Origin of the sequence: Pseudomonas sp. MYb13, from assembly GCF_002980075.1 — a bacterium.
In the GTDB taxonomy this organism is placed as follows: Bacteria; Pseudomonadota; Gammaproteobacteria; order Pseudomonadales; family Pseudomonadaceae; genus Aquipseudomonas; species Aquipseudomonas lurida.
In genome coordinates this window covers 1-109,470 of the sequence record NZ_PCQI01000017.1, presented here as the reverse complement: position 1 = coordinate 109,470, position 109,470 = coordinate 1, and the positions used below count along the sequence as shown (strand labels likewise).

General features: G+C 60.4%; 93 protein-coding genes, 1 tRNA gene, 1 rRNA gene and 1 pseudogene. 56 read left to right on the top strand and 40 right to left on the bottom strand.

Going from position 1 to position 109,470, the window contains the following annotated elements; all coding sequences use genetic code 11:
- The first annotated feature begins 176 nt into the window (after positions 1-176).
- A 5S ribosomal RNA gene (rrf, locus tag CQ002_RS23930) occupies positions 177-292 on the top strand.
- A gap of 186 nt (positions 293-478) precedes the next feature.
- On the opposite strand, the gene CQ002_RS23925 is transcribed toward rrf, so the two are convergent.
- From CQ002_RS23925 to CQ002_RS23915, 3 genes are all read right to left on the bottom strand, one after another.
- The gene (locus CQ002_RS23925; RefSeq protein WP_105161425.1) at positions 479-2,974 is read right to left on the bottom strand and encodes a TonB-dependent siderophore receptor; all 2,496 of its coding nucleotides are present in this window, start codon (positions 2,972-2,974) and stop codon (positions 479-481) included.
- A gap of 106 nt (positions 2,975-3,080) precedes the next feature.
- Complete coding sequence (locus tag CQ002_RS23920; RefSeq protein WP_034101814.1) at positions 3,081-4,061, bottom strand: FecR domain-containing protein; 981 nt, start codon at positions 4,059-4,061, stop codon at positions 3,081-3,083.
- Complete coding sequence (locus CQ002_RS23915) at positions 4,058-4,573, bottom strand: sigma-70 family RNA polymerase sigma factor (protein ID WP_052211060.1); 516 nt, start codon at positions 4,571-4,573, stop codon at positions 4,058-4,060. The genes CQ002_RS23920 and CQ002_RS23915 overlap by 4 nt, the downstream gene beginning before the upstream one ends.
- 279 nt (positions 4,574-4,852) lie before the next feature.
- Here CQ002_RS23915 and CQ002_RS23910 point away from each other — a divergent pair, with 279 nt between their 5' ends.
- Positions 4,853-6,733: a methyl-accepting chemotaxis protein gene (locus CQ002_RS23910; RefSeq protein ID WP_034101816.1), complete on the top strand. Its 1,881-nt coding sequence runs from the start codon at positions 4,853-4,855 to the stop codon at positions 6,731-6,733.
- A 31-nt stretch (positions 6,734-6,764) separates the two neighbouring features.
- On the opposite strand, the gene CQ002_RS23905 is transcribed toward CQ002_RS23910, so the two are convergent.
- The 5 genes from CQ002_RS23905 to CQ002_RS23885 form a co-directional block, all read right to left on the bottom strand.
- Positions 6,765-7,226, bottom strand: coding sequence for an SRPBCC family protein (locus CQ002_RS23905; protein WP_034101817.1), 462 nt, complete (start codon positions 7,224-7,226; stop codon positions 6,765-6,767).
- A gap of 19 nt (positions 7,227-7,245) precedes the next feature.
- The gene (locus CQ002_RS23900) at positions 7,246-10,617 is read right to left on the bottom strand and encodes an amino acid adenylation domain-containing protein (protein WP_105161426.1); all 3,372 of its coding nucleotides are present in this window, start codon (positions 10,615-10,617) and stop codon (positions 7,246-7,248) included.
- Positions 10,614-11,561 (bottom strand): diiron oxygenase, encoded by a 948-nt coding sequence (locus CQ002_RS23895; protein ID WP_105161427.1) that lies wholly within the window; start codon positions 11,559-11,561, stop codon positions 10,614-10,616. Before CQ002_RS23895 ends, CQ002_RS23900 begins: the two co-directional genes overlap by 4 nt.
- Entirely contained in the window at positions 11,558-12,316 is a 759-nt protein-coding gene (locus CQ002_RS23890) for a DUF3050 domain-containing protein (RefSeq protein WP_080758211.1), read from the bottom strand. The genes CQ002_RS23895 and CQ002_RS23890 overlap by 4 nt, the downstream gene beginning before the upstream one ends.
- Before the next feature lie 370 nt (positions 12,317-12,686).
- Positions 12,687-13,385, bottom strand: a complete 699-nt coding sequence (locus CQ002_RS23885; protein WP_034101821.1) for a GntR family transcriptional regulator — start codon at positions 13,383-13,385, stop codon at positions 12,687-12,689.
- 330 nt (positions 13,386-13,715) lie between these two features.
- Between CQ002_RS23885 and CQ002_RS23880 the strand changes: the two genes are divergently transcribed.
- The 11 genes from CQ002_RS23880 (at position 13,716) to CQ002_RS23830 (ending at position 26,790) form a co-directional block, all read left to right on the top strand.
- Positions 13,716-14,609: a TauD/TfdA family dioxygenase gene (locus tag CQ002_RS23880; protein ID WP_105161428.1), complete on the top strand. Its 894-nt coding sequence runs from the start codon at positions 13,716-13,718 to the stop codon at positions 14,607-14,609.
- 13 nt (positions 14,610-14,622) lie between these two features.
- On the top strand, positions 14,623-15,648 hold the full coding sequence (locus tag CQ002_RS23875) for an ABC transporter substrate-binding protein (protein WP_034101823.1): 1,026 nt from the start codon (positions 14,623-14,625) through the stop codon (positions 15,646-15,648).
- A gap of 1 nt (position 15,649) precedes the next feature.
- The gene (locus CQ002_RS23870) at positions 15,650-16,501 is read left to right on the top strand and encodes an ABC transporter ATP-binding protein (RefSeq protein WP_034101824.1); all 852 of its coding nucleotides are present in this window, start codon (positions 15,650-15,652) and stop codon (positions 16,499-16,501) included.
- 11 nt (positions 16,502-16,512) lie between these two features.
- On the top strand, positions 16,513-17,361 hold the full coding sequence (locus CQ002_RS23865) for an ABC transporter permease (protein ID WP_012721565.1): 849 nt from the start codon (positions 16,513-16,515) through the stop codon (positions 17,359-17,361).
- 151 nt (positions 17,362-17,512) lie between these two features.
- Entirely contained in the window at positions 17,513-18,433 is a 921-nt protein-coding gene (locus CQ002_RS23860) for a LysR family transcriptional regulator (protein WP_065899503.1), read from the top strand.
- Between the two features lie 228 nt (positions 18,434-18,661).
- Entirely contained in the window at positions 18,662-20,197 is a 1,536-nt protein-coding gene (locus CQ002_RS23855) for an MFS transporter (RefSeq protein ID WP_105161429.1), read from the top strand.
- Between the two features lie 15 nt (positions 20,198-20,212).
- Positions 20,213-21,271 carry an HlyD family secretion protein gene (locus CQ002_RS23850; protein ID WP_034101828.1) on the top strand — a complete coding sequence of 353 codons (1,059 nt, stop codon included), beginning with the start codon at positions 20,213-20,215 and terminating at the stop codon, positions 21,269-21,271.
- On the top strand, positions 21,268-22,713 hold the full coding sequence (locus CQ002_RS23845; RefSeq protein WP_034101829.1) for an efflux transporter outer membrane subunit: 1,446 nt from the start codon (positions 21,268-21,270) through the stop codon (positions 22,711-22,713). Before CQ002_RS23850 ends, CQ002_RS23845 begins: the two co-directional genes overlap by 4 nt.
- 74 nt (positions 22,714-22,787) lie before the next feature.
- Entirely contained in the window at positions 22,788-23,297 is a 510-nt protein-coding gene (locus tag CQ002_RS23840) for a sigma-70 family RNA polymerase sigma factor (RefSeq protein ID WP_034101830.1), read from the top strand.
- Positions 23,294-24,244 (top strand): FecR domain-containing protein, encoded by a 951-nt coding sequence (locus CQ002_RS23835; protein ID WP_098465519.1) that lies wholly within the window; start codon positions 23,294-23,296, stop codon positions 24,242-24,244. Before CQ002_RS23840 ends, CQ002_RS23835 begins: the two co-directional genes overlap by 4 nt.
- Before the next feature lie 92 nt (positions 24,245-24,336).
- On the top strand, positions 24,337-26,790 hold the full coding sequence (locus CQ002_RS23830; RefSeq protein ID WP_105161430.1) for a TonB-dependent siderophore receptor: 2,454 nt from the start codon (positions 24,337-24,339) through the stop codon (positions 26,788-26,790).
- A 448-nt stretch (positions 26,791-27,238) separates the two neighbouring features.
- On the opposite strand, the gene CQ002_RS23825 is transcribed toward CQ002_RS23830, so the two are convergent.
- Positions 27,239-27,943, bottom strand: coding sequence for a DUF3142 domain-containing protein (locus CQ002_RS23825; protein ID WP_105161431.1), 705 nt, complete (start codon positions 27,941-27,943; stop codon positions 27,239-27,241).
- Entirely contained in the window at positions 27,940-30,108 is a 2,169-nt protein-coding gene (locus tag CQ002_RS23820) for an outer membrane assembly lipoprotein YfiO (RefSeq protein WP_105161432.1), read from the bottom strand. Before CQ002_RS23820 ends, CQ002_RS23825 begins: the two co-directional genes overlap by 4 nt.
- Positions 30,109-30,276: 168 nt before the next feature.
- Here CQ002_RS23820 and CQ002_RS23815 point away from each other — a divergent pair, with 168 nt between their 5' ends.
- The 19 genes from CQ002_RS23815 (at position 30,277) to CQ002_RS23725 (ending at position 59,596) form a co-directional block, all read left to right on the top strand.
- A complete protein-coding gene (locus tag CQ002_RS23815) occupies positions 30,277-31,881 on the top strand; it encodes a glycosyltransferase family 39 protein (protein ID WP_105161433.1) in 1,605 nt (534 codons plus the stop codon).
- A 33-nt stretch (positions 31,882-31,914) separates the two neighbouring features.
- The gene (locus CQ002_RS23810; RefSeq protein ID WP_034101836.1) at positions 31,915-32,160 is read left to right on the top strand and encodes a DUF2789 domain-containing protein; all 246 of its coding nucleotides are present in this window, start codon (positions 31,915-31,917) and stop codon (positions 32,158-32,160) included.
- Between the two features lie 274 nt (positions 32,161-32,434).
- Positions 32,435-32,845: a MarR family winged helix-turn-helix transcriptional regulator gene (locus CQ002_RS23805; RefSeq protein ID WP_069021082.1), complete on the top strand. Its 411-nt coding sequence runs from the start codon at positions 32,435-32,437 to the stop codon at positions 32,843-32,845.
- The gene (locus CQ002_RS23800) at positions 32,842-34,920 is read left to right on the top strand and encodes an FUSC family protein (RefSeq protein ID WP_034101838.1); all 2,079 of its coding nucleotides are present in this window, start codon (positions 32,842-32,844) and stop codon (positions 34,918-34,920) included. The genes CQ002_RS23805 and CQ002_RS23800 overlap by 4 nt, the downstream gene beginning before the upstream one ends.
- Complete coding sequence (locus tag CQ002_RS23795; protein ID WP_012721577.1) at positions 34,917-35,126, top strand: DUF1656 domain-containing protein; 210 nt, start codon at positions 34,917-34,919, stop codon at positions 35,124-35,126. Before CQ002_RS23800 ends, CQ002_RS23795 begins: the two co-directional genes overlap by 4 nt.
- Positions 35,123-36,013, top strand: a complete 891-nt coding sequence (locus CQ002_RS23790; protein ID WP_034101839.1) for an efflux RND transporter periplasmic adaptor subunit — start codon at positions 35,123-35,125, stop codon at positions 36,011-36,013. Before CQ002_RS23795 ends, CQ002_RS23790 begins: the two co-directional genes overlap by 4 nt.
- Positions 36,010-37,452 carry an efflux transporter outer membrane subunit gene (locus tag CQ002_RS23785; protein ID WP_034101840.1) on the top strand — a complete coding sequence of 481 codons (1,443 nt, stop codon included), beginning with the start codon at positions 36,010-36,012 and terminating at the stop codon, positions 37,450-37,452. Before CQ002_RS23790 ends, CQ002_RS23785 begins: the two co-directional genes overlap by 4 nt.
- Before the next feature lie 81 nt (positions 37,453-37,533).
- On the top strand, positions 37,534-38,166 hold the full coding sequence (locus CQ002_RS23780) for a hypothetical protein (protein WP_010214242.1): 633 nt from the start codon (positions 37,534-37,536) through the stop codon (positions 38,164-38,166).
- Positions 38,167-38,313: 147 nt separating this feature from the next.
- Entirely contained in the window at positions 38,314-39,810 is a 1,497-nt protein-coding gene (locus tag CQ002_RS23775) for a YdgA family protein (RefSeq protein WP_034101841.1), read from the top strand.
- Between the two features lie 299 nt (positions 39,811-40,109).
- The gene (gene pgaA, locus CQ002_RS23770) at positions 40,110-42,590 is read left to right on the top strand and encodes a poly-beta-1,6 N-acetyl-D-glucosamine export porin PgaA (protein WP_034101842.1); all 2,481 of its coding nucleotides are present in this window, start codon (positions 40,110-40,112) and stop codon (positions 42,588-42,590) included.
- Between the two features lie 12 nt (positions 42,591-42,602).
- Positions 42,603-44,600, top strand: a complete 1,998-nt coding sequence (pgaB, locus tag CQ002_RS23765) for a poly-beta-1,6-N-acetyl-D-glucosamine N-deacetylase PgaB (RefSeq protein ID WP_034101843.1) — start codon at positions 42,603-42,605, stop codon at positions 44,598-44,600.
- A gap of 2 nt (positions 44,601-44,602) precedes the next feature.
- Positions 44,603-45,943 carry a poly-beta-1,6-N-acetyl-D-glucosamine synthase gene (gene pgaC / locus CQ002_RS23760; protein WP_034101844.1) on the top strand — a complete coding sequence of 447 codons (1,341 nt, stop codon included), beginning with the start codon at positions 44,603-44,605 and terminating at the stop codon, positions 45,941-45,943.
- A gap of 2 nt (positions 45,944-45,945) precedes the next feature.
- Positions 45,946-46,428: a poly-beta-1,6-N-acetyl-D-glucosamine biosynthesis protein PgaD gene (gene pgaD / locus CQ002_RS23755; protein ID WP_069021072.1), complete on the top strand. Its 483-nt coding sequence runs from the start codon at positions 45,946-45,948 to the stop codon at positions 46,426-46,428.
- A 367-nt stretch (positions 46,429-46,795) separates the two neighbouring features.
- Entirely contained in the window at positions 46,796-48,520 is a 1,725-nt protein-coding gene (locus CQ002_RS23750) for a ShlB/FhaC/HecB family hemolysin secretion/activation protein (RefSeq protein WP_034101846.1), read from the top strand.
- Positions 48,521-48,550: 30 nt separating this feature from the next.
- On the top strand, positions 48,551-57,145 hold the full coding sequence (locus CQ002_RS23745) for a hemagglutinin repeat-containing protein (protein WP_105161434.1): 8,595 nt from the start codon (positions 48,551-48,553) through the stop codon (positions 57,143-57,145).
- Positions 57,142-57,879 (top strand): hypothetical protein, encoded by a 738-nt coding sequence (locus CQ002_RS23740; RefSeq protein WP_105161435.1) that lies wholly within the window; start codon positions 57,142-57,144, stop codon positions 57,877-57,879. Before CQ002_RS23745 ends, CQ002_RS23740 begins: the two co-directional genes overlap by 4 nt.
- A gap of 398 nt (positions 57,880-58,277) precedes the next feature.
- Complete coding sequence (locus tag CQ002_RS23735; protein ID WP_146117481.1) at positions 58,278-58,856, top strand: hypothetical protein; 579 nt, start codon at positions 58,278-58,280, stop codon at positions 58,854-58,856.
- Positions 58,857-59,056: 200 nt separating this feature from the next.
- Positions 59,057-59,365 carry a hypothetical protein gene (locus CQ002_RS23730; protein ID WP_234010371.1) on the top strand — a complete coding sequence of 103 codons (309 nt, stop codon included), beginning with the start codon at positions 59,057-59,059 and terminating at the stop codon, positions 59,363-59,365.
- Positions 59,366-59,428: 63 nt separating this feature from the next.
- A complete protein-coding gene (locus tag CQ002_RS23725) occupies positions 59,429-59,596 on the top strand; it encodes a hypothetical protein (RefSeq protein ID WP_177431181.1) in 168 nt (55 codons plus the stop codon).
- 42 nt (positions 59,597-59,638) lie between these two features.
- On the opposite strand, the gene CQ002_RS23720 is transcribed toward CQ002_RS23725, so the two are convergent.
- Both CQ002_RS23720 and CQ002_RS23715 read right to left on the bottom strand, forming a co-directional pair.
- Positions 59,639-60,226 carry a hypothetical protein gene (locus CQ002_RS23720; RefSeq protein ID WP_105161438.1) on the bottom strand — a complete coding sequence of 196 codons (588 nt, stop codon included), beginning with the start codon at positions 60,224-60,226 and terminating at the stop codon, positions 59,639-59,641.
- A gap of 16 nt (positions 60,227-60,242) precedes the next feature.
- On the bottom strand, positions 60,243-60,854 hold the full coding sequence (locus CQ002_RS23715) for a hypothetical protein (RefSeq protein WP_034101851.1): 612 nt from the start codon (positions 60,852-60,854) through the stop codon (positions 60,243-60,245).
- Positions 60,855-61,023: 169 nt separating this feature from the next.
- Here CQ002_RS23715 and CQ002_RS23710 point away from each other — a divergent pair, with 169 nt between their 5' ends.
- The 8 genes from CQ002_RS23710 to CQ002_RS23675 all read left to right on the top strand — a co-directional run bounded on the left by CQ002_RS23710 (position 61,024) and on the right by CQ002_RS23675 (position 67,301).
- Positions 61,024-61,641: a hypothetical protein gene (locus CQ002_RS23710; protein WP_034101852.1), complete on the top strand. Its 618-nt coding sequence runs from the start codon at positions 61,024-61,026 to the stop codon at positions 61,639-61,641.
- A 187-nt stretch (positions 61,642-61,828) separates the two neighbouring features.
- The gene (locus CQ002_RS23705) at positions 61,829-62,410 is read left to right on the top strand and encodes a hypothetical protein (RefSeq protein WP_105161439.1); all 582 of its coding nucleotides are present in this window, start codon (positions 61,829-61,831) and stop codon (positions 62,408-62,410) included.
- A gap of 45 nt (positions 62,411-62,455) precedes the next feature.
- On the top strand, positions 62,456-63,136 hold the full coding sequence (locus tag CQ002_RS23700; RefSeq protein ID WP_098465532.1) for a CsgG/HfaB family protein: 681 nt from the start codon (positions 62,456-62,458) through the stop codon (positions 63,134-63,136).
- Positions 63,137-63,165: 29 nt separating this feature from the next.
- On the top strand, positions 63,166-63,528 hold the full coding sequence (locus CQ002_RS23695; RefSeq protein WP_034101855.1) for a DUF4810 domain-containing protein: 363 nt from the start codon (positions 63,166-63,168) through the stop codon (positions 63,526-63,528).
- The gene (locus CQ002_RS23690; RefSeq protein ID WP_034101856.1) at positions 63,525-64,175 is read left to right on the top strand and encodes a DUF799 domain-containing protein; all 651 of its coding nucleotides are present in this window, start codon (positions 63,525-63,527) and stop codon (positions 64,173-64,175) included. Before CQ002_RS23695 ends, CQ002_RS23690 begins: the two co-directional genes overlap by 4 nt.
- Positions 64,176-64,357: 182 nt before the next feature.
- A complete protein-coding gene (locus CQ002_RS23685; RefSeq protein WP_105161440.1) occupies positions 64,358-65,986 on the top strand; it encodes a VWA domain-containing protein in 1,629 nt (542 codons plus the stop codon).
- Positions 65,987-66,138: 152 nt separating this feature from the next.
- Positions 66,139-66,711 (top strand): RNA polymerase sigma factor, encoded by a 573-nt coding sequence (locus tag CQ002_RS23680; RefSeq protein WP_105161441.1) that lies wholly within the window; start codon positions 66,139-66,141, stop codon positions 66,709-66,711.
- On the top strand, positions 66,708-67,301 hold the full coding sequence (locus CQ002_RS23675; protein ID WP_105161442.1) for a hypothetical protein: 594 nt from the start codon (positions 66,708-66,710) through the stop codon (positions 67,299-67,301). The genes CQ002_RS23680 and CQ002_RS23675 overlap by 4 nt, the downstream gene beginning before the upstream one ends.
- 580 nt (positions 67,302-67,881) lie before the next feature.
- Here the strand turns inward: CQ002_RS23675 and CQ002_RS23670 are convergent.
- The 4 genes from CQ002_RS23670 to CQ002_RS23655 all read right to left on the bottom strand — a co-directional run bounded on the left by CQ002_RS23670 (position 67,882) and on the right by CQ002_RS23655 (position 72,191).
- A complete protein-coding gene (locus CQ002_RS23670; RefSeq protein ID WP_105161443.1) occupies positions 67,882-68,640 on the bottom strand; it encodes a KilA-N domain-containing protein in 759 nt (252 codons plus the stop codon).
- Between the two features lie 1,104 nt (positions 68,641-69,744).
- Positions 69,745-70,641: a hypothetical protein gene (locus CQ002_RS23665; protein ID WP_105161444.1), complete on the bottom strand. Its 897-nt coding sequence runs from the start codon at positions 70,639-70,641 to the stop codon at positions 69,745-69,747.
- Positions 70,642-70,650: 9 nt separating this feature from the next.
- On the bottom strand, positions 70,651-71,154 hold the full coding sequence (locus CQ002_RS23660; RefSeq protein ID WP_146117480.1) for a hypothetical protein: 504 nt from the start codon (positions 71,152-71,154) through the stop codon (positions 70,651-70,653).
- A gap of 386 nt (positions 71,155-71,540) precedes the next feature.
- Complete coding sequence (locus CQ002_RS23655) at positions 71,541-72,191, bottom strand: DCL family protein (protein WP_105161446.1); 651 nt, start codon at positions 72,189-72,191, stop codon at positions 71,541-71,543.
- Positions 72,192-72,917: 726 nt separating this feature from the next.
- Here CQ002_RS23655 and CQ002_RS23650 point away from each other — a divergent pair.
- Positions 72,918-75,512: a hypothetical protein gene (locus CQ002_RS23650; RefSeq protein WP_105161447.1), complete on the top strand. Its 2,595-nt coding sequence runs from the start codon at positions 72,918-72,920 to the stop codon at positions 75,510-75,512.
- A 323-nt stretch (positions 75,513-75,835) separates the two neighbouring features.
- Positions 75,836-76,243: a hypothetical protein gene (locus CQ002_RS23645; protein ID WP_105161448.1), complete on the top strand. Its 408-nt coding sequence runs from the start codon at positions 75,836-75,838 to the stop codon at positions 76,241-76,243.
- 248 nt (positions 76,244-76,491) lie between these two features.
- On the opposite strand, the gene CQ002_RS23640 is transcribed toward CQ002_RS23645, so the two are convergent.
- The 17 genes from CQ002_RS23640 to CQ002_RS23565 all read right to left on the bottom strand — a co-directional run bounded on the left by CQ002_RS23640 (position 76,492) and on the right by CQ002_RS23565 (position 87,479).
- The gene (locus tag CQ002_RS23640) at positions 76,492-77,283 is read right to left on the bottom strand and encodes a hypothetical protein (protein ID WP_105161449.1); all 792 of its coding nucleotides are present in this window, start codon (positions 77,281-77,283) and stop codon (positions 76,492-76,494) included.
- A gap of 202 nt (positions 77,284-77,485) precedes the next feature.
- Positions 77,486-77,908, bottom strand: coding sequence for a hypothetical protein (locus tag CQ002_RS23635; protein ID WP_105161450.1), 423 nt, complete (start codon positions 77,906-77,908; stop codon positions 77,486-77,488).
- A gap of 48 nt (positions 77,909-77,956) precedes the next feature.
- Positions 77,957-78,559: a tail assembly protein gene (locus CQ002_RS23630; protein ID WP_105161451.1), complete on the bottom strand. Its 603-nt coding sequence runs from the start codon at positions 78,557-78,559 to the stop codon at positions 77,957-77,959.
- 12 nt (positions 78,560-78,571) lie between these two features.
- On the bottom strand, positions 78,572-78,952 hold the full coding sequence (locus CQ002_RS23625; protein WP_105161452.1) for a hypothetical protein: 381 nt from the start codon (positions 78,950-78,952) through the stop codon (positions 78,572-78,574).
- Positions 78,953-79,058: 106 nt separating this feature from the next.
- Positions 79,059-79,667 carry a hypothetical protein gene (locus CQ002_RS23620; protein ID WP_105161453.1) on the bottom strand — a complete coding sequence of 203 codons (609 nt, stop codon included), beginning with the start codon at positions 79,665-79,667 and terminating at the stop codon, positions 79,059-79,061.
- Positions 79,664-79,972 (bottom strand): hypothetical protein, encoded by a 309-nt coding sequence (locus CQ002_RS23615; RefSeq protein ID WP_105161454.1) that lies wholly within the window; start codon positions 79,970-79,972, stop codon positions 79,664-79,666. Before CQ002_RS23615 ends, CQ002_RS23620 begins: the two co-directional genes overlap by 4 nt.
- A complete protein-coding gene (locus tag CQ002_RS28210) occupies positions 79,969-80,331 on the bottom strand; it encodes a hypothetical protein (RefSeq protein WP_146117479.1) in 363 nt (120 codons plus the stop codon). Before CQ002_RS28210 ends, CQ002_RS23615 begins: the two co-directional genes overlap by 4 nt.
- Positions 80,328-81,941: a DUF927 domain-containing protein gene (locus CQ002_RS23610; RefSeq protein ID WP_234010373.1), complete on the bottom strand. Its 1,614-nt coding sequence runs from the start codon at positions 81,939-81,941 to the stop codon at positions 80,328-80,330. The genes CQ002_RS28210 and CQ002_RS23610 overlap by 4 nt, the downstream gene beginning before the upstream one ends.
- Positions 81,913-82,221, bottom strand: a complete 309-nt coding sequence (locus tag CQ002_RS23605) for a hypothetical protein (protein ID WP_105161455.1) — start codon at positions 82,219-82,221, stop codon at positions 81,913-81,915. Before CQ002_RS23605 ends, CQ002_RS23610 begins: the two co-directional genes overlap by 29 nt.
- Positions 82,222-82,321: 100 nt before the next feature.
- The gene (locus tag CQ002_RS23600) at positions 82,322-82,831 is read right to left on the bottom strand and encodes a hypothetical protein (RefSeq protein ID WP_105161456.1); all 510 of its coding nucleotides are present in this window, start codon (positions 82,829-82,831) and stop codon (positions 82,322-82,324) included.
- Complete coding sequence (locus tag CQ002_RS23595) at positions 82,828-83,091, bottom strand: hypothetical protein (protein ID WP_105161457.1); 264 nt, start codon at positions 83,089-83,091, stop codon at positions 82,828-82,830. Before CQ002_RS23595 ends, CQ002_RS23600 begins: the two co-directional genes overlap by 4 nt.
- A gap of 475 nt (positions 83,092-83,566) precedes the next feature.
- Positions 83,567-84,241, bottom strand: a complete 675-nt coding sequence (locus CQ002_RS23590) for a KilA-N domain-containing protein (protein WP_105161458.1) — start codon at positions 84,239-84,241, stop codon at positions 83,567-83,569.
- Positions 84,238-84,543 (bottom strand): helix-turn-helix domain-containing protein, encoded by a 306-nt coding sequence (locus CQ002_RS23585; protein ID WP_105161459.1) that lies wholly within the window; start codon positions 84,541-84,543, stop codon positions 84,238-84,240. Before CQ002_RS23585 ends, CQ002_RS23590 begins: the two co-directional genes overlap by 4 nt.
- Positions 84,544-84,804 carry an AlpA family transcriptional regulator gene (locus CQ002_RS23580; RefSeq protein WP_105161460.1) on the bottom strand — a complete coding sequence of 87 codons (261 nt, stop codon included), beginning with the start codon at positions 84,802-84,804 and terminating at the stop codon, positions 84,544-84,546.
- A 132-nt stretch (positions 84,805-84,936) separates the two neighbouring features.
- Positions 84,937-85,818, bottom strand: a complete 882-nt coding sequence (locus tag CQ002_RS23575; protein WP_105161461.1) for a hypothetical protein — start codon at positions 85,816-85,818, stop codon at positions 84,937-84,939.
- Between the two features lie 180 nt (positions 85,819-85,998).
- Positions 85,999-87,234, bottom strand: a complete 1,236-nt coding sequence (locus CQ002_RS23570; RefSeq protein WP_105161462.1) for a tyrosine-type recombinase/integrase — start codon at positions 87,232-87,234, stop codon at positions 85,999-86,001.
- Between the two features lie 168 nt (positions 87,235-87,402).
- Positions 87,403-87,479, bottom strand: a tRNA-Arg gene (locus CQ002_RS23565).
- Positions 87,480-87,850: 371 nt separating this feature from the next.
- Here CQ002_RS23565 and gabD point away from each other — a divergent pair.
- From gabD to CQ002_RS23550, 3 genes are all read left to right on the top strand, one after another.
- A complete protein-coding gene (gene gabD / locus CQ002_RS23560) occupies positions 87,851-89,293 on the top strand; it encodes an NADP-dependent succinate-semialdehyde dehydrogenase (RefSeq protein ID WP_025855477.1) in 1,443 nt (480 codons plus the stop codon).
- A gap of 185 nt (positions 89,294-89,478) precedes the next feature.
- Complete coding sequence (gene gabT, locus CQ002_RS23555) at positions 89,479-90,756, top strand: 4-aminobutyrate--2-oxoglutarate transaminase (protein ID WP_025855478.1); 1,278 nt, start codon at positions 89,479-89,481, stop codon at positions 90,754-90,756.
- A 139-nt stretch (positions 90,757-90,895) separates the two neighbouring features.
- Complete coding sequence (locus tag CQ002_RS23550) at positions 90,896-92,104, top strand: HDOD domain-containing protein (RefSeq protein ID WP_105161463.1); 1,209 nt, start codon at positions 90,896-90,898, stop codon at positions 92,102-92,104.
- A gap of 262 nt (positions 92,105-92,366) precedes the next feature.
- On the opposite strand, the gene CQ002_RS23545 is transcribed toward CQ002_RS23550, so the two are convergent.
- Both CQ002_RS23545 and desA read right to left on the bottom strand, forming a co-directional pair.
- A complete protein-coding gene (locus CQ002_RS23545) occupies positions 92,367-93,368 on the bottom strand; it encodes a sensor domain-containing diguanylate cyclase (protein WP_034101864.1) in 1,002 nt (333 codons plus the stop codon).
- A 188-nt stretch (positions 93,369-93,556) separates the two neighbouring features.
- A complete protein-coding gene (gene desA, locus CQ002_RS23540) occupies positions 93,557-94,741 on the bottom strand; it encodes a delta-9 fatty acid desaturase DesA (RefSeq protein ID WP_034101865.1) in 1,185 nt (394 codons plus the stop codon).
- Between the two features lie 165 nt (positions 94,742-94,906).
- On the opposite strand from desA, the gene dibA reads away from it, so the two are divergent.
- The 6 genes from dibA to CQ002_RS23510 all read left to right on the top strand — a co-directional run bounded on the left by dibA (position 94,907) and on the right by CQ002_RS23510 (position 101,241).
- Entirely contained in the window at positions 94,907-96,820 is a 1,914-nt protein-coding gene (gene dibA / locus CQ002_RS23535) for a phosphodiesterase DibA (RefSeq protein ID WP_105161464.1), read from the top strand.
- A 306-nt stretch (positions 96,821-97,126) separates the two neighbouring features.
- Positions 97,127-97,309, top strand: a complete 183-nt coding sequence (gene oscA / locus CQ002_RS23530) for a sulfur starvation response protein OscA (RefSeq protein WP_007941032.1) — start codon at positions 97,127-97,129, stop codon at positions 97,307-97,309.
- A 74-nt stretch (positions 97,310-97,383) separates the two neighbouring features.
- Complete coding sequence (locus tag CQ002_RS23525; protein WP_034101867.1) at positions 97,384-98,394, top strand: sulfate ABC transporter substrate-binding protein; 1,011 nt, start codon at positions 97,384-97,386, stop codon at positions 98,392-98,394.
- A 158-nt stretch (positions 98,395-98,552) separates the two neighbouring features.
- Positions 98,553-99,371 (top strand): sulfate ABC transporter permease subunit CysT, encoded by an 819-nt coding sequence (cysT, locus tag CQ002_RS23520; RefSeq protein WP_012721625.1) that lies wholly within the window; start codon positions 98,553-98,555, stop codon positions 99,369-99,371.
- Between the two features lie 13 nt (positions 99,372-99,384).
- Complete coding sequence (gene cysW / locus CQ002_RS23515; RefSeq protein WP_034101868.1) at positions 99,385-100,257, top strand: sulfate ABC transporter permease subunit CysW; 873 nt, start codon at positions 99,385-99,387, stop codon at positions 100,255-100,257.
- A 3-nt stretch (positions 100,258-100,260) separates the two neighbouring features.
- On the top strand, positions 100,261-101,241 hold the full coding sequence (locus tag CQ002_RS23510) for a sulfate/molybdate ABC transporter ATP-binding protein (RefSeq protein WP_034101869.1): 981 nt from the start codon (positions 100,261-100,263) through the stop codon (positions 101,239-101,241).
- Positions 101,242-101,374: 133 nt separating this feature from the next.
- Here the strand turns inward: CQ002_RS23510 and CQ002_RS23505 are convergent, their stop codons facing one another.
- Positions 101,375-101,899 (bottom strand): DUF962 domain-containing protein, encoded by a 525-nt coding sequence (locus CQ002_RS23505; RefSeq protein ID WP_034101870.1) that lies wholly within the window; start codon positions 101,897-101,899, stop codon positions 101,375-101,377.
- An 83-nt stretch (positions 101,900-101,982) separates the two neighbouring features.
- On the opposite strand from CQ002_RS23505, the gene CQ002_RS23500 reads away from it, so the two are divergent.
- On the top strand, positions 101,983-102,669 hold the full coding sequence (locus CQ002_RS23500) for a Crp/Fnr family transcriptional regulator (RefSeq protein WP_105161465.1): 687 nt from the start codon (positions 101,983-101,985) through the stop codon (positions 102,667-102,669).
- Positions 102,670-102,706: 37 nt separating this feature from the next.
- Positions 102,707-103,072, top strand: coding sequence for a response regulator (locus tag CQ002_RS23495; protein WP_069021030.1), 366 nt, complete (start codon positions 102,707-102,709; stop codon positions 103,070-103,072).
- 127 nt (positions 103,073-103,199) lie between these two features.
- Here CQ002_RS23495 and CQ002_RS23490 read toward each other — a convergent pair whose 3' ends face one another.
- The gene (locus CQ002_RS23490) at positions 103,200-104,204 is read right to left on the bottom strand and encodes an AraC family transcriptional regulator (protein WP_034101874.1); all 1,005 of its coding nucleotides are present in this window, start codon (positions 104,202-104,204) and stop codon (positions 103,200-103,202) included.
- Between the two features lie 101 nt (positions 104,205-104,305).
- Here CQ002_RS23490 and CQ002_RS23485 point away from each other — a divergent pair, with 101 nt between their 5' ends.
- Positions 104,306-105,400, top strand: a complete 1,095-nt coding sequence (locus CQ002_RS23485; RefSeq protein WP_034101876.1) for a fatty acid desaturase — start codon at positions 104,306-104,308, stop codon at positions 105,398-105,400.
- Here CQ002_RS23485 and CQ002_RS23480 read toward each other — a convergent pair.
- The 3 genes from CQ002_RS23480 to CQ002_RS23470 all read right to left on the bottom strand — a co-directional run bounded on the left by CQ002_RS23480 (position 105,291) and on the right by CQ002_RS23470 (position 107,940).
- Entirely contained in the window at positions 105,291-106,226 is a 936-nt protein-coding gene (locus tag CQ002_RS23480; protein WP_080758214.1) for a LysR family transcriptional regulator, read from the bottom strand. The two genes, CQ002_RS23485 and CQ002_RS23480, sit on opposite strands and share 110 nt — an antisense overlap.
- Positions 106,227-106,322: 96 nt before the next feature.
- Positions 106,323-107,492 carry a CynX/NimT family MFS transporter gene (locus CQ002_RS23475; protein WP_034101879.1) on the bottom strand — a complete coding sequence of 390 codons (1,170 nt, stop codon included), beginning with the start codon at positions 107,490-107,492 and terminating at the stop codon, positions 106,323-106,325.
- Complete coding sequence (locus CQ002_RS23470; RefSeq protein ID WP_034101881.1) at positions 107,479-107,940, bottom strand: nucleoside deaminase; 462 nt, start codon at positions 107,938-107,940, stop codon at positions 107,479-107,481. The genes CQ002_RS23475 and CQ002_RS23470 overlap by 14 nt, the downstream gene beginning before the upstream one ends.
- 106 nt (positions 107,941-108,046) lie before the next feature.
- Between CQ002_RS23470 and CQ002_RS23465 the strand changes: the two genes are divergently transcribed.
- Together CQ002_RS23465 and CQ002_RS23460 are read left to right on the top strand one after the other, a co-directional pair.
- Positions 108,047-108,898, top strand: coding sequence for a LysR family transcriptional regulator (locus tag CQ002_RS23465; RefSeq protein ID WP_034101883.1), 852 nt, complete (start codon positions 108,047-108,049; stop codon positions 108,896-108,898).
- A gap of 237 nt (positions 108,899-109,135) precedes the next feature.
- A pseudogene (locus tag CQ002_RS23460) lies at positions 109,136-109,470 on the top strand (energy transducer TonB); the annotation flags it as partial.

The following is a 109,470-nucleotide window of genomic DNA, read 5'->3' as shown; positions in this document are numbered from 1 at the left end:
CAGTGAAACGATGCATCGCCGATGGTAGTGTGGGGTTTCCCCATGTGAGAGTAGGTCATCGTCAAGATTAAATTCCAGAACCCCTGTTTGCTAGCGCAAACAGGGGTTTTGTTTATGTAGAAGTCCATGAATTTCACCGGCACGTTGCCAACGCAACGGTCTGGTACACAGAATTTCTTGACGACCATAGAGCATTGGAACCACCTGATCCCATCCCGAACTCAGCAGTGAAACGATGCATCGCCGATGGTAGTGTGGGGTTTCCCCATGTGAGAGTAGGTCATCGTCAAGATTGAATTCCGAAACCCCTGTCTGCTAGCGCAGACAGGGGTTTTGTCGTTTAGGGGTTGTACTTATCGGTGCTTCTACGGCTCCACTGGCCGCTCCTCAAGCAATGATGGGCAGGTGGAGGCTGCAGGTAGAAACAAAAAAGCCAACGCCCGTTATCAGGCGCCGGCTTGGTTTGAACTTAGGCGTATCAGAACTGATAACTCACAGTCGCGCTGAGATTACGTTCTTCCCCCAGATAGCAGAAGTTCAGGCTGGCACAGGAAGCCACATAAGTCTCATTGGTAAGGTTGTTGGCATTGAGCCTCACATCGACACCCGCCAGTCCTACTTTGCCCAGGTCATAGCCTACAGAAGCGTCAAACAGCGTGTAGGACGGTACCTTCATAGTGTTCTCTGCATCAGCCCAGCTATAACCGACATACCGCACCCCACCCCCCAGCCTCAATCCGTCCAGCGCTCCGCTATCGAACTTGTAATCCGCCCAGACCGACGCCATGTGACGCGGTGCTTGAGTGGGCGAATTGCCCTTGTTCTCGATCACGTTGTCAGCAGTACTCAAGGTACTCACCATCGATTTGGAGTACGCGATATCGGTAAAGGTGTAGCTACCCAGAACCTTGAGGTTGTCGGTCAACTGCATATGCGCTTCCAGTTCCAATCCCTGTGAGCGAACGGCCCCTACAGCACGATAGAAGTTTTCCTGGGGTAGCTTGGTCGCCAGGTTTTCCTGGTCGATGCGAAACCACGACGCTGTGAACAGATTGTCCGTGCCTGGCGGCTGGTACTTCAGGCCCACCTCCCACTGCGTTCCATCAGTCGGTGCCAGCGGGTTGCCTGCGCTGTCTGAATAGGAGTTGGGATTGAAGGATTCTGAATAGCTGAGGTAGGGCGCCAGGCCATTATCAAACAGATACAACGCCCCGGCGCGCCCAGTGAGCTTGGTGCGTTTGTCACTGATTTCGGTGCCAATCGGGCGGCTCGTCTCGGAGATCCGATTCTCATCGGACGTCTCTACCCAGTCCTGTCGCAGCCCCAGGGAAAATCGCCATTTATCCATTTCAACCAGGTCTTGCAGATAGACGCCAGTCTGCTCGAGCCGGCGCAGGTAACTGGTTGGGCTGTCATAGCGGATAGCGGAATTGCCATACACAGGATTGAATGCATTGATTGACTGTAGCGACCCACTCGTCCAATCCACTACGGTTTTACGCCGCTGGTAATCGGCGCCCATCAGCACCGTGTGTTTGGTTGCCCCAGTGAAAAACTCGGCTTGCAGCATGTTATCGATGATAAATGCGTGCAGCTTCTCATCGCCTCCCGAGTAATAGCGGTTCAGCTCATTGCTGGTCGGTGTGGTCCAGCCATACGCATACACCTGGTCCAACTGCACGTTGGAATCCAGGTACCGGAAGTTTTGTCGGGCAGTAAAGACATCATTGAAGCGATGTTCGAATTGATACCCAAAGGATTGTTGATCACGCCGGTACCCATCCACCCCCGGCTCGCCTTCGAAGAAATGGCTGGAGATCCTCTGGCCATTACGTTGGTGCAGCGCGCCGTCGGCCGGCATACCGCTGTGATAGCCTCCATCAGGGTCGTGCTGAAGATAAGCCTGGAGCGTCAGCGAGGTGTCATCGGTAAAGTCGATGCTCAACGTCGGCGCCAACGCGTACCGCTGTTCCTTGGCGTGGTCGAATTGTGTGTCGGACTTATCCGCCAGTCCCGTCAAACGATAGGCGATGCGTTTGTCGTCATCTACCGGGCCGCTGAAGTCAAAACCCATACCGCGTTGACGATGGCTGCCTACTGTCGCCTGTACCTGATGATAAGGCTCGAACAACGGCTTCTTGCTGGTCAGCGCCACCAGGCCGCCGGGCGAACTGCGCCCGTACAACACCGAAGAAGGTCCTCTGAGGATGTCCACGCGCTCCAGGAAATACGGATCAACCTGCATGGTGCTGTAAGTGCCGCTGTCCCCCATGGACTTCAAGCCGTCGAGGTAAATGTTATCCACGGACCCATCGTTGAAGCCGCGCATCGCCACATAGTCATAGCGGTGCGTCGCACCATAGGGGTTGGTCAACACACCTGGCGTGTAGCGCATGGCTTGAGCAACCGTCTGCGAACCTTGGTCATCCATCTGCTCGCGCGTCACCACCGAGACGGTTTGCGAGGTCTCCAGCAACGCCGTACTGGTCTTGGTGGCGATCTGGCTGTGAGTCGCGTTGTAGCCTTCCATGCTGCCCAGGGCATTACCCAGGGCGAACCCTTTGATATCGGTGGTCGGCAAAGTGAGGGCGCTACGGTCCGGTAGCGCCTGCAATACGAAGCTGACGCCATCTGCGGAAACCGCCTGCAAACCAGAGCCACTAAGCAAATGATTCAGCCCCTGCTCAGCAGAGTACTCGCCCTGCAACCCGGGCGATGCCCGGCCCTGGGTCTGTGCAGGTGTACTGGACAGCGTGATACCCGCCTGGCGGGCAAACTGATTGAGCACGTCGCTCAGCGCGCCTGCCGGAAGGTCGAAGCGCTGATGAATTTGCTCTGTACCGTCTTGTGCGGCCATACCGGTAATCGGCACAACGCCGATACCCATTGCCGTGGACAGCAAAGCTGCACGTACGGCTTTGCTCAATAACGGGTAGGAAGAGTCGGGAGAATTGCGGAGAAAACGCACAGTCATGGTCAAGGTCCGTAGAGGCCGGTGAAGGCAGATTGAAAGGCTTACTGTCTAAGCCGGGCTCACGGAGAAAAGCCGCCAGAAATATCGGGTGAAAAATATGAAAAAATCAGGCCGACCGCTCCAGGCTTACCCACCAGCGCGTGCGATAGCGCACCTGTACGGGTAATGTCTGCGGCAGGATGGCCAGCAATGTGTCGGTGTCCTCCAGGCGAAAAACCCCTGACAGCCGCAAGTCTGCGATGTCTGCGGAGCAGCCCAGATAACCATGCCGATAACGCCCTACTTCCGAAAGGAAATCCGCAAGTCGCATGCCCCGAGTAACGATCAGCCCATCGGCCCATGCGCCGACATCCATGTTCATCGGGGCCGCGAGGGTGGCTTGGGTCTGACGCACGAGGTAGTTTTCCCCTGCGTGGACCTGAAGCGATAGCCCATCCGCCCCGTGCGGTGTGTGGATCGCCACGTTACCGCTGAGCACGCTCAAGCGCGTGCAGTCGCTGTCCTGACGCACAGCGAAACGTCCGTCGATACCTTCAAGCAAGCCATGGCGTGTTTTAACCAATAAGGGCGCCGACGCGGCACCGCACGTCACCAGGATTTCTCCGCGCACCAGCGTAATCAGGCGCTGCTGTGGGTTGAAGTCCAGGTCGACTGCGCTGTCAGTGTTGAGTTGCAGGCGGGTGCCATCCGGCAATTGCACGCTGCGCCGCTCACCGGTGGCGGTCGCAAGATCGCTGGTCCAGCGTTGCCAGCCGATCAGGTCGCGGCTTATCCAGGCCGCCGAGCTCACCAGCATCACACCGGACAGCAACTTCAACGCCTGTCGCCGCCCCAAGCCCTGGGCGCTGTTCTCCAGCGTCAGTCGCGCGCCGGGAACTGCCGCCAACTGGCCACTCAATTCTTGTTGCAATGCTTGAACCCGCTGCCAGGCCAACTCGTGGTCATGGTGGGCTTCGCGCCAGTCTTCACATTGTGCCTGTAGCCGCCGGTTAGCCCGGTTGTTACGCAAACGCAGCATCCAACTGATGGCCTGCTTGACCACTTGGGGGTCGGGACCTGCGCGCGTGGCATCATCCAACGGCGTCATGTTTGATAACGCAGAACGTAGCAGTGATAGAGCGCCTCGCAGATATAGCGCTCCACCGATCGCAGCGACACGCCCATTTGCTGGGCGATCTGTTTGTACGCCAGCCCGTCGCACTGGGCCAACAGAAATGCCCTGCGCACCTTAGGCTTGAGTCCGTCCAAAAGACGGGAAATGTCTTCCAGCAACTCCAGCACCAATGCGCGCGCCTCTGCGCTGGGAGCCAGTGCCTCGGGCAGGTGGGCGATGGACTCGAGATAAGCGCGTTCAATTTCTTCACGTCGCCAGTGATCGATCACCAGGCCCCGCGCGATGGTGCGCAAAAAAGCGCGAGGCGCCTTGAGTTCGAAGCGTTCGGTCTTTTGCAGCAGGCGCACAAAGGTGTCTTGTGCCAGGTCAGCTGCATCGGCGGCATTGCCCAGGCGACTGCGCAGCCACGCGTTCAGCCAGTTGTGATGAGTGCTGTAAAGCGTCTGCACAACACTTTCACACGGCGAGTACTCAGAGGATCGCATGCACACGGGCTCGGCCAGACGTCACAAATGATAATTAGTCGCATTGTCTGGAAGCCTGAAAGAATTTGCAACTCTGAATCGTAGGCACTTACCACCGGTCGGTTTCCTACGTAAAAAGAGGACGAATCTCACAAATTTCTAAGATTTGCCAAGGTTTGGCCGAAAGCCTGACGAGCCATGCGTGCACCGAAATAGAGCGGCCTGAGAGTCCGCCTATCGCGTTACATGGAATGTTCCACTCGGCACGCTCACCCCCCTTTGGCAAAAGAAGTCGATGAAATGAATCTCAAGTTCAGTCATAAAATTCTGTTGGCCGCGTCAGGCGTCGTGGTTCTAGCCTTCGCGTTATTCACGCTTTACAACGACTACCTGCAGCGCAGCACCATCAAGCAAAACCTGGACTCCTCCATCCAGCAATCCGGTGAGCTCACTGCCAGCAGTGTGCAGAACTGGCTCAGTGGTCGTATTCTGGTCCTCGAAAGCCTGGCGCAAAACGTTGCCCATCAGGGCAGTGGTGCAGACCTTCCTGGACTGGTCGATCAACCCGCGTTTACCGCGAACTTCCAGTTCACCTATGTCGGCCAGACCAACGGCGTGTTCACGCAGCGCCCGGACGCGAAGATGCCCGATGGCTACGACCCGCGTCAGCGCCCCTGGTACAAGCAAGCCGTAGCCGCGGACAAAACCATGCTTACCCCGCCTTACATGGCTGCAGTGGGTGGGCAGATCGTGACCATCGCCCTGCCGGTGAAGAAGAACGGCGAACTGCTGGGCGTAGTCGGCGGCGACCTGAGCCTGCAAACCCTGGTGAAGATCATCAACTCGGTGGACTTTGGCGGCATCGGCCATGCGTTCCTGGTCAGCGGCGACGGGCAGGTCATCGTCAGCCCCGACCAGGACCAAGTGATGAAAAACCTGAAGGACATCTACCCGGGCACCAGCGTGCGCATCGAGAAGGTCAGCCAGGATGTGGTCCTCAACGGCCAGGATCGCATCTTGTCGTTCACCCCGATCAGCGGCTTGCCAGGGGCGGATTGGTACATCGGCCTGTCGATCGACAAAGACAAGGCCTACGCACCGCTGGGTAAATTCCGTACCTCAGCGTTGATTGCCATGGTGATCGCCGTGGTGGCGATTGCGGTGCTCTTGAGTCTGTTGATCCAAGTATTGCTGCGACCCCTGACCACCATGGGCGCTGCCATGCAGGACATTGCCCAAGGCGAGGGCGACCTGACCCGCCGCCTGGACGTCACCAGCAAGGACGAATTCGGCGAGGTCGGCAGTGCGTTCAACCAATTCGTTGAGCGCATCCACGCCTCCATTTCCGAAGTGTCCTCGGCAACACGCCAAGTGCATGACTTGTCCCAGCGCGTGATGGCCTCGTCCAACGCCTCGATCATCGGCTCTGACGAGCAGAGTGCCCGCACTAACAGCGTGGCCGCCGCGATCAACGAACTGGGCGCCGCCACTCAGGAAATCGCGCGTAATGCTGCCGATGCTTCGCAGCACGCCAGTGGTGCCAGCGAGCAGGCTGACGATGGGCGCAAGGTGGTGGAGCAAACGATCCTGGCGATGTCGGAACTGTCGCAAAAGATCAGCCTGTCCTGCACCCAGATCGAGACCCTGAACGCCAGCACCGACAATATCGGCCACATCCTTGATGTGATCAAAGGTATCTCCCAGCAAACCAACCTGCTCGCGCTCAACGCCGCAATCGAAGCCGCGCGTGCCGGGGAAGCCGGCCGTGGGTTTGCCGTGGTCGCTGATGAAGTGCGTAACCTGGCCCACCGCACGCAAGAGTCGGCTGAGGAGATCCACAAGATGATCACTTCGCTGCAAGTGGGTTCGCGTGAAGCGGTGACCACCATGAACGCCAGCCAGACGTCCAGCGAAGAGAGCGTCGAGGTGGCCAACCAGGCGGGTGAGCGATTGATCAGCGTGACGCAGCGTATTGTCGAGATCGATGGCATGAATCAATCGGTCGCGGCCGCCACCGAAGAGCAGACTGCCGTGGTGGAAACACTCAATGTCGACATCAACCAGATCAACCTGCTGAACCAGCAAGGCGTGGCCAACCTCAACGAAACGTTGAAGGACTGCGATGCGCTGTCCCAACAGGCCAGCCGTTTGAAACAACTGGTCGACAGTTTCAAGATCTGAAGCTGAATGAATAGGAGCGAGCCCCTCGCTCCTATCGTTCAAGCATCTGGCGCACATTCGCCAGTGCGCTGTCGGCGAATGTTTGCACGAATTCTTCAAACGCGGCCGGCGTCATTTCAGCGGCCTCGCCGATCAGCGTCCAGGTTGCCTTGGCACCGCCTGATCCAAATGCTTCCACGCGCATTGCCGCCCACAATCGAGCCACGCCCAATGTGTTGTAGATCGTGGTCCATGTCATGCACATCGCATGGTCGTCGTGGCTATTGAGTTGCTCCACGACCCGATGACCATCGTGAAAAAACTTGGTGCGCAAGGCGCCCACGCCCTCACCCATCATTTCGACGTGTGACAGGGCCGGAATAAAGGCGTCAAAGCCTGCAAAGCGACCCACCAGACCCCACAGACGAGCGGCGTCGCAGTTGACGGTGACACAGGCCACTATGGGTGTGCCGGTTGGGTTGCGAATTAATGTATCGGGTTGCAGCGATGTCATGAAGTTGTCCTGAAGCCGTTCAAAGAAAGCGGATAGCCTTGAGGTAGTCGCAGCCCCGTTGCAGCAGCGACGGGCTCTTCTCGGGGTAGTCAGCGCCCATTTCCTCAACCCCCCGGCGTGCGTTGTCGCAGTGGATCATTGAGGTATCGCCAATGTCCTCGCCCAGCCCCTCCAGGTAAAAACCCAATACGCCAAACAGCGCGTTTTCGTGGCCTACCGTTCGCAGTGCTCGTTGCCAGCGCGCGACACTGACCCGCTCGAAGGCGTAGCCCGCCTGGCTGTACGCATCGAGATAGTGGTCCCAGCTCAAAGGCCTTGGGTTATGCAGGTTGAACACAGGTCGCTGCGCGTCAAAGCGGCCGCAGTGGAACGCCACAAACTCAGCGAAGAAGTCCACAGGCATCAGGTCGAAGTTGATCTCCAGGCGCGGGACCAGGCCCAGTTGCAGTGAGCCCTTGAGCATCAGCATCAAGCGGTTCTTCTGCGGTTGGCAAACACCGGTCCGACTGTTGAAGCTGATGTTGCCCGGGCGGTGAATGTTCACCCAGGAGCCTCGCGCCACCGCGTGCCCCAGCCAGCGCTCGGCGACCCACTTGGATACGTTGTAGCCATTCTTGATGTAGATCGGCAGGGCGCTAGTCGCAGGCACTTCGAGCACATGGCCCTCGGCGTCGATGCTGCTGCATGCCGACAGCGTCGAGATGAAGTTGAGTACTTTTTTGCAGTGCGTTTCACACAGGCGCAGGCATTCGAGCACAGGGTCGACGTTGTCCTTGGCCAACGAGGCGTAGTCCATCACGTGATTGACCCGTGCCGCGTTGTGCACCAGCACACCGTAGTTCCGGGCAAGGTCCTCATAGGTGTCACCTGGCAGGCCCAGGTTTGGCTGGCTGATATCCGCGGCATAAACCTGCACCCGGCTCATGTCCAGGTGCTCAAGACGGTGCTCGCTCAATGCCTGGGTGAATCGCGCAGTGGCGGGCTGGCCCGGCAGTTCACGCACCAGGCATGCCACCTGCGTTGCGCCATTGGCCAACAGTGCCTCGACGATATGCACGCCGATAAAGCTGTTGGCGCCGGTCACTATCACGTTGTTGCGGTCTCCTACACGGTCCAAGGGGAGTACCTGCACAACCTCTTGCCGTTGTGCATCCCGAACCGCCTCGCCGGAGGGGGCAGTAGGCAGCGCACCCTTCTCCATCAGCAACGCGAGGGTACGAACCGTAGGTGTTGCGAAGAAGTGGTTCAAGGGCACGCTGCGGCCAAACTGCTCGCGAATGCGCAGCAGCAAAGTCGACAGCAACAGGGAGTGCCCACCGAGGTTGAAGAAGCTGTCATCAATCGACAGTCCTCCCACAGGCAACTGCAGCAACTCACGCCATAACGCCACCAGTTGCATGTGGAGGGATGTTTGCGCTGCCTGCCCGGCGCTAGCCGATGTCGGTTGGGTCGATAACGCCAGTAAGGCCTGGCGGTCCACCTTGCCGTTACTGGAGCACGGCAAGCGAGGTCGCTCGTCCCACACGTCAGGCTGCAGGTAATCCGGCAACCACTGCCGCGCATGCTGCTTCAAATCGTTGAGCGTGGCGCCTGGTTCCGGTTGGGCGACGACACCACGAATCCTGCGTGCGGCATCAATCACCACCGCCACCTGGCGATACAGTCGGCTGTTGCGCAGGCACTGTTCGATCTCCAGGGGTTCGATCCTGATTCCACGGATCTTCACCTGTGCGTCCCGCCTTGCGCCCAACTCGATACCGTCGGCAGTCCACTTTGCGAGGTCGCCACTGCGATAGGCCCGCAAGGTCTGGCCATCCGGCAAGGACAGCGCCAGGAAGGGGTTGTCGGGCGCCTGCGCTGCATTCAAATACCCCAGGCATACTCCCGGGCCGACGATGTACAGGTCGCCCATCACCTCTTCATCCACCGGTTGCAGGTTGTCGTCGAGGATCAGCACCTGGCTGTTGGCGATGGGGCGGCCCAAGTTGCGATTGCCATCCCCGGCTTGCAGGGTTCGATGGGTGACCAGCACCGTAGCTTCGGTCGGACCGTAGAGATTGTGCAGATGGCATTCGCCTGCCAGACGTTCGATCACATAGGGCTCGCAGGCATCGCCTCCGGTGAGCAGGTGCGTCAAGCCCAGCGGTTGATCCAGCGGCAGTATGCTGAGCAGCGCCGGTGGCAGGAACGCATGGCTGATGCGCTGCTGGCGGATCAACTCAACCAGTTGCTGTGGGTCGCGGCGTTGCGCCTCGCTGGGAACAACCAGCTCTGCGCCGGCGATCAGGCTGGGGAAAATATCCATCAGCGATGCATCGAAACTCACTGAGGCGAACTGCAGCACACGACTCTGTTCGCTCAGCGCCATCTGGCTGCCGAACCAGGCGCTGAAGTGGGCGAGGTTGGCCTGACTCAACAGCACCCCCTTGGGTTGTCCGGTGGTGCCCGAGGTGAAGAGCACCGTGCACGGTGCTTCAAGGTCTGCGGGCGGGCGCCGCGAAGGCCTGGCAGTGTCGGGCGGGCCGAGGGTGCACACATCCAATGAAACGAAGCGCTCACGCAATGGATGGCAACCGTTATCCAGCAAAACGCGGGCGCCTGCACTCTCCAGCATGGCCTGCTGGCGCTGTGGTGGGTGTTCCGGACCCAGCGGCAGGTACACTGCGCCGCAGCCGAGCACCGCGAGAATGCTGGCGTACAGCGCGACGGATTTTTCCAGGCAGACACCGACCACGGGTGGAGCCTCACTACCCTCCAGCAGCGGTTCCAGTTGCTCTTGGATGGCGAGGGCCCGAGCCTGAAGTTGCCGGTAAGTCATCACGTTGCCCGCACTGTTCAACGCAGGCCGCTCGGCGAAGGTCAGAAGGCTGGCCTGCACGCGCTCGATCACCGGCACCTGGGCGGCCTGCAACAGGGCAGGGTCCGCCGTGCGATTGAATCGGTGCACAAACGCCAGCGCCTCCAGCACCTGCATGCCTTGGTCGGGCCACGCAGTGGCGCAGGCTTCTGTGGGCAAATACGCAGGGTCGCGTGCAACGCGGCTGACGTGCAAGGCAACCCAGTCGGCCAACACACGTGTCGCTTGCAGGCGCAATCGCTGGCCGTTCCCGCAGGGCACTTCAGGTAGGTCGAGCGCGGCAAGCAAGCGTCCGTTGCGGTCATACCCACGCAGCTGCACGGCGGGCAGTCCATGTGCGCCTAGAGGGCCGATGCCCAGGCGCAGGCTGATACGCGCGGTGCCGGCCAAGCGCGTCGGTACTGACAGGCTGCCGTCATCGACTACCAGGTCGGCGGCCTCATCCCCCGACCGATGCCCACACTGTTCAAGCACGTGCTTCAGGCTGTCCAGGGCGTGGCTGACACCGACCCAGCACATGGTCAGGCATCTCATGCTGCGCTCCCTGCCGGGGGCAAATAGTCGTCCAATGCCTGCGCCACGCTGGGTGTCTGCAGCAACCCGCTGTGGTGCAGAAAACGTGTGATGTTGCCTATCAGCGGGTGTTGGCGGGTGATGGGGAAATCCAGCGCGTTGATTTCTTCCCGCAGTGCATGGCGGATGCCGGGGCTGACGTCCAGGTGTTCGATCAGTTGCAGGTCGAAGGATGCCTGCAGGTCGTTGGTCAGGTACTGGGCCAGGAATGTCGGCAGGACGAGGGCAATGCTGTCCCGATCCTGCGGGCTCGCCACCTGCCAGTAGAGGCGTACCAGGCGTGTCCAGAATTGTGCATGGCGCCCTTCATCCGACAGGTGATCGGCCATCATGCCGCGGACCGACGACTTGACGCTGTCGTCCTTGGCGAAGGCGGCCACATCATGGGTCACGGTGTTCTCGGCGATGGCCACGGCAATCAATTCAACGGCGTCGTGCAGGTGGGCCGGAGCCTGCGCCTGTGCCGCTGGCAGGGCACGGCCGAGTTCGATTTGCTTGGGCAGTTCGAGTGGCTGTATGCCGGTCATTTCGACGGTTTGCTGCAGGAAGTCCAGCGCGACCAGGGCATGGTAGTCCTCGTCCACCACGATGGTCATTGCGTCGTAGCGACAGGCGAGGGGGAAGGGCACGGCAAAGCGATTCTTGGCAATGCTGCGGGCGGTCTTGTCGACGATCTCGGTCTCGAAAATCACCACGTCGTTGATGAATTTGTAGAAGCTTTGCACCAGTACAAAGTCGCGCCATTGCGAGCAGTGTTCGAGAAACGTCGCGCACGCCACGAGTGGCTGGCGACACAGTGGGTAGATCAGGTTGTCGTCGTTCTCCAGCACGCGGCGAGGGCGTGTGCGGATGGTTGCACGGTGTTCCCAATCCTCGGCAATGGAGCGGTAGTCAGAGGCATTCATGGGCGCACCCCTTGCAACGAGGTCCGCACGGTGTCCCAGAAGCTGATGCGGTTTTCCAGGGCGTCGAGTGCGGCGCGCTCGGCTTGTTCCCTGCGGTTTGCATCGTTGCCGATCAGGCGTTGGAGCAACTGTTGCGCCCCTGGCTCATGGCCCTGGGTGTCCAACTCGATGTGACGCTTCAGGTAATGACCCAGGATGGGAGCCTGTCGGTTGATGAGCCCGCTGCCCTGCAACAGGCGTTCGAACATCGCCGGGATGACACTCTCACGGCCGTGCAGGAACGTCGCGGCGACACAGTGAGTAGGCGCATTGAAGGCGATGCGCAAGGTGCTCTCGACGAAGCGGGCCACGCCATGCGGTACATCGACCTGTTGCAAGGCCGCCTGGGCGTCCAAGCCTTGGCGTTGCAGCGAGATAAAGGTATCGATGGCGGCGGTGCTGGCACCCACCTCGAGCATCGCTTCCCGATACAGCTCAAAGTGGCTGCAGTAGCCGTGCTCCGGATGCTCGTCCGACTCCTCGCCCAGTACGATCTCGTTGATCAGGCGGGCGGCGTGTGGGTCGGTCGGGGGGAGCCAAGGCAGGCGCGTGCAGGTCAGGTCCTGTTGCAGGCGTTTGGTGAGGGTCATGAAATCCCATACTGCAAACACATGGCTTTCCATGAAACGTTGTAACTTGCCGAGTGACGTTATTTCTTCAAATAACAAATGGCTGCAGAGTTGCTGTTTTTTTTGTTCAAGCAAAGTTGGGTACATGGTTGATGCCTATAAGTTGTCGCGACTGCTCGTTAAGCAGTGATGGCTTTTGCAGCCGGAAGTAGACAGGTGGAGTTCAACCGGGCCAGGCGCAAGGCACGCCAAAGGCCTGGGCTGGCACGGTCAGTTGAAAGGCTTGATGATCAGCGGGAGATAATAATCGGGTTAAACGTTTGGATGAGCTTATAAGTGTATGAGATGTTTTTTCGAGAAGTTACGTGGGGTGAGTAACTTATTCTTTGAAGGTGGGAAGTTTCCCGAACAGCAGTGGGTTTATCTAATCAGGCTCTAACATCGGGGTCTATGACGCGGAGCGCTCCCTCATCAGTGGAGGCTCCGCAACGTAGGGGGCAGCGTTGCGGTGGGAAATCTATTTGCCGGTCGTTTCAAGGCCACTGAGATAGTGGGCGATCACTTCCATGCCCCGGGTCAGGTGATTGCGCAGTGTCAGGACGCTCTCTTCGATCTTCTTTTGCGCCACCAGGTTCAGCAGTTCCCGGTGATCTTCCTGGGAGGTTTCGCCCAGGCCCATCGCCTCAAGGTTGAAACGCAAAAAACGCTCTTCTTCATTCAAGCCATGTTCGACCAGCTTGAGTAGCCGTTGGTTAGGCGCCTTGCCGTACAGGACCATGTGAAACAGTCGATTGAGGCGGCCGATCTCGGTGTAGTCTTTCTCCCGTTCCAGGGCATTGATATAGGCTTGCGCCTCGGCAATATCGTCTGCGGTCAGCAGCGGGGCCGACAAGCGCAGGGCTTCAGACTCCAGCAGCATGCGCAGGGCATAGGTCTCCGCCGAGTTGTCTTCGATCAGCGGCGCCACCACCGCGCCCTTGTGCGTCACCACATGCAGCAACGACTGTGCTTCCAGCTGGCGCAAGGCCTCGCGTACCGGCATGCGGCTGACACCGAACAGGCTGGCCAGTTCTTGCTGGCGCATGGCGGTACCGCACGGCAATCGACCATCGAGAATGGCATTGCGCAAGGTTTCTTCAATTACGGAGCGAGCAAGATGGGCGGGAATAGGACCGCTGATCTTGATGCTGTTCAAAGGGTTCGGCTTCTGCGTCACGGTTACGCTATCCTCCTTGTTACAATGGTTGGATAATTGGATCCAATGCACACTAGAGGCTGCCTGGCGGCTTGTCAAACGGCAAGGTTTTCGGCTTGTAAGCGGCTAAACACGCGGCTCTTGGCGCCCACATTGCGTTTCTGCGATGTCTTACAGCCTGGTGTCATGTTGCTATGAACTTAACGTTTCGCTTCGCCGGTTTATCCCATGGCGCAGACCGGTGCCGAGTTTTCACCGCAACGTTCCCATCTATAGATATTCATTAACGGTATTTAAACCGCCGCTCTTATATCTATAAAGTCACTCTCCTGTCTGACCGGGAGTGAACTCATGTCCGCCACCTCTACTGTTCCAACAGCGATCCCTACCGCCCAAACCTTCGAGATTCGCCCATTTCCCGGCAGCGTCGGTGCCGAGATCGTCGGCCTCGATTTGACCCGTCCGGTCAACGACGAAGATTTCGTGCGCATTCATCGCGCGCACCTGGACCATCATGTCGTGGTTTTCCGTGATCAACGTATCACTCCCGAGCAACAAATCGACTTCAGCCGTCGATTCGGCGTGCTGCAGATCCATGTGCTCAAACAGTTCCTGCTGGCCAACCATCCGGAAATCCTGATCGTCTCGAACATCATCGAAAACGGCCAATCCATCGGCCTGGGTGACGCGGGCAAATTCTGGCATTCGGACCTCTCCTATAAAGAACTGCCGAGCCTGGGCTCGATGCTGCACGCCCAGGAGTTGCCCTCTGAAGGCGGCGACACCCTGTTCGCCGACATGCACAACGCCTGGGACCAATTGCCCGAGCACCTGCGCAAAGCCGTCGAAGGCCGCAGTGCTGCCCACTCCTACACCGCGCGCTACAGCGAAACCAAATTCGAAGGCAACTGGCGCCCCACGTTGACGCCCGAGCAGCTTGCCCAGGTCGCGGAAGTCGTGCACCCCATTGTGCGCACCCACCCGGAAAACGGCCGCAAAGCGCTGTTCGTCAGTGAAGGTTTCACCACCCGCATCGTTGGTCTGCCAGAAGACGAAAGCCGGGACCTGCTCGCCCAACTCTACGCACACAGTGTGTTGCCGCAAAACATCTACCGCCACCAGTGGCAGCCCCATGACCTGGTGTTCTGGGACAACCGTTCGCTGATCCACCTGGCTGCTGGCTGCCCTAGTCATCTGCGCCGCAAGCTGTTTCGTACCACCATCCAGGGCGACGCGCCTTTCTGATCGGAGCATGACCATGTCCAGGAATATTCCATTCGCACGGCTGGCCGCGACCGTCGGCCTGGGTGTCAGCCTCTTGGCCGGTAGCCTGGTTGCACCGGCCACCGCGCAGGCCGAAGGTGAGATCCGCATCGCCGAACAGTTCGGCATCGTTTACCTGCTGCTCAACGTGGTACGCGACCAGAACCTCATTGAGAAATACGGCAAGCAGGAAGGTATCGACATCAAGGTCGACTGGACCCAACTGTCTGGCGGCGCCGCCGTCAATGACGCGCTGCTCTCAGGCTCGATCGACATTGCCGGTGCCGGTGTCGGCCCACTGCTGACCATCTGGGACCGCACCCACGGCAAACAGAACGTCAAGGCCGTCGCTTCCCTGGGTAACTTCCCGTACTACTTGGTCAGCAACAATCCCAAGGTCAAGACCATCGCCGATTTCACCGAGAAAGATCGTATTGCCGTACCGGCGGTGGGCGTGTCGGTACAGTCGCGCTTCCTGCAATACGCGGCGGCCAAGCAATGGGGTGACAAGGAATTCAATCGCCTCGACAAGTACACCGTGGCCGTCCCGCACCCGGATGCCACCGCCGCGCTCATCGCAGGCGGCACCGAACTGACCGGACACTTCTCCAACCCACCGTTCCAGGACCAGGCCCTGGCCAACCCGAACGTGCATGTGGTGCTGAACACCTACGACCTGCTCGGCCCGAACTCGCCGACGGTGCTGTTCGCCACCGAGAAATTCCGCAACGACAACCCGAAAACCTACAAGGCGTTCGTCGAGGCGTTGACCGAAGCGGCGCAGTTTGCCCAGAACGACAAAGGCGCTGCGGCCGATACTTACATCCGCGTGACCAAGGCCAAGATCGACCGCGCCGAGCTGCTTAAAATCATCGACAACCCGCAGTTCGAATTCAGCGTCACACCGAAAAATACCTACCCGCTGGCGGAATTCCTCTACCGCGTCGGCGCCATCAAGAACAAGCCTGAATCGTGGAAGGACTACTTCTTCCAGGACGCCAAGCCCCTGCAAGGAAGTTGAGATGAACGCGCCCTTGCAAGGCCACACGGCCAGCAACCTGCACACCACCGGCCCTTTACTGGCGGTGGATAACGTCAGCCTGGAATACCGCACCCCCGAGCGCGTGGTCCGGGCCACCCACCAGGTGAGTTTCGAGATCGACCCAGCCGACCGCTACGTGCTGCTCGGCCCTTCGGGTTGCGGTAAGTCCACCTTGCTCAAATCCATTGCCGGGTTTATCAAACCCTGCGAGGGCGAGATCCGCCTGTTGGGGCAAAAGGTCGAGCAACCGGGCCCGGACCGGATCGTCGTGTTCCAGGAATTCGACCAGCTGCCGCCGTGGAAAACCGTCAAGCAGAACGTGATGTTCCCGCTGCTGGCCTCGAAAACCCTGAAGCGCGCCGAAGCCGAAGAACGCGCGTTGCACTACCTCGACAAAGTCGGCCTCACGGCCTTTGCCGACGCCTATCCACACACCCTTTCCGGCGGTATGAAAGCGCGTGTCGCCATCGCCCGTGCCCTGGCCATGCAGCCGAAAATCCTGCTGATGGACGAACCCTTCGCCGCCCTCGACGCCCTGACCCGGCGCAAGATGCAGGAAGAGCTGCTGTTGCTCTGGGAGGAGGTGCGTTTCACCCTGTTGTTCGTTACCCACTCCATCGAGGAAGCGTTGGTGGTGGGCAATCGCATCCTGCTGCTGTCGCCCCATCCCGGGCGCGTGCGTGCCGAAATCCACAGCCATCAATATGACCTGCACAGCCTCGGTGGCGTGGAGTTCCAGGCGTCGGCGCGGCGCATTCATCGCCTGCTGTTCGATGAAGCGCCCGAGGCCGAACGTGAGTTGGGTTTCGCCGATATCCGCATCGCTTACTGAAGGGACAACCCATGCGCCAGGAATATGAAATCACCCTCGAACCACTGCTCAGCGTTCCCGTTGAACGTGAACTGCCCCTGCGCCAGCGGCTGTGGCAACAAGGCTGGTTGCGCAAGGGGCTGATCCTGATCGTGCTCGCGATCCTCTGGGAAGCCGTTGCGCGTTATCAGAACAACGACCTGCTGCTGCCGAGTTTCTTGCAGACGTTTCACGCACTCTACGACGGCCTGCTCAGTGGCGAACTGCTGAGCAAGGTGAGCATCTCGCTGGTGGTGCTGATCAAGGGTTACCTGATCGGCATCGTGCTGGCGTTTGCCCTGACGACCTTGGCGGTGTCCACCCAACTGGGCCGTGACTTGTTGAGTACCCTGACCTCGATGTTCAACCCGCTGCCGGCAATTGCCTTGCTGCCGCTGGCGCTGCTGTGGTTTGGCCTGGGGCAGAACAGCCTGATTTTCGTGCTGGTGCATTCGGTGTTGTGGGCGCTGGCGCTCAACACTTATTCAGGGTTCCTCGGCGTGTCCGAAACCCTGCGCATGGCCGGTCGCAACTACGGCCTCAAGGGCATGCGATTCGTGCTGTTCATCCTGATCCCGGCGGCGCTGCCGTCGATCCTTGCGGGCCTCAAGATCGGCTGGGCGTTTGCCTGGCGCACGCTGATCGCCGCCGAGCTGGTCTTCGGTGCCACCAGCGGCAAGGGGGGCCTGGGTTGGTACATTTTCCAGAACCGCAACGAGCTCTACACCGACAAGGTATTTGCCGGGCTGGCGGTGGTGATCCTGATCGGGCTGCTCGTGGAAAACCTGGTGTTCGACACCTTTGAGCGGCTCACTGTAAAGCGTTGGGGCATGCAACGCTAAACAGGGGTGGTTGGTCTTTGCCCGTTGTGAACCCAATAATGCCGGCCCAAGGCCACCTACGCGGACTACCTGCCTCGCAACGTGAAGGGTTACCTGTAAAGCCTGCTACGATTGCGCTCAATTTACGCCCCGTTGATCACGAGTGCTTGGCATGCAACTACCGGATATGAACCTGCTGGTCGCCCTCGACGCCTTGCTCGACGAGGGCAGCGTGGTCGGCGCCGCCCGACGCATGAACCTGAGCCCGGCGGCCATGAGCCGCACCCTGACGCGTATTCGCGAAGCTGTGGGCGACCCGATCCTGGTACGTGCCGGTCGCGGCCTGGTGCCCACGCCCAAGGCCCTGCAGTTGCAAGGCCAGGTGCGCAACGTGGTGGAGCAGGCGGCGCTGTTGTTCCGCTCGGCGGATCAGGTCGACCTGAGCACCTTGCGCCGCCGCTTCAGCGTGCGCGCCAATGACTTTTTTATCGGCGTGTATGGCGGTCGCCTGTTCGACACCATGGAGCGCATGGCGCCGCTGTGCGAGCTGTGTTTCGTGCCCGAAGGCGACACCGACGACGAGGCCCTGCGCGAAGGGCGCCTGGATCTGCGCGTGAGCAACACCATGCCGGTCAGCCCCGAAGTGAAGGTGCAGAACCTGTTCTCCACCACCTTCGTCGGCCTGGCGCGGGAAGACCATCCGTTGTTCGATGAAGAAATCACCGCGGCACGTTTTGCCAGCTACTCGCATATCAGCATCTCGCGGCGCGGCATCGCGCGCGGGCCGATCGATACCGCGCTGAATGCCCAGGGCCTGGAGCGCCGCGTGGCGATGATCGCCCCAGGCTTTCATGGCGCGATGTTCATGTTGCCCGATTCCGACCTGCTGCTGCCGGTGCCCAAGGAAGCGCTGTTGAGCGCCAATCGCCTTAAACTGCCACTGCGCGCGTTCGCCTTGCCGATCTCGCTGCCGACGCTGGTCCTGGCCCAATCCTGGCACCCGCGATTCGACAAGGACCCCGCCCACAAATGGCTGCGCGAAACCATGCGCGAAAGTTGCCACGCCACCTGGCTCGAAGCCCAACCTACCTGAAGTGAATGCGGTGAATGTCGGCGCTGGCTTGCCTGCGATTGCGGCCTGGCTGATCCAAATGGGTCACTGACCCACCGCTATCCCCGGCAAACCAGCCCCCCGGCACGCGGTTTGTGTCGGTCATGATTGTTGCGTCTGGTGCAGTTATAACCTGCCAACAAGTAACTTTTTGTCATGTTTGTGCCTGATTAAACTGCTCGGGTATTTACCATTCCGAGTTACCCGTTCATGACTTCCCTCGCTGCCCCCACCCTCGCGGCCGCAGCCAAGCCTACTGCCATGACCCCACCTGTATTCGGGACGCGGATCATCATCGGGCTGGTCGGCGTGTTACTGGCGGTGCTGGTCTGCGGTCTCAACGAGATGGTCACCAAGGTGGCCCTCGCGGATATTCGCGGCGCCCTGTACATCGGCTTTGACGAAGGCACCTGGCTGGTCGCGGCTTACACCGCCACCTCCGTGTCGGCCATGGCCTTTGCGCCGTGGTGCTCGGTGACCTTTTCCCTGCGCCGCTTCACCCTCTGCGCCATCGGCGTATTCACCGTGCTGGGGATCCTGTGTCCGTTCGCGCCGAACTACGAAAGCCTGCTGGTACTGCGCACTGTGCAAGGCCTGGCCGGTGGCGCGTTGCCGCCGATGCTGATGACCGCGGCACTGCGGTTCCTGCCGGCCAACGTCAAGCTGTACGGCTTGGCTGGCTACGCACTCACCGCCACTTTCGGCCCGAGCCTGGGCACGCCACTGGCAGCGCTGTGGACCGAGTACGTCGGCTGGCAGTGGGCGTTCTGGCAGATCGTCGCGCCGTGCCTGCTGGCCATGGTCGCCGTGGCCTACGGGCTGCCGCAGGATCCGCTGCGCCTGGAGCGCTTCAAGCAGTTCAACTGGCGTGGCCTGCTGCTGGGCTTCCCGGCGATCTGCATGCTGGTGATCGGCATCCTGCAAGGCAACCGCCTGGACTGGTTCGAGTCAGGCCTGATCACCTTCCTGCTGTGTGGCGGCAGTGTGTTGCTGGTGCTGTTCATGGTGAACGAGTGGTCGCAGCCCATACCATTCTTCAAGTTGCAGATGCTCGGCCTGCGCAACCTGTCGTTCGCCCTGATTGTGCTGGCGGGCGTGCTGATGGTGCTGACCTCGGTGATCATCATCCCGTCGAGTTTTCTCGCCCAGGTCCAGGGTTATCGCCCGCTGCAAACCGCGCCGGTGATGCTGCTGATGGCCATCCCGCAGTTGATCGCGCTGCCAATGGTGGCGGCGCTGTGCAACCTGCGCTGGGTCGACTGCCGCTGGGTGCTGGGGATCGGCCTGGGCATGCTGGTGCTGTGTTGCGTGGGCAGCGCGCACCTGACCTCGGCATGGATTCGCGATGACTTCTACGGCCTTTACCTGCTGCAAATCTTCGGACAACCGATGGCCGTGTTGCCGCTGCTGATGCTGTCCACCGGCAGCATCCAGCCCATGGACGGCCCGTTTGCATCGGCCTGGTTCAACACCATCAAGGGGCTGGCCGCCGTGGTCGCCACGGGCGTGCTCGATACCTTGACCACGCAGCGCCTGCACTTCCACTCGACCATGTTGGTGGACCGCCTGGGCAACTCACCCCTGGCCGACGGCGACGCGTCGGGCCTGGCGCACCGCCTGCACGAGCAGGCCGTGGTGCTGACCTCTTCGGACCTTTATTACGTCATGGCCGCCGTCGCGGTGGCGTTGATCCTGCTGATTTTCTGGATGCCCACGCGGATTTTCCCGCCTCGCGCACCGACTTGATTGAAAGGACTGTTCATGAAACGCAAAGACAAAATTGCCGTCTCCGTCATCGCTGTGTTCGCCGTCGGCGTGCTGGTGTACTTGGTCGCGCCGGGTATGTTGGGCAGCAAGCGCCAGACCACCAACGACGCGTTCGTCGCCGCTGACTTCACGCTGGTTGCGCCACGTGTCGCTGGCTTCATCAAGGAGGTGCTGGTGGAAGACAACCAGCGCGTCAAGGCCGGGCAACTGCTGGCGCTGATCGACGACCGCGACTTCCGTGCCGCCGCCCAGGCTGCCGATGCCGATGCGTTGGTCGCCCAGGCCCAACTGAAAAACGCCACCGCCACCCTCGAGCGCCAAAGCTCGTTGATCGCCCAGGCCCAGGCCACCGTCGCGGCGGACCGTGCCGAAATGGCCTTCGCCGAACACGAACTGAATCGCTACAACCACCTCGCCGGTGTCGGCGCCGGCACCGTGCAGAACGCCCAGCAAGCCAAGACCCGCATCGACCAGGCCACCGCGCGCCTGGCGAATGCCACGGCGGTGCTGGCGGCCGAACGCAAGCAAGTGGAAATCCTCACCGCCCAGCGCGATGCCGCCGAAGGTGGACTCAAGCGTGCCCAGGCTGCGCTGGAGTTGGCCAGTTACCAGCTGTCCTACACGCGCATCGTCGCGCCGGTCGATGGCATGGTCGGCGAGCGCGCGGTGCGGGTTGGCGCCTACGTGACGCCGGGTAGCAAGATCCTGGCGGTCGTGCCGCTGGAAGACGCGTATGTGGTGGCCAACTTCCAGGAAACCCAGCTGTCCCACATGCACGCCGGCCAGCCCGTGCAGGTGCGTGTCGACAGCCTCGACGGTGAGTTGCTCTACGGTCATCTGGAAAGCCTGGCGCCCGCCACTGGGGTGACCTTCGCGTCGGTCAAGCCGGATAACGCCACGGGTAACTTCACCAAGGTGGTACAGCGCATCCCGGTGAAGATCGTTCTCGAACCCAACCAGGCGCATACCGAGCGCCTGCGGGTCGGCATGTCGGTAGAAGCCAGCGTCGACACCCAGCCAGTGGCGAAGCAGCGTGAGGTGGCCCAGCAATGAAGCGAGTCGCCTGGCTCACCTTGAGCCTTATCAGCCTGAGCGCCTGCACGGTCGGGCCGGATTTCCACAAGCCCCAGAACCCGCAAGTCTCGCAATGGAGCGAGCCCCAGGGCCGCCAGGCGGCTAGCCGTGCCGTCAGCGATCCCTTGCAGGAACGCTGGTGGGATGTGTTCCACGACGCGCAACTCTCGGCCCTCACACGTCGGGCGCTCACCGATAACCTGGACCTGAAACTGGCCAGCAGTCGCCTGCAACAAAGCCGTGCGGTGCGCCAGGTGACCACCGCCGAGCGTTACCCCGACGTCAACGCCAACGGTGACTACCTGCGCCAGCGCAACAGCGGCAAAGGCTTGAGCGACCCGTCCGGCCACAACGGCCGCTCGGCGTTCAACCAGTGGGACATGGGCTTCTCCGCCTCCTGGGAGCTGGATTTCTGGGGCCGGGTAAAACGCGAAACCGAAGCCGCCGACGCCACCCTGCAAGTGGCTGAAGACGACCGCCGCGCGGTGTTGTTGTCGGTACTCGCCGAGACCGCGCAGGACTACATCCAATTGCGCGGCGTACAGAACACCCGCGCCGTCACCGAACAAAACCTCGACGTCGCCCGCCACAGTCTCAAGTTGTCGCAATTGCGCCTGGCTGACGGCGTGGCGACGGATCTGGATGTCGCCGAAGCCGCCGCCCAGGTCGCCGCCATCGAAGCGCGCCTGCCGGATCTGCAACAGCGCCAGGACCAACTGATCAATGCCCTCAGCCTGTTGATGGGCGAGCCGCCGCAGGCCCTGCACGCGCAGCTGTCCAAGGACGCCGCCGTGCCGCAAACCCAGCGTCAGGTCGCCATTGGCCTGCCGTCGGAACTGGCCGAGCGCCGCCCGGATATCCGCCAGGCGGAGGCGCGCCTGCACGCCGCCACCGCCAACATCGGCGTGGCCAAGGGCGACTTCTACCCGCGCATCACCTTGTCCGGCAGCCTCGGTTCCCAGGCCATGCAACTCTCGGACTTTGGTTCCTGGGGCTCCCGCGCCTTTGCCTTCGGCCCGCAGTTCAGCTTGCCGCTGTTCAATGGTGGGCGCCTGCAAGGCATGCTGAACCTGCGCGAGGCCCAACAACAGGAAGCGGCGCTCGCGTACCAGCAAACCGTACTGCGTGCCTGGCATGAGATCGATGACCAGTTGACCCGCTACAACGCCAGCCAATTGCGTCGCGACAGCCTGGCCGAAGCCGTGCGCCAGAACCAGATTGCCCTGAGCACCGCGCAACAGCAGTACGTCGAGGGCGTGGTGGATTTCGTCAACGTGCTGACCGTGCAAAGCGCGTTGCTGGCCACGCAGGAGCAGTGGGTGGAGAGCTCGACCGGCGTGTCCCTGGCCATGGTTGGGCTGTACAAAGCGCTGGGCGGCGGTTGGGAATCGGTGTACCCGCTGCAAACCGCTGGGCGCTGAACGGCAAAGAGTTTTTGTCAGTCGCGAAATAAGGTGTAATGATAATTGCTCTCAATAGTGTATCTGAGCTTTTCATGGACACCGCGACTGACGGCCAGCATCAGCTTCACCTCCTGTACCGCGACCATCACGGCTGGCTGCAAGGCTGGCTGCGCAAGCGCCTGGGCGACCGCGAGCATGCGGCCGATGTGGCGCAGGACACCTTCCTGCGCCTGTTGGTGTCCGGGCGTTTTCCCGGCGACAAGGAAAGCCGCAGCTACCTGGCGCAGATCGCACGCAACCTGGTGATCGACCAATGGCGGCGCCTGCGTATCGAGCGTGCCTACCTGGAAAGCATTGCGCACTTGCCCGAGCCGGAATCGCCGTCCCTGGAAACCCGCGCGCTGATCCTCGAAACCCTGATGCAGATCGACGCCATGCTCGATCGCATGCCCGACAACGTGCGCCAGGCGTTTATGCTGTCGCAGTTCGAAGGCTTGAGTTATGCACAGATCGCCGAACGCTTGGGCGTGACGGTCAGCTCGGTGCAGAAGTACATGACCCGCGCAATTGTTGCCTGCTACCAGGTGGCCTACGAAGAATGAGACACGACGCGCCCATCGCCCCGGCGGTTGTCGAGCAAGCCAGCGAGTGGTTGATGCTGCAATGGGGCGGCGAACTGCAAGGCGAACAACGCCAGGCCTTTGCCCGATGGCAGGCTGCCGACCCCGAGCATCGTCGTGCCTGGCAGCGTCTGCAGCAGCTGCAACAAACCTTCGGCAACGTGCCCGCCGACAGTGCCCGTGCCGTGTTGCGCGACACCCCCGACACCCAGCGCCGCGCCGCACTCAAGCTGCTCGGCCTGCTGCTGATGGCCGGCGGCGGTGGCTACCTGGTGCAACGCAGCGAACCCTGGCACGCGGCCTTCGCCGAGTATCGCACCCACACCGGCGAGATTCGCCACGTCACCCTCAGTGACGGCACGCGCCTGGACCTCAACAGCGACAGTGCCGTCGACCTGCGTTTCAGCGCCAGCGAGCGGCGCATCCGCCTGATCCGCGGCGAAGTCCTGCTGACCAGCGGCCACGACCCCGTTCGCCCATTGATCGTCGAAACCCCGGCGGGCGATGTGCAGGCGTTGGGCACCCGCTTTGCCGTGCGTGAGCTGCCCGACGGCAGCCGCGTCGACCTGTACGAAGGCCGCCTGCGGGTCACCCCGGTGCATGGCGCGCCAGTGCAGATGAATGCCGGCGACAGCCTGTGGTTCAACCCGCAGCAAAGCAGGGTACTGGCAGCGATGAGCGCCAACGCAAGCAGTTGGACCGAGCACCGCCTGATCGCCGAACGCCAGCCGCTGGGCGAGTTTGTCGCGCAACTGAGTCGCTATCGTCCGGGGCTGTTGCGGTGTGACCCGGCGGTGGCGGGGTTGCTGCTCACTGGCGTGTTCCCACTGAACGATACCGATGCAATCCTCGCGGCGCTGGAGCGCTCGCTACCGGTGCAAGTACAGGCGGTCACGCGCTATTGGGTGACGATCAAGGCGCGAGCCTGAACATTTTTTCACGCGCGCTTGTCGGTTTCTGCGTCCCGTTCGGGATACCTCTTGAAAGCCAATCAAGAAGCGATCTCACGGGGAGTCCTGCAATGCCGCACCACCCAATCCAACCCTTGGCCCGCGCGCTGCGCCGTGGCTTGTTTGTCAGCCTGCTGGCGACGGTGCCGCTGCTACCGACGCTGGCTCACGCTGAAGAAAGTGCTGAAGCGTTGCGCAGCTACTCCATTCCTGCCGGCAGCCTTGACCAGGCGCTGAACCGCTTTGCCAGCGCCTCAGGCATTTTGCTGTCGGTGGATGCCACGCTCACCGAAGGCAAACGCAGTACCGGCCTGCAAGGGCGCTTTGGGGTCGGGACCGGTCTGGAGCGGCTGTTGGCGGGCAGCGGCCTGGTGGCAGTGCAATCCCAGGGTGGTTGGTCGTTGCAGGCCATTTCCGAGGGCGGGCCGTTACAGCTGGGTGCCACCCAAATCAGCGGCCAGCAAACGCAGGAAAGCGCCTGGGGGCCGGTGGAAGGTATTGTTGCAACCCGCAGTGCTTCGGGCAGCAAGACCGATTCGGCGCTGGTGGAAATCCCCCAGACCATCAACGTGATCACCGCCGCCGAGATCAAGGCGCGCGGAGCGCAAAGCGTCACCCAGGCGTTGCTCTACACCCCTGGCATGACGGCGGGCGGTTTCGCCGATCGGGTCAAGTTGTTCGATGAACCGACCTCGCGCGGCTTCTCGCCCACTCCCCTGTACCTCGATGGTCTGCACCTGCCCTACGGCGGCGGCAGTACCGGCGGTGCGTTGCAGATCGAGCCGTATTCCCTGGAGCGTATCGAGGTCCTCAAGGGGCCGGCGTCCGTGCTGTACGGGCAGAACCAGCCTGGCGGTATCGTCAACATGGTCAGCAAGCGCCCCAGCGAAACCCCGATCCACCAAGTGGTGCTGGAAGCCGGCACCTACGAGCACAAAAGCGCGGCCATCGACTTGAGCGGCCCGCTGGATGAGCAGGGGCAGTTTCTCTACCGTCTCACCGGCCTGGCCAACGATGGGCAGGACGAAATCAACTACGTCGAAAACAAACGCCAGTTCATCGCCCCCAGTCTGACCTGGCAGCCCAGCGATGACACCCGCGTAACAGTGTTCGCCCAGTACCAGAAAGACAAAGGCGTGCCCGAAGCCCAAGGCCTGCCAGCGTCCGGCACGCTGTGGGACAACCCCAACGGCAAGATCAAGCGTGACCTGTTCATCGGCGAACCGGGCGTCAACCAGTACAACCGCGAGCAATACGTGCTGGGCTACGAGGTTTCCCATCGTCTCAACGACACCTGGACCCTCAAGCAAAACGCCCGCTATGCCGAGGTCGACGACCGCTACACCGCGCCGTTGCACGGCTACCGTTTTGTCGCCAACCCAGCCACTGGCGTGCAGGACCAACGCTACCTGCAACGCTTTGGCGTGGATTGGGCGCAGAACAACAAAGTGTTCGGCGTGGACAACATCGCCCAGGCTGAATTCGACACGGGCGCGCTGTCCCACACGATGATCTTCGGCCTGGATTACTACCATTCAAACTCACTGTTCCACGGCTTGTATGACCGCAACCCGCCGATCATCGACCTGTTCAAGCCGGTCTACGGCCAGCGCCTGAATTTTGGCCAGCCATACCGCTGGGACCGTACCATCACCCAAACCGGCCTGTACGTGCAGGACCAGATCAAGCTGGATAAATGGGCATTGGTACTGGGCGGGCGCTATGACTGGGCCAATGTGGTCAACAAAGAGCCCTTGACCGACACCCGCTTCGCCAGCAAAGACCAGGCGTTTACCGGTCGTGCAGGCCTGGTGTACCTGTTCGATAACGGCGTGGCGCCCTTCGTCAGCTACACCGAGTCCTTCCTGCCGCTGGCCGGTACTGACGCCAACAAAAAGCCATTCGAACCCTCGACCGGCAACCAGTACGAAGTCGGCGTGAAGTACCAGCCGCCTGGCCAGAAGAGCTTCGCGCAGGTGTCGGTCTACCAGTTGGACCAGGAGAATGTGCTCACCACCAATCCGGTGGATACCACCTACAGCACCCAAAGCGGCGCCATGCGCTCACGGGGCGTGGAGCTGGAAGCCAAGGCCGTTCTCAACGATGCCTGGGACATCGTCGCTTCGGCCTCGCGCAATGACATCAAATACACCAAGGACAACGACGGCCGCGAGGGTCGCCATCCTGCGGGCATCTCGCCGCTCACCGCCTCGATGTGGGTCAACTACAGCGTGCTCGGCGACACCCCGTTGGCCGGCCTCGGCGCAGGCCTGGGCGTACGCTATGCGCGCCAAAGCCTGGGTGACTACTACGAGGGCGCTTTCAGCGTGCCGTCCTACAGCGTCTACGACGCCAGCCTGAGCTACGACCTGAGCCGTTCGCCGCTCAAACTCAAGGGCGTGAAACTGGCGATGAATGTGCAAAACCTCACCAACAAAACCTATGTCTCGCAGTGCACCAGTGATCTGGATTGCTATTACGGGGAAGGGCGGACGGTGGTGTCGAGCCTGACCTATGACTGGTAGCCACCTATAACCTGTAGGCGCCGGCTTGCCAGCGATGGAGGCCTTGAATGCAGCATGCCTACAGCCGCCCTTGATCATGATCGTGCTTTTGATCTTGGGCGGCCCCCCAAATCACGGTCGGATTGCGGGCACACCGAGCGTTGCGGCAAGGGCCCTTTTGGTGACTTTTGGCTGGGTCGGCATTCCGGGCTCTTTTCCAAAAGTGATCCGTTGTAAGCGTGGAACCCATAGCAGCCCTGACCGCAGCAATGGATAGGTACCCGGTCTGATCCAACATCCAGGTCGCCTGTCAGGCCGACTTCGCGGGCAAGCCCGCTCCCACAGTTGGAGCGTGGGGTGACGGTTAGATTTCGGTCAACTTTCAGGCCGCCAGCGGGAGCAAGCTCAGTCCCCACAGGCCCAACGCGGTGACCCGCGTGGTGTGGATAGCGCCTGCAGGTTGCGCGCATCAAGGGTTTTGCAAGAACACCACATAGCCTCGAAACCATTCGCTGTCCTTCAGATACCCCGGCGCTTCCCACGCTCCGCCCTGGATCAAGCCAATCTTGAACGGCAGCCCCAGCCGGTTCATGCGTGGCAAGTACGCCGCGTAATCCGGGATGCTGTGGCGACCCTGATACGTCTGCACCACCACTTCATCCACCACGCCCTTGAGCTGGGCGATGGCCGCCGGATTGGCGTTGCTGCTCCAGTCCATCAGGCCGGTGATGCTCAGGCGCAGGTCGGCAGGCAAGCGTTGGCGCAGGTCGCGCAGGAAATCGGCGTATTCGTGCAGGTACTGGGTGCGGGCGTCGAAGTCGATCTGGATACCGACCACCGGGTTGCCCGCCTCGCGCCAGCGTTGCACCTGGCCGAGCAGTTGGGTGTAGACCGGCTCGGGCCAGTGCAGGGTGTGGGCGCGGTAGACCACCCAGACTTCGCCCTGGGTCAGGCGCGGCACGCTCATGCCCTGGGCGATCAGTTGCACGCCACGTTGCGGCGCGCGGCGGGTGGCGTTGATCTGGCCCTGGAGGATGTAAAGGGATTTGGCCTGTTTGAGCACCGGTTGCGGCGTGACGCCGCTCCACAGCCAGAAGGCATCATAGTCGCGGGCGTCGACGGCGCCGAAAGCCGGGCTTGCCAGCAACAGCAAGCCTAGCCACAGGTGTTTCACCAGTAGTACTGCAGCGACTTGCCCCACTGAGTGTCGGCGAAGCTGCTTTTCAACTGGCGGAACCAGGCTTTGCGCAAGGCAGGTCCAACGTCTTGCCCGCCGCAGCTGTTGTAGCCGGACGGTGCGTAGCAGTTGATCGCGCGAAACAGCGCGTAGGCCTTGTCGTTCTTCGGCGCCTTAGCGTTGCCGATCACCTGTTTGTAGCCCTCCAGGCGCGAGAAGGTTTCCCCCTTGAAGTCCGACGCGGTGCTGCCCAGGCTGCCGGCGGCGCGTGCCTGCTCCAACGGCATGCCGTCCAGGCCGTTACGCAGGATGAACTCGCCCAGGCAGTTCAGGCCCTGTGGGTTCCTGGCATCACCCTGCAAGGTCGCGGCAATGTGCGCAATGCTCGGGCAGGCGTAGCCAGACTCGGCTTTGTCGCCATTCCACTGGAACAGCTTCAAGGTCTGGCTGGCGCTGTAGACGTAGCCCAGGCTGGTGCCCAGTTTGTCTTCCGAAGCCTGGGCCGGCAGTTGCTTGAGGTCTTCGGCGAAGGTCGCGAACTGACCACGCAGCAAGTCTTTGTAGAGCAAGACGAATTGTGCGGTCTGGCGTTCCAGTGGGTCGCTGGCCTGGGCGATCTGTTGGCGCAGCAACTCGGGGCCCGCAACGTTGCGCAGCAGGATGTAGCGCACCTGCTTGGCGCTGATCGGCGAGTCGGCGGCGAACACCTTGGCCACCTGGCCGCTGCGCTCGTAGTTCATGGCCAGGGCCAATTCCAGCTGGTCGCGTTGCAGTGGCAGTTTCGCCAGCGGCAGCAATTGCAGCCAGAGCGCCTCGGCGCCTTTCCAGTCTTGCTTCGCTTCCAGGGCCAGGGCGCGCAGGGTCTGCTGGCTGAAGGCGAAGTAATCCAGGCTCGACGGCACGCTCTGCGGCAATTGCTTCAAGGCGGCGTCCGGTTGATGTTCGGTGTACAGCGCACTCACCGCCAGCAAGTAGTCGTACAGCTGCGGCTCACCGGCGAATGCGGTTTTTTGCTTTTCCAGGTCGGCGCGGGAGAGGGCGGGTTGGTCGCCCCCGCGCATCACCATCAGGTCACTGACAAACTGGATCATGGGGGTGGTGACGGTCTCGCTATTGACCATCAACAGCTTGAGGTCAGCTTCCTCCACCAGTTCATCCACGGACACATTGCGCTGCGTATCCGTTGCCTGGGTCATCGCCCAAGCATAGGCCTCGGCGAGTTTGACGTTGTCCCCCGCCAGCCAGTAAACGCGACGCAACAGGCCGCGGGCGGAGGCCACGTAATCGCCCTGTGGATAAGTTTTCAGGTAGGTGAGGAAACCTCCCTCGGCATCGGACAGGGCGGACTTATCCACATGCTCGAGGCGCGGCATGCCATATTCGTCGAAGGCTTCGGCCTGGGCCTGGTTCAATGAAGTGCGTGCGGTCATGTACAGCGCGGTCTCTGTCAGCCATGGCACTTTGCTGCTGCTGGCGGCGGCAAACCCACGCTCGGCGTCACCGAAGCGACCGCTGTAGAAGTCGGCGGCGGCTTGCAGGTAAGTGCGCAGCAGTTGGCCGTCGGTGGACTGGATCTGCTGGGCGTCTACCACCTGGCCTTCCCACGAGCAGGCAGTGAGTAACTGCAAGCGCGCCTTCACCAGCAACTCGCGCTCTGTCGCCGGCATGTCGGCCTTGATCACCTGGCTGATAAACGCGGTGGCGCTGTCATCATCATTGCTGCGGCAGCGGCTGCCTTCGCCATTGAGGAACGCTTCGCCTGCGGTCTTAAATTCCTCGCGCTTGATGCCCAGGGGTTGAAGCAGCGCGTCGAGTTCGGCGGTGCGTGAGTCGTCCGGCGCGTTGTCGGGTTCGTCGTTTTTGCTGGAAATGGGCGCGAGGCGGTAGACCGGGAAGGGCACCGGGCCAAACCCCTGGGACAGGTCGTCTTCGCTCAGGGCGTTGGGCGTCAGCGCCGCGGCCTTTTTGTCAGCCAGCAGAAGGCGCAAGTTGACGCGACTGTCGTTACCGGGGCTGAGGAAGGGCTGGTTGCTGCACGAGTCGAGGCTGTCACGCGAGACCCGCCAGTCGGGGTAGCACGAGTCGTCGGAACTGGCCTGGGCCGGTTGGGAAATACCCGCGAGCAATGCCAGTGCCAGGGGTGACAGAAAACCGATGCGCATGACGTGTCCTTGATCCTGAGTCCTTGGAGGGGGGCAATAATAGCGTGTTCCTACTGTTGCTTCGGAGAAGCCCTGCACAAATTGCTGATTTGTCCGATTCCAGCAGCGGATCTGGGGCTTTTGTCCTAGAGTGGCGGTGTTTGCGTTTGGGCGATCAGGGGAATTGAGGTGGGTCGGTCTGTAGTAGAGCAAAACGAAAAGGTCGGGACCTTGCCCGCACTCAATCGCTTCACTTGGGAGGGGGCGGGCTGGATCACCCGATTGTGGTGGGTACCGATCCTGGCGCTGGCGTTGGCCCTGCGCTTTTACCACCTGACGGCGGCGGCGATCTGGGGTGACGAAGGCTCTAGCCTGCTGCTCAGCGAATACGCCTTGGGCGACCTGTGGTTTCACGCCGCGCACGATGTGCACCCGCCGCTGTACTTTTTCCTGCTGCGCGGCTGGATCGAACTGTTTGGCGACAGCATCTGGTCGATTCGCGGCATGAGCGCCATTCCCGGTGTGGTCGCCGTGGGCCTGGGCATCTGGCTGACCCGGCAACTGTCTACCCGGCGGGCTGCGGTACTGGCGGGGATCCTGCTGGCACTGTTGCCGACGGCGGTGCGCTACAGCCAGGAAGTGCGCATGTACTCCCTGCTGGGCGTGTGGTTGCTGGGCGCCACGCTGGCCTTGGTGTACTGGGTGCGTCAACCCGAGCGTACGCGTTATCTGGCGGCGTATGTCGTGTTGATGAGTGCCGGGTTCTACACCCATTATTTCACCGCGCTGTGCGTGCTGGTGCATTGGGCCTATCTGGGTGTGCTGTGTGGCACAGCGCCGCGAGGCCAGCGCCTGATCACGCGGCCGGCCTGGTGGGTGGCCAACGCGGCGATTGTGCTGGTGTACCTGCCGTGGCTGCCGAACCTGCTGGACCTGGTGCAACACGTCGAGCAACTCAAGGTGGGGGGCGACATTGGCTGGGAAGAGCCCGTCAGCCTGTTTTCCCTGCCCTCGATGATCTGGCAATTCGTGCTCCAGGATGAAGGCGTCGGCTTCTGGGCACCGCTGTTCTGGCTGTTTCCGCTGCTGTTGGTGGCTGTCGTGGTCATCACCGCCTGGCGTGACCGTGAGCGCCATCGACCGGCCAGCCTGCTGGCGCTGTTTTTCCTGTTGCCGCTGCTGTTGGTCTACGGTGTGTCGTTTATCTCCCCGGTATTTATCGAGCGTTACCTGACGGTTTACGCCCTGGGCTTGCCGGTCGTGATGGCGATGGCCATCGATCGCCTGCCGTCACGGTTTTCACTGCTGGGAGCGGCGTTGTTCGTGCTGTTTGTCGGCGTTGAACTGGCAGGGTTGAAGAACAATTTCACCGTCGACGAGCACGACCAGTTCAACGTGCCGGTGGAGTTCGTCAACCGCAACTACCAGGAAGACGACCGCATCGTCCTCAGCGACATGATGTGGTACCTCAGCTACGTGTATTACGACCAGACCGACGCCCAACTGCAGCTCTATACCCCGCCCAAACCCGACGGCACGCCAACGCGGCCGAATGCCTATGGCTTCGGCACCCTGGTGGACCAGGACGGCGGGCGCATCTACCTTGACCATCTGTCGGCGCTGCCTGCCAATACCCGTCGCGTGTGGCTGATCAGCAGCAACGAGGCACCGGACGATTTCGCCCCGCTGCCCGATGGCTGGCGCGAACTCAGCCGCCAGGATGGTGGCGGTGCGCGGGCGCGGTTGTTTGTGTTGTGCAACGTACCGTCAGCGCAACCCGAGGGCTGCCGCTAGACTGGGTGAATGCTTTTCTACCAGGAGCCCACCATGGAATCGCCTGTGCACAGCTTGCCGTCACTGTTCAAGCAGTTGGGTCTGCCGGACGACCCGGTGAGTATCGAGCAGTTTGTGGCGGTTCACTCGCCGCTCAAGCCGGAGTTGAAGCTGGCGGAGGCGTTTTTCTGGACCGATAGCCAGAAGGCGTTTTTGCGCGAGGAGATCCTGGAGGATGCGGATTGGGCCGAGGTGGTGGATGAGTTGAACCTGATGTTGCGGGGTGGGCGAGGGCAGTGAAAAGGCTCGACGCACGGCCTTGCCTCTGCGCGCGACGGCCTGGGCTTGATGGACGAAGCCCAGCACCGCCTTGAGGGGCCAGCGCCCACAATGTTTCGCAGTGGTGGAAAATTCTCCACCCGTGCCCAAACCCGCGTTACTTGCCCTGCCGGCCACCACCCATCCGCTAAATTGTTTCAAAACTTGACGCGTTTGGACCCATCGATCATATTGATAGTTAGCAAACTAACTGTATGCGAACGATCCCGTGCCTCAGTCCCTCGAACAACTCCAGATGAACCTCAGCAGCAGCATGGTGGTGGGCGCCCGCAACTGGCGCAAAATCTGCCAGACCACGCTGGTGAGCTATGGCATCTCCGAAGCCTGCGCCGTGCCGTTGTTGATGATCGGCCGCCTGGGTGACGGTGTGCACCAGGTCAAAGTCGCCCAGGCGTCGGGGATGGAAAGCCCGTCCCTGGTGCGCCTGCTCGACCGGCTGTGTACCGATGGCTATGTGTGCCGTACCGAGGATGTCCACGACCGTCGCGCCAAGGCCCTGAGCCTTACTGAGCGTGGTCGCGAGCTGGTGCAGGCGGTGGAGGTGCAACTGGTGCGCCTGCGCAAGGACGTGCTGGCGGATATCGCCTCCAGCGATCTGGAAGCCGCGCTGCGTGTGCTGCGCGCGTTTGAGGCGGCGTCGCTTTGAACGGATTTTTTACCGGTTTCCCGCCCGCCCGTGATTGGTTCTATGGGGTCCGTACCTTTGCGGCCTCGATGATTGCCTTGTACATCGCCATGCTCATGCAAATGCCGCGTCCGTACTGGGCGATGGCCACGGTGTATATCGTCTCCAGCCCATTTGTCGGCCCTACCAGTTCCAAAGCGCTGTACCGCGCCATCGGCACCTTCATGGGGGCGGCGGCGGCGGTGATTTTTGTGCCGATGTTCGTGCAGTCGCCCTACCTGCTGGTGGTGGTGATTGCCTTGTGGACGGGCACCTTGCTGTTTCTCTCCATGCACCTGCGCACCGCCAACAACTATGCCCTGATGCTCGCCGGCTACACCTTGCCGCTGATCGCCCTGCCGGTGGTGGATAACCCGTTGGCGGTGTGGGACGTGGCTGAGGCGCGCACCGAAGAGATCTTCCTCGGCATCGCCGTGGCCGCCGTGGTGGGCGCGATGTTCTGGCCGCGCCGGCTGATGCCGGTGTTCGATGGCTCGGTCGCCAAATGGTTTGCCGACGCCCAGGTCTATAGCCAGCGCTTCCTCACGCGCCAGGTGGCGCCTGAGGAAATCAGCACGCTGCGCGGCGGTATGGTTGCCACGTTCAACACCCTCGAACTGATGATCGGCCAGTTGCCCCACGAAGGCGCGCGGCCGCAGACGGTGCGCAACACCAAGGAACTGCGCGGCCGCATGATCCACTTGCTGCCGGTGATCGATGCCCTGGACGACGCGGTGTACGCCATCGAACACCGCGCCCCGGAGTTTGTCGGTCAGCTCACGCCATTGCTGGAAGCGGCCAACGCCTGGCTGGAAAGCACCACCGAGACGGCGCCCCTTGAACGCTGGCGCGTGCTGCGCGACCAGGTCGACGCCGCTCAACCCCAGGGCGAAGCGCTGGACGACCGTCACACGCTGCTGTTTTCCAATGCCCTGTATCGCCTGGGTGAATGGATCGACCTGTGGCAAGACTGCCGCAGCCTGCAAGCCGCCATCCAGTGTGAAAGCCAGGACTCCTGGCGCGCGGTGTACCGTCACTGGCGCCTGGGGCGGCTCACGCCGTTCCTTGACCGTGGCTTGATGTTCTACTCGGCGTTTTCCACCGTGACCGCAATCATCGTCGCCTCGGTGCTGTGGATCCTGCTCGGTTGGACCGACGGTGGCAGCGCGGTGATCCTCGCCGCCGTCGCCTGCAGCTTTTTCGCCTCGATGGACGACCCGGCGCCGCAGATCTACCGGTTCTTTTTCTGGACCGCCATGTCGGTGCTGTTTGCCAGCCTCTATCTGTTCCTGGTGCTGCCCAACCTGCACGACTTCCCGATGCTGGTACTGGCGTTCGCGGTGCCGTTTATCTGCATCGGCACACTCACTGTGCAGCCGCGCTTCTACCTGGGCATGCTGCTGACGCTGGTGAACACCTCGTCGTTCATCAGCATCCAGGGCGCCTATGACGCAGACTTCCTCAACTTCGCCAACGTCAATCTGGCGGGGCCGGTGGGCTTGTTGTTTGCCTTTGTGTGGACACTGATTGCGCGGCCCTTCGGCGCTGAACTCGCAGCCAAGCGCCTGACTCGGTTCAGCTGGCGCGACATCGTCACCCTCACCGAGCCGGCGACCCTGGCCGAACATCGGCACATGGCCGTGCAAATGCTCGACCGTTTGATGCAGCACCTGCCGCGCCTGGCCCTGATCAACCAGGACACTGGCACCGCGCTGCGCGATTTGCGCGTGGCGCTGAACCTGCTCGACTTGCTGGCCTATTCGCCGCGCATCCTCGGTGTGCCGCGGGTGCTGCTCAACCAGGTGGTGGAAGGTGTGGGCGGTTATTTCAAGGCCTGTCTCAAGGCCGGTGAACGCCTGCCCGCGCCCAGCGGTCTGCTGATGACCCTGGACCGCACGCGCCGCGCCCTCAACGGCCAAGGCCTGCAAGACGAAGACGATACGCGCCTGCACCTGCTGCACGCGCTGGCCGGGCTGCGCCTGTCGCTGCTGCCGGGCGTGGAATTTATTGGCGGCACCGAGATGCAAGCGCCGCTACCTGATGGAGCGCCTTTATGATCGGTGACCTGGATATCAGCGGCGTATTCCTGCCCACGCTGCTGGTGCTGATGGGCATTACGTATGTGTTGTTCCTGGTGGTGCACGGGCTGTTGACCCGCGTCCACTTCTATCGCCTGGTCTGGCACCGGGCATTGTTCAATGTGGGGCTCTACGCGCTGTTGCTGGGCGCGGTGGACTCACTCAGTCGATACCTGATGACATGAAAAAACCTTTTTTGACCATCGGCCGTGTAGTCCTGACGCTGTTGATCGTGACGTTTGCGGTCGTCGTGGTATGGCGCATGGTCATGTACTACATGTTTGCCCCCTGGACCCGAGACGGCCACATCCGTGCCGACATCGTGCAGATCGCCCCGGATGTGTCCGGGCTGATCCAGCGCGTTGACGTGCGCGACAACCAGTTGGTGACCAAGGGCCAGGTGCTGTTCGCTGTCGACCAGGACCGTTTCAAGCTGGCCCTGCGCCAAGCCCAGGCCGCCGTGGCCGATCGCCAGGAAACCCTGGCCCAGGCCCAACGCGAGTACAAGCGTAACCGTGGCCTCGGCAACCTGGTGCCCAGCGAGCAGCTGGAAGAAAGCCAGTCCCGCGTCGCCCGCGCCCAGTCGGCCCTCGCCGAGGCCCAGGTAACAGTGGATTCCGCCCAGCTCAACCTCGATCGCTCGGTGATCCGCAGCCCCGTGGACGGTTACGTCAACGACCGTGCGCCGCGCACCCAGGAGTTCGTCACCGCCGGGCGGCCGGTGCTGTCGGTGGTGGACAGCAATTCCTTCCATATCGATGGCTACTTCGAAGAGACCAAGCTCGACGGCATTCACGTCGGCATGAGCGTGGACATCCGTGTGATTGGTGATAACGCCCGCCTGCGTGGCCATGTGCAGAGCATCGTCGCCGGTATCGAGGACCGCGACCGCAGCAGCGGCTCCAACCTGTTGCCCAACGTCAACCCGGCGTTCAGCTGGGTGCGCCTGGCCCAGCGGATTCCGGTGCGTATCGCCTTTGATGATGTACCGGCGGACTTCCGCATGATCGCCGGGCGCACGGCGACGGTGTCGATCATTGGCGACGCAGTCAAAGACGGAGACAAACCATGAAGCAACTGATGGCAACCGCTGCGTTGGGGTTGTTGCTGTCGGCCTGCCAAGTGGTGGGGCCGGATTACAAGCTGCCGGAGACGTCGGCCGTCAACCGTGGGGACCTGCAAGGGCAACTCGCGGGCGACGGTCACAACGTTGTGTCGGCGCCGGTGCCGGCGGACTGGTGGAAACTCTACAAAGACCCGCGCCTGGATGAGCTGGTGCGCCAGGCCATGGCTTCCAACACCGACTTGCGTGTGGCCGCGGCCAACCTGCAACGCGCTCGGTTCCAGACCCAGGAAGCTGAATCTGCAGGCGGTTGGAGCGCCGGTGCCAAGGCTGAGGCCCAGCGCCTTCAGGAGTCGGGCGAAGCCTTTCTGCTGACTGAAAAAGTCCCGGTGGCCAACATCGGCAGTGCCAGTATCAGCACGTCCTATCAGTTCGACTTGTTCGGTACCCTGCAGCGCGGCATCGAAAGCGCCCAGGCCAGCGCCGATGCGGCCCAGGCCGCCGCCGACATCGCCCGCATCACGTTGGTCGCGGATGTGGTGCGTTCCTACACCCAGGTGTGTGCGGCCAACGAAGAGCTGGCGATCGCCAACGAGTCCCTCGACCTGCAGGCCCAGAGCACCAAGCTGACCCAGCGCCTGCGCGACGCCGGGCGTGGTGATGAAACCCAGGTGACCCGTTCGCAGACCCAGTACAAATCCTTGCGCGCCGACATGCCGCGCTACGAAGCGGCACGCCAGGCCGGTCTGTACCGCCTGTCGATGTTGCTGGCCAAGCCGCTGGATCAACTGCCAGCGGGCACCGGCACGTGCGCCGAGCTGCCGCACATCGCCCAGTTGCTGCCGGTCGGTGATGGCGCGACCTTGCTCAAGCGCCGCCCGGATGTACGCCAGGCTGAACGCCAACTGGCGGCCGCCACCGCGCGAATCGGTGTGGCCACTGGCGCGCTGTACCCAGACATCAGCATCGGCGCCACAGTGGGCACTGTCGGGATTCTCGATGACCTGGGCACACCGGCGACCAACCGCTGGGGTTTTGGCCCGCTGATCAGTTGGTCGGTGCCGACCAACGGCGCACGCGCCCGTATCCATGAAGCCGAAGCCGCAACCCAGGGCGCCTTGGCGCATTTCGACGGCGTGGTGCTCAACGCCATCCGTGAAACCCAGACCGGCCTTGCGCAATACACCGCGCAGTTGCAACGCCGCGACGCCCTGGCCGAAGCCGGCGAGTCCGCCAGGGAGGCCGCAGACCAGACCCATCGCTTCTTCCAGGCGGGTCGCGCGTCATTCCTGGCCGACCTGCAGGCCACCCGCACGTACACCGATGTGCGCGCGCAACTGGCCGCGGCCAACACCCAGGTTGCCATGAGCCAGATCGATCTGTTCCTGGCCCTGGGCGGTGGTTGGGAAAGCGGACGAACGCAAGCGTCTCAGCCCAGCAAACCCTGAGCGAATGACTATGCTTTGACAGGTGGAGCGCCGTGACGCTCTGCCTGTCACTGCTCGCGTTTGCTCATGGGGATTCCAATAATGAAAAACCCTTATGCTCCCGCTTTCTGGTGCGTGTGTTTCGCACTGGTATTGTTGTCGGCTACCTACTTCTACGGCGTCATGCTGGCTCATCAACTCGACAAGGCCATGGTGTTTCTCGACAGCGCCTGCCTGGTGATCGGCACCCTGTCCATCGGCGTCGTGGCCTGGGCCTCTTACCAAAATCAACGGGTGAAGAAAAAGCTCCTCGAACAAGGCAAGACCCGCGTGGCGATCTGGGACACCAAGGTTGCGCTGCGCCGGGTCGAGACCGTGTTCGACCGCTATTTCTGGGGCAGCTATTGGCAGCCGGGGCGGACCTTCCAGGAAGTCATGGGCGACCTCACTGGCACACCCCTGGAAAAAAGCCTCGAAGTCCTGAAAAAACAGTGCGTGGCCCTCGACCGGCAAGTGGCCGACGGTAGGCATTGGCTCAATAACGCGCGGGAACTGTCCGATGTGGCGACCCAAATGGCCCGCGAACGCTACCAGTTGGACTTCTGCGACCCCAAGGCCGACACCCCCGGCAATGCCGTGATACACCGCGAGTTTGAGGTGCTGGTGTACACCTGGACGGCGCGCCTGAAGAGTTTCGACCACCAATTGGATGAAATTGAGTTGGAGTACTCCTGAACTAGTACTGAACTGATCCCTCTGAAAAGCTGGGCCGTTCTCGGCCGCCAGTGCTAATCTTCCCCCGTTTTCGGCGGGCTTGAGCCAATCCCCCTTGGGGTTCAAGGAAGACAGCCCACTTCTCACAGGATTTGATCAGGTCACTTCATGAATAAGCCAGCAGTCGTTCTTTTGGGTTTTGTTGTCGCCGTGGGCGTCGTCAGTGCAGGCGGTGCCTGGTACACCGGCAAGCAGCTGGAGCCGGTGCTGCAAACGGCCGTGCAGGACGCCAACAAGGAACTGCAACGTTCCATGGCCGGCGTCGACGGCACCGTCGCCCTGGAGTTGGTGTCCCTGGACCGTGGCCTGTTCAGCAGCACTGCGCACTACCGCCTCAAGGGCCAAGGCTCGTTCTTCGGCGAGCAGAACCCGAACCCAGAGCTGCTGATTGTCGACCATATCGAGCACGGCCCACTGCCGTTCTCGCGCCTGGTGTCGCTGAAATGGCTGCCGGTCATGGCCACCAGTCATTACGCGCTGGAAAAGAACGCCACCACCGAAAAATGGTTCGCCGCCGCCAAAGACGTGTCGCCGCTCAAAGGCGTGGCCAATATCGGCTACAGCCGTTCGGTGAGCGGCAATCTCGAGCTGCTGCCCCTGGAGTTCAAGGACGACACCTCCTCTGCGAGCTTCTCCGGCCTGAACCTGGATTTCGACAGCACTGCCGAGGGCAAGAAGGTCAAGGTTGATGGCTACATGAACAGCCTCAAACTGGCGATGGTCGACGCCAATGGTACGCCGTTCGATGCTGAATTCGCTGGCCTGACCGTCGCCAGCAACCTGGAGAAATCCACCTTCGGCTTCTATACCGGGCAGAACACCGTAGAGTTGAGCGACACCAAGCTCACCTTCGGCCCACAGAAGGCCGTGCTGACGTTCAAGGGCTTCGAGCAGAAAGACTCCAGCGAGATCAAAGACAACAACATGGACGGTCGCGTCGATTACAAGATCGACGAGATCGGCTACCAGGGCAAACCTGTCGGCTCCGCCGCCATGGCCCTGAGCTTGAAGAACATCGATGTGCCGTCGGGCCTGGTGCTGACCAAGCTGTATCAGGACAAGATGCAGCCGGTACAAGCCGCTGCCGCAGCGGGCCAACCGGTGCCTGAGCTGCAACTGACCGAAGCCGAGCAAGCCCTTGCTGAAGCCAACGTCAACCAATTGCTGGCTGCCAAGCCGCACCTGGCGCTGGAAAACCTGTCCCTGAAAACCACCCACGGTGAAAGCAAATTCAACCTGGTGCTGGACTTGGCCAAGCCGACTTCCATGGAACTGCCACCGGTTGAACTCGGCAAGCAGATGGTTTCGTTGCTGGACGCCAACCTGACCCTGTCCAAGCCGATGATCGCCGACGTTGCCGCCCTGCAAGCGCAGGTTGGCGGTGTGACCGACCCTAAGGCCATCGAGCAGCAATCCCAGATGGCCAGCGAAATGGTCAGTGGCATGGCCGTTGGCACGCAACTGGCGACCCTGGTCGGCAGTGACGTGGTCTCCAAGCTGCATTACGCCAACAATGAAGTGACCTTCAACGGCCAGAAGATGACCGTCGAGCAGTTCATTGGCTTCGTGATGTCCAAAGTCGGTGCGGTCGGCGGCGCGCAGTAAAGAATTCGCCATCGCCCAGAAATAAATAATGGGGGAGCGGGGTTGCCCGCGGTAAGGGTCAAACGGTCGGCGCGTGCGTCGGCGTGTACCCCCTTATCGCTTGCAACCCCGTTCCCCCATTCGCTTTTCAGATTTGCGCGCAATTCTGAACAATTGTTCTGAATTGTCCTTTTTCATACAGGCGTCGGGGATAGTTCCTACAGGAAAGCTAGGTCGGGTCACGAGACGCCGACGCCCTGATGCAAATCGCTCAGGACCACCTATCGTTACAGCTTTCCGTGTGTAAGGAAGCTCACGATATGCTGCGAACCCTCCCACTCAGTGCCTCAGGCCGGTTGCGGCTGCTCATCGGGGTAACCTTGTGCAGCCAGTTGCTGATGCCCACCTTTGCCATGGCCGACGCGGCCTATGACGCCCTGATCATCCAGGCGCGCAACGGCAACTTCACACCCGCCCTGACTCAATTGCGCCAACTGCCTGCCGAGCGTCAGACGCCAGGCCAGATCAGCGACCACCTGGTAATTGCCGGTTGGGCCGGCCAGGATGCCGAAGTGCTGAAGGTGTACGAGGCCCAGGGTCAGAATCGCAACTTGACCGCCCAGGCGCTGGCCACGGTCGCACGTACCTATCGCAACCAGAAGCAGTGGGCGCAGGCCGAGGCGGTCTATCGCAAGGCGCTGCTGCGTGAGCCGAACAATGTCGACCTGCAACTGGGCCTTGCCCTCACCCAGGCCGATGGCGGTAAAACCAGCGAAGCGGTGCAACGCGCCCGCGCCCTGGTGGCCGCCAAACCCGACGACCCCAACCGGCGCATGGCCCTCGGCTACGCACTGACTCGCGCCGGCTTGCAGTTCGACGCGCTGCATGAGTTCGACCAGGCGTTTATCCGCGCCGGCAATAAACCGGAAGTGGCCCGCGAATACATCGTCGCCTTGCAAAAGGCGCGTTTGCCGGAGCCTGCGTTGCGCCTGTCGGCCCAGCGTCCGGGGCTGGTGGACCCTGTGACCCAGCGTCGCCTGGAAGGTGACCTGGCGGCCGAGCGCGTGCGCATGGCCGAGTTCGCCACGCGTAGCGAGAAAGAACGCTATGTCATCGCGGATCGGGCCTTGCAGGGCTACGACCAGCTCCTCGCGCGTTGGACCCCGGACGCCACGGCCCGTGACGATGTGCTGATCTGGCGCATCGATCGCCTGGGCGCGCTCAAGGCACGGGCGCGTACCGCTGACGTGATCCGCGAGTACGAAACCCTCAAGGCCGAAGGTGTGCAATTGCCCACCTATGCCGTGCGTTGGGTGGCGGCGTCCTACCTCGACCAACGCCAACCGGAAAAAGCCGAACCGTTGTACCGCCAGGCGCTGAGCGCCCCCGATGCCGAGCCCGATGATCGCGTCGAAGACACCACCGCGTTGTTCTACGCCTTGCAGGAAAGCGACAAAGCCGACGACGCTCGCGAGGTCGCGAACAACCTGGCCAAAAGCCAAAACCCACGGGTGGAGCTCAAGGGCTTGCCGGTCGGCAACCCCAGCGACGCGTGGATGGACGCGCAACAACTGTCAGCCCAGGCTGGCGTCTTCGGCGGCGACCTGCCGGGCAGCGAAGCCGGCCTGGAAGCGTTGGTGGCCAAAGCCCCTGGCAATGTCGGCCTGCGCCTGGCCCAGGCCGACATGTACCGCGCCCGCGATTTGCCCCGGCGCGCCGAAGGCATCCTCAAGGAAACCGAAGCCCAGGCTCCGCGTGATATTGGCCTGGAAGTGAGCCAGGCCTACACCGCCATGGACCTGCAGGAGTGGCGCCAGCTCGACGTGCTCACCGATGACGTGGTGGCACGCAACCCGGACAACCGCCAGGTGCAGCGCCTCAGCCGCCTGCGCGATGTGCATGACATGGCCGAGCTGCGGGTCGAGGCCTACACCGGTAAAAGCTTCGGCGGTGGTAACAACGGCGATGCGGGTGCCGTCTCCGGGAGCCGTGACTGGGGGATTGAAAGCCGCCTCTACACGCCACCCATCGACGAAGACTGGCGCCTGTTCGCCGGTGCCGGCTATGCCCGCGCCGATTTCGAAGAGGGGACCGGCCAGCACCGTTGGCAGGTTGTCGGCGTAGAGCGGCGCACCCGCGACATGACCATTGAAGCCGAGGTCTCCAACCACTCCTACGGCGATGGCTCAAAACAAGGCGCCGCCGTGTCGATTGCCCGTGACATCAATGACAACTGGCAATACGGCGGCAGCCTTGGCTACCTCCTGTCCACCACGCCGCTGCGAGCGTTGAACGACGGGGTCACGGCCAATGGCGGCAGCGGTTTCATCCGCTGGCGTGCCAACGAAAGCCGCGAGTGGAAGCTGACCCTCAGCCCGTCCCATTTCAGTGATGGCAACGACCGCTTCGAGGCCTTGCTCAGCGGCCGTGAAGGCCTTTACAGCTCATCCAAAGTGCAAGTGGACCTGGGCCTGGAAGTCGGCGCCAGCCGCAACAGCAAGGAAGACACGGTCTACTTCAACCCGAAGTCGGACTTCACCGTGTTGCCGGTCCTCAACATCAACCATGTGCTCTATCGCCGCTACGAGACCCAGTGGAGTCAGCAGTTCCAGGTCGGTGCGGGTACGTATAGCCAGCGGGATTATTCCACCGGTGGCATCGGTCTGGTCGGCTACGGCCAACGTTTTCGCTGGAACGATGTACTGGACGCCGGCGCCAACCTGAGCCTGATCAGCCGACCTTACGACGGTGATCGTGAACGCGATCTGCGTTTGCTCGTCGACCTCACTTACCGTTTCTAGAAGAGCCTGACCATGACCGTCCTCAGCCGTTGCCTGTTGATCCTGGGCGTAATGCTGGCCAGTGCCTGCGCCCAGCAACCCGCGCCTTTCACTCCACCCGCCGAGCGGCCGACACCGGCCAACGAAGCGCCGTGGCCGAAAAACCATTTCCTGGGCATTGCCTACCACGATATCGAAGACCGCGATCCCGATCAGGCGGTGGTGGCGGTGCGCACCGAGCGTCTGATCGAGCAGTTGGCCTGGCTGCGCGAGAATGGCTACCAGGCGGTCAGCGTCGACCAGATCCTGGCGGCCCGCAACGGTGGCCCGGCATTGCCGCCCAAAGCCATCATGCTCAGCTTCGATGACGGCTATTCGAGCTTCTACACGCGGGTGATGCCGATCCTGCGCGCCTACCACTGGCCGGCGTTGCTGGCGCCCGTGGGCTACTGGATCGACACGCCGCTGAACAAACCCGTGGACTTCGCCGGGCAGCCACGGCCACGTGGCGAGTTCCTCACCTGGCAGCAGATCCGCGAAGTGTCCCAGTCGGGCCTGGTGGAAATCGCGGCGCACACCGATGCCAGTCACACCGGCATTCTGGCCAACCCGCAGGGCAACCTGGAGCCGGCGGCGACCTCGCTGCGCTTTGACCCGGCCACGGGGCGCTATGAAAGCCAGGCACAGTTCGACGCGCGGATGCGTGCCGATGTGGTGGCGATCTCCAACAAGATCCAAACAGTCACCGGCAAGAAACCACGCGTGTGGGTCTGGCCTTACGGTGCGGCCAAGGGCACTTCGTTGGCGATTGTTGGCGAGCAGGGCTACCAGATGGCCCTGACCCTGGAAGATGGCCTCGACAGCTCTAATGACTTGATGAACAGCCCGCGCTTCCTGGTGGCTTCCGACCCGGACGGCGAGCACTTCGCCAACAGCATCGTCGCGGCGCAAGCCAAGGCCCCTATGCGCGTGTTGCATGTGGACCTGGATAACGTCTACGACCCGGACCCGGCCCAACAGGCTCGCAACCTCGACCAGCTGGTGCAAAGGGTGGTGGATATGGGGGCAGGCACGGTGTTCCTGCAAGCCTTCGCCGACCCCAAGGGTGACGGCCTGGTGCATGAACTGTACTTCCCCAACCGCCACCTGCCAGTACGCGCCGACTTGTTCAACCGTGTCTCCTGGCAACTGCACACCCGTGCCCATGCCGCGGTGTATGCCTGGATGCCGGTGCTCAGCTTTGCCCTCGACCCCAAGCTGCCCCGCGTGACGCGCTGGGACCCGGAAACCGGCAAGACCGGCCTTGACCCGGACCAGTACAAACGCTTGTCGCCGTTTGACCCGCAGGTGCGCAAGATCATCGGTGAGATCTACGAGGACCTGGCGCGCAACAACGCCATCGACGGTGTGCTGTACCACGACGATGCGGTGTTCAACGACTTCGAGGACGCCAGCCCTGGCGCGCTCAAGGCGTACGCCGCCAACGGCCTGCCGAACAGCATCGAGGCCCTGCGTGCCGACCCGGCAGTGATGCAGCGCTGGACACGTTTCAAGAGCCGCTACCTGATCGACTTCACCAACGAGCTGACCGCCAAGGTCCGTGCCATTGGTGGGCCGCAGGTGCAGACCGCGCGCAATATCTTTGCCGAACCGATGCTCAATCCCGGCAGCGAGACCTGGTTCGCGCAGAATCTCGATGATTTCCTCCAGACCTACGACTGGACCGCGCCCATGGCCATGCCGTTGATGGAAGGCCAGGAATACAAGACCTCCAATGCCTGGCTGGAGAAGCTGGTGGCGACGGTCAAGGCGCGCCCCGGCGCGATGGAACGCACCGTGTTCGAACTGCAAGCCAAAGACTGGCGCACCAAGGCTGCGCCGGATATCGACGCTGTGCAGATGGCTGAATGGATGGGTGTGCTCAAGCGCCAGGGTGTCACGAGTTTTGGCTACTACCCGGACAACTTCCTGGAAAACTCCCCGGACCTGAAGACTGTACGTCCGGCCCTTTCCAATCAATGGAACCCTTGACCATGTTCGACAGAATCCTGGCTTTATTTGTGCTGGCATTGGTATTGGGCGTGCCCCTGGGCCTGATCTTCCTGGTCACCGGGCAGTTCCTGATGGACTTTGTGTTTTTCTACCCGCTGTTCATGTCAGCGCTGTGGATCGCAGGCGGCCTGTATTTCTGGCTGCACTGGGAGCGGCACTGGCCTTGGGAAGAAGACACACCGGCACCCACGCTGGCGGGCAACCCGCTGATCTCGATCATCATCCCTTGCTACAACGAGGGGGATAACGTCGCCGATACCATGCAGGCAGCGCTCGGTCAGCTGTACCCGAATATTGAAGTGATTGCGGTGAACGACGGCTCCCAAGACAACACCGCTGCCGTACTCGACGCACTGGCCCTGGAGAACCCGCGCCTGCGCGTACTGCACCTGGCGCAGAACCAGGGCAAGGCCGTGGCCCTGCGCATGGGCGCCGTGGCCGCGCGCAGTGAATACCTGGTGTGCATCGACGGCGACGCGCTACTGGATAAAAACGCTGCGGCCTACATGGTTGCGCCGATGCTCGATAACCCGCGCCTGGGTGCCGTGACTGGCAACCCGCGCATTCGTACACGTTCGACCTTGATCGGCCGGGTACAGGTGGGTGAGTTCTCTTCGATCATCGGTTTGATCAAGCGTACGCAACGGGTGTTCGGCCGCATCTTCACAGTGTCGGGTGTGGTGGTCGCGTTCCGTAAAAAGGCGCTCGACCGTATCGACTACTGGAGCACCGACATGATCACCGAGGACATCGATGTCAGTTGGAAGCTGCAGCTTGATCACTGGAGCATCTTCTACGAGCCACGTGCCCTGTGCTGGATCCTGATGCCCGAAACCGTCGGCGGCCTGTGGAAACAGCGTCTGCGTTGGGCCCAGGGCGGTGCCGAAGTGCTGTTCAAGAATATCCGTGGCATCTGGCAATGGCGTCATCGCTACTTGTGGCCGCTGTTGTTCGAATACTGCCTGTCCACCGGTTGGGCCTTCACCTTCCTGTTGTCGGTGATCTTCTGGGGCGTGGGCAAATTCATCCCACTGCCACAGGCCATCGCGGTGGACTCCCTGGTGCCGCCAGCGTTTACCGGGCTGGTCCTGGCGATGGTGTGCCTGGCGCAGTTTGCGGTGAGCATCATGATCGACCGCCGCTACGAGAAAGACCTGTGGAAAACCCTGTTCTGGACCGTGTGGTACCCGATGGTGTTCTGGCTGGTCAGCCTGTTCACCACCCTGGTCAGTTTTCCCAAGGTGCTGTTCAACCAGCATCAGAAGCGTGCGCGCTGGGTCAGTCCGGATCGCGGCATCAAACCTACTGAAGAGGAGGCGTGATCATGAAACTGGTCAGAACTCGCCAACGTACGGTGATGTGGATCATTGATGTGCTGTTGACCCTGATGGCCTGGGCCGGGTTGATCTGGCTGCTGGCGCGCGGGATTAACTCGATGCTGGAAACCCACGGTGGGCCCCGGATCGAGGCGCCGATTTTTGCCGCGCTCAACACCCTGCAGATCTACCTGTGGATCGCCCTGTTCAACGCTGTGATCCTGATCAGCTGGGCGCGCTACCAGCAACGCCGAGGCCGCAAGTTCGCCCAGCGTCGCGCCGAGGCCAAGGCCTTGAGCGACCAGAACCTGAGTGAGAGTTTCAGCCTGGGGGACGGGGACCTCGAGCAGTTGCGTCGACCTGGGGTGCTGGTGATCCATAACGACGAGGACGGCGGCGTCGCAGAAGTGAAGTCCCATGTGTCCCGCGATGTCGAAAAACCGGGGCTTACGCTGGTACCTGGCAAGGACCAGAACAAGGACGCTAGTTAAGAAAGCACGGTATTGGATCGTTCCCATGCAAGGTGGGAACGATTTCGCTTAATCCCGACAAATGGGATCCAATTCACAAAAACGCCGAGAACTTTTCTGATCTTTTCGGTACTAACTTATCTCGGAAGGAACTTGATGGCTAACTAATAGCATCTATAAGTTCCCCGAAGAAATGCGATCAACTGTGCTGCCGCTTGTCGGAATAATACTCCCAGCTACAAGCCTGCGGCCCTTTGTATAATTTTTAGTTGTTATTAATCAATAGGTTGCGCGAGTAACTAGTTCCAACTTCAAACGGGCTCATTTTTTTGAGTGCGTCGAAGTTCGATGTTAGTTTGCCGCCCCCTTGATTGTCGACGGATCGAACATGTCTCTGTTATTGCCACGGACTCGGTTATTACTGTGCACTTTCTTGCTCGCCTATATGAGCCTGAACAGTGCTACGGCTGCCCCTACGCCTGGGGATCAGGACCTGATCCGCGATCGGCAGAACCGCCTGCTCGAAGAGCAACGCCGCCGCCTCGAGGAACTCCAGGACCTGCCGGGCAAAGGCACCCAGTCCCCGGCCCCGGACACCCCTGCCGACAATCGTTGCTTTGCGATCAAGGACATCCAGCTGCAGGGGGCAGACAGCCTGTCGGCGTCGGACCGCGCGCGCCTGCTCAAGCCTTATGTCGGCCAATGCCTGGGGGTGTCGCAGCTCAATGAACTGCTCAAGGTCATCACTGACTTCTACATCGCCAAAGGCCGTGTCACCAGCCGTGCCTACCTGCCGCAGCAAGACCTTTCCAGCGGCCACCTGCAGGTGCTGGTGGTGGAAGGCAAGCTCGAAGGCTTGAAAGGCGCCCAAGGCAGCACCGTCACCGATCGCGAACTGGCGATGGCTTTCCCCGGCAAGGTGGGCGAGCCGCTAAATTTGCGTGAAGTCGAACAACTGGTCGACCAACTGAGCCGCTTGCCCTCCAAGCAGGCACACATGGAACTGACCCCCGGCAGCCAGGTGGGCGGCAGCGACGTCGTGGTCAAGAACACCCCGCAAAAGCCGTGGCGCGCCAGCCTGTCGCGTAACAATGACGGCCAGAAGAGCACCGGCGAACAGCAATGGGGGGCCGGCCTTGAGTGGGACAGCCCCCTGGGCCTTGCCGATCAACTGATACTGCGCGGCGGCCACGACGCCATGAGTGACCACCAGAAAACCTCGAAAAACAGCATGCTCTACTACAACGTGCCGTGGGGCTGGTGGAACTTCAGTTACACCTACAGCGAGAGCGACTACCGCACCCTCGGTGATGTGGATGGCTTCAAGTTCAAGCAGTCCGGCGACAGCCAGAACCACCAACTGCGCGCCGAACGTGTGATCCATCGTGACGACGTGAGCAAGACCTCGGTGAACGTCGGCCTTGCCCATCTGCGTACCAACAACTACCTGCTCGACGCGCGCCTGGCCCCCAGCAGCAACCGCCTCAGCGAATTCCAGGTCGGCATCAACCACGGGCGACGTATCGGCAGTGCCTTCGTCAACCTCGACCTCGGCATGCAGAACGGCATCGGCGCCTTTGACGCACAGAGCAACGACCAGGAACGCGATCGCGAGGGCAACCTCACGCCCACGCCGAACTACCGCAAATACACCGCCACGCTCAGCTACCTGCAACCGTTCACGCTGTGGGGCGAGTCGTTCAGTTTCTCCAGCCTGGCCACCGGGCAGCGCAGTGAAGACGTGCTGTTCAGCCCGCAACGTATCAGCCTCGGCGGGTCGGCTTCGGTACGCGGCTACAAGGACCAGCAACTCACCGGCGACAGCGGTGGCTACTGGCGCAACGATATTCGCTGGGCTCGCCCTGTGACGTGGGACTGGATGCGCCCGGCGTTCCTGGAGTACGGCGCCAGCGTCGGCTACGACCAGGGTGTGATCCGCAATGACCGCTACAACGACAACCTCCATGGCCGGGTCTCGAGCAACTCCCTGGAGCTGTTTGCCCGCGGCAGGAACGTCAGCGCCAGCGTGACCTTCGCCCACTCCCTGGAACGACCTGCGGTGATGAGCGAGCGCGAAGCGCCGATCTATTTCCGCATGGATTTCTACCTGTAATTCAACGCCCGCTGCCCTGAGATCTTGAATATGGACGTTCGCCCTGTTTCTGCCCTGAAAAGCCTGACCCAGCGTGGCCTTGCGCTGATCCTGGCCAATGCGCTGTTCTGGCAGCCGCTGCTGGCCCATGCCGACGGCATTGTCGTCAGTGGCCCGGGCACCACGGTCGGGCAGGCAGGCAATGGCGTGCCGGTGGTGAATATCGCCACGCCCAATGGCAGCGGCTTGTCGCACAACCAGTTCAAAGACTACAACGTCGGCCCCAACGGCGTGATCCTCAACAACGCCAGCGGGCCGGTGCAAAGCACGCAACTGGGCGGGATCATCGTCGGCAACCCGAACCTCAGGGGCGGCGCCGCCAGTGTGATCCTCAACGAAGTCAAAGGTGGCAGCCCCAGCCAGTTGCGCGGTTATACCGAGGTGGCCGGCCAGTCGGCGAAGGTCATCGTGGCCAACCCCTACGGCATCAGTTGCAACGGCTGCGGCTTCATCAACACCCCCAACGTCACCCTGACCACCGGCAAACCGGTGATCGACAAAGTCGGTCGCCTGGACCACTACCAGGTCGATGGCGGCGCCGTGACGATCGACGGCCAGGGGTTGAACGCAAGTAACGTGGACCGCTTCGAAATCATCACCCGCTCCGCCAAGATCAACGCGAAGATCAACGCCCGCCAACTGGCCGTGATCGCCGGGCGCAACGACGTCGATGCACAAAGCCTGAAGACCACCGCCCGTGCTGACGACGGCAGCGCCAAGCCGGAACTGGCGATCGACTCCAGCGCCCTGGGCGGCATGTATGCCGGCGCGATCAAGTTGGTGGGCACCGAGGCGGGAGTCGGCGTGAAGCTCGACGGCACGCTCGCCGCCAGCGGTGGTGATATCCAGCTCGATGCCAACGGTCACTTGAGCATGGCCCAGGCCGCGTCCAGTGGCGCGGTGGACATTAAAGCGGCGAGCCTCGACGCGGGCGGGCCGGTATATGCCGGCACCACGCTCAAGGTGCAAACCAAGGGCGAGCTGAAGAACCGCAAGACCCTCGCCGCTCGTGACAGCATCACCCTGGCCAGCAACGGCAAGTTGACCAACAACGGCATCATCGAAGCCGGGGTCAACGCCGACAACACCCGTAATCCCAAGGGGGACGTCAAGCTCGACGCCCAGCACATCACCAACACCGGCACGGTTATCGCCAACCGCACGCTCACCGCCAACGCCGCGCAAACCCTGGACAACCAGGGCGGCACCTTGAGCGCGACACAGGCGCTGACTGTGAGCGCCGACCGTGTCGACAACCAGAACAAGGGTCGCCTGCTCAGCGACAATGCGCTGACCGTCACCAGCGCTCAACTCAACAACAGCCACAACGGCGTGATCTCCAGCGACGGCGCACAGACCCTCAATGTCAGTGGTTTGCTGGACAACAGCGCAGGCGGCTCCATCGACAGCACGGGCGCCTTCGAACTGCACGGCCAAACCTTCGACAACAGCGCCGGCAGCCTTACCGCTGGCGGCGCGATCACCCTCGACCTGCTCGGTGACCTGATCAACCGCAACGGCAAGCTGGCAAGTGCCGGCCCTCTGCTGATCCAGCGCGCCGGCCACATCGATAACCAGGGCGGCAAGCTCGCCAGCCAGGGCCTGCTGACACTTTTCGCCAACAGCATCGACAACCAGGCGAGCGGCACTTTGGCTGCCAACGATGACCTGGCCCTCACCGTGGACGGTCTGGTGCAGAACGGCGCCAATGGACTTATCCACAGTGAGAAGGCTGGGCTGAACCTGAAGGTTGGCACCCTGGAAAACGACGGCGGGCGGCTCGCGGCCAAGGCCGGTGACGTGCTGATCGATGCCCGCCAGTTCAACAACGGCAGCGGCGCCGTATTCGCCGCCCAGCGTGTGTCTCTGCGGGGTGGGAATGTCGACAACGCCGGCCAGATCGCCGGGCAGGTGGTTGACGCCAAACTGGGCGGGGCATTGGTCAACCGCGGCTTGATCGAAAGCGCCACGACCCTGGATATCGACACCGCCAGCCTGACCAATAGCGGCCAGATGCGCGCGTTGGGCGCCACTGGCAAAACCCGCTACGCCATCGGCGGCCTGCTGAACAATAGCGGCAGCCTGGAGACCGCCAACACCGAACTGAGCCTGGCTGCCGGCACCTTCCAGAACAGGGGTGGCAGCGTGCTGCATGTGGGCACGGGCGTGCTCGACCTCAGTGGTATCAGCCTCGACGACGTCGGCGGCAGCCTGGTGACCCATGGCGACCTGACCCTCGACAAAGACAACTGGACCAACAGCACCGCGATCCAGGCCGGGCGCCTGACCGTCAATGTCGACAACCTGCACCAGACCGCCAGCGGCAAGCTGCTCGGCACCCGCAGCCTGGTCGGCAACGGCCGGGACTGGTCCGTCAGCGGTACCGTCGCCAGCCAGGGCACCCTCGACCTGTCGGTGGGCAACGTGCTCAATGACCACGGCCTGATCTTCAGCGCCGGCGATATGGGCCTGCGTGTCGAGCGCCTGAAAAACCTCGCCGCCGATATCTACACCATGGGCAACCTGCGCATCGACCGAGACGGCCAGGGCGGGCTGGCGACCAGCATCATCAACAGCTCGGGCACGATCGAAAGCGAGCGCAACCTGATCCTCGCCGCCAGCACCCTCGAAAACGTCCGCACCGTGCTCACCACCGAATCCGGCATCTACAGCGCTTCGATCACACCGACCGCGTGTATCGAACGCGTCACCGGCGGCGACTGCGACGGCGGCAAGCAGAACCGTCCGTTCCTGATCACCCAGCGTGATCACTTCATCGTCAGCGACGCCACCGCGGGGTCGAGCATCACCTCGGGTGGCAACATGCTGCTCACCGGTGGCTCGCTGCTCAACAGCAGCAGTAGCATCGCCGCTGGCGGCAACCTCAGCGCCATCGTCAACCAGTTGACCAACGTCGGCGTCGCGACCCACGACACCCAGTACGAGCGCATCTTCACTTCCGAGCGTGAACGCCGTCCTGAGGGCTGGTATCGCGAGGCGGCCGCGTTCACCAAGCGTTACGCGGCGAGCCAGGACATGAGCGGTGTCGAAGCCGCCATGGCTGCGTTCATCGGCAAGATGGAAAGCGAGCAGACCGGCCTGCGCAAGACCACCCAATTGTCGACGCCAGACCAGAGCTACGCTGCCGTCATTCAAGCGGGTGGCGCGGTGGATGTGAAAGCCCAGGCCGGTATCGACAACAACGTCGTGCGCGGTGGCTACACCTACGTCGGCAGCGGCGCCAATACCCATGCACCGGGCTACTCCACCCAGGTCATCCTCAACCCGCAATTGCCGCCAGACGTCGCCCAGCAACAGGTCAACCCGCTGGGCTTGCCAGGCTTCGGCCTGCCCGCCGGGCAGAACGGCCTGTTCCACCTCAACGACGGCAATGGCGTCAACGGCCTGCCCACCAGCCAGTTCGCAAGCAGCCCGCACAAATACCTGATCGAGACCAACCCGGCGCTGACCGATATGGGCAAGTTCCTGGGGTCGGACTACATGCTGTCCAAGCTCGGCTACAACCCCGACACCGCGCAGAAGCGCCTGGGTGATGGCTTCTACGAACAACGCCTGATCCAGCAAGCCGTGCTCGCCCGCACCGGCCAGCGTTTCATCGACGGCCAGACCAGCGACGCCGACCTGTTCAAGCACCTGATGGACAACGCCATCGGCAGCAAAACCGCGCTTAACCTGTCGGTGGGCGTAAGCCTGACTGCCGAACAGGTCGCGGCCTTGACCCACGACATCGTATGGCTGGAAAACGCCACTGTCGCCGGCCAGCAAGTGTTGGTCCCTGTGCTGTACCTGGCCCAGGCCAACAACCGCCTGGCGCCCAATGGTGCATTGATTACCGGCAGCGACCTCAACCTGATGGCCGGCACCCATCTCAACAACGTTGGCACCCTGCGCGCCACCAGCGGCCTGCTTGCCAACGCTGGCGGCAACCTGACCAACAGCGGGCTGATGGAGGCGGGCGGTCGTCTCGACCTGCTCAGCGGCAACAACCTGACCAACCGTGCCGGTGGTGTGCTTGTCGGGCGAGACGTCAACCTCGCCGCCGGTGCCGAGTTGCTCAACCAACGCACCGTCACCACCCACGAAAGCGCCAGCAACTACCGCACCGAGCGCAGTGACTTCGTCGACAGCGCCGCGCGTATCGAATCGGCCAACACCCTCGCGCTGCAAGCCGGCGGCAACATCAACAACGTCGGCGGTGTGCTCAAGAGTGGCGCCGACACGGCTGCCCAAGCCAAGGGCGACATCAATATCACCGCCTCGCAAACCCTCGACAGTGGCCACATCGGCAAGCGTTCGAACTACATCACCATCGCCCAGCAAGGCTCGGTGGTCGATGCCGGCCGCGATCTGCACGTGGTCGCCGGGCGCGACATCAGCGTGGGCGCCAGCCAAGTCGAAGCCAAGCGCGATCTCAACCTGATCGCCACGCGCGACCTTAACGCCATCGCTGTCGCCAACGAGCGGCATTCGGCATCCAGCTCGAAAAAGGTCAAGAGCATCGAGGACCACGTGCAGCAAGTGTCCAGCGTGCTCAAGGCCGGCGGCGACGCCAACCTCAGCGCCGGGCAGGACCTGCAACTGGTGGCCAGCCAAGTGAATGCCGGCAACGAGGCCTACCTGGTGTCCGGCAAGAACCTCAGCCTGCGCAGTGCTGAAGACCAGGACTACAGCTTCTACAGCAAGACCAAGAAAACCTCCCAGGGCAAGAAAATCCGCCTGGATGAAACCGACGTGGTGAACAACGTTGGCAGCCTCGTCAGCGCGGGCACCCACGGCACGGTGGTAGCGGGTGAGAACCTGCTGTTGGCAGGCAGTGCCGTCACCGCCGAAAAAGGCGCCGCGCAATTGGTCGCGGGGCAGGACGTGAGCATCCTCGCCGTGAGCAATTCCGACAGCGCACGCCATGAGCGCAAGGAAAGCAAAAGCAGCTGGGGTGGGCTCAAGTCGAGCAAGGTCCAGGACAACGTTGACGAAAAACGCACCACGGCCATGGGCAGCATGGTCTCGGGTGAAACCGTCACTGTGGGGGCCAAGCGCGATGCGACCGTCACGGGTTCGGCGCTGGTCAGCACCGGCGACCTTGCCGTGCAGGCTGGCCGCGACCTGACCATCGACGCGGCGCAGAACACCTTCTCCCGCATCGACATGCACAAGGAAAAGAACCGCGACCTCACCGGCGTATTGACCGGCAACTCGCTGGGCCTGGATGACATCACCGGCAACCAGAAGCTGTATATCAACAGCTCGAAACACAACGGCACGGCCAATGAAACGACCTTGACCGGCAGCACTGTTGGGTCGAGTGCGGGGAATGTGTCGTTGACGGCGGGCCGTGAGTTGAAGGTGATTGCCAGTGATCTGGTGAGCACCAGGAACATGGCCCTCACCGGCTCAAATGTGAGCATCGAGGCGGGCGCGGAGACCGCCCGGCAAACGTCCGAGGACAGCGCCAGGAGCCTCGCGGTTGGACGGGTGATTGGCGGTGCAGTGGTCGACACTGCACGCAGTATTCGTGATGCGACCGAGGCTGCCAAGAACGCCGATGACCCACGGCTCAAAGCTGTGAAAATCGCCCAGGCCGCACTCGCCACCTACAACTTGGCTGGACAGGCGTCGGACGCCAATGATCAGAGCGGCGGCTTCAAGAACAAGCAAGGTGGCACGCCAAGTAACGGTTCGCTGATCAAGATCGGTACTGAACTGGCCAATAACCGCAGCAAGAGCAGCAGCGAATTCAACAGCCTCACCGCCAAGCAAAGCACGCTCAACGCCGGGGAAGCGCTGTCGGTCATTGCCACGGGTGAGGCCGCAAACACGCAGGGTGATATCCAGATCACCGGCAGCAGCTTGAAAGCTGCCAGCACCTTGCTGCTGGCGAAAAATAATGTGTTGATGCAGAGCGCTCAGGACACCATCGACCGCAAGAACGAAGGGTCGAGCAACAAGACTGCGTTGGGTGCCAGTTTCAACATCGGCGAGCAAAACGGCTTCACCCTCGACTTGGGCGCGCAGGGGGCCAAGAACAATGGCAACGGTAATTCCGTCACCCAGGTCAACAGCACCCTCGATACCGGCAGCCTGCTGCTGCAGAGCGGTGGCAATACGACTCTGAAAGGCGCCCAGGTTCGCGCAGACAGCATCAAGGCGGACATTGGCGGCAACCTTACTGTCATCTCGCTGCAAGACACCGAGTCGTCGCGCAGTAAACAAAGCAGTGGCGGCTTCGGCGCAAGTATCTGCATTCCGCCGTTCTGCTACGGCTCTACCGTCGCGGGCTCGGCAAACCTTGCCGCCGCGAAGATGAACAGCGACTACAAGGGCGTCACCGATCAGAGCGGCCTGTTTGCCGGGGTAGGTGGCTACGACATCAATGTGGGCAAGACCACGACGCTGCAGGGCGCGGTGATTGCCAGTGACGCGTCAGCCGATAAGAACCGGCTCAGTACTGATCGACTTATCGTCAGCGACATCAACAATACCAGTGAGATCAAAAGCCAATCGGCCGGCATTTCGGTGTCGTCCAGCAGTGCGGGTGGCGCCTCGATGGGCGGCAGCATCCCGGTGGCGCTCAAGGATGAAGACCGCAGCCACACCCGCAGTGCGGTCAGCGAAGGCACGATTGTGGTTCGCAACCCCGAGGGCGCGAATGATCTGGTGGGCTTGAACCGTGATACCGCCAATGCCAATCACAAACTCGATCGGCCTGATGAAAAGGCCATGCGGGAACGTATCGACCTGATTCAAAGCTCGGCGCAGTTGGCCAGTGGGGTTATCAGTGCGGTTGGCAAGGCAAAGGCCGATGAAGCCAAGACACTGGCCGAACGGGCAAAGGCCCAGACAGAAGCGGGTTCGCCCGATGCAGGTGCATCAGTACAGGCGGCAAACTCCGCGTACATCGACGCCCAGCGTTGGCAGGTGGGTGGTGACAAGCGCTTGATGGCGGACATCGCTTCCGGGCTGATTGCGGCTGGGCTGGGTGGAGCACCGGTTGGAACAACCGTGGGGATTGTAGCCAACACCGCCTCCAGCGATATTTTCAACAAGATAGGTGATTACGCCCGGTCCCGCGCGACGGATCCCACGTCGGACGCTGCCACGCGAGCAGCCTGGGCTGAAGGTGGCGCGGCGCGTGTGATGCTGCACGCGTTGGCCGGCGCAGCCATCGGGTTGTCCAGTGGCAATGTGCAAAGTGGTGCCTTGGGGGCAGGCGCGTCGGCTGCGTTGCTGCCGACCATTGGGCGTGCACTGGAAAGCAGTGGGTTATCGGACACAGAACAGAAAACGGTCGCTGCATTGATCGCCTCAGGCGTAGGCGGTGCCGCCGCGTCTGGTAATGGTATCGCCGGGTCGATAGTTGCGGGCGGGGCGGCTTACGGCGTCGAGAAATTCAATCGGCAAATGCACCCGGACGAAGTCGCCCTGGTGAAGAAACAGGTCGGCGCGTTGGCCAAGGCTGCCAACATTACTGAAGCAGAGGCGGAGAAGCGGCTCGCTAACGCGTTCGTGTATTACACCGATGCCGACTGGCACGCTGTCGTCGATGCCAATCAGTCCAAGCCTGATGCACTGACGTTGAGTTACTTGGGTATCGCTCTGGCGCCCATTGCCAGTCGATACGATGTCGTACAGGCCATGGGGGATGTGCCTGTATTGATTAACCCAGGAAAAGTCTATTCGCCCACAGAAACTGAAGCGTTCATTCGAGACTTCCGCCTCAACCACCCGCTTGAGTATGCGACTTCAGAGATCAATGGCGAGTATTTGATCGGTAGCTATGGCTCTGCCGTGGCCCAACAGCGAGATTTCTATCAGAAAAATCTCTTCCAGATGCCCTCGTTCAATGAGCTGGTACTAGGCAGTTCATTAGGCCTGATTGCAGGTACGGCAAATGGCGCTGCTGTGGTGGGCAGCGGTGTGGTGTCGTTGGGTAAAGGGTTGGTCACTGACTTCGCCGGGACCAGCTCGCTGGTCGCCAATGGGCTTCTGGCAACACTGTCAGGTAGAAACTCGTCCGACGCCGGTATGGAGCGGGACATTCAAAGCTATCTCTACTCGCTTCAAGGAAATATGCGGGGCGCGGCGGAGATTGAGGCAAGTAAAGCGACGGAGTTTGCGCTGGGCATGATCCCGGCGGGGCGAATAGGCGTTGCCGGCCAGGCGGCTGAAGTTGTCATCGTCAGAAACCCGGTGGTGAAACTCAACAATCAGATTGGTAATTCCTTTGACGAGTACGTGGCGGCCACTCGTTTGGCTGGGCTGGATGCCCGGGGCCTACTGGCCAAGCAAGAGCGCCTGCCAACGCCTGATGTGGATGGCCGAAACTATGTCATTCCTGACTACACGATTTACCGGCAAGATGGGAAAGTGGCGGCTTATGCTGACGCCAAGACCGGCGCGGAAATCCCCTTTGATGCCCAAGCGCGTGGCCTGATTGAGTGGTCAACGGTGTCGCAGACCAAAACCCTGATTTACTACACACCGACAGGATCGACTCCCATCAGCCCCCACCTGCTAAATTATGCCCGGCAAGCAGGTGTTGCAATTAAACAGGTAGCGGTTAAATGAGTAATTTGGTGAGCGGTCTGTCCTTTTCGCTGTGCTTTGCGTCGGACTTCGAAGACCAGGATATGGCCCAGAAAATTCTTGAGGTTTTTCTCTCGGCGCCCGCCAGCGTCAGGCCCAAGAAGTTTGGTGCGTTTCAACCGTCCGAGAAAATCCAAGAGACCAGCACGTTGCTTGACGTCCTGACCAACAAGGCTGGCAACAAAGCTGGGGTGCGGGCGGGGAGTTTGATTCTTGAGCACAGCAAAAGCTGTAGTTATCAGGTGCAGTGGAATAAAACCAATAGGCCTACGTTTTCTTTTATCTCCGGGCATTTGATGTTTTCAGCGATGTCCAAGGGCACCGTGCTTGACGACTTTATTGCGCTGGTCAAGCAGTTGGCGGTCGTGCTGTCTCCGGCCTACGGAGAAATTCGGAGCATGGCGGTAAAGAACTGGGACGCGCCCATGAATCTATTGATTCGCCTGCCCGATGTGCCGCCTGTTTCCATTTATGGAAAGGAATACATCGCGCATTTCGGCGAGGAAAAAATCAAGGCGTTTCCGTTCGGCACGGTGGAGCAAGTCGGAGAAGGCTACTGGGTGACTGCTCACCCTTCTGTGCTGGAAGAGGTGCCAAGTGCCCGACGTGCAGAGGTGCGCAGCTATTTTGGCGAGCAAAGCTTCATGGCGGATGGCAAATGGCGATACACCGAAGGGAGTGCGCCTGACTTTGACCTGGCTTTTTCTATCGTGTGAGCACCTGATCTCTCTGTTTGATGGCACCTGGCTTCTGGACAAAGATCCGTCGTCACCCGCTTTTGCCCGATACGTAGTCGGCAGCACTTCGAAGCGGTGCGTTATTGGAAGCGGGTGATTAGCGATCTGCGTAAGAGGCGGCGGTGACTACTCATCACAAGTTGTTGGAGAACGCGCTCGGCGCGCTAGGTCTGCCAGAGGCACTGGTGGCGTGTGCTTTGGGGCGCACCAGCCCTGCGGTCTTCAATCTGGAAGCACCTGCCCGGTGGTATGTCTTCCCACCGGCACTGATCCCTGTATGGAGCGACGGGTCGTGGCCGACTTATATTGGCTACTGGAAGCATTGGTTCGTCGAGCGCGAGCCCTGTTTCGTGAAGATGTACGTAGGTTCAGGCCTTATGACTGTCGAGATCGCCCGCACGTGCGAGCAATTGATGGGCGTGCTGGCGATGATGTCGATCAGCCTTGAGGACGGCGTTACCCCGCAGCTTGAGCGGTTTGCCACGACAGTAGGGCTCGATTGCCTCGATGCGCTGGATGCGCAGTCGTTGAAGACCGGTGACGACCCGCAGGGCTTCGTCAACGTTGATCTGTTCAAAACACTGACGCCGCTGCAGAGCATGGCTGACGGATCGTCGGCCTACACCGGAGACTTTCCCGCCCCGGCCAACCTCAACCGCAAGTGGTGGGAAACCAGTTGCTCCTTCGAGATTGTCGACCAACCCCTGTGTCTACCGGCCGATGCAGAGTTGCCCGCCTGGTTTGCTGCCGACGTTGAGAAAAAACCGTTGTTCGACGACTTTATGGCCGCGGGTCGCCTGGATTACGCCTGGCTGACCTTGAACTCCACAGGCTGGTCGATCGCTGATGCCCGGCAGGCGCTAGTCGCGTTGCAGGCCCAGGCCGGCGATGAGGACTTTGATCAGGTTGCCGCTTATTGGTTGTCCGTTGCGGATCTGGATGCCGGGGGTTATTGAGGTTGAAAAGACGGGTTTAACCAGAGTGAAGTCGCGGAGAAATGTTGCCTGTTTTTTATAGTAAATCCTGGTTCCGTGCGAAAAAAATCGCTCTGGAGCCAATGGACACATCCATCGCACGCGCCAGGCATCAGGCGGGAGCGCCCTATGCTGTTCTAATAGGGTCAGCAACCACACCGTCGTGTTTTATTGAGATGTTGATGGATAAGCGCATGGTCGGCGTCGGTTTCCTTGATGATGAGGGCCGCGAGTACCTGACCTATCAGTTTCATTATCTAAACGGTGAACAGCTTTTCCTCACGATGGCGACTCACCGCGAATTCGAGGCAGCCAAGGTTATCCTTGGGACAACCTATATATTCAACCAGCAGGGCTCGCTTGTAATCCGCCGTGAACACCTGAATCCTTATCGACTGGAAGAGACTCAATCAACGTTTGACCCCACGGGGAACTACGAACCAGCGCCGGCATTTGGTGATTATTCAACGCTGATGAAAATCAATCGGTGACCGGTCGGCTCTTACGCTCGGCACGCGCGTCACCTATTTTTGTTATCGCTGGAGCAACATCGCATGGCAGTGGTGGGTTACCCGCACCCTACACGCTGCAGCGCCTTCCAGTCGTTCCTGCGCAATGTGTCGAAGCTGCTGCTCAGTGTGCTGGATGGGGTCTTTGTGTTGTTCGGCCAGCTTCGCCGCTTGGGCGATAGGTTGGCCAAGACGGTTGTCATCAATACATGAGCGGGGCGTCCTGAAGGGGCCGCCCGCTCTGCGTCCGGCGCGTTACAACAACTTGCGTTGCACGGCTTCATCCAGCGTGCTGCGGGTCAGCGCTTCGATCAGTTCCCGCGTGTCGCTCTGGAACGGGATACCCACGATCAGCACCAAGTGCATCCAGGTGCGCACCGACTCGCTCTTCTTGACGCGGCCCAGCTCCTTGCCGTCCTTGTCCTTGAACACCGTTTCCAGGGTGAACGTGTTCTTCGCCGTGGTCGGGATCACGAAGAACGTGAAGCCAGTGATGAACGCCGATACCGGGCTGTAATCTTCGTTGTTATACAGCGTGGCGTCGGCATAGATGTCCGAGTCGACCTTGTCGGTGCTCACGCGCGAAAACCGGTTGGATTCGCGATACGAATCGGCCACCGCCTTTTCCCACAGGGCCGCCGGCTTGCCGCCTGCCGCGTTGCCCGGGCCGCCGTTGACCTGGTTCAGCGCAGTGGTGCGCACGTAGGCCGTGGGTTTTTGCGCCGGTGCGTTAGCAGTCGGCGGCCAGGTGTGTACGGGCGGCAATTCGTGTTGCGAGTAAGACACGCAGCCGGTCAGCAAGACTGCGGCGAGTACCAGGCTGTGTTTGATCAATCCTTTCACGTGTTGCTCCTTGAAACTAAGGTTTCGCCAGGTTGGCGGTAGCGGTGTCGAGCAATTGCGCGATGAGCTTGGTCAGTTGCTGGCCGCCCATCGAAGGCGCCCAATATTGGCCGCTGTAAAGCCCGACGTTGTGTTCGAACTTGATCGACTCCTTCGCCGACGCCAGTTCCTTCCCGTCGCGATCTACGATGACCAAGTCGCCGGCCACGTCAAAACTGTCCACGTAGATCGGGCCATTGACCCAGATCCAAATGGTCAGCGTCAGCAACGCGCCGGGCACGTAGGCCGGATGCGGAGCGCGATGGCCCTTGAGGGAGGTCATGTTGAATGTGAGCGTCACGTCGTGCTCGCCCAGGCGTACCGGGTACTCGGTGACCTGCTTGAAGTAACCCGCCGTGCGCACGTACTGGTTGATCTGGGCCGTCAGGGAGCGGCTGATAGCCGTCTTGTTGGCCTCGTTGACGTCGGCGTCATTCACCCTCACATCGGCGACTTGCGCACTGCGCGGGCTGCTTGTGGATGCTGGGTGGAGTGGGGCGCCGACAGGGCCAGTGACGGTGTAGGAGACACAGCCGGTCATTGACAGCGCGACGACCAGAGCGGTAGCCCTGGAAAGGGTCTTGAGCACGTAATATCCCTATAAAAGAACGAACCAAGCCACTGTCTCGACCCGCTTGTGCATAACTTGAGTGTGCAATTTTTGTTTCACGCACGCGGTGTGACCGACTTCCGAGCGTGGCAGTAGAGGAGTAGAGTCGCCTCCCCGTATTTCCCGTCTCGCATGGAAGCTATTTGCAATGAACCTGAGATCCCTCGCCCTGTGCAGCACACTGCTGCTATCCGCTTGCAACCACCAACCTTGGGTGCCTTACGTTGAGCCGGCTGCCGGTACCGACACCGCCCAGTTGCGTGTTATCACCAACGGTGAAGTCCGTGGCGGTGAATACACGGGGTGCGTGGGCAAGGAACAAGGCTTGGCCAAGGCCGGGCGTTTCAGCGAAGACGGTCAGCCAAGCATCAATTACCCGCAGTCGCCCGTGACGCCGCGGCAACTCGGCATGCCACCGCGCATGATGCCGACAATGGACCAATACCTGGGGGTTATCAGCATGGCCGAAGGTGCCTACACCGAGATCGTCGCTGAATACCAGGTGCCCGCCGGCAAGCCGTTTGTACTCAAGCGAGAAGAGTTGGTCGCAGGTATCGACGGTCATCGCTACTTCAAGTGCGTGGCAGACACCCGAGTGGTCATGTTCGAGAGCGGCAAGCGCTACGAGCTCTTTACCGGGATGCAGTACGTCAAGGCGCCGGATGGCAGCACATCGCGGCGGTGCCCGTTTCTGATCTATGAGTTGTCTGCTGGCGACTACATGCCGATCCCGGCGAGCGCGCCGGCTAATCGGGTTTGCCAATAAGAACAAAGCGTTCCTTCATGGTTTTGTTTTGCCAGACAAGGTCTTAGAAAAGACCCGCGGCCTTCTCAAGGGATTTCGCCAGTAAAGCGGCGCAGCCTTGACGCCAAAACAACTTGAGAACGTCTTTCAACTCCGTAAAATGCCGCGATTGTTTAAAGTGCGATACTTTTCAGGGACGAATTCAGACATGCGTGTGTTTGTCGTATTTCTCGCGGCTTGCCTCATGGCAGGCTGTGCCTCCAAGCCGGCGTACTACGTTTCCCCGGCACCGGTCACTATTCCCAAGACAGCCACCTACTGGGTCGACACCTTCGACGTTGAGGTGGGGGGCAAAAGCAAGTACTTCATGCCCGACGACAAGGTTCGCCAGGAATTGGGCGTCGACCTGGTCGACCGTTTGCTCAAGGCCAAGCGCTACGCTGCCAGCAAGGAAACCGCCGATTACTTGCTGGACGTGGATATCGTCTACGTGCGCCATATCATCGACTCCAACGGCGGGCTGTCCAACCTGGTGATCGACGACGGCACCATCCTGCAAAGCATCGATTTCGGCTACAAGGTCAAGGTCAAGAAAGCCGGGGTCGAAGTGTTGCACTTCGGTCAGGACCGGCCTGGCCTGGTACCCAACAACTGGGTGGGGCAGGTGCAGCAATGGAAGACCATCGGCGGCATCATTACCAATACCGGTAACGCCAGTGTGGAGCGACATTTCACTGGCGGGCTGAGCCGCTACATCATCGATGACCTGCGCGATATTCCGGCTCGATAACGGCACCCCGCACTCACCCTGGATTTCCCTACTTAGGAGCACCCTGTGAAAACACTGTCAAAAATCCTGCTGTCCGGCCTCACCGCCGCAGCGCTGCTGACCGTGGCCGGTTGCGCCACGGAAAGCAATCGCGCCATGCCGGTGGAGCAAGTCGCCAGCGCCAACGTCGCCTATTCCGGCGTGCGTGTGCCGATTGCCGTGGGCAAGTTCGACAACCGCTCCAGCTACATGCGCGGCATCTTCTCCGACGGCGTTGACCGCCTTGGTGGCCAGGCCAAGACCATCCTCATCACCCACTTGCAGCAAACCAACCGCTTCAGCGTGCTGGACCGCGACAACATGGGCGAAATCTCCCAGGAAGCCGCGATCAAAGGCACCGTGCAGAAGCTCAAGGGCGCTGACTACGTGGTGACGGGCGATGTGACCGAGTTCGGCCGCAAAGAGACCGGTGATCGCCAACTGTTCGGCATTCTCGGCCGTGGCAAGACCCAGGTGGCCTACGCCAAAGTCGCGCTGAATATCGTCAACATCAGCACCTCCGAAGTGGTGTATTCCACCCAGGGCGCCGGTGAGTACGCATTGTCCAACCGTGAAGTGGTCGGCTTCGGCGGCACCGCCAGCTACGACTCCACCCTCAATGGCAAGGTCCTGGACCTGGCCATGCGCGAAGCCATCAACCGCCTCGTCGACGGCATCAACGCCGGCGCCTGGAACCCGCGCAACTGATCAGCAGCACTTCAAGGAGCAGTACAAGGATGAGCAAGGCAGTCAAGTTGGCGCTGACGCTGACAGCAGTTGCAGCGGTCGCCGGGTGCCAGACGGCGCCCCAGCCGCTGTATCAATGGGAAAGCTACCAGCCGCAGGTTTACGAGTACTTCAAGGGTGAGCCCAAGGAAGCGCAGGTCGAGGCACTGGAGCGGGATCTGCAGAAGATCAACGCCAGCGGCCGCAAGGCCCCGCCGGGTTACCATGCCCACCTGGGCATGCTGTACCTGAGCATGGGCAAGGATGACCAGATGGTGCAGGAATTCCGCACCGAGAAGGCGCTGTTCCCTGAGTCTGCCGCGTACATGGACTTTTTGCTGAAGAACGCCAAGACCGGAGTCGCCACTAAATGAGCCTGTTGAAACTCACTGGCGCCTTGCTGGCCCTGGCCCTGCTCGGCGGTTGCGCAGCCCCCAAAACCATTGATTACACGGCATACAAACAGGCACGACCGAAGTCGATCCTGGTCCTGCCGCCGCTCAATGAGTCGCCGGAAGTGCAAGCGTCCTACAGCATGGTCTCGCAAGTGACCTACCCGTTGGCCGAAGCCGGCTACTACGTGCTGCCGATCGCCCTGGTGGACGAAACCTTCCGCCAGAACGGCCTCACCACCGCCAACGATATCCAGGGCGTGGCGCCGGCCAAGCTGCATGACATCTTCGGCGCGGACGCGGCGTTGTACATCACCGTCACCGAGTACGGCACCAAGTACATGCTGATCTCCAGCGACACCTCCGTGACGGCCTCGGCCAAACTGGTGGACCTGCGCACCGGCACCACCCTGTGGACCGGCTCGGCGCGGGCGTCCAGCGAGGAAGGCAATAACAACAGTGGTGGTCTCGTCGGCATGCTGATCACCGCGGCGGTCAAGCAAGTGATCAACAGCTCCACCGATGCGGCGCACCCGATTGCCGGCATCACCAGTGCGCGCCTGTTGTCGCCGGGGCAGCGTGCGGGGATCCTGTACGGTCCGCGCAACCCGAAATACGGGACCGACTGAACCACCGAGCCCCACTGTGGGCGGGGGCTTGCCTGCGAAAGCGGCGTGCCAGTTGATACATCATCAACTGACAGACTGCATTCGCGGGCAAGCCTGCTCCCACAGTGACTGTGGTTAACCCGAATCCTGTGCGCCTTGCGTCTGACCTAGTGAACGGATCATTCATTCACGAGGCTCAGCCCATGTCCCGTCCTTTGCTTTTCCTGCGTCCTGCTGCCCAGGGCTTCGCCGTTACCTTGCTGGTGACGCTGGCCGGTTGTGGGCTGTCTTCCTCCCCCGATGTGGCCAAGCCTGCGGAACTCGCGCCCGTCGCTGAACTGCAAAGCGCGCCGCCCCAGGGCGCCATGGTCAAACGCATGGCAATGCCTGCACCCATGCGGATGCAGGAGTCCATGGCCATGGACTACCGCAGCGAACCCCGCGAGCAATACCAGCACCTGCCGGACAACCCGGTGCATCGCGTGGCCGAAACCCCGGTGTCCACCTTCAGCGTCGACGTCGACACGGGCAGCTACGCCAACGTCAGGCGTTTCCTCAACCAAGGCAGCCTGCCGCCCGAAGGCGCTGTGCGACTCGAGGAAATGGTCAACTATTTCCCCTACCGCTACGCACTGCCCACCGACGGCTCGCCCTTTGGCGTGACCACCGAAGTGGCCGCCACCCCATGGAACCCGCACACCCAGCTGTTGCGCATCGGTATCAAGGCGTCCGACCGCGCCGTGTCGGAGCTGGCGCCGGCCAACCTGGTGTTCCTGGTGGATGTGTCCGGCTCCATGGACCGCCGCGAAGGCTTGCCGCTGGTCAAAAGTACGCTGAAGTTGCTGGTGGACCAGTTGCGTGAACAGGACCGTGTTTCGTTGGTGGTGTATGCCGGTGAATCCCGGGTGGTGCTCAAGCCCACGTCCGGTCGAGACAAGGTGAAGATCCGCAACGCCATCGACCAACTCACTGCCGGTGGCTTCACCGCCGGCGCATCCGGTATCGACCTGGCCTACCAGATGGCGCGCGAGGGCTTTATCGACAAGGGCATCAATCGCATCCTGCTGGCGACCGACGGTGACTTCAACGTGGGCGTCAGCGACTTCGACAGCCTCAAACAGATGGCCGTCGAGCAGCGTAAAAGCGGTGTGTCCCTCACCACCCTGGGCTTCGGCGTGGATAACTACAACGAACACCTGATGGAGCAATTGGCCGACGCCGGTGACGGCAACTACGCCTACATCGACAACCTGCGCGAAGCCCGCAAGGTGCTGGTGGATCAACTCAGCTCGACGCTTGCCGTGGTCGCGCGCGACGTGAAGTTGCAGGTGGAATTCAACCCGGCGCGGGTCAGCGAATATCGCCTGCTTGGCTATGAAAACCGCGCCCTCAAGCGTGAGGATTTCAACAACGACAAGGTCGACGCTGGTGAAATCGGCGCAGGGCATACAGTAACGGCGTTGTACGAAATTGTGCCCAAGGGCGAGAAGGGCTGGTTGGAACCCCTGCGCTACGCAGCTGCGCCTGCGGCCGGGGATCAATCCGCTGAGCTGGCGATGCTGCGTGTGCGCTACAAGTCGGTTGCGGGTGGCAACAGTCAACTGATCGAGCGCCCCATCGGCAACGAGTCCGCCCCGGCCAGCGACGACCTGCGCTTTGCGGCAGCAGTGGCCGCGTTCGCCCAACAGCTCAAGGGCGATGGCCGCTACACTGGTAGCATGAGCCTGCAGGACACCGCCGCGCTGGCCCGCTCGGCCCGAGGCAGTGACCCGTTCGGCCTGCGCAATGAGTTCGTGCAATTGGTGGAGCTGGCCCAAAGCCTAAAACACTGATCGTGCACGCAGCGACGACCCAGTATGGGCGCTGGCGTGCCTGCGATAGCAGCACTGCGGTGTGACTGAAACGCCGAAGCGTCTGCATCGCAGGCAAACCCGTCGCCTACGGGTAATCTGCATCGATCCATCAAAAGGAGTTCGCCACCTACATGGTCGTACCCGATGATTCACCCAGCGACGAAGCGCTACTGGCTCGCTACCGAACCGGCGACAGCGCCGCGTTCGAAGCCTTGTACGCGCGGCATCGCCAGGGCCTCTACCGATTCCTCGTGTCCCTGAGCAACAAGGCCGAACTGGCCGAGGAGATCTACCAGGAAACCTGGCTCAGCCTCATCCGCAGCGCCACCCAGCCACAGGGCCGGGCGAGTTTTCGCACATGGTTGTTCCAGATCGCCCGCAACCGCCTGATCGACTATTGGCGCAAGCACGGCATCCACAACCCGCTGCATGACAGCTATGACGAGCAACTGCACGCCCAGGCCGACGACAGCGCCGGCCCCGAGCAGCAACTGAGCCTGAGCCGCGACCAGGCCCGCCTTGACGCCGCACTGCAAGGCCTGCCCGAAGACCAGCGCGAAGTCTTCCTGCTGCGCCTGCACGGCGACCTCGAAGTGCCGCAAATCGCCGCCCTAACGGGTGCCCCGCTGGAAACCGTCAAAAGCCGCCTGCGATACGCCCAGCAGAAACTGCGCCGCCTGCTGGCCGAGGAGATACCCGCATGACCGACTCCCGACACATCCCGGACCCCGACGACGTGCTGCTCCAGCACATGCGTCAACACAGCACCGGCGAGCCGCCCACGTCCCTCGACGCCTTCATCCTCGCCACCGCCCGCCGCGAAGCCCCGGCCCCGCAACCGAGCCTGTGGCAACGCTGGCTGCAAGCCTGCCAACGGCCACGCTGGCAAATGGCATTCGCCACCGTCGTAGGCCTGGCGCTGATGATCGGCGTAGTCATGCGCGAGCCTGTGCCACAACCCCAAATCGCCACCGCGACCTTCTCCGCGCTCCATGAGGAAGCCGCGCGCCCCGCGCCACCCGCGATGTCTGCACCGGCCCCCGTGGCCCGATCGGCCATCGCACCCCAGGCAGAGAGCGCGCAAGTCATGGGTTCGATGGCAGATGAATCAACCGCCAAGCTCAGCAAGCGCGCGCCGGTGGCGTTGCCATCGCTGGAGGCGGGACTTGAGGAGATTGTGAACCTGCGTGCGGCTGGGCAAAGCAAGGCGGCGGATGAGAAGCTGCTGGCGTTGCACAAGCGCTTTCCCGGGGAAGATTTGCCGGCGCTTTTGGAGGCGTTGCAGAAGCGTTGAATCGCTGCGTACAAAAAAGCCCTAGGTCGTTTGAGCTGGGGCTTTTTTTATCGTGTCCCGGCGCCGTTTGAACCTGGAGGTGATGTTCCCGTTTTTAGAGGGCTTGGTCTTCTTCGGTTTTCAAAGGGATACACCTGGGGATACACGGTGCTGCCTGCTGGGGTGTTTTCGGCCGGTTTCACGCTGGCTGAAAAAGCTGTCGAAGTTCGTTGCTCCATCCCCGACGAACGGTAACACCATCTTGATAACCCCGCCGCCGGTGCAAAGGAATGGTCATCACCACCATTCCTTTGAGGGATCAGTCCATAAGTGGTCCGATTATCTCGCTCCTCACTTTTGAGGAGCCATCGTCACGCTTTTGCGGCGATTGCGCTGGCGCCGTGTGGCACTTCCACCACAATGAGGTGTTCTTGCCATCCCCCGCGCCATCACCACCCCGGTCCAGGGTAGTGGTCATTCATAGGGAAAGTGTTGATGGCCACCTTTGGACTATTCCATCTCATAGGAGGCCGGCTCCCTAGAAAGGGTTCCATCAAGTCGACCGATGCCGGTATTTCGGCATCGTTTTTAAATCAAATGGTTACGCTAGCTTTTCCAGGAGTGCAGGTAGGTATTGTAGCGCCACCGGGTCTTTTTCCTGAAAGTATGACCGGCATCGTTGTGGAATCCAGGTCCCGTAGAAGTACAGTCGGAAATCACTTAAAAGCTCAATGGGGTAAAGCCGGGCGTCGACAACACGTCCATCCAGATACTGATGTTGATAATTTGGAAAATCTTTTGGCTCGATGCCTTTCTCTTTACGCAGCCAACCAGAAAACATTCTCCCGCTAGAGATGTCAGGGATCATATTTTCCGGCAGAACGTACCCGTCAGCCTCTAACGGAGCAATCAGAGCCAGAACAATTTCATTGAGCATCGAAAAGTGTGTGTGGGGAATCTTCGCTCTGTTTGCGATATATCGCTGTAGATGCACAGGGATACGCGCGGCATTTTTTGGAGATACCCCTCCAGCCATCCATTCGGTAATCCACGCAGTCACTTGGACAGCGAAATCTGCCGATAGCCACTGAGCAAGGTGGAGAGCTACCTGGGGATGCACCCAGGTACCTTGGTAATTTCCGCCTTTTACTGACTGTACCAAGACCGCAATTGGTAGCTTGAGCGATCTAGACAAAGCCTCAAGAAAGTCACTATTGGTCTTTGTCGTATGGTAGTGGCTAAATTTTTTATCCGCGGCCTGGCACATAGCTGTGGCGTTGATGTATCCATCTACGGCGCGCTGGTGGATAAGGTTGCCTTCCATTTCGTGCGGAATAACAGGCAAATCCATTTGAACCATTTTGTTCCCCTCGGGCGATAAGGTGACTGTCCTGCACCCAGATGCCCTGGAGTACTAGGTTAGCCGAGGTCTTCGGCGTCACACTGAGCTCTTATACCGGGTCTAGTGGCACTCGGCTATTGCCCTTTAGGATTGTGTTCCTTGCTTTGGTGGGAAGTTGTCTATTGCGAACCTCCCATTGGGGCTAAGCGCCAATGGCTAGGAGATTCCGGAAACGCTCTACGTGTCTTCCTGAGGCGTGAGCCCGGTTCCTTTTCGGTAGGGAAGGTGCTGCATACCACCGGGGTAATGGTAGTTCCCCTCCCAGGGTAAACGACTCGCTCATCACCTGCTCCGACCTGCTGTCACGTCGCTGGAAGCCCGGGTAAATACTTGACGAGCATCAAGCGCCATCAAGCTACTTTTAAAGCTGTAAGCCTTGTATTGCTTGGGCTGCGGGGCGTTCGGCCGCGGTCTCTCTGGAAAAATCCGTCTAGGGTCTGTCTAGTATTGCTTGGCGCGCTAAGCATTTGTATGGTCCGGTATTTGACCACCCCATCCCGCCAACGGGGCCTTGATATTGATCGGGCAGTTACCTTGACGGCCCCCTCCTAAATTCTTGACGAGGCTGGTGCTGGCCAAGCTAAGCGAATGCCCGCAAAGCATTGCCCTGCGTGGCTTTCAGCGTTCCCACTGCCAGAGGCGCCAGATCAATCCGTCAAGACCTGTCTAAAATTTCGTCAAGGCTGGTCAAGGATTCTGGCGGCGTTTACCTGGTGCTGCCCTGGGCCACTGGTCCCGCAAATGACCGTCGCGGTTCTCCCCGATTCTGGACGAGGTAGCTATCCAGTCGCTTTCCGGATCTGCCGCCAGCCAGTGCTGGCAATGGCTCCTGGGCGGATTTTGATGATCCGCGGCCTCCACATCTGTCCAGAGCCTGTCCAGAATCAGTCTGGGGTATGAGACAGCAAAGCCCTGCTCTTTGACGGACGCCGCCCGGGATAAGCCTCAGACGGCCATCCGGTGTGGATTCCGTCTCATGCCTGTCTCACCATTTCGTCAAATCAGGGTAAAAGAACCATGAGGTGTTCCCAGAGATTTCAGACCGGGCCGTATGCCTGTCCACTAGGGTTGTGCGGCGATCTTCCGCTTGGAGTTCGTTTGAAAGCGGTTGCCCGAGATTGGGGACTGGTAGATATCCTCATCTAGAAAACGCAGCAGTGCTTTGAGCCCTTTTTTGTCATCAGGAAAAACGAGCTTCATTTGCCCCCCGTTCTCGTGAACACCAATCTCGATATCAAAACCAGCTGCTGCAGTCCGCAATTCTTCAGGAGTACAGGCATCAAGAATTCCCTCTTGATTTATGAAGGTGACTTTCTTGCGAATCCAGTTATCAATATTTGCGTCAAGCCATACGGAATTAAAACCATGAAATTTATCTTCGTTGAAAAAGCTCTCTATCTCTTCTTTTGTACTCTCATGGTAGTAGGCGTCCATTTCAAAAAGTCTCCTAGTGTTATGGAGACTCACAAAACGCAGTTGAGTAAGAGCATTGTCGGTGGTGGCCTGGGACAAAATAGCTGTCGGTTTGTTATCTAGTGTGATGCCAATACCCCCAAGACGGCGGAAGGTATCGTTATCAAAAAAAAGCGCGAACTTCCCAGCTGTTATCGCCTGTCGTCGATCGAAGGCCTGAATCATCACAGTAGTTACACCGTTGTCGGTGAACCCCCCGAATATACCCTTGATAGCGCCGAGACCTTCTTCAGAAGGCTGCCAGGTGTTGGTATCCTGAGGTGATCGGACTGCCGCAATCACACCATCGATGTCGTCGAATCCTTCGATCACTAGCAACTCGTCATCGTCAGGCCTGTAGCGCGCATCGAACGGTACATCTGTTTTGTTGTGTGTGAAACTGGAGATTTGACGGCGGAATTCTTCCTCAAGGTCGTCCTGCAGATCTCTGGTCGTCACAACCCTCAGAATGCGTGGTGTTGAACTAAGTAAAACGAAAAGGTCCATCCATGACTCCTATGATGTTTCAAGAACAGTGTGTGAGGTTATGTAAGTTATTGTTCCAATGTCGGCTGGTTTAGTAATGACATTCCTAGTAATTAGTAGGAGGTTGCCACCATTGCTGAGCTGTACTTCATAAAATTTATAGCCGCAGATTGCCAATACTGGGTTTGCGTAAAATGATTTCGATACCCAGATGAATACAAAGAACATTAGCGCAAAGAATGCGAAAGTTGCAGGGTCAAGAAAATATTTGCCGCCACCCAGTACGGGCAGCATATAAGCAACAAAATAGCCAGATATCTCTTTGTCAGCAGGTTTTATTGAGGCGGCCGTAATAGTTGTTATATTCAGTTTGGCAGCCGAAGCTATAATGATCTGATGGCAAATCGCACATAGCGAAAGAGAGCAAAACAACACAAAAATTGCCCACAATATCTGGTCATTGCTCTGGTATAGCAAGAATGAAAGTGTGAAGCCAATGGGCGCAATTGTCGTCAGAACCAATGCGAACTTCATGAGGATACTAAGCATATTCAGCCCTTCCAGCGCCGGCCTCAAGCAGCCTGGCGACTCCGTTGGATAGAGCTAGCATAGTAAGGCATTTTACTGTGTATCCATACAGCATCGAGCTATCCCTCGCCCTTGAGTGCCACAATAGTGTAGCTGGCTGCATTTTATGTCAAATTGCCATCTTTCTACTTCTGAGAGTCGCTTCGTTGGGTCATTGGGAAGCGCAGTGTGAGGTTTATCGGCGTGCCCCACCCTCGGCCGCCGGAAACCACCGCGGAACAAATAATTAACAATCTCGGAGTCACTAGAAGACATCACCTACTAGGTTCGCGTCAGCCCTGCACAAGGGGAGGGCTGGGCGTTGGATAGGTCGCCCGTAGCGACCTAATTTTTCATCGCACGTATTTTTTAAAGATTTCGAGTTTTGCGACTGACGCATGGAATTCGATGAATTCACGAGCCATCGCCGGATCAGTGAAAACGGTTTGGTACTGCATATCCTGACTTACGGTCACCATTGAGGGGGTGATAGCTAGGTTTTTTGCCTGAATGAATCCCGACACAATGTCCCTAAATCGCGGCTCGGTGTGGCGATATTCTGACGTGTGGATTGTCGTCAACTCGCCAGTTTTCACGCAGCGTACTCCGCTCGGCGAAAAATCAAATAGCTGCTGTTTTTGGTGCATTAATTCAGGCACAACGGAACGCCTACAGGCTTCATAAAACCCATGCCGCAGACCGGGAGCCCGGCCCGTGATACAGGCGGGATAGCCGAAATCCGTTTTTTTTCCGTCGACCCGCAAAACATGGAAGCAACTTGTAGGATGGTCAGGCGATCTTTGACGATAAAAAGCTTGAACGCCCGCTCCGATTTTTTCATCGGCTTCGGGGTGGCGCTGCAAGAGTTCGTAAAGGATGTCTTCGTCATCAGAGTTAAGAAACTCCCCATCACCGTACCGCGCGAGCATGGCCTTGAAAAATGCCGTCGCCTCTCCTTGGGTCGCAAAAGTTCGACTTGGCAGCACAACGGGTTTAGCAGGCATACAGTTGTCCTTTTTGGGCTGGGCTCCGGGGCGGAGATACACTCACCAGAATCAACGTAGCACAGACTTTTTTGGACGTGATGTTTCGACATCATCGGCAACAACCTTGCCTGGCTGGAATGGACACAGATATCTGAGCTGGTCGGGGAGAGTATTGAGCGTCGCTCTCTATGCTTATTTGTATGGTCACAACCAAAGTGGCCTGGTTGCCAGTGGAAACCACTGAAAAACCCTGGAACCCACAGTGGAAACCAGCGCCTGGCAACCATAAATTTTGATAACTGGCTGGCCGTCTGGTTCGCACCAGGTTCGCGTAAGAGGGTGCGAACCTCAGTGCGAACCTGCTGCAGGTACACGCCCAGAATACGTACTGACCTGCGTACTTCCTGTGGTCAATTGCTGGGTATTTTCGATAATCCATTTCTGGGCGCTGCAGTGCCAAGCGATTCGGTTGCTTGAATCCAATGAGGGAAAACACGCTCGTCGGTATTGGCTTCGGTCTTCCATGGGCTGTTTCGAAAAAAGCACTCGATGCGCCATAGTCGAATGAGAAACGTCCAAAAGTGATGGACATCGCTATGGCGATCCATAAGAGCATCAAGACAGATCGATTCTGTGGATGCTTAGCGACCGATTATGCTTTACGACATTTTTAGCCTGTGAAAAAGAGTCGTAACTGACCAGTAGAAGGCAAGAACGTTTTCGACCGAACTGAATGGAGTGAGTATGTCGGATGAAATAGGACCGGAATTGACAGGGCGGCAAAAATCTCGCCCTTTGAGAGTCGCCTTTTTGGTGGAACCCGGCGAATATGCGGATCTCGTGCTCGATGGAATATTTGCTGATTGCTATTTGAGGTGGGGAGGGCGGTTCAGTCTTATTGTCCCTTGCGCAAACGGTAGGATTGCTGATGACTATTGGCAATGGCTGGAGGTTTTTGATCCGGACATTGTTTACTCCTATGTGGAACTGACCAAGGACGAAATTTTAGAGATTCACGAGCGCCTGGTACCAGCGGACTATATTTTTCATCGTCTGGACGAGGCTCCTAGATTAGATTTGGCTGGCTTTCGGCCGCGAACTGATTTCCCCGCTCTCTCTTCACTGTCAGCCGTATTTCGGCTAGGCCGACATAGCCCCTTGGCCAACGGGCCAAAAATCAAAATCATCGACAGTTGGCATACGGAAAGGCCAACCCGGTTCCTGACGGACAACTTTGGCACCTACCACACCTCTGCGGCCACGGGAATTTACCCAAATGATGCCCGTACAACAGCTGGTTTGTTGACGGTGGTTTCGGATGAGTATTTTCAAAACCGTAAGTATGCGGTGCCTAACGACCTCGATCGCATTGCATCTGAGAAAATGGCCTTTGCGGAATTTGTGGCCGGCCACGCAACGAGTATGAGCCAGCTATCGGCCTTGTATGCCACACGCCTTGAGATACGGGATAGGCGCTGGAGTGGAAAATTTAACTTAGTGATTGGCGAATCATTCGATGACCGGCTTCTATTCTGGAATGCGCGGTTAATGATCCCTACATGGCTTGATAACGATATTTGTTGTTTTCGGTTGACGTTCGAGCAACTGAAAGACCAGGACATGTTTAGTCAGCTCGTTGCAATGATCAACAGACGAAACCATGTGAATGACGGAACAGGAGGGCAGTCGCAGCTACAAGTTCGCTCGGCGTCACATAGTACTGAAGATCTCGCTGAGGTTCTCGATATGCTTCGTGCGGCAAAAGTATGGAGCTCCTTTGGGCCCGCTGAGGTTATTTTGGGCGGGCATGTGATCCCGAGCCCAGATTCGCTCCGGCATGCAAGGGAGCTTGCCCAAGTCGTGGACGCTCGATTTATGGGAGGGCAATGGCACGACTTTCGATGGAGATCGCCATTTGCTCACCCTCCAGCGATAAGGCCCGAACATCTGAATGATGCCCCATCGGGCCAATCGTTTACGCTCGGTTTGTGGGCGATGGATCTACGCTTCGAGTATGAGCGGGATAAGCCTAATCTGAGTCAGGAAAATTTGTGGATGCTGCCTAAGCGATGGCGGATGGCAGGCGCCTTTCAGGCCAAATATGTGATTCGCCGTATGGAGCATAACAATCTCCCTCCAATGCACCGAACGAGTAAGCATGGCAACTTAACGTTGTTTGTAGGTGTCAATCGCGCTCTCGAATCCATTGCAGTTCCCACCATCGAGCAGGCCATCCGGCATGCGTTATGCTTTAGCTCTCTTAAAAGTGATGCTAGTGCCGCTGATCCACCGTTGGTATCGTCGAAAGTAGCTTGGATGCGGGCGTCAAACGAGACCCCTCATTTAACTGGCGTTCTCGGCATGACCGGGGGGCTAATGAGTGCGAAGAACCTATTACTGCATCCCTTTTTACAAAATATGTTTGCTGGGTTGGGTGGGGCACCTAATCTTGCAGATGCCGATGTCCATGCTACTGCCAACTCTCTTGTGAAGCGTGCGCGACGCAATCCAGTATTCGATCTGCAACTTGAAGATGAGCGCATAGCTTTAGCGGCCCTAATCGTCAAAGCAGCGCAGTCAATCAAAGCTCCCAAGATGCATCTGGCTCTCGATTACCTACGTAACAGCTGGAATGAGCACAGAGAGCGCTATTGGGCGGAAAATCCCGAGAGGAGATCAGGTGACGAAGAGGAACTCAGCAAGTGGGATCTTCGAGAACAAGATGCCCTAAATGATCGGCTCGCGGAAATGAGAGCGCGCCGGATGCTCTTTCAGGGGTATCCGTGGATCTGTACAGCGTGCCAGCATCGTAACTGGACAGACTTTCAAGCCTTAGCTCCGTCTCTTGCATGCGATATTTGTCGGACCAAATCGGAACTGCCTTTAGGGATTCCTTGGCACTTCCGGCCGAATGAGTTCCTTATTGAAAGTCTTCGTTCTCGTAGCGTGTTGTCGTTGATCTGGGTTCTTTCAGCTCTATGCAACCGGGCTCAAGCTTCCTTCATCTACCTGGGACCAACATGCTTTGGTTACTCCCACGACACCCGAAATCCGGATTCGGAGGCGGATCTACTGGCTCTTATTGACGGCGAGTCGATCGTCTTTGAAGTGAAGTCGGCCTGGCGCAGTTTGCGTGCAGTGCATATCGAGGACTTCGTCCGTCTTGCAAAGCGCCTTAGGCCAGATCGAGCGGTATTGGCAGTGATGGAGGAGGGTAGGAAACTAAATAAAGAGCTCGATAAGGCAGCGAACGACCTCAAGGAGAATGGTATTGAGTTCGAGCTTTTAACGCCGACAAATTACAGTGTTCAGGATGATCCTATGCTCACCTGCTATTAGCAAGTATCGCTAAATATGGTGTGTTATTGACTGCGTAAACGCCAGGATGAGCCCACGCGTGCTGGTCAAGCGCGCGTCGGGCTTGCGCGAAGTATTGCGAGAAACCGCGTCGACCGCCACTAGACGCGTCGCCCCCCCATGGGGTTGTTTCGCAAATTGGTCACTGATGGTGGTCACCGCGCTTGGTCACTACCCTGGCTCCGGCGTGGATCAACGCCAAACTGTGGATACCAGAGTGGATACCGGCCGATCTGTTGCTCGATTGTTGAAGTCTGTGAGGGATGCCGCTATTAGTTACTTTCAACCCAAGCAGGAAGCGACGCATGCCCACAGAAACAATAGATCTCGTTGAAGCTCGAACAATGGCTGACGAGATACGTCGGTTGTACGAACATTTAGATGTCCTCATGCGCGAGGCAGGAGGTCGAAAGTCATTCTCCCCACACGAGATTGCTTCGCTTCAATCTAGGTTGAAGTCGATCAAGGTAGAAATCAAAACTGCGGCCAAGCACGGAACCATGTCTCGGCGAAAACAAGTACAAACGCGTTTGGAAGAAATGTACTTTGGCCCAGGTCTTCGTGCCGCGTCGGCCAATTTCAGGCTCGCCGTTAATGCGAATCCAGCGAGTGACAAATGGGTTCGCGAGCTGTACGACCCGGCTGGGGATCTCTCTTATACGCTTCACAACCTCGAGGCTCATATTCTCGAAGAGGAGCAGTCGGAAACCTGACAAAACTTGACATCGGATCGAGTGCGCAAGCCCTGTCTCGATGTCGAGAAATGTTGGGGCCAGGCTGACCTAAAGCCAGTGGCAACGCTCGCGGCCTGTTAGCAGAAGTTAGTGCAATGAGAGCTTGTATAGCCTGGCAGCCTGCTAACACGTACCGACATTTTGCGAGTAGCAAGTATCTTAAGGCGAGTGCTCGTCCAAAAGGGAGTACGGCCCTTTTGTGTCCCCGCTAGGCGTCGTGGCGCATGTCACAATGCACCAGCGAGGATTTCGCTTTCATCGCTTGCTAAGTTATTACGTAGTGCGTCTGCCAGTTCCTTTGACTCGCGTGCGGCTTCGTTCAGGTACTCTCTTCTCACCACTTTTATGCAACATCCAACGTGGTTAGGTATGTGTGCCGAAAATAGAAACTCGCTTTTTTGGACTTCTTTAAGTACAAGCTCGCCTTCTGGATTCCTCTCACATTCGAATAGTGGCGAATCGACAACGATGATTGGGAAGGCGAACGCTAAACGAGCAATTTGACCCTCGCCACTGTCTTGCGCCAAACCGTGGCAAGCTTTTAAAGCTGCTATCGCAGCGCTGAAGGCCTGGTCGTTCTCGCCCCCCATTGCTTGGCGAAAGCCATAACCTCCTCGATCAGGTCGCTCTATGTAAGCGCTGAGTAAGGGAAGTTCGCGTCGTATTCCCTTCGATATACGCTTCGCCAGCACCTCGCGAGCGACACCAGATTTAACCCCAAAAGAATTTATTCTGTTCACGTGCTTTAGCGCATCATCGGAAATGAATATTAACCAGGGCTTTTGAGCCGACTTGCACTCGACGACAAAAGAAATGTCCACGATCCCAACCCAATCAGGATCTTGCGCGAGCACATCTATTTCTCGCCCCTTGTCTGCTTGGGGGTCGGCAAAAGTGGCAGATTGTCTAACGTCGAACCCTGCCTCGCGAAATGCCGCCGCCGCTTCCATTTCCAACGGGAAGCCGGTCTTCTTTAGCCATTCAGTGATGTTCTTGGTTAGCGTGCTAGGTTCCTTCATGGCATCACCTCAATTTAAAATGGGCTTATGTTGGAGCCGGGCGACTCCGTGACGGAGATCCCTATGACGGATGGTAACCAGACGGGGTGGTTACCTGAGTGGTTACCAGCAATGTGGCGAAACAGACGATTTGGTCTGAGTGAGACCATATCGTCTGTCTCAAAGCGTGACAAAACCGCCCGAAGGCGGCCCTATCTTTTCGCTACAGCGTGGTGGGGAGAATGTCTAAAACACCGTCACCGCTGGTTGATATTCTGTAGTTTTTCACCTTTTCGCCACCGACGATTACCTCTCGCTCTTGCCTGTCCGCGCCCATCCCGCAGATGCCGCTTCCTTGGTATGCCGCACCGACAACAACAGACCCTGCTGGGACGTGGAGGGAAACCCTCTCTCCCGGCTTGAGTAACGCCGCCATTTTTCCGTCTACGAAAAGGCCAACCGAGCAAAGGCTTCCCGTATGGCCCGAGTCGCGGGTCACCGACAACGTGCCTGTGCCTGGCACGTCTTTCTGGTATGCAAGAACCCTTTCAGGCGGTACCGCGACAGCGTTTTTGATTGGCACCGGGGAAGTGGCACAGCCTGCCATCATGGCAACCAGGGCGGCAACAGCGGTAATTTTCAGCATGAGAGCTCCTTTCCATGAGGCGGCCACTTTAGCACCGCCCCGTGGCTCCTACATCTGGTCTTCAGCGTAGATGGCTGCGCTGATGATTGCGCCACCCCACCGGCGGCGGCCTGCGCAAAGCGGAACTGGATTGCCGGATGCAGTGGTGTTCTTGGCGCTGCCGAAGGCGTAGCCGGGCGTGTTCTCGGGCGCCGCGCTGGTCTTCAGACCGCCGGCCTGAGGGCTGAGCATCTGAATTATTCCGCCGATCGACATTGCAGCGCCTGCCGAATACAGAAAAGGTGACGCGGCAGCGAATGGGGTGAAAGACAGCACGTATGCTGCTGCAATCAATATCCCGCCAACAATGGTTTGAAGAGAGCCTGCGCGCTTACTGCCGGTGATCACGGGCGCAATGATGATGTCGCCTGCGCCCTGGAAACCCAGCTCTGTCTCTCCGACATTCTTCTTGCCCACGAACACTGCAAACTCCAGACCTCTCGACTTGGCATTGGAGATAAATCTCTCGAGCCCGGGGATCTGCACGCATAAGGCTTTTATGGCTTCCGCCGGCGTGCGGACGGCGAGCGGGTAAGACTTTCCGAATTGTCGCAACTGCGCGCAGAGCCTGATGTTTCTCATTGGGGTGTATTCAATCGAAAGTGCGGCCATGATTTGTTTCTCCTACTTGTCGCTGGTGTTGTGGGTTGGTACTTCGGCGCCGATCTGCATGGCGAGCATCATTCGGGATGCCATGGCGTCATCACGGATAGCCCTTTCGCGGCGCGGGTCTGGATTCCACGCCCAGCAATGGGTTGACACAAACGCTCGAGCGAACGGCTCTATCGGCTTCATCAGATCTGCTGCTACACAAGCCTCGTCCTCGGTGTAATACGGACCGTCGATCTCCTTACGGCCACCCTTGACGATGTGGTCAACGCCCCAGACGTAATACCCCGCCACCGCTTTCGGGTTGATCGCGAAATCAGTCACCTTGCACGCCTCGACGAAGCGCTCCCGGTGCGTGGGCGCCTGGCCCGTTGTGTTGCTGTTTTGGTCTGTCATGGTTTCCTCTTTGCGCCGCTGGCGCTGGTCATGGGCTGGTGCCCGGCGGTGTTGCTCGGTGTCGCGCCACGTTTTCGTGATTCGCAAAACGTGGCGCGGAAAATGGTCAGTTGGCGACGATGCTTAGGGCGGGCGGCAGCTTTGGGCCGAACGGCGCACCAAGGGCGAATGGGTCGGGCAACTGATCTTCTGGGCATTCCCTGAGGAACCGGGTCATGGCGGTGTGGCAGGCGCGATACAGCGGGCCTCCGGCGCCCCATTCGTCGCTCTTGCGGTCGGCGCTGTCCTCCAGTTGGGATAGGTACGCCACCCCGCGAAGGCTGGTATCACCGTCGTCGCTGGCCTGTTGGCGATGTACTGAGTTGACGCCCAGCAGGTCGCACATCTGGTCGAAGCCCAGCGCCTGCGCCAACCCCTCGCGGTCGAACATCAGTGATTGGCCAAACCCAGCAAGTGCGCTCCACGCTCCGCTGCGGATGGCTTCTTGGTGCTCCTGGGCTCGCTCCTCCAGTTCAGCAATGGTCTGCCGGGTGAATGGGAGAAACGCTTTCAACTTTCCCGCTTGCCGACGTAGGGCTCGCCGTTCGCTGCGGATAACGTCTAGCTGGTCAGTAATGGCGCGACATATTCGCCGGGTGGTGATGAGCTGCGTGGTGGCGCTAACGCCAGGCTTCAAAGCGATGTTGCACAAGCGGGTGATAAGGCTGGGCGTCATTGGTGGGCCTCCATAGTTGTGGCGTCGTAGTTGTCGCGCAGGTGGGCGCCAGCCGTGCAATGGCGGCTGATGGGTGCGTAGCAGCTCCGACAAACCATGATGTGGTTGAGGTATTGGTCACGGGCTTGACGCCATTCGGGCGTGGCGGTGGCGGCATTTGCGTGTGGGCTTGTGATGAACCGGGGAGTGCGCTCGACAGGGTTGGCCAGCACCAGGCGCGGACGAGGCCGGCTATCCACTTTTGGCGAGTCGACCCCAGCGATAGCTGGCGGAATGTGATTGAGCAGGCCGGAAAGGAGGCTCATACCGTCACCTCGGCCTGATCGCTGGCAATCCTGTGTTCCTGTGATTTCAAAAACACCGGCAACAGCGGCAACAATGGCAACAGCCGCGTAAACCGTGGCCTCCAGGCGCTATCGATGCTGCCAAACTGTTGCCACCGGTTTTTTACCGGCAACAGTGATAACCAAATGAAGGGAAGGTGTGGGTCTCTTATGTTGAAAATGAGGTGTGCGTTGCCAGTTGTTGCCACTTTTTTTATAGGGTGGCAACGGCTGTAAGCCACGCCACACAAGGCCGTTGCCGGTGTTGCCACTGTTGCCAGTGATTCTAGGTTCCTGTGAACTTGGGCAATCTTGATTGCTGGTCTTTGAGGGGCGTTCATACGCCACCGCCTTCACGATCCATGATGTCTGGATCGATCACATAGAGACGAGCCTGGCCACCACCAGGGAGTCGGTAGTTTTTGGTTTTACGCTCGTTGTCACGGCGTGCGATGACGTTAGCGCTCTCCAGAGCTTTGATGATGCGAGACAGGCCATAGCCGTGCGCCGCCTCGATGAGCGCCGGCTTGTTGAACAGGTACAGGCGGTTGGTGCCCACCAGCTCCCAGTAACCGGCCCGGTTGAAAACCTTGGTGTCAGGCGTTTGATCGTCGACATCTGAAAAGCGGCTGCTACCGTGGCGATCGATAAAGTCCAGGATGCCAGCCAGTATCTGACGGTCTTCGGCGTTGCCGCTGCCAACCCGGCTGAGCCATTCGCCATACAGCAAACGGCAGTCGGCGAGGGCGGTACCCGGCACCCAAGGCAGCAGGCCATACGCGATTGCCATTTCACCGGCCAGTGCGATCACCGCGAACCGATCAGCTACGCGCCCAGCTTGGGCGTTGTCTTCTACAAAGCTGGCGCGAACGCCGGCGAAGTCTTCCAGCAGGCCCGTGCGGTCGTCGCTTTCGAGCAGCTTCTCGACAAAGGCCGGCCCAAGGTGGCCATGGTGGGCGCCGACCGCCACGGTGAGCTGCCGGTGGAAGTCAGCGCCCTCAAGCCCGTGCAATTCGTCGAAGGCCCGGTGTGTGCGTGTACCGGCGTTCACGTCGACCATGCGCAGCTCGGCGCCAGCATGGGCGGCATTGCCGGATATGGCCGCGTGTTCAGAGAGTGAGCGCTCGCCGCTGGAGAGTGTCAGCAGGCGCCAGCTCAATTTGGCGCGGCCTTCGCGCTCACGGGTCATGGTGCCTTTACCCTGGCCGTTGGCGAGGGAGTAGGCCATTTCCTGTACGCGTTTGGGGTCGGCGCGCTTGATCTCATCCAAGGGCAGGATGGTGTCATTGCGGCTCGACGCTTCGATCTCCAGGCCGCCTTTGGTCATGTCCCAACTGGCGGCGAACACGCCCGGGTCACCCCATACCGACGATCCGATCAGTTGCGCCAGCGACTTACCGCTCGAGCTATCGCCCACAAGGTGAACACCACCGCCCAGCACGCCCACCAAACTCAGCAGCGGGCCAGCCAGTGAGCAACCGATCGCCAGTGTCAGCACCGGGTTGCCCGCGCACTTGGCGGCCACCTCCGATTGCCACAGCGCCAGCTCGCCGCGGCGACTGAAAAGTACCTGAGCCTTATTGCTGGCCTGGTACCGCACATTGGCGCTTCCGATGGTTCGCCCAGGAAGCACGAACGCGCCCGACTCATGCCAGCCCGGCCGGCTGGTGGTGGCAAACACTTCTGCTGGATGTTGGTCGAGCAGGTACTCCATGAACGTGCCGCGTTTCTTGAGGGCGATAATGACGCCCATCCCGAACAAGGCTCGCCGGGCGTCCTCGCCGCTGCCGCCGAACACCTCCATGGCGATGATCCATTCTTTGATGCCGCCCTCTGTGACCAGGCGCAGCAACCGGCCTTCGCTGCCATCGTCGCTGTTGGTGGTGCGGGCGACGACGGTGACGGGGCTTGAGATCCACTCATCAGTGATAGGCCGGTCGCCGGTACCCATGGCCGACCTCCCGGCGATCAGCGCCAGAAAAGGCCCGGCAAACTTGACCGTTGTTCACACCGTGCCAGCGGGTAATGTCGTCGATTGAGTCAACCAGACAGGCCGTCACCTGAGCGCCAGCACTGCGCATAACAACGCGCCCGCACTCGGCGTCGGCCTCGGTCAAGAATGGTCCCAGCAATGCCTTGGGCACCTTCGGGTGCGTGACGTAAAACAGTTCGGCGGCTTTTTTCAGGCAAGCCGATCCCGTCGACGCAGATGCGCCGTTTTGAATTTTCATGCTTAACCTCTTAGGTCAGTGCGTCGGCGGTTCGCGTGAGTACGCGATGGACAAAATGTGGGGCTGATAAAAAAGATCGAATGTGAACGCATGTGTTGGCTCATAGGGCGACCTCGCGGTATTGCTGAGCGCCGCCCAAGTCGTCCGATCCGAATAGGCCTTGATTGACGGCCTTCCGGCTTTCCAGCATCAGATCGTGTTCATCATGCGTTCCGACGCCCGGCGCAACCCAGTCAGGCAGTTCCTTGCGGCGCCGCATCTCGTTCAAGTGCGTCCACCACCGGGTAGCGTGCGTGCGCTCGGCAGAAATCGCCTCGGCCACCTCGTTACTGCGCTGGTCCTGCAGGTAGTGCGGCAATGGCGCTGCCTTCTGCGCTTCGCCGTTCGCATCATCCAGCTCGTTTTCCATGCACTCACACCACTGGTAAACCTTGGTGTTCCAGTCGGTTATCTCAATAGTGCCCAACTGCGCGAAGGCGTGAGGCGTGCTGTCTTCGGGGAAGGTCTCAAGCATCAGCGTGAAGATTGCGCGCACGCTCTCGAGCGCACTGGTCACTTCGTACAGATCCTGGACGCCGGTCTCGGCTATTTCCTTGTAGGAACGGCTCATAGGCCCCCCCCGGCGCCCAAGCCAGCGCACCCGGACAGAGCGGCGGAAATTGCGTCGCGGTTGCAGTCGGCGGTGTTGGCACCGTCAGCGGCTAGGTTCCACGCGACATCTACCAGATTGCGGACGTGCTGACTCGTGCCCTTGTCTGCCAATGCGGCATAGAGAACGGCCTCAACCTTGCGCAGGGCGATCTGGGCGCTCTCGAGATCCTCAAGCGTGTCGTGGGCGATTTCTTGGATGGTGCGGGCGGGAGTATTCATTGCGCACCCTCGGCAGACTCCAGGGTACGAGCGATGGCCATGTGGGAGTTGTAACGGGCGAGACGAACGGAAAGTGATGAGTTTGCGCGGAGGGCGCTCAGAGCCATGCGGCGGTGAGCAAGTGCGCGAATTGCGGACGGAATGAGGGCGTGATTCATCGGTACGGCTCCTAACGTTGAGGAACCGCCACTACCTGCTGCAAAACAGAATTGGGTGGCGGCTGTACGCAGGTTTGCAGACCGGGACGTTAGGAACCCGGCGCGCTCGAGAGCGCCCCACGCACAGCCACCATAAAACGAAATAGCAGCCATGAAAAAAGCGCCAGCTTTCGAGACGGTGGCGCTTATGCGCCTAACGATATTCGGGCTGCAAAACCCGATCGCTGAATTTGCAGCGACGGGCAAACCATACCGACGAGCGCGATTGCTTGCAACAAAACCTATCGACCGTTTATCGCTGATCATGAGCATAGCTGTCATGCGGCATCACTCCTAAGGTGCTTGGCCGTTAGGCTTTGGACATAGCGCAGTAGGGATGCTTTGCGGGCTGCGAAGTCCTTGCCCTGGCCGATCAGCAGCACGTCACGGATCTCGATCAGGGTGACCAGCAGCAATTCATGCGCCGCGAGCTCGCCGCGATTGCGGCCGGCAAACTCGCCAGTGATTACCTGGTTGATGAGCTTCGCTTCGTTGATGAAGTGGTGGCGCTGCGGAGTTTTGCCGTTCTCCTCGTGGGCGATCGCAAGTGCCTCACACAGCCCGCGATAGCCGACGGCCGATTGCTGGCGGGCCTGCTGCCAGTTGGCCTGGTCAGCGCGTACTAGTGCGTCGATCTGCTCGTCGCACCAGATCTCAAAGTCCACAGAGAGCCAGCGGGCGAATTTCACAGCCAGCTTCGGATGGAGCCAGGTACCGCTGTTGGCAGTATTGCCTCGACGGGTCGTAACAAGAGTAATGCGGGATTTTCCCGTATTACTCTCAACCATCCTGCTCGCCAGTTTCTCTATGTACTCCTCGGTGGAGCCGAGACGCAGCCACTCGTTGGGAACCTTATCGAAGCGGGCGGCTGCAACGGTCGCGTTGATCCAACCGTCAGCATTGAAGTTGATGACCTGGCCCTCGTATGAGAGGGGGACAACACGGGCGCTCATGCCGCCACCTTCGCGCCTGGTTCAGCGATCAATGTGTAGACGGCAACACCACGGTGGATGCGGCCCCATTCGTCCGTCATCGTGATTCGGTTGGTGATGATCTTGTAGCCGGCACTGCGCAAGTCGCAGATGCGGGCACCAGGACGACAGATGTTCAGCTCGCGCATGATGGTGAACGTGTCAGCAGGCCCCTTACGAAGACGCGGAACAAGCCGTACTAGTTGGGCGTGGTTACTGGTATCGTAGAGTTGAGTTTTTTCTGGGCTGGCCTTATTGGGTTGGCCTTTTTTTTGGTCGGCCATTTATGCAGCCTCCCCTCGCAAGGCGATGCGTTGGCGCACCCAGGCGTGGACCTCGGCCAGCACAAAGCCAACTGGGGAACCGCGCGACTTGCTGTTGCTCAGCGGCACAGGGCGGGGGAACGTTGGGTCGTCTTTGAGACGTTTGTAGACGGTGGCACGGGCCAGGCCAGTGATGGCCTCGACCTCGGGAAAGCGAATGATTGTGTAGGTAGGGTCGAACTGGGGAGTGGCGGTGCCTTGAATTGGGCTGATATTGCTCATGTCTGTATCCCGTTGTTTATGGCGACGGGATATAGGTTGATTGCCCAGCAATGGAAGCGACAGACCAGCCTGCGCGCAGACTGTACAGTTAGCGCGGATACCGTACTGTATGCGCGCAGAGTGTAAGGGCGGCTAGACTTTTCGTCGCTCGTGATCCGCGACCCACCCATAGAGCGTTCTTTCGGTGACACCGTAGTCTTTGTGTTTGTTTCGGGCGAACGCTGCCCGGCTACTGAAATTCGACCCTGTAGACCTCCAGCAAAGTAAGGCTTTAAATTTACTCTGGCTGGTTTCCTTGTGGCGAGCGCTGGCAGCTAGGCTCGCTGCTAGCGAAACCTTTTGCTTCGCGAGCTCTTCAATGCGTTCGGGAATTCCTTTTTCATTGTCGAGCAGGAAGAATTTGATCCTCTTCCGAACCTCGAGACTGTCCTGTAACTGCTCTGCTCTACAAACGATTTCCATAATATCGACCGCTTCGTTGCCGAGCACCGTCATGCGCGACATGGGCTGGCCAACCCATAAAACAGTAGGCCAGTCCTCACCTTGATATGTCTGAACAGCACGGGTTATCAGCGTCAGCGCCAACACTGCAACATATTCATAAAACTTTGCGTCTGGGAAGTCTTGGTCATCAAGATCGAATTCTTTTAGCGCATCCTCCAACGCTTCAAGCGGCTCGGTATTCTCCTCCGACGGGAAGTCAAGCTCGTCTGGATCGATTCCGCTACGACGCTCCTCAACCAGCTCTCTTAGACCGTGTTCGGTTCGATCTTCGGAACGCAGATGGCGCAGGACTGCCCCGCCGTTTTCTATTTGACGCCGAATCCAAGCCTCTTGCTGTGTGTAAAAATACTCGTTTACAAGCCACTCGATGGTTGATGACGCCACTCTAATTTCGCTCTCGGATCGGCGATCAAGCATGAGCTTCGCGCGCGCCTGCAGGCCACGCAGACGATATATTTCCAGGTAGGGCACTTCATCCGTTATTGCGTCAAACTCTTTGTCAGCGCTCACAATAAACCTTCTTCCAGAAGCTCCCGAATGTAATAGAACGGCTGACCAGGCGGATGGGAAGTCCGCTTTTCACCCCGTTGGGCTAGGCCAGCCAAAACCGTTGCTTGCTCGAGTACTGGCTATTTGAACAGTAATGGCATCCAGTCTATATCTGTCTATGCAGGCAATGGAAGGCCCGCATCAGGCACGCTTGATCGACACGACATTACCCTTGGCTAAGGTGTCTAGATGGTCGGCATACCATTGCATCATTGTGGCGCGCTGGGCCAGGTACTGAGCTTTGTTGTAAACACCCGCTATGCCTTGCTTGATATGCGACAGCTGCGCCTCGATGTGGTTTTCGTCAAACCCGTGCTCGTTCAGAATTGTCGAGGCGATGTGACGGAAACCGTGCCCGGTCTGGCGGCCTTCGTAGCCGAGGCGACGTAGAGCCATCAGAAAGACCGTGTTGCTGCGGGGCTTAGTGGTGTCGCTTCGACCAGGGAACAACATCGGGTAGGCACCAGTGAGCACCTGCAGATTTCGCAGAAGCTCGACTGCCTGGATTGGTAGCGGCACCAGGTGTTCGCGTCGGCGTTTCATGCGCTCGGCCGGGATCGACCACAGAGCTTTATTTAGATTGAATTCCGACCATCGAGCTTCGCGCAGTTCAGAAGGTCGACAGGCGAGCATGGAAAGTAGGTGCAAGCCGATCCGCACGTCAGCGGTTCCGTATGCCCTGATTGCGCGTAAGAGAGCCGGAAGCTCTTCAAGGGATACATGGGCATAGTTCTCGGCCGGCTTGGTTAGCAGGAATTTATGCAGCCCCTCCAAAGGGTTGTGAGTGGCTCGGCCTGTTACTCGGGCCAGGTCGTAAATCTCCCGGCACATGCCGCGTACGCGGCTGGTCTGTTCAATGATGCCCTTTTGTTCCATGGAACGTAGGAACTCCATCCACTCCATGGGCAGGATCTCAAGATAGATACGCTTACCGAATACCGGGAAGACGTGAAGTTCGAGCGCGCCAATCATTCGCACGGCGGTACCGGCAGTCCAGCTCAAGCGCTTGGAAGCGTACCATTCCCGCGCCAGCGCTTCGAAGGTCTGGCTAGAGGCTTCAGCCTCTGCGGTCTTTCTGGCTCGCTTGGTGGCAAGGGGGTCTCCGCCCTTGGCGGCGTCCTCTCTCAGCACAGCCGCCTTCTGTCGGGCCTGTGAGCCGGATAACTGGTGGTCGCCCGTGCCATAGCCGCCCAAGCCAAGCCATGACCACTTGCCGTCTGGCTTCTTGTAGCGCAGTTGCCAAGACTTGTTACCGTCTGGGCGCACTCGCAGATACAGAGCGTTTCCGTCCAGCTCCCGGTATTCCTTGGCTTCAGGCTCCAGGGTGGCTAGCACGGTGTCGGCTAAAGGGCGGCGTTTTATCTCGCTGCGCTTCATGTTTTTTGTACCCCTCAGTTTCAATTATTTTAAAAGGTACATGAAGGGGTACACGAAGGGAAGATATAGGGAGAGGCAAGGAGAGATAGCCAGAAACAAGAAAGCCCGCACTAGGCGGGCTTCTTGAGGTGATTCGTAGACTGTCTGAGACAGGTCTAAACAGCTATATGGTGCACCCGGCGGGATTCGAACCCACGACCCCTGCCTTCGGAGGGCAGTACTCTATCCAGCTGAGCTACGGATGCTTGTGCGGGCGACATCATACCCATGTCGACCTTGGGCGTCCATGCTGGTCTTTGGGCGTTCACGCGTAGGAATCTGCTGCTTAGAGGCCCTGCGCCGGGGGCCGGTGATCGGGGTGCTGGAACCTGGCCCAAATACGCTGATCAGAAAGTTTCGGCAAATGCGCCGTTTTCGTTCTTTTTTTCGAACAGACTATTGCCCTGTACCCCCATTGATCCTAGGATTCGTTTGAGATTTCAAACGCTCTGTCTCCCGTGCGCTGTTCACTCAATGCCGCGCGCTGGGGCTGATTTCCCTGACGGCAGCCCACAAGGCGCCTTTCAACAACTCTAATTCGCTCCGCGTGCGCGCGGTGCTGTTAAGGAAAGCCGACATGCAGCTCAAAGATACCCAGTTGTTCCGCCAGCAAGCCTTTATCGATGGCGCTTGGGTCGATGCGGACAACGGTCAGACCATCAAGGTCAACAACCCTGCCACGGGTGAGATTCTGGGCACTGTGCCGAAGATGGGCGCTGCCGAAACCCGCCGCGCCATCGAAGCCGCCGACAAGGCCCTGCCGGCCTGGCGTGCGCTGACGGCCAAGGAGCGCGCCAACAAGCTGCGCCGTTGGTTCGAGCTGCTGATCGAAAACCAGGAAGACCTCGGTCGCCTGATGACCCTCGAGCAAGGCAAGCCGCTGGCCGAAGCCAAGGGCGAGATCGTGTATGCCGCGTCCTTTATCGAGTGGTTCGCCGAAGAAGCCAAGCGCATCTACGGCGACGTGATCCCTGGCCACCAGCCCGACAAGCGCCTGATCGTGATCAAGCAGCCGATCGGTGTGACCGCCGCGATTACCCCGTGGAACTTCCCGGCCGCGATGATCACCCGTAAAGCCGGCCCGGCCCTGGCCGCTGGTTGCACCATGGTGATCAAGCCGGCTTCGCAAACCCCGTTCTCGGCCCTGGCGCTGGTTGAGCTGGCGCACCGCGCCGGTATCCCCAAAGGCGTGCTGAGCGTGGTGACCGGCAGTGCCGGCGACATCGGTGGCGAGCTGACCAGCAACCCGATCGTGCGCAAGTTGTCCTTTACCGGCTCCACCGAAATCGGTCGCCAACTGATGGCCGAGTGCGCCAAGGACATCAAGAAAGTCTCGCTGGAACTGGGCGGTAACGCGCCGTTCATCGTGTTCGACGACGCGGACCTGGATAAGGCCGTCGAAGGCGCGATCATTTCCAAGTACCGCAACAACGGCCAGACCTGCGTCTGCGCCAACCGCCTGTACATCCAGGATTCGGTGTACGACGCGTTCGCGGAAAAACTCAAAGTGGCGGTGGCCAAGCTCAAGATCGGCAACGGCCTGGAAGAAGGCACCACTACGGGCCCGTTGATCGACGAAAAAGCCGTGGCCAAGGTCCAGGAGCACATTGCTGATGCGTTGAGCAAAGGCGCCAAGCTGTTGGCCGGTGGCAAGGTGATGGAAGGCAACTTCTTCGAGCCGACCATCCTGGTCGACGTGCCGAAGGACGCCGCCGTGGCGAAGGAAGAAACCTTCGGCCCATTGGCACCGCTGTTCCGCTTCAAAGATGAAGCCGAAGTGATCGCGATGTCCAACGACACCGAGTTCGGCCTGGCGTCCTACTTCTATGCCCGTGACCTGGGCCGTGTGTTCCGCGTGGCGGAAGCCCTCGAATACGGTATGGTCGGCGTCAACACCGGGTTGATCTCCAACGAAGTGGCGCCGTTCGGCGGCATCAAGGCCTCGGGCCTGGGCCGTGAAGGCTCCAAGTACGGGATCGAGGATTACCTGGAAATCAAATACCTCTGCCTGGGCATCTAACCCGTCCGGCAAGGCATTGCAGCAAACGCAAAGGGCACGAGAGCGCTGACCCTTTGCGTGCTTTAAAACGTTATTCGTAGTGGCCGGGAAAGCTGTGGCAGTCGATCATCGCATGCTGCCGTAGTTGCCTCCCCGCCACGTATTCCTTGGACCACGCCACACGATGAGTGGCGAATGAGGACTTTATGAGCAAGACCAACGCATCCCTGATGAAACGCCGCGAAGCCGCTGTACCGCGCGGTGTTGGCCAGATTCACCCGATCTTCGCCGAATCCGCGAAGAACGCCACCGTGACCGACGTTGAAGGTCGCGAGTTCATCGACTTCGCCGGCGGTATCGCCGTGCTGAACACCGGCCACGTGCACCCGAAAATCATCGCTGCCGTCACCGAGCAGTTGAACAAGCTGACCCACACTTGCTTCCAGGTCCTGGCCTACGAGCCCTACGTGGAACTGTGCGAGAAAGTGAACGCCAAGGTTCCAGGTGATTTCGCCAAGAAAACCCTGCTGGTCACCACCGGTTCCGAAGCCGTTGAGAACGCCGTGAAAATCGCCCGTGCCGCCACTGGCCGTGCCGGCGTCATCGCGTTTACCGGTGCCTACCACGGCCGCACCATGATGACCCTGGGCCTCACCGGTAAAGTCGTGCCTTACTCGGCCGGCATGGGCCTGATGCCAGGCGGCGTGTTCCGCGCGCTGTACCCGAACGAACTGCACGGTGTGAGCGTTGACGACTCCATCGCCAGCATCGAACGCATCTTCAAGAACGATGCCGAGCCCCGTGATATCGCGGCGATCATCATCGAGCCAGTCCAGGGCGAAGGCGGTTTCTACGTCGCGCCTAAAGCCTTCATGAAGCGCCTGCGCGAGCTGTGCGACAAGCACGGCATCCTGCTGATCGCCGACGAAGTGCAAACCGGTGCCGGCCGTACCGGTACCTTCTTTGCCATGGAACAGATGGGTGTTGCCGCCGACCTGACCACCTTCGCCAAATCCATCGCTGGTGGCTTCCCCCTGGCCGGTGTGTGTGGCAAGGCGGAATACATGGACGCCATCGCTCCAGGCGGCTTAGGCGGCACCTACGCCGGTAGCCCGATCGCTTGCGCGGCCGCGCTGGCGGTTATGGAGGTGTTCGAAGAAGAGCACCTGCTGGACCGCTGCAAAGCCGTCGGCGAGCGTCTGGTGACCGGTCTGAAAGCCATCCAGGCCAAGTACCCGGTGATCGGCGAAGTGCGTGCCTTGGGCGCGATGATTGCGGTCGAGCTGTTCGAAGATGGCGACAGCCACAAGCCGAACGCCGCTGCCGTTGCCTCCGTGGTCGCCAAGGCGCGCGACAAGGGCCTGATCCTGCTGTCCTGCGGCACCTACGGCAACGTCTTGCGCGTACTGGTCCCGCTGACCTCGCCGGACGAGCAGTTGGACAAAGGCCTGGCGATCATCGAAGAGTGCTTCTCCGAGCTGTAAGCGGAAGCTGACCTGATCGACAGGAAAAACCCGCTTCGGCGGGTTTTTTTATGCCGATTACCGCCTATTCAGGCCGTGTTCATTGTACGTAGGCGCCTTCATTGTCTAAGGTTGCAGCATTGCCGATGGAGCGTGCTGGATGACTGCTGTTGATTTACCCGCTGTACCCCGCGTGTTGATTGCCGAGGCGGACCCTTGGTCGCGGGACCTGCTCAAGCACGTGTTGTTGAATGTGCGCTGCGATGCGCGGCTGGATGTGTGTGCCGACGGGCAGCACGCCGCCACGTTGCTGCGGGAAAAGACCTATGACCTGATCCTCGCGGATTGGGAACTGCCGGGCATCGACGGCCTGAGCCTGCTGCGCAGCGTGCGCCAAAAGCGTCGCTCGCCCGCGCTGCCCTTCATTCTGCTCAGCAGCCGCAATGACAGCGCCAGCGTGCACGAAGCCTTGCCCCTGGCGCCCACGGCCTACCTGAGCAAACCCCTGAACATGGAAGGCCTGACACAGCGTCTGCAAGACCTGTTGCTCAACGAAGGCGAAAACGTCTACTGCGAGATCCCACCCCTGGCGCCCGGCATGACCTTGCCGGTGTTCCTGGAGCGCCGCCGCGAGGCCTCGGATGGCGCGCCATTGCGCGTGGATGTGAAAGCCGCCGTGCAACACAGCCTTGGGCCGGACGGCCTGGACCTCAAGCATCTGGAAGACCAGGTGCGCATGGACCCCCAAATCACTGCCGTGTTGATCGCCGCCGCCAACAGCGCCGGCCATCACGGCACTCCGGTGCAAACCCTGCCCGCCGCCCTGCATAAGCTGGTGCCGGGGCAAAGCATGAACCTGATCCTGGGCTTGGCACTCAAGCACAACATCGTACTCGGTGACCCGGCGCTGGTGGCCTACGCCGAGCGCCACTGGCAATTGTCCCTGGACACGGCCGACTACGCCCAACGCCTGGCGCGCATGCTGGAACTGGACGATGAGCGCTGCTACAGCGCCGGTATCCTCCATCGGTTGGGCGACCTGGCGCTGCTGCGTTGCCTGGAAGACTGGCGCCAGGGCGGTGGTGCGTTGGATGACGAAACGATTGGTGAGTCGCTGTACACCTTTGGCGCCGCCTATGGCTCGGCGCTGCGGGCGCGTTGGCGTTTGCCGTTGGAACTGCGCCAGTTGATTGCGGCGACCTATTCCCTGGAGGGCGGGGTGTATGGCCTCGATGCGCTGGTGATGAACCTGGCGGCGCAGATGGCGCGCTTGACCGAGCACGAAGGGCTGGAAGCGCTGGCGGCGGGCAAGACGGCGCGATTGCTCAAGGTCGGCTTGTCGGAACTCACCCGGGTGCGCAAAGCCTAGAGCGCCACGCCCCCCAATGTGGGAGCGGGCTTGCCCGCGAAAGCGTCGTGTCAGTCGACACATGTGTCACTGCGTCCCGCCTTCACACGGGTACGCAAGGCCCAGAGCGCCACGCACTCCAATGTGGGAGCGGGCTTGCCCGCGAAAGCGTCGTGTCAGTCGCCACCTGTGTCACTGAGCCCCGCCTTCACACGGGTGCGCAAGGCCCAGAGCGCCCCGCTCCCACATTGGTGTTTACTGTTGCAGATGAAGGTGTTCGGGTTCAGCCCGCGATGACGCGGTTCTTGCCCAGGCGCTTGGCCTCATACATGGCCGCATCGGCGCGGGCGAACAGGCTGTCCAGGGTTGAGTCTGCCTCGGTGAGGCTGGCCAGGCCCTGGCTGATGGTCACGCTGAAGGCCTGGCCTTCGTAGCTGAAACTCAGCTCCTGGATCTCTTTGCCCAATCGCTCGGCCACCTGCAACGCCATCTCTGGCGCGCAGCCGGGCAGCACCGCGGCGAATTCTTCGCCCCCAATACGCCCGAACAGGTCACCCCGGCGTAACACCCCGCGGCCGCTCTCGGCGATGCGTCGCAGCACCTGATCGCCCTCCAGGTGCCCGTAGGTGTCGTTGACGTCCTTGAAATCATCGATGTCCAGCAACAGGAAGGACAGCGGCGCGCCTTGGGCGCAGGCGCTGTCGAATGCCTGGTTGGCGCATTCGAAGAAGTGCCGGCGGTTGCTGCTCTGGGTCAGCACGTCGGTGGTCGCGAGACGGTGCAGCTCCAGTTCCATCTGTTTCTTTTCGGTGATGTCTTCGGCCATGCCCACCACGATCAGCGGCTCGCCTGGTTCGACCTGCTGGTTGATATAGCACTTGTCGCTCAACCAGCGAATCTGCCCGTCTGCGGTGATGATGCGGTATTCGCGATCTTCCACGGCGGTCTGTTCCAGCACGCGGGCCAGGCTGTGCTCGGCATAGTCGAGGTCTTCGGGGTGAATGCTGTTGCGCCACTCCCGGTAGTCTGCCAGCAGCAGGGCGGAGGAGCGGCCGAACACCCGCTCGTAGGCAGGGCTTACGTACAGCACGCGGCGGGTTTCCCAGTCGATGGCCCACAGCACGGCGTTCACGCTGACCAGCATTGAGCTCAGCAGCTGCTCACGCTCGCTCAGTCGCTCGACTTCGCCCTGGGCATGCATCAACGCCAGCAGGGTCGCCGCCGCTGCTGGGCGGGGATGCTCAGCAATGGGGGCGTCGATTAAGGAGGACTTTTCGTGAACCATCGGCACAACTCTCTCTGGGCGCGCCGCTCATTGGAGCAGCGGTCACTACAAGGGGCCACCATGATGGCGAAGTGTTCATTGAGAGAGGCGAATTGCAGTGAAGTTCCGTCAACAGGACCGATTGCCGGTGACCGAGAAATGACGCCAAAAAGCTGATAGGCGGGAGGGGAGCCCCTCCCGCCGCACTGTCAGACGGCTGCAGGACGCAGCGAATAGGTCTTCAGTTGGTGAGCAAAATCCCTCAGGGATTGGATGCCGCTGGCCTCGGCTTCGTGCACCCATTCCTTGATGGCCGCCAACATGTCGTGCCCGTTGGAGCTGGTCTTGAGCCAGATCTGCTGCAGCGCCAGGCGCTTTTCATAGATCACTTTAAGGGCGTGGCTGTGTTCCAGCATGCTCTGGATACGCACGTGGTGGCGGTCATCCAGCAAGCTGGTTTCCCGCGACAACAGGCGCTTGGCACGGTGGAATTGGTGGCGAACCGAGTGATCGACCTTTTCCAGCTCCTGCTTGACCAGCGGGCCGATTACCAACTTGCGGTACTGGGCCATGATCTGGAAGCGGTTGTTGAGGATCGCCATGGCAGTGTCCATGTCCAGGTGGCCCTTGCCTTCCACGCGGTGGGCGATCGGCGCGACGCGCTGGACCTTGGCCAGGCGCAGGAAACTGAACACCTTGATCCATGCCCAGCCCAGGTCGAACTCCCACTTCTTCACCGACAGTTTGGCGGAGTTGGGGTAGGTATGGTGGTTGTTATGCAGCTCTTCGCCGCCGACGATGATGCCCCACGGCACGAGGTTGGTCGCTGCGTCACGGCATTCGAAGTTGCGATAGCCCACGGCATGCCCCAGGCCGTTGATCACGCCGGCCGCCCAGAACGGAATCCACATCATCTGGATCGCCCAGATGGTGATGCCGATGGTGCCGAACAGCATCAGGTCGATCACGCCCATGATCGCCACGCCCAACAGCGGGTAGGGGGTGTAGAGCTTGCGCTCGATCCAGTCGTCCGGGCAGTTCTTGCCGTAGATGCGCAGGGTCTCGGGGTTTTCGGCCTCGGCGCGGTACAGCTCGGCGCCTTTGCGCAGGACAGTGGACAGGCCCTTGATGACCGGGCTGTGCGGGTCGTCGACGGTTTCGCACTTGGCGTGATGCTTGCGGTGGATGGCGGTCCACTCGCGGGTGTTCTGCGCCGTGGTCAGCCACAGCCAGAAGCGGAAGAAGTGTTTCAGGCCGGCATTGAGCTCCAGGGAGCGATGGGCTGAATAGCGGTGCAGATAGACCGTGACCGCAACAATGGTCACGTGGGTCATCAACAGAGTGACTGCCACCAGTTGCCAGGCTGACAAGTCAAGAAAACCGTTGTACCACATAGGCTGTATGGCCCTCAGATAAAGAAAAGAACAGCTCACGCATTATCACTAAGCCTACACAGAAAACCAGCCACGCTTTCAGATAGGAGTGACTGGATGTTTCTTATTCTATAATCCGCAGCCTTTGTAGGGCGATTCTGTTTTTGGGTAAGGATTACTGACCATATGCTGTTTTCATACCGAGGTGCCCTGCGTGTGGGGCTGGTATACCTGCTGGTTTCCGTTCTGTGGATAGGCCTGACTCAGCGGTTATTGATCGAGTTTCTCGATAACCCGAGTGACCTGAACCACTGGCTGCAGGTGCGCGGCTACGTGTGGGTGGCTCTCAGTGCTCTGGCGATTTACCTGCTATGTGCACGGTTTGCGCGCGCCCACCAGCTGCAGCAGCCCCTGGAGGAAAACCGCGAACGCCTGCGCCAGGCCGCCGCCGTGTTCGATTGCACCCGCGAAGGCGTGCTGGTCACTGATGCCCGGGGACTGATCGTCCACGTCAATCGCGCATTCATGGAGATCACCGGCTATCGGCGCGAAGACGTCATGGGCCAGCAGCCCAGCCTGTTCAAGTCCGGTCGCCATTCGTCGAATTTCTACCAGCAGATGTTCCAGAGCCTGGAGCGCACGGGTGAATGGAGTGGTGAAATCTGGAACCGCCGCAAAAGCGGCGAGATTTATCCACAGTGGCAAACCATTCGTGTGATTCACGATGACCACGGCAATGTCAGCCATTACGTCGCGGTGTTTTCCGATATCAGCGCCATCAAGGACTCCGAGCACGAACTGGCGCACCTCGCGCATCACGACCCGTTGACCGACTTGCCCAACCGCCTGCTGTTCACCGACCGCGCCGAGCAGGCGCTGGCCTCGGCGCAGATCCATAAGCGCGGTTGCGCCCTGCTGTTGCTGGACCTGGACCACTTCAAGATCATCAACGACAGCCTGGGCCATAACGTCGGCGACCAGTTGCTCAAACTGGTCGGCGAGCGGCTCCAGGCGCTGTTTGGCCCCGGCGTGACCCTGGCGCGCCTGGGTGGCGATGAATTCGCCGTGCTGGCGGAAAGTTGTCCACAGGTGGCGCAAGCGGCCGGCTTGGCGCAACGCATGCTGGATGCGATGAAACAACCATTCATCTTTGACGGCCATCAGCTGTTTATCAGTGCCAGTATCGGTATCAGCCTCTTCCCCAACGACGCGCTCAGCGCCGAACAATTGCTGCGCAACGCCGATTCCGCGCTGTTCAAGGCCAAGAGCGCTGGCCGCGAAAGCTACGCCTTGTACACCGAAGAACTGACTGCCCATGCACAGAACCGTGTGGAAATCGCCAGCGAGCTGCGCCGCGCCCTTGAGCAGCAAGAGCTGTGCGTCTACTACCAGCCGGTGCACGACCTCAACGGCAGCCGCCTGATCGGCGTCGAAGCGCTGGTGCGCTGGCAGCACCCGGAGCGAGGCCTGGTGCCGCCTGGTGAATTTATCCCGATTGCCGAGCGCACCGGGCTGATTGCCGACATCGACGCCTGGGTGATGGACCAGGCTTGCCGGCAGATGTGCGACTGGCTGGGGCAGGGCGCACCGTTGGGTTTTATCGCGATCAACGTGTCCAGCCGCCTGTTTGCCCGGCGCGAACTGTACGAACAGGTTGCCCAGGTCTTGCACCAGACCGGTCTGGACCCGGCCTTCCTGGAATTGGAAGTCACCGAAAGCGCAGTGATGGATGACCCGGAAGTGGCGCTGGAGCAACTGCACCGCCTGCGCGAACTGGGCCTGCGGCTGGCCATCGATGATTTTGGCACCGGTTATTCGTCGCTGTTGCGCCTCAAGCGCCTGCCGGTGCAGAAGCTCAAGATCGACCAAGGCTTTGTTGCCGGGTTGCCCTGGGATGAAGACGACGCCGCCATCGTGCGCGTGGTGATCGCCCTGGCCAAAAGCATGGGCATGCAGGTGCATGCCGAAGGGATCGAGCAGGTGGAGCAGGCGCGGTTCCTGCTCGACCAGCAGTGCGACATGGGGCAGGGGTATTGGTTTGGCCGGCCAGTGCCGGCGGGCGAGATCGATTGGTCGCGAGCACCCGCCATTCGAGGGTGAAATGCGGGCAACAACGGGGGAGCGGGCGTGCTCGCCAATGCGGTGTTCCGGTAGGCGACGCGATGACCGAACGGGCGCTTTCGCGAGCCCGCCCGCTCCCACATCGGGAGCTGCTCAAGGCTTTATTTCACCACGCAAACACGAAAAACGTCCGCAACCCCACGCCGTACCAGAAAATTCTTTCTGGTTATATAAACATTCTTAAATAGTATTTTTAAGAATATCCGCGCTTATCTACTATCGCCCTCACGCCGCAAGCAGTGCCGCCACTGCAAGGCACGCACTATTCATTTCAGGAGCGAGACCATGAGCGCATCTCTACGTAGCGTCGACGGCCAGGACGAAGCAACCATTTTGCGTGAGATCCAGAGCGCCCTGCGCGATCTGCGGTTTGGCGCAGTGGAAATCACCGTGCATAACGCGCAAGTGGTACAGATTGAACGCAAGGAAAAATTCCGTCTGCAGAACCCGGGTAACAAACCGAGCTAGGCAAGAACGGCGATTCGCATGCTAGACCCGCAACTATAAGAAAAAGCCAACACCCCAGAATTTCAGGAGCTTCTATGTCGTCGATTCGCCGTTATGCCCTGGCCGCCCTGGCCAGCGCCGTGTTTGCAGGTTCCGCGGTTGCCAAGGACTACGAGTTGCTCAACGTCTCGTACGACCCTACCCGTGAGCTGTACCAGGACTACAACGCGGAGTTCACCAACTTCTGGAAACAGTCCCACCCAGGTGACAACGTCAAGATCCAGCAATCCCACGGTGGTTCGGGCAAACAAGGCCGTGCCGTGATCGACGGCCTGCGCGCCGACGTGGTCACCCTGGCCCTGGCGGGCGACATCGACGAGATCGCCAAGCTGGGCAAGACCCTGCCCGAAAACTGGCAGACCCGCCTGCCGGACGCCAGCACCCCGTACACCTCGACCATCGTGTTCCTGGTGCGCAAGGGCAACCCTAAAGGCATCAAGGATTGGGGCGACCTGGTCAAGAAAGACGTCTCTGTGATCACCCCCAACCCGAAAACCTCCGGCGGTGCCCGCTGGAACTTCCTCGCCGCCTGGGCCTACGGCCTCAAGGCAGGCGGCAGCGAAGCCAAGGCCCAGGAATACGTGAAAGAGCTGTTCAAGCACGTGCCTGTGCTGGACACCGGCGCGCGCGGTTCGACCATCACCTTCGTCAACAACGGCCAGGGTGACGTATTGCTGGCCTGGGAAAACGAGGCGTTCCTGGCCCTGAAAGAAGACGGCGGCGCCGACAAGTTCGATATCGTCGTGCCTTCCCTGTCGATTCTCGCAGAGCCACCCGTGGCCGTGGTCGACAAGAACGCCGAGAAAAAGGGCAATACCGAAATCGCCACCGAATACCTGAAACACCTGTACAGCCCGGCTGGCCAGGAAATTGCGGCCAAGAACTTCTACCGCCCACGCGATGCAAAAGTGGCTGCCAAATACGCCCAGCAGTTCCCGAAACTGGACCTGGTGACTATCGACAAAGACTTCGGCGGCTGGAAAACTGCCCAACCGAAATTCTTTAACGACGGCGGCGTGTTCGACCAGATTTACACCGCGCAATAACGCAATCTGGCGGCGCACGCTTTACCCTGTGGGAGCTGGCTTGCCTGCGATAGCATCACCGCGGTGTGACTGACATACCGAGGCGCTTGCATCGCCGGCAAGCCCGCTCCCACAGGACGTGTGTGCCTTCAGTGGTTTTCCCTTGACCAAGGACTCTTATGTCGCGTCGTATCTCCCCCGTCATACCCGGCTTCGGGCTGACGCTGGGCTACACCGTGGTGTACCTCAGCCTGATCGTACTCATCCCCCTCGCGGCGATGTTTGTACACGCCGCTCAACTCACCTGGGATCAGTTCTGGAACATCATCTCCGCACCGCGTGTGCTGGCGGCGTTGCAACTGAGCTTCAGCACCGCGCTGTACGCCGCGCTGATCAACGGCGTGATTGGCACGCTGCTCGCCTGGGTGCTGGTGCGCTATACGTTCCCCGGCCGCAAGATCATCGATGCGATGATCGACCTGCCATTCGCCCTGCCCACCGCCGTCGCCGGTATCGCGTTGACGGCGCTCTACACGCCTAACGGCCTGGTTGGCCAGTTCGCCGCCGACCTGGGCTTCAAGATCGCCTACACCCCCTTGGGCATCACCCTGGCGCTGACCTTCGTCACCCTGCCGTTCGTGGTGCGCACGGTGCAGCCGGTATTGGCCGATATCCCTCGGGAAGTCGAAGAGGCCGCCGCCTGCCTGGGTGCCAAGCCGTTGCAGGTGTTCCGCTACATCCTTGTGCCTGCGTTGCTGCCTGCCTGGCTGACCGGCTTCGCCCTGGCGTTTGCCCGTGGTGTCGGTGAGTACGGTTCGGTGATCTTCATCGCCGGTAACATGCCGATGAAAACCGAGATCCTGCCGCTGCTGATCATGGTCAAGCTCGACCAGTACGACTACCGCGGCGCCACGTCCATCGGCGTGCTGATGCTGGTGGTTTCCTTTGTCCTGCTGCTGCTGATCAACTTGCTGCAGCGGCGCATCGAACGTCCATAAGGAGGCGCGGAACATGTCCCAATCGTCTATTTCCGCCGCGTCCTCGGCCAACGCCGCCCGGCGTGGCAGTGCTGCATCCCGGCGCGTTCTGATCGGCCTTGGCTGGCTGGTGTTTGCCCTGTTCTTGCTGTTGCCGCTGTTTATCGTGGTCACCCAGGGCCTGAAAAACGGCCTCGGCGCGTTCTTCACCGCGATCCTCGAGCCGGACGCGCTGTCAGCGCTGAAACTCACGGTGATCGCCGTGGTGATTTCGGTGCCGCTCAACTTGGTGTTCGGCGTCAGCGCCGCGTGGTGCGTGAGCAAATACTCGTTCCGTGGCAAAAGCATCCTGGTGACACTCATCGACCTGCCGTTCTCGGTGTCGCCGGTGATCGCGGGCCTGGTCTATGTGTTGATGTTCGGTGCCCAGGGCTTCTTTGGCCCGTGGCTGCAGGACCACGACATCCAGATCGTGTTCGCCTTGCCTGGCATCGTGTTGGCGACCATCTTTGTCACCGTGCCCTTCGTGGCCCGTGAACTGATCCCGCTGATGCAGGAGCAGGGCACTCAGGAAGAAGAGGCCGCACGCCTGCTCGGTGCCAATGGCTGGCAGATGTTCTGGCATGTGACCGTGCCGAATATCAAGTGGGGCCTGATCTACGGCGTGGTGCTGTGTACCGCGCGGGCCATGGGTGAGTTCGGCGCGGTGTCGGTGGTGTCCGGCCACATTCGCGGCGTGACCAACACCCTGCCGCTGCATGTCGAGATTCTCTACAACGAATACAACCACGTTGCCGCGTTTGCGGTGGCGAGTCTGCTGCTGATCCTGGCGCTCTTCATCCTGCTGCTCAAGCAGTGGAGCGAGAACCGTATCAATCGCCTGCGCGCCGCTGCGGCTGAGGAATAAGTCATGTCGATCGAAGTCCGTAATGTCAGCAAGAACTTCAACGCCTTCAAAGCCCTGAACAGCATCAATCTGGACATCCAGAGTGGCGAGCTGGTGGCGTTGCTCGGCCCGTCCGGCTGCGGCAAGACCACCTTGTTGCGCATCATCGCCGGCCTGGAAACCCCGGATGACGGCAGCATCGTGTTCCACGGTGAAGACGTGTCCGGCCACGACGTGCGTGATCGCAACGTCGGCTTTGTGTTCCAGCACTACGCGCTGTTCCGCCACATGACCGTGTTCGACAACGTAGCGTTCGGCCTGCGCATGAAACCGAAAAACCAGCGCCCGAGCGAAAGCCAGATCGCGGTCAAGGTGCATGAGCTGCTGAACATGGTGCAACTGGATTGGCTGTCCGATCGCTACCCGGAGCAACTTTCCGGTGGCCAGCGCCAGCGTATCGCCCTGGCCCGCGCCCTGGCGGTGGAACCCAAAGTGCTGCTGCTGGACGAGCCCTTCGGCGCACTCGACGCCAAGGTGCGTAAAGAACTGCGCCGCTGGCTGGCACGGCTGCACGAAGACATCAACCTGACCTCGGTGTTCGTGACCCACGACCAGGAAGAGGCCATGGAAGTCGCCGACCGTATTGTGGTGATGAACAAGGGCGTGATCGAGCAGATCGGCTCACCGGGCGACGTCTACGAAAACCCGGCCAGCGACTTTGTGTATCACTTCCTCGGCGACTCGAACCGCCTGCACTTGGGTGAAGACAAGCACGTGCTGTTCCGCCCTCATGAAGTGTCGCTGTCGCGCCATGAACTGGAAGATCACCATGCGGCTGAAGTGCGTGATATTCGCCCGCTGGGCGCGACGACGCGTGTGACGTTGAAGGTGGAAGGCCAAAGCGAGCTGATCGAAGCGGAAGTGGTAAAGGACCACGACAGCCTGACCGGCTTGGCGCGCGGCGAGACCCTGTTCTTCAAGCCCAAGGTCTGGCAAAAAGCCTGAGTCTACCAACACCGCAAAACCCCTGCGGGAGCCGGGCTTGCCCGCGATGGCGAACTGTCGGTCGACAATGATGTTGGCTGGCCCAGCGTCATCGCGGGCAAGCCCGGCTCCCACATTTGATCTCCAGTGTCTGTTAGACCGTGGCGTTTTTCGCACGTACCGCCACCGGCCCCGACCGTTGCTCGATCTGCTGCTTGAGCCCCTGCCGCAACCCCAGCAGAAACGCCAGCTCCGCCACCACAAACAACGGCCCCACGATCAGCCCTGACACGTCGTCCACAAACGCCGGCTTCCTGCCTTCGTAGTAGTGCCCGACAAACTGGATCACCCAGCCCACCACAAACATACCGATGCCGCTGCTGAGCCACACCAGCGTGCTTTGTGCGGCCAGCGCATGCCCGGCCCACACCGACAGGCCCATCAGCACACTCATCAGTGCACCCAGCGCCCGTTCCAGGCGCAGGTAAAACCACGCCGCAAGCAGCGCGACAATCACGGCGGGCGAAATCCACAGGCTGCCCAGTGCCCATTCGGGGCGTGACAACAACACGGCCACCGCCACCACAATCAGCGGAATGCCGATAAAGTGGCTGGCGATATTGCGCGGGTCGCGGTGGTAGGCGGCGTATTGACTGAGATGGTCGACGAGGCTTTTCATTGTTATTCCTCCTGTAGGATGTTTGATCATGCCCTGTCAGCCTCTGGCGCACTGTCAACTGGGCGACAATCTTCGGAGTTCACATGGATGCAGAACAATGGCGCTCCCGGTTGGCCACCGGTCACTGGTTCAGCCACCTGCCGGCGCCTTTTCAGCATAGCTTGCTGGCTCACGCCCGATTGAGACAGCTCACGGCGGGCCAGTACTTGTTCAAGCGCGGCGACCCGCCCTGTGGCTTGTATGCGGTACTCGACGGCAGCCTGCGGGTCAGTGCGGTGAACGAGCAGGGCAAGGAAGCGATTCTCAGCCTGGTGGAGTCGCCCTTTTGGTTCGGTGAGATCTGCCTGTTCGATGGCTTGCCGCGTACTCACGATGCCTGCGCTGTCGGGCCGTGCACGCTGTTGCAGGTGCCCCAACAGGCGCTGCTGAACATCCTCGAGGAGACGCCCCGGTACTGGCGCGACCTGGCGCTGCTGATGAGCCAGAAGCTGCGCCTGAGTTTTATCAGCCTCGAACACCTCAGCCTGATGCCGGCCTCGGTTCGGTTAGCTCATCGTCTGTTGATGATTGTTGAAGGTTACGGCGATATCGAGCATTCAAAGCGTGTGCTGCAGCTGCCCCAGGAAGACCTGGCGGCGATGTTGAGCCTGTCACGCCAGACCACCAACGCCTTGCTCAAGGATCTGCAAGCCCTGGGGATCGTGCGCCTGGGCTACGGCGAGATCGAAATCCTCGATCCCCAGCGGCTTCGGGAGGCGGCGCACACCTGAGGATGTTAGCCTGCAGGCCTATCAATCGAGGTGTGTTATGCGCGTGCTGTTAGTGGAACATGAATCCGAAGAAGCACAGCGGATGGCCCAGGGCCTGAACGAGGCCGGCTACAGCGTGGAAGTCGCGGCCAATGGCATGGCGGCGCAGCGGCTTGTCGAGAGCGCCGAGTACGACCTGGTGATCCTGGATGTGATGCTGCCGGGGCTCAATGCCTGGAAACTGCAGCAGGCCATCCGCCAGAAAGGGCAGACGCCGCTGCTGTTCCTGACCACGCCCGGTGGGATTGAAGACCGCCTGCGCGGTTTGGAATTGCATGAGGATGACTACTTGCTCAAGCCGTTTGAGGCCAAGGCGTTGGTGGCGCGGGTCAAGAAGGTGTTGCGGCGCGATCGCGGGCGTTGATCGACCTGACATGCCCAGTGCTTGAACCTGCGCCTTCGCGAGCAAGCCCGCTCCCACACTTGGAATGCGCTCCCCTGTGGGAGCGGGCTTGCCCGCGATAAGGCCCTGGAAACCAGCACAAATCCTTCTATCGCAACCCATCCCGAAACTGCCCCGGCGTGATCCCCGTCCAGCGCTTGAACGCGCGGTTGAAGCTGCTGGTATCGGCGAAGCCGAGCAAATGACTGATCTCGGCCAATGAGCACTGCGGGTCGCGCAAGTGCAGCAACGCCAGGTTTTCCCGGCACTCATTGAGCAACGTATCAAACCGACAGCCTTCATCCGCCAGGTGCCGCTGCAAGCTGCGCAGGCTCAGGTGCAGGGCCTGGGCGATGCGCTCGGCACTTGGCTCGCCATCCGGCAATTGCGCCTCGATGGCCGCGCGCACCTTGCGCTCCCAGGTCAGCGGTTGCAGCTGGGCGAGGGTGCGCTTGAGCACGGTCTCGTTGTGCTCGGCCAGTTCGGGGTTGGCATCGTCCAGGTGGCTGTCGAAATCCCGTGCGGCGAACTCCAACCAGTCTTCCTCGGCGCCGAAAAACACCGGCGCCCGAAATACCGCGTGCCAGGGCTTGGGATCGGCCGGCTCCGGCCGGCGCAGGTGCACCGCCAGCGGCGCGTACTCGCGGCCCAGGCGGTTACGGCAGGTGCGCACGTAGATCGCGGCAAAGGCGTCGATGGCCTCCAATGCCGGCGCCGGACTGCCCGGGGGCTGCAGCAAGCGAAAACGGTAGCGCTCGCCCTCGCGACTCAGCTCCAGCGTCAGGGCATCGCTGACGACCTGGTGATACCGCACGATGCGTTCGAACACCTCGCGCAGGCTGCCGCTGGCCACCAACGCATAGCCCAGCGCATGAAAGGTGGTGGGGCTGACAAACCGCGACACCCGCAAGCCAATCGAAGGGTCACCGCTGGCTTGCACCGCCAGCTCCCACAAGCGTGTCGTGGCCGAAAGCGGGTAGCGCGCATTGGGATCGTCCATCTGCTGCGGGTCGAGCCCGGCTTGCGCACACAACGCGGCGCTGTCGAGGCCCAGGGCGTCGAGCTGCTTGCGCAGGGCGCGGGTCCAACTGGCGAGGGACGTAGGTTCGGTCATGGCAATTGGCGCTTGCGGTCAACAGGTTGGCGTGTGGGGCTAGCATCCTGCGACATCGCTTGGGGCAGGATGTGAGCATCAATAAGCAAGAGGATGGAAGCATGGACGGTACTTCTGCAAGTCCCCAGCAGATGAACGCACAACAGCGTTCGGCGCATATCCGCGAAGTGGTGCTGGCCGAGGGCGTGCGCTTGCGCCAGCAACACCCCTGGTTGCTGCACCAGGACGCATTGGGCGCGGGCATCCTGGCGTTTGCGCTGGTCGGCATGCTCGGCTCGGCGGCGCTCTACATCAGCGGTCATATGGCGTGGTGGGTGTGTCTGTTGCTGAACGCGTTCTTTGCCTCGCTGACCCACGAGCTGGAACATGACTTGATCCACAGCATGTACTTTCGCAAGCAGCGCCTGCCCCACAACCTGATGATGGGCCTGGTGTGGCTGGCGCGGCCGAGCACCATCAACCCTTGGGTGCGCCGGCACCTGCACCTCAACCACCACAAGGTGTCGGGCACCGAAACCGACATGGAAGAACGCGCCATCACCAACGGTGAACCCTGGGGGTTTGCGCGCTTGCTGATGGTCGGTGATAACGTCATGTCGGCGTTTATCCGCATCCTGCGGGCCAGGACCTGGAAGCACAAACTGAACATCCTCAAGCGCTCGCTGCTGGTGTATGCGCCGCTGGCGCTGCTGCACTGGGGGGCGTGGTATGTGTTCCTCGGCTTTCATGCCGCCAATGGCATCGCCAGCCTGCTGGGCGCGCCAGTCGAATGGTCAGCCGGCACCCTGCAGATAATGCAGGTGATCGATATCGCCGTTGTGGTGATCATCGGCCCGAATGTACTGCGCACCTTTTGCCTGCATTTTGTCAGCTCCAACATGCACTACTACGGCGATGTGGAACTGGGCAACGTGATCCAGCAGACCCAGGTATTGAACCCGTGGTGGATGTGGCCGCTGCAAGCGTTCTGCTTCAACTTCGGCAGCACCCATGGCATCCACCATTTCGTGGTGAAGGAGCCGTTCTACATTCGCCAGATGACCGCCAAGGTGGCGCACAAGGTCATGGCCGAGATGGGCGTGCGCTTCAATGATTTCGGCACGTTTGCGCGGGCCAATCGGCTTGGTTTTCCACCGCCTGCAGGGTTTCGATCAGCGCCTTCGCCGCAGGCGACAAGCGCACCCCAGCGCGGCTGATCACTGCGCAGCGGTTGTTCAGGCTGTCCAGGGCCTGAGGCAGGTTGCGCCAGTGCAGCACCTGCAGTTCGCCACGGGCGAATGCGTCGACGAAGGCTTCCTCGGCGCCCAGGCCAATGGCGTCGGATCGCTGCACGATAGTGGCCAGCGCGGCAAACTGCTCAAGCTCGATCGCGGGGGCAAAGTCGATGCGCCCGCTGAGATTGGCCAGCAGTTTGCGAATCCCCGGCGCGATCAGCGGTGTGGCGAGTGGGTAGCCGAACAGGTCGTTGGTGGACAGGCTGTCCTTGGCCAGCAGCGGATGCCCTGTACGGCAAAAAAACACGCTGCGCCGTGGCGCCAGGGCCTGGGTCTGAAAGTTCGGGTCAGCCTCGAAGTGACGCACATCGGCGATAAAGAATTCGATCTCTTCACGGTTCAGGCTGCGCCCGAGTTTTTCCCAGTTATCCACTTGCAAGGCGGTGCGTACCTTGGGGTAGGTGGAGATAAAGCGCGCCATGGCCTGGGGCACCAGGTTCACGGCAGCCACGGCGTCGCTGCCGAAACGCACTTCGCCGGCATCGAGTTTGGTCATGCGCGTGACTTCATGGCTCAGCAATGCCGCGCCTTGCACCAGGCTCAAGGCGTGTTGCAGGACCACCTGGCCTTCGGGCGTGGGGCGCAGGTCTTTTGAGGCGCGGTCGACCAGCACGCAACCGAATTCCTGCTCCAGGCCCTGGATGCTGCGGCTGAACGCAGGCTGCGTGATTCCCATGGCGTCCGCCGCACGTACGAAACTGCGGTGCTCATTGAGCGCGATGAAGTAGCGCAGTTGGCGAAGGTCCATGTGTGCCCGGCATCCTGTTGGGGAACCGGGATTTTAAGGTGACTGCTTATTCCGTCAATGAAGCGTGTTTGTTTTATCTAGACCTTAAATGCATATCTATAGAGCAGGCGCCGTGCGATAGGAGGCGGGGCTGAACACCCGTGTCACCACCAGCATCGCGACCGCCGTCACCGTGAGTACCACCCAGGCGCTGACAAAGCTGCCGGTGAGTTCACGCAGCCAGCCGGTCAGCCATGGCGAAATCGCATTGATCAAAAAGCCTACGCCCTGCACGAAGGCCGCCAGTTGCCCGGCTTGGCGAGGGTCGCGGTGATGGTCCAGGGTCAGCAGCAGGCTCAGGGCAAAACACGCCCCCAGGCCGAAGCCGCACAGCGCCACCCACAGGTGGGGAAACTGCAACGGCGCGAGCAGCAGGCCGAGATAGCCGATGGTCTGGGCCAGCAGGCTGATCCACAGCAATGGCCGACGGTCGATCCCGCGTTGCGCCAGCACCGGCATCAACAGCGCGGCGATCACCTGGAAGATGGTCATGAAGGCCAGCAATGAACCACTGGGCAATACCCCCCAGCCCAATTGCTGGTAGTACGCCGGCAACCACGCCACCATGCTCATATAGCCGCAATTGACCAGCCCGAAGTACAGCGCCAGCAGCCAGGCGCGGCGGTTGCGCAGGCCCTGGAATGCAGGCGCTACCCGTGGGTTTTTCGCGGCGCCCAGCGGCAACCAGGCCCACAGCAGCAACGCCGCCAATGCTGGCAACCACCACACGCCGAGCCCGGCTTGCCATTGCTGGAAGTGGCTGGCCGCCACCGGGCTGAGCAGGGCCGCCAGGCCGCCACCGGCCATCAACGACGCCGAATACACACCCATTGCCACTGGCACGCGGTGATGGAACTCACGCTTGATCATCGCCGGCACCAATGCCTGGATCAGCGCTACGCCGGCACCGCCGAGCAAGGCCGTGACCAGCAAGACGGAGCCTTGGCCCATCAGCCAGCGAGCCAGGCACGCCAGCAGAATCATCACCAGGCCCAGGGCGATGCCTCGTCGCTCGCCCAACTGCGCTTCAACGCGCACGCCCACCAGCGCCACCAGGCCCATGCACACCACCGGCAAGCTGGTGAGCAGTGCACTGCTCTGGAAGCTCAGGCCGGTGGCCTGGCGTATCTCGCCGAGCAACGGGCTGATGGAACTGAGGATCGGGCGCAGGTTGAGTCCCAGGACCATCAGCAGGCCCCAGCCAGCGAGGGATTTATTCAGGGGCATGCAGGGTTTTCCACTCGCGATACAGGGCGGTCATGGCCGCGTCGGGCAGATGCTGGATGTTCAGGCGTTGTTCGCTCAATGGCAGCCCTACTTGCTGACCGATCGCCGCCGTTGACAGGCCAAACGGCTCGGCCATGGCGTTGCTGGCGGCAAACACTACCCGCTCCACGCCGCACAGGTACATGGCGCTCAGGCACATCGGGCAGGGTTGGCCGCTGGCATAGATCACACAGCCGTCCAGGCGCGCCCCGAGCAGCTTGCTCGCCGCACGGATCGCCAGCAGCTCGGCGTGGGCGGTGGGGTCCTGGGTCAGGTGGATTTCATTCACGGCCTCCACCAGCACTTCGCCGTTGCGCGTCAACACTGCGCCAAACGGCCGGCCACCATGGGCGACATTGGCCTGGGCGAGTCGGATGGCGCGTTGCAGGTGCAGGTGATCGTCGGTCATGGGGATCCCTCGGGGCAGGATGAAAGGTGAAGTATGGGCAGCCGTCGAGGTATTCTGAAATTAAATATAACCATGCCAACCAGTGGCAAATGGAATGGTGAGCGCCATGTTCGATCCCGTGTTGTTGCGCAGCTTTGTTGCCGTGGTGGATTGCGGCAATTTCACCCGCGCCGCCGAGCGCTTGCACTTGACCCAGTCCACCGTCAGCCAGCAGATCCGCCGTCTGGAGGAGGCGGTGGCGTGCCAGTTACTGGACCGTGACCAGCGTCGCGTGGTCGCCACGGCCGAGGGCGAGCGGTTGCTGGCTTATGCGCGGCGCATCCTCGCACTGCATGAAGAGGCTGCCGATGTATTGATCAACCAGCAAAGTGATGGCGTGTTGCGCCTCGGCGTGCCGGAAGACTTTGCCGCCGAACGCTTGATGCCTCTGCTTTCGTCTTTTGTGCTGGCCTATCCGCGGGTGCGCCTGGAGGTCACCAGTGGCCTTGGTCCGGAGTTGCAGCGCCAGTATCGCAGCGGTGAGTTCGATGTACTGCTGGTCAAGCAGATGGGCGACAGCGATGACTGCGTGGCCTCGTGGCCGGAGCCGTTGTGCTGGGTCGACAGTCGCAGCACGCCGTCCCTGGGGCGCGACCCTTTGCCGTTGGTGGCCTTCCCGGTGGGTGGCCTGTACCGCAATGAAATGCTCCAGCACCTGGAAGTGGGTGGCTGGCGCTGGCGCATCGGTTACTCCAGCGCGAGCCTGGCCAGTGTGTGTTCAGCGGTGGCGGCGGGATTGGGCATCAGTTTGCTGCCCCGCCGAGTCGTGCAGCCGGGGCATGTGGTGCTGGGCCCGGACAGCGGTTTGCCGAAGGTCCAAGGTGTACGGTTGGCGTTGTATGGGCGCAGCGGTCTGGGCGCGGCGGGGCAGACGTTACAGCGCCAATTGCTCGATTTGTGCGCAAACAGCCCTGCCTGAGCCATGCCTTTGCTGAATATTTTGTATGCCTGGAAAGCATTGAGAAAACACCCCTGGTCGCCAGGCCGCGCAGGACGCGGGCTGGGCGTTTCGGGAGTTTTATTTATGCAATTTAGATCTATGTATAACTTTAAAGATTACTTTAAGAGATAAGCGTCTGGCCCCGATGATTCAGCCCTCGACGGCCTCCAGGCAGGCCTGTCGGTTTTTTGTTTCAAAACCGTAGGGAGTGAATCAATGGGCAATGTCCAGACCGCCGCCAGTGCACACGAGGCGCAATGGCGCCAGGCACCGAGTGGTGAGTTGGTCGACCTTGGCCGGGCGCACCGCGCGCCGTTGGGGCAACTGCGAACGCAGAAGACGCCAAAGCGTTTTTCAAGCCGTCGCGAAGGGATCCTGCTCGGTCTGCTGGTGCTGGCTCTGCACGGTGCGGTGATCTACTGGGTGAGCCAGAAGCCCACCCCGGTGCTGCCGATCGTGCCGCCTGAAATCCCGCCGATGACCATCGAATTTGCCCAGCCAGCGCCGCCGGTGGTGGAACCTCCACCGCCTGTGCCGCCACCCCCACCGCC

What these genes read in the sequence shown, in the direction of transcription:
- CQ002_RS23925 (WP_105161425.1), bottom strand. Translation starts at nt 2,974, where the DNA reads ATGACTGTGCGTTTTCTCCGCAATTCTCCCGACTCTTCCTACCCGTTA.
- CQ002_RS23920 (WP_034101814.1), bottom strand. Translation starts at nt 4,061, where the DNA reads ATGACGCCGTTGGATGATGCCACGCGCGCAGGTCCCGACCCCCAAGTG.
- CQ002_RS23915 (WP_052211060.1), bottom strand. Translation starts at nt 4,573, where the DNA reads ATGCGATCCTCTGAGTACTCGCCGTGTGAAAGTGTTGTGCAGACGCTT.
- CQ002_RS23910 (WP_034101816.1), top strand. Translation starts at nt 4,853, where the DNA reads ATGAATCTCAAGTTCAGTCATAAAATTCTGTTGGCCGCGTCAGGCGTC.
- CQ002_RS23905 (WP_034101817.1), bottom strand. Translation starts at nt 7,226, where the DNA reads ATGACATCGCTGCAACCCGATACATTAATTCGCAACCCAACCGGCACA.
- CQ002_RS23900 (WP_105161426.1), bottom strand. Translation starts at nt 10,617, where the DNA reads ATGAGATGCCTGACCATGTGCTGGGTCGGTGTCAGCCACGCCCTGGAC.
- CQ002_RS23895 (WP_105161427.1), bottom strand. Translation starts at nt 11,561, where the DNA reads ATGAATGCCTCTGACTACCGCTCCATTGCCGAGGATTGGGAACACCGT.
- CQ002_RS23890 (WP_080758211.1), bottom strand. Translation starts at nt 12,316, where the DNA reads ATGTACCCAACTTTGCTTGAACAAAAAAAACAGCAACTCTGCAGCCAT.
- CQ002_RS23880 (WP_105161428.1), top strand. Translation starts at nt 13,716, where the DNA reads ATGTCCGCCACCTCTACTGTTCCAACAGCGATCCCTACCGCCCAAACC.
- CQ002_RS23875 (WP_034101823.1), top strand. Translation starts at nt 14,623, where the DNA reads ATGTCCAGGAATATTCCATTCGCACGGCTGGCCGCGACCGTCGGCCTG.
- CQ002_RS23870 (WP_034101824.1), top strand. Translation starts at nt 15,650, where the DNA reads ATGAACGCGCCCTTGCAAGGCCACACGGCCAGCAACCTGCACACCACC.
- CQ002_RS23865 (WP_012721565.1), top strand. Translation starts at nt 16,513, where the DNA reads ATGCGCCAGGAATATGAAATCACCCTCGAACCACTGCTCAGCGTTCCC.
- CQ002_RS23860 (WP_065899503.1), top strand. Translation starts at nt 17,513, where the DNA reads ATGCAACTACCGGATATGAACCTGCTGGTCGCCCTCGACGCCTTGCTC.
- CQ002_RS23855 (WP_105161429.1), top strand. Translation starts at nt 18,662, where the DNA reads ATGACTTCCCTCGCTGCCCCCACCCTCGCGGCCGCAGCCAAGCCTACT.
- CQ002_RS23850 (WP_034101828.1), top strand. Translation starts at nt 20,213, where the DNA reads ATGAAACGCAAAGACAAAATTGCCGTCTCCGTCATCGCTGTGTTCGCC.
- CQ002_RS23845 (WP_034101829.1), top strand. Translation starts at nt 21,268, where the DNA reads ATGAAGCGAGTCGCCTGGCTCACCTTGAGCCTTATCAGCCTGAGCGCC.
- CQ002_RS23840 (WP_034101830.1), top strand. Translation starts at nt 22,788, where the DNA reads ATGGACACCGCGACTGACGGCCAGCATCAGCTTCACCTCCTGTACCGC.
- CQ002_RS23835 (WP_098465519.1), top strand. Translation starts at nt 23,294, where the DNA reads ATGAGACACGACGCGCCCATCGCCCCGGCGGTTGTCGAGCAAGCCAGC.
- CQ002_RS23830 (WP_105161430.1), top strand. Translation starts at nt 24,337, where the DNA reads ATGCCGCACCACCCAATCCAACCCTTGGCCCGCGCGCTGCGCCGTGGC.
- CQ002_RS23820 (WP_105161432.1), bottom strand. Translation starts at nt 30,108, where the DNA reads ATGCGCATCGGTTTTCTGTCACCCCTGGCACTGGCATTGCTCGCGGGT.
- CQ002_RS23810 (WP_034101836.1), top strand. Translation starts at nt 31,915, where the DNA reads ATGGAATCGCCTGTGCACAGCTTGCCGTCACTGTTCAAGCAGTTGGGT.
- CQ002_RS23805 (WP_069021082.1), top strand. Translation starts at nt 32,435, where the DNA reads ATGAACCTCAGCAGCAGCATGGTGGTGGGCGCCCGCAACTGGCGCAAA.
- CQ002_RS23795 (WP_012721577.1), top strand. Translation starts at nt 34,917, where the DNA reads ATGATCGGTGACCTGGATATCAGCGGCGTATTCCTGCCCACGCTGCTG.
- CQ002_RS23790 (WP_034101839.1), top strand. Translation starts at nt 35,123, where the DNA reads ATGAAAAAACCTTTTTTGACCATCGGCCGTGTAGTCCTGACGCTGTTG.
- CQ002_RS23785 (WP_034101840.1), top strand. Translation starts at nt 36,010, where the DNA reads ATGAAGCAACTGATGGCAACCGCTGCGTTGGGGTTGTTGCTGTCGGCC.
- CQ002_RS23780 (WP_010214242.1), top strand. Translation starts at nt 37,534, where the DNA reads ATGAAAAACCCTTATGCTCCCGCTTTCTGGTGCGTGTGTTTCGCACTG.
- CQ002_RS23775 (WP_034101841.1), top strand. Translation starts at nt 38,314, where the DNA reads ATGAATAAGCCAGCAGTCGTTCTTTTGGGTTTTGTTGTCGCCGTGGGC.
- pgaA (WP_034101842.1), top strand. Translation starts at nt 40,110, where the DNA reads ATGCTGCGAACCCTCCCACTCAGTGCCTCAGGCCGGTTGCGGCTGCTC.
- pgaB (WP_034101843.1), top strand. Translation starts at nt 42,603, where the DNA reads ATGACCGTCCTCAGCCGTTGCCTGTTGATCCTGGGCGTAATGCTGGCC.
- pgaC (WP_034101844.1), top strand. Translation starts at nt 44,603, where the DNA reads ATGTTCGACAGAATCCTGGCTTTATTTGTGCTGGCATTGGTATTGGGC.
- pgaD (WP_069021072.1), top strand. Translation starts at nt 45,946, where the DNA reads ATGAAACTGGTCAGAACTCGCCAACGTACGGTGATGTGGATCATTGAT.
- CQ002_RS23750 (WP_034101846.1), top strand. Translation starts at nt 46,796, where the DNA reads ATGTCTCTGTTATTGCCACGGACTCGGTTATTACTGTGCACTTTCTTG.
- CQ002_RS23745 (WP_105161434.1), top strand. Translation starts at nt 48,551, where the DNA reads ATGGACGTTCGCCCTGTTTCTGCCCTGAAAAGCCTGACCCAGCGTGGC.
- CQ002_RS23740 (WP_105161435.1), top strand. Translation starts at nt 57,142, where the DNA reads ATGAGTAATTTGGTGAGCGGTCTGTCCTTTTCGCTGTGCTTTGCGTCG.
- CQ002_RS23735 (WP_146117481.1), top strand. Translation starts at nt 58,278, where the DNA reads ATGACTGTCGAGATCGCCCGCACGTGCGAGCAATTGATGGGCGTGCTG.
- CQ002_RS23730 (WP_234010371.1), top strand. Translation starts at nt 59,057, where the DNA reads ATGGATAAGCGCATGGTCGGCGTCGGTTTCCTTGATGATGAGGGCCGC.
- CQ002_RS23725 (WP_177431181.1), top strand. Translation starts at nt 59,429, where the DNA reads ATGGCAGTGGTGGGTTACCCGCACCCTACACGCTGCAGCGCCTTCCAG.
- CQ002_RS23710 (WP_034101852.1), top strand. Translation starts at nt 61,024, where the DNA reads ATGAACCTGAGATCCCTCGCCCTGTGCAGCACACTGCTGCTATCCGCT.
- CQ002_RS23705 (WP_105161439.1), top strand. Translation starts at nt 61,829, where the DNA reads ATGCGTGTGTTTGTCGTATTTCTCGCGGCTTGCCTCATGGCAGGCTGT.
- CQ002_RS23695 (WP_034101855.1), top strand. Translation starts at nt 63,166, where the DNA reads ATGAGCAAGGCAGTCAAGTTGGCGCTGACGCTGACAGCAGTTGCAGCG.
- CQ002_RS23690 (WP_034101856.1), top strand. Translation starts at nt 63,525, where the DNA reads ATGAGCCTGTTGAAACTCACTGGCGCCTTGCTGGCCCTGGCCCTGCTC.
- CQ002_RS23685 (WP_105161440.1), top strand. Translation starts at nt 64,358, where the DNA reads ATGTCCCGTCCTTTGCTTTTCCTGCGTCCTGCTGCCCAGGGCTTCGCC.
- CQ002_RS23680 (WP_105161441.1), top strand. Translation starts at nt 66,139, where the DNA reads ATGGTCGTACCCGATGATTCACCCAGCGACGAAGCGCTACTGGCTCGC.
- CQ002_RS23675 (WP_105161442.1), top strand. Translation starts at nt 66,708, where the DNA reads ATGACCGACTCCCGACACATCCCGGACCCCGACGACGTGCTGCTCCAG.
- CQ002_RS23670 (WP_105161443.1), bottom strand. Translation starts at nt 68,640, where the DNA reads ATGGTTCAAATGGATTTGCCTGTTATTCCGCACGAAATGGAAGGCAAC.
- CQ002_RS23665 (WP_105161444.1), bottom strand. Translation starts at nt 70,641, where the DNA reads ATGGACCTTTTCGTTTTACTTAGTTCAACACCACGCATTCTGAGGGTT.
- CQ002_RS23660 (WP_146117480.1), bottom strand. Translation starts at nt 71,154, where the DNA reads ATGAAGTTCGCATTGGTTCTGACGACAATTGCGCCCATTGGCTTCACA.
- CQ002_RS23655 (WP_105161446.1), bottom strand. Translation starts at nt 72,191, where the DNA reads ATGCCTGCTAAACCCGTTGTGCTGCCAAGTCGAACTTTTGCGACCCAA.
- CQ002_RS23650 (WP_105161447.1), top strand. Translation starts at nt 72,918, where the DNA reads ATGTCGGATGAAATAGGACCGGAATTGACAGGGCGGCAAAAATCTCGC.
- CQ002_RS23645 (WP_105161448.1), top strand. Translation starts at nt 75,836, where the DNA reads ATGCCCACAGAAACAATAGATCTCGTTGAAGCTCGAACAATGGCTGAC.
- CQ002_RS23640 (WP_105161449.1), bottom strand. Translation starts at nt 77,283, where the DNA reads ATGAAGGAACCTAGCACGCTAACCAAGAACATCACTGAATGGCTAAAG.
- CQ002_RS23635 (WP_105161450.1), bottom strand. Translation starts at nt 77,908, where the DNA reads ATGCTGAAAATTACCGCTGTTGCCGCCCTGGTTGCCATGATGGCAGGC.
- CQ002_RS23630 (WP_105161451.1), bottom strand. Translation starts at nt 78,559, where the DNA reads ATGGCCGCACTTTCGATTGAATACACCCCAATGAGAAACATCAGGCTC.
- CQ002_RS23625 (WP_105161452.1), bottom strand. Translation starts at nt 78,952, where the DNA reads ATGACAGACCAAAACAGCAACACAACGGGCCAGGCGCCCACGCACCGG.
- CQ002_RS23620 (WP_105161453.1), bottom strand. Translation starts at nt 79,667, where the DNA reads ATGACGCCCAGCCTTATCACCCGCTTGTGCAACATCGCTTTGAAGCCT.
- CQ002_RS23615 (WP_105161454.1), bottom strand. Translation starts at nt 79,972, where the DNA reads ATGAGCCTCCTTTCCGGCCTGCTCAATCACATTCCGCCAGCTATCGCT.
- CQ002_RS28210 (WP_146117479.1), bottom strand. Translation starts at nt 80,331, where the DNA reads ATGAACGCCCCTCAAAGACCAGCAATCAAGATTGCCCAAGTTCACAGG.
- CQ002_RS23610 (WP_234010373.1), bottom strand. Translation starts at nt 81,941, where the DNA reads ATGGGTACCGGCGACCGGCCTATCACTGATGAGTGGATCTCAAGCCCC.
- CQ002_RS23605 (WP_105161455.1), bottom strand. Translation starts at nt 82,221, where the DNA reads ATGAAAATTCAAAACGGCGCATCTGCGTCGACGGGATCGGCTTGCCTG.
- CQ002_RS23600 (WP_105161456.1), bottom strand. Translation starts at nt 82,831, where the DNA reads ATGAGCCGTTCCTACAAGGAAATAGCCGAGACCGGCGTCCAGGATCTG.
- CQ002_RS23595 (WP_105161457.1), bottom strand. Translation starts at nt 83,091, where the DNA reads ATGAATACTCCCGCCCGCACCATCCAAGAAATCGCCCACGACACGCTT.
- CQ002_RS23590 (WP_105161458.1), bottom strand. Translation starts at nt 84,241, where the DNA reads ATGAGCGCCCGTGTTGTCCCCCTCTCATACGAGGGCCAGGTCATCAAC.
- CQ002_RS23585 (WP_105161459.1), bottom strand. Translation starts at nt 84,543, where the DNA reads ATGGCCGACCAAAAAAAAGGCCAACCCAATAAGGCCAGCCCAGAAAAA.
- CQ002_RS23580 (WP_105161460.1), bottom strand. Translation starts at nt 84,804, where the DNA reads ATGAGCAATATCAGCCCAATTCAAGGCACCGCCACTCCCCAGTTCGAC.
- CQ002_RS23570 (WP_105161462.1), bottom strand. Translation starts at nt 87,234, where the DNA reads ATGAAGCGCAGCGAGATAAAACGCCGCCCTTTAGCCGACACCGTGCTA.
- gabD (WP_025855477.1), top strand. Translation starts at nt 87,851, where the DNA reads ATGCAGCTCAAAGATACCCAGTTGTTCCGCCAGCAAGCCTTTATCGAT.
- gabT (WP_025855478.1), top strand. Translation starts at nt 89,479, where the DNA reads ATGAGCAAGACCAACGCATCCCTGATGAAACGCCGCGAAGCCGCTGTA.
- CQ002_RS23550 (WP_105161463.1), top strand. Translation starts at nt 90,896, where the DNA reads ATGACTGCTGTTGATTTACCCGCTGTACCCCGCGTGTTGATTGCCGAG.
- CQ002_RS23545 (WP_034101864.1), bottom strand. Translation starts at nt 93,368, where the DNA reads ATGGTTCACGAAAAGTCCTCCTTAATCGACGCCCCCATTGCTGAGCAT.
- desA (WP_034101865.1), bottom strand. Translation starts at nt 94,741, where the DNA reads ATGTGGTACAACGGTTTTCTTGACTTGTCAGCCTGGCAACTGGTGGCA.
- dibA (WP_105161464.1), top strand. Translation starts at nt 94,907, where the DNA reads ATGCTGTTTTCATACCGAGGTGCCCTGCGTGTGGGGCTGGTATACCTG.
- oscA (WP_007941032.1), top strand. Translation starts at nt 97,127, where the DNA reads ATGAGCGCATCTCTACGTAGCGTCGACGGCCAGGACGAAGCAACCATT.
- CQ002_RS23525 (WP_034101867.1), top strand. Translation starts at nt 97,384, where the DNA reads ATGTCGTCGATTCGCCGTTATGCCCTGGCCGCCCTGGCCAGCGCCGTG.
- cysT (WP_012721625.1), top strand. Translation starts at nt 98,553, where the DNA reads ATGTCGCGTCGTATCTCCCCCGTCATACCCGGCTTCGGGCTGACGCTG.
- cysW (WP_034101868.1), top strand. Translation starts at nt 99,385, where the DNA reads ATGTCCCAATCGTCTATTTCCGCCGCGTCCTCGGCCAACGCCGCCCGG.
- CQ002_RS23510 (WP_034101869.1), top strand. Translation starts at nt 100,261, where the DNA reads ATGTCGATCGAAGTCCGTAATGTCAGCAAGAACTTCAACGCCTTCAAA.
- CQ002_RS23505 (WP_034101870.1), bottom strand. Translation starts at nt 101,899, where the DNA reads ATGAAAAGCCTCGTCGACCATCTCAGTCAATACGCCGCCTACCACCGC.
- CQ002_RS23500 (WP_105161465.1), top strand. Translation starts at nt 101,983, where the DNA reads ATGGATGCAGAACAATGGCGCTCCCGGTTGGCCACCGGTCACTGGTTC.
- CQ002_RS23495 (WP_069021030.1), top strand. Translation starts at nt 102,707, where the DNA reads ATGCGCGTGCTGTTAGTGGAACATGAATCCGAAGAAGCACAGCGGATG.
- CQ002_RS23490 (WP_034101874.1), bottom strand. Translation starts at nt 104,204, where the DNA reads ATGACCGAACCTACGTCCCTCGCCAGTTGGACCCGCGCCCTGCGCAAG.
- CQ002_RS23485 (WP_034101876.1), top strand. Translation starts at nt 104,306, where the DNA reads ATGGACGGTACTTCTGCAAGTCCCCAGCAGATGAACGCACAACAGCGT.
- CQ002_RS23480 (WP_080758214.1), bottom strand. Translation starts at nt 106,226, where the DNA reads ATGGACCTTCGCCAACTGCGCTACTTCATCGCGCTCAATGAGCACCGC.
- CQ002_RS23475 (WP_034101879.1), bottom strand. Translation starts at nt 107,492, where the DNA reads ATGCCCCTGAATAAATCCCTCGCTGGCTGGGGCCTGCTGATGGTCCTG.
- CQ002_RS23470 (WP_034101881.1), bottom strand. Translation starts at nt 107,940, where the DNA reads ATGACCGACGATCACCTGCACCTGCAACGCGCCATCCGACTCGCCCAG.
- CQ002_RS23465 (WP_034101883.1), top strand. Translation starts at nt 108,047, where the DNA reads ATGTTCGATCCCGTGTTGTTGCGCAGCTTTGTTGCCGTGGTGGATTGC.